At 38.9% G+C, this 115,343-nt stretch carries 90 protein-coding genes (1 of these 90 running past the window's edge); 51 read left to right on the forward strand and 39 right to left on the reverse strand.

Going from position 1 to position 115,343, the window contains the following annotated elements:
• Nucleotides 1–846, reverse strand: partial view of a M23 family metallopeptidase gene (locus LVD16_RS15800; protein ID WP_233769241.1) — the 5' portion only. Its footprint begins 129 nt before the window's first position; only the first 846 of its 975 coding nucleotides appear in the window; its start codon is at nt 844–846; its stop codon lies beyond the left edge, outside the window.
• A gap of 17 nt (nt 847–863) precedes the next feature.
• Nucleotides 864–1,850 (reverse strand): M23 family metallopeptidase, encoded by a 987-nt coding sequence (locus tag LVD16_RS15805; protein ID WP_233769242.1) that lies wholly within the window; start codon nt 1,848–1,850, stop codon nt 864–866.
• A gap of 151 nt (nt 1,851–2,001) precedes the next feature.
• On the opposite strand from LVD16_RS15805, the gene alaS reads away from it, so the two are divergent.
• Genes alaS through LVD16_RS15825 form a run of 4 tightly spaced genes read left to right on the forward strand, consistent with a single transcriptional unit; the run spans nt 2,002 to nt 8,460 of the window.
• Nucleotides 2,002–4,623: an alanine--tRNA ligase gene (gene alaS, locus LVD16_RS15810; protein WP_233769243.1), complete on the forward strand. Its 2,622-nt coding sequence runs from the start codon at nt 2,002–2,004 to the stop codon at nt 4,621–4,623.
• A 9-nt stretch (nt 4,624–4,632) separates the two neighbouring features.
• Nucleotides 4,633–6,105 carry an Asp-tRNA(Asn)/Glu-tRNA(Gln) amidotransferase subunit GatB gene (gene gatB, locus LVD16_RS15815; RefSeq protein WP_233769244.1) on the forward strand — a complete coding sequence of 491 codons (1,473 nt, stop codon included), beginning with the start codon at nt 4,633–4,635 and terminating at the stop codon, nt 6,103–6,105.
• 6 nt (nt 6,106–6,111) lie between these two features.
• Nucleotides 6,112–7,254, forward strand: a complete 1,143-nt coding sequence (locus LVD16_RS15820; protein WP_233769245.1) for a TlpA disulfide reductase family protein — start codon at nt 6,112–6,114, stop codon at nt 7,252–7,254.
• A gap of 9 nt (nt 7,255–7,263) precedes the next feature.
• A complete protein-coding gene (locus LVD16_RS15825; protein ID WP_233769246.1) occupies nt 7,264–8,460 on the forward strand; it encodes a glycosyltransferase family 39 protein in 1,197 nt (398 codons plus the stop codon).
• Nucleotides 8,461–8,760: 300 nt separating this feature from the next.
• On the opposite strand, the gene LVD16_RS15830 is transcribed toward LVD16_RS15825, so the two are convergent.
• Nucleotides 8,761–9,531, reverse strand: coding sequence for a LytR/AlgR family response regulator transcription factor (locus LVD16_RS15830; protein WP_233769247.1), 771 nt, complete (start codon nt 9,529–9,531; stop codon nt 8,761–8,763).
• A gap of 9 nt (nt 9,532–9,540) precedes the next feature.
• Nucleotides 9,541–12,036: a tetratricopeptide repeat-containing sensor histidine kinase gene (locus tag LVD16_RS15835; protein ID WP_233769248.1), complete on the reverse strand. Its 2,496-nt coding sequence runs from the start codon at nt 12,034–12,036 to the stop codon at nt 9,541–9,543.
• Nucleotides 12,037–12,381: 345 nt separating this feature from the next.
• Between LVD16_RS15835 and LVD16_RS15840 the strand changes: the two genes are divergently transcribed.
• From LVD16_RS15840 to LVD16_RS15850, 3 genes are all read left to right on the forward strand, one after another.
• A complete protein-coding gene (locus LVD16_RS15840) occupies nt 12,382–14,049 on the forward strand; it encodes an alpha/beta fold hydrolase (RefSeq protein WP_233769249.1) in 1,668 nt (555 codons plus the stop codon).
• A gap of 253 nt (nt 14,050–14,302) precedes the next feature.
• On the forward strand, nt 14,303–15,997 hold the full coding sequence (locus LVD16_RS15845) for an AMP-binding protein (protein WP_233769250.1): 1,695 nt from the start codon (nt 14,303–14,305) through the stop codon (nt 15,995–15,997).
• 439 nt (nt 15,998–16,436) lie between these two features.
• Nucleotides 16,437–17,246 (forward strand): COG4315 family predicted lipoprotein, encoded by an 810-nt coding sequence (locus tag LVD16_RS15850; RefSeq protein ID WP_233769251.1) that lies wholly within the window; start codon nt 16,437–16,439, stop codon nt 17,244–17,246.
• Nucleotides 17,247–17,365: 119 nt separating this feature from the next.
• Here the strand turns inward: LVD16_RS15850 and LVD16_RS15855 are convergent, their stop codons facing one another.
• The 3 genes from LVD16_RS15855 to LVD16_RS15865 form a co-directional block, all read right to left on the reverse strand.
• Nucleotides 17,366–18,403: an acyltransferase family protein gene (locus LVD16_RS15855; protein WP_233769252.1), complete on the reverse strand. Its 1,038-nt coding sequence runs from the start codon at nt 18,401–18,403 to the stop codon at nt 17,366–17,368.
• A gap of 114 nt (nt 18,404–18,517) precedes the next feature.
• Nucleotides 18,518–19,438, reverse strand: coding sequence for a hypothetical protein (locus LVD16_RS15860; RefSeq protein WP_233769253.1), 921 nt, complete (start codon nt 19,436–19,438; stop codon nt 18,518–18,520).
• Nucleotides 19,439–19,530: 92 nt separating this feature from the next.
• The gene (locus tag LVD16_RS15865; RefSeq protein ID WP_233769254.1) at nt 19,531–20,289 is read right to left on the reverse strand and encodes a response regulator transcription factor; all 759 of its coding nucleotides are present in this window, start codon (nt 20,287–20,289) and stop codon (nt 19,531–19,533) included.
• Nucleotides 20,290–20,426: 137 nt separating this feature from the next.
• Between LVD16_RS15865 and LVD16_RS15870 the strand changes: the two genes are divergently transcribed.
• On the forward strand, nt 20,427–21,080 hold the full coding sequence (locus LVD16_RS15870) for a DUF1349 domain-containing protein (RefSeq protein WP_233769255.1): 654 nt from the start codon (nt 20,427–20,429) through the stop codon (nt 21,078–21,080).
• 59 nt (nt 21,081–21,139) lie between these two features.
• Here LVD16_RS15870 and LVD16_RS27810 read toward each other — a convergent pair whose 3' ends face one another.
• A complete protein-coding gene (locus LVD16_RS27810) occupies nt 21,140–22,465 on the reverse strand; it encodes a glycoside hydrolase family 11 protein (protein ID WP_305038988.1) in 1,326 nt (441 codons plus the stop codon).
• A gap of 555 nt (nt 22,466–23,020) precedes the next feature.
• Here LVD16_RS27810 and LVD16_RS15885 point away from each other — a divergent pair.
• The 16 genes from LVD16_RS15885 to LVD16_RS15960 all read left to right on the forward strand — a co-directional run bounded on the left by LVD16_RS15885 (nt 23,021) and on the right by LVD16_RS15960 (nt 42,556).
• A complete protein-coding gene (locus tag LVD16_RS15885) occupies nt 23,021–24,532 on the forward strand; it encodes an FAD-binding protein (RefSeq protein ID WP_233769256.1) in 1,512 nt (503 codons plus the stop codon).
• Nucleotides 24,533–24,556: 24 nt separating this feature from the next.
• A complete protein-coding gene (locus LVD16_RS15890) occupies nt 24,557–25,381 on the forward strand; it encodes an N-acetylmuramoyl-L-alanine amidase (protein WP_233769257.1) in 825 nt (274 codons plus the stop codon).
• 6 nt (nt 25,382–25,387) lie between these two features.
• Nucleotides 25,388–26,092 (forward strand): DUF5675 family protein, encoded by a 705-nt coding sequence (locus LVD16_RS15895; RefSeq protein ID WP_233769258.1) that lies wholly within the window; start codon nt 25,388–25,390, stop codon nt 26,090–26,092.
• Between the two features lie 4 nt (nt 26,093–26,096).
• Nucleotides 26,097–26,858 (forward strand): hypothetical protein, encoded by a 762-nt coding sequence (locus tag LVD16_RS15900; RefSeq protein WP_233769259.1) that lies wholly within the window; start codon nt 26,097–26,099, stop codon nt 26,856–26,858.
• Nucleotides 26,859–26,904: 46 nt separating this feature from the next.
• Complete coding sequence (locus LVD16_RS15905) at nt 26,905–27,456, forward strand: DUF4230 domain-containing protein (RefSeq protein WP_233769260.1); 552 nt, start codon at nt 26,905–26,907, stop codon at nt 27,454–27,456.
• Entirely contained in the window at nt 27,456–29,072 is a 1,617-nt protein-coding gene (locus LVD16_RS15910) for a hypothetical protein (protein WP_233769261.1), read from the forward strand. The genes LVD16_RS15905 and LVD16_RS15910 overlap by 1 nt, the downstream gene beginning before the upstream one ends.
• Nucleotides 29,073–29,167: 95 nt before the next feature.
• Complete coding sequence (locus LVD16_RS15915) at nt 29,168–30,178, forward strand: alpha/beta fold hydrolase (RefSeq protein ID WP_233769262.1); 1,011 nt, start codon at nt 29,168–29,170, stop codon at nt 30,176–30,178.
• Nucleotides 30,179–30,180: 2 nt separating this feature from the next.
• Nucleotides 30,181–31,065 carry an acetoacetate decarboxylase family protein gene (locus LVD16_RS15920; protein WP_233769263.1) on the forward strand — a complete coding sequence of 295 codons (885 nt, stop codon included), beginning with the start codon at nt 30,181–30,183 and terminating at the stop codon, nt 31,063–31,065.
• The gene (locus tag LVD16_RS15925; protein WP_233769264.1) at nt 31,062–31,535 is read left to right on the forward strand and encodes a hypothetical protein; all 474 of its coding nucleotides are present in this window, start codon (nt 31,062–31,064) and stop codon (nt 31,533–31,535) included. The genes LVD16_RS15920 and LVD16_RS15925 overlap by 4 nt, the downstream gene beginning before the upstream one ends.
• A complete protein-coding gene (locus LVD16_RS15930; protein WP_233769265.1) occupies nt 31,526–31,903 on the forward strand; it encodes a patatin in 378 nt (125 codons plus the stop codon). Before LVD16_RS15925 ends, LVD16_RS15930 begins: the two co-directional genes overlap by 10 nt.
• Nucleotides 31,900–32,325 (forward strand): DUF4345 family protein, encoded by a 426-nt coding sequence (locus LVD16_RS15935; protein WP_233769266.1) that lies wholly within the window; start codon nt 31,900–31,902, stop codon nt 32,323–32,325. The genes LVD16_RS15930 and LVD16_RS15935 overlap by 4 nt, the downstream gene beginning before the upstream one ends.
• Nucleotides 32,318–33,691: a patatin-like phospholipase family protein gene (locus LVD16_RS15940; protein WP_233769267.1), complete on the forward strand. Its 1,374-nt coding sequence runs from the start codon at nt 32,318–32,320 to the stop codon at nt 33,689–33,691. Before LVD16_RS15935 ends, LVD16_RS15940 begins: the two co-directional genes overlap by 8 nt.
• Nucleotides 33,688–35,418 (forward strand): metallophosphoesterase, encoded by a 1,731-nt coding sequence (locus LVD16_RS15945; protein ID WP_233769268.1) that lies wholly within the window; start codon nt 33,688–33,690, stop codon nt 35,416–35,418. Before LVD16_RS15940 ends, LVD16_RS15945 begins: the two co-directional genes overlap by 4 nt.
• A 20-nt stretch (nt 35,419–35,438) precedes the next feature.
• The gene (locus LVD16_RS15950; RefSeq protein WP_233769269.1) at nt 35,439–37,763 is read left to right on the forward strand and encodes a GMC family oxidoreductase N-terminal domain-containing protein; all 2,325 of its coding nucleotides are present in this window, start codon (nt 35,439–35,441) and stop codon (nt 37,761–37,763) included.
• Nucleotides 37,764–37,788: 25 nt separating this feature from the next.
• Complete coding sequence (locus LVD16_RS15955; protein ID WP_233769270.1) at nt 37,789–41,589, forward strand: hypothetical protein; 3,801 nt, start codon at nt 37,789–37,791, stop codon at nt 41,587–41,589.
• Nucleotides 41,590–41,662: 73 nt separating this feature from the next.
• A complete protein-coding gene (locus LVD16_RS15960) occupies nt 41,663–42,556 on the forward strand; it encodes a hypothetical protein (protein WP_233769271.1) in 894 nt (297 codons plus the stop codon).
• 52 nt (nt 42,557–42,608) lie between these two features.
• Here the strand turns inward: LVD16_RS15960 and LVD16_RS15965 are convergent, their stop codons facing one another.
• The 14 genes from LVD16_RS15965 to LVD16_RS16030 all read right to left on the reverse strand — a co-directional run bounded on the left by LVD16_RS15965 (nt 42,609) and on the right by LVD16_RS16030 (nt 63,553).
• On the reverse strand, nt 42,609–44,648 hold the full coding sequence (locus LVD16_RS15965; protein WP_233769272.1) for a glutamine--tRNA ligase/YqeY domain fusion protein: 2,040 nt from the start codon (nt 44,646–44,648) through the stop codon (nt 42,609–42,611).
• Nucleotides 44,649–44,772: 124 nt separating this feature from the next.
• Nucleotides 44,773–45,489, reverse strand: a complete 717-nt coding sequence (locus tag LVD16_RS15970; protein WP_233769273.1) for a tRNA threonylcarbamoyladenosine dehydratase — start codon at nt 45,487–45,489, stop codon at nt 44,773–44,775.
• Nucleotides 45,486–46,157, reverse strand: a complete 672-nt coding sequence (locus tag LVD16_RS15975; protein WP_233769274.1) for a TatD family hydrolase — start codon at nt 46,155–46,157, stop codon at nt 45,486–45,488. The genes LVD16_RS15970 and LVD16_RS15975 overlap by 4 nt, the downstream gene beginning before the upstream one ends.
• 36 nt (nt 46,158–46,193) lie before the next feature.
• Nucleotides 46,194–47,642: a PrsW family intramembrane metalloprotease gene (locus LVD16_RS15980; protein WP_233769275.1), complete on the reverse strand. Its 1,449-nt coding sequence runs from the start codon at nt 47,640–47,642 to the stop codon at nt 46,194–46,196.
• A gap of 309 nt (nt 47,643–47,951) precedes the next feature.
• Nucleotides 47,952–49,847 carry a phosphoglycerate dehydrogenase gene (gene serA, locus LVD16_RS15985; protein ID WP_233769276.1) on the reverse strand — a complete coding sequence of 632 codons (1,896 nt, stop codon included), beginning with the start codon at nt 49,845–49,847 and terminating at the stop codon, nt 47,952–47,954.
• 152 nt (nt 49,848–49,999) lie between these two features.
• Nucleotides 50,000–50,938 carry a TolB family protein gene (locus tag LVD16_RS15990; RefSeq protein ID WP_233769277.1) on the reverse strand — a complete coding sequence of 313 codons (939 nt, stop codon included), beginning with the start codon at nt 50,936–50,938 and terminating at the stop codon, nt 50,000–50,002.
• A 64-nt stretch (nt 50,939–51,002) separates the two neighbouring features.
• Nucleotides 51,003–53,573 carry a cellulase family glycosylhydrolase gene (locus LVD16_RS15995; protein ID WP_233769278.1) on the reverse strand — a complete coding sequence of 857 codons (2,571 nt, stop codon included), beginning with the start codon at nt 53,571–53,573 and terminating at the stop codon, nt 51,003–51,005.
• A gap of 95 nt (nt 53,574–53,668) precedes the next feature.
• On the reverse strand, nt 53,669–54,877 hold the full coding sequence (locus tag LVD16_RS16000; RefSeq protein ID WP_233769279.1) for a glycoside hydrolase family 53 protein: 1,209 nt from the start codon (nt 54,875–54,877) through the stop codon (nt 53,669–53,671).
• A 5-nt stretch (nt 54,878–54,882) separates the two neighbouring features.
• Complete coding sequence (locus LVD16_RS16005; protein WP_233769280.1) at nt 54,883–55,941, reverse strand: SusE domain-containing protein; 1,059 nt, start codon at nt 55,939–55,941, stop codon at nt 54,883–54,885.
• A gap of 28 nt (nt 55,942–55,969) precedes the next feature.
• Entirely contained in the window at nt 55,970–57,562 is a 1,593-nt protein-coding gene (locus tag LVD16_RS16010) for a RagB/SusD family nutrient uptake outer membrane protein (protein ID WP_233769281.1), read from the reverse strand.
• Nucleotides 57,563–57,602: 40 nt separating this feature from the next.
• Nucleotides 57,603–60,872 carry a SusC/RagA family TonB-linked outer membrane protein gene (locus tag LVD16_RS16015; RefSeq protein WP_233769282.1) on the reverse strand — a complete coding sequence of 1,090 codons (3,270 nt, stop codon included), beginning with the start codon at nt 60,870–60,872 and terminating at the stop codon, nt 57,603–57,605.
• Nucleotides 60,873–60,991: 119 nt separating this feature from the next.
• Nucleotides 60,992–61,996 (reverse strand): FecR family protein, encoded by a 1,005-nt coding sequence (locus LVD16_RS16020; RefSeq protein WP_233769283.1) that lies wholly within the window; start codon nt 61,994–61,996, stop codon nt 60,992–60,994.
• A gap of 67 nt (nt 61,997–62,063) precedes the next feature.
• Nucleotides 62,064–62,678 carry an RNA polymerase sigma factor gene (locus tag LVD16_RS16025; RefSeq protein WP_233769284.1) on the reverse strand — a complete coding sequence of 205 codons (615 nt, stop codon included), beginning with the start codon at nt 62,676–62,678 and terminating at the stop codon, nt 62,064–62,066.
• A gap of 113 nt (nt 62,679–62,791) precedes the next feature.
• The gene (locus tag LVD16_RS16030) at nt 62,792–63,553 is read right to left on the reverse strand and encodes a hypothetical protein (RefSeq protein WP_233769285.1); all 762 of its coding nucleotides are present in this window, start codon (nt 63,551–63,553) and stop codon (nt 62,792–62,794) included.
• 231 nt (nt 63,554–63,784) lie between these two features.
• On the opposite strand from LVD16_RS16030, the gene LVD16_RS16035 reads away from it, so the two are divergent.
• The 10 genes from LVD16_RS16035 to LVD16_RS16085 all read left to right on the forward strand — a co-directional run bounded on the left by LVD16_RS16035 (nt 63,785) and on the right by LVD16_RS16085 (nt 74,376).
• On the forward strand, nt 63,785–64,369 hold the full coding sequence (locus LVD16_RS16035) for a hypothetical protein (protein ID WP_233769286.1): 585 nt from the start codon (nt 63,785–63,787) through the stop codon (nt 64,367–64,369).
• A 25-nt stretch (nt 64,370–64,394) separates the two neighbouring features.
• Complete coding sequence (locus LVD16_RS16040; RefSeq protein WP_233769287.1) at nt 64,395–64,982, forward strand: hypothetical protein; 588 nt, start codon at nt 64,395–64,397, stop codon at nt 64,980–64,982.
• Between the two features lie 103 nt (nt 64,983–65,085).
• Complete coding sequence (locus tag LVD16_RS16045) at nt 65,086–65,670, forward strand: hypothetical protein (protein ID WP_233769288.1); 585 nt, start codon at nt 65,086–65,088, stop codon at nt 65,668–65,670.
• Nucleotides 65,671–66,345: 675 nt separating this feature from the next.
• Nucleotides 66,346–67,119 (forward strand): sensor histidine kinase, encoded by a 774-nt coding sequence (locus tag LVD16_RS16050; RefSeq protein ID WP_233769289.1) that lies wholly within the window; start codon nt 66,346–66,348, stop codon nt 67,117–67,119.
• Between the two features lie 41 nt (nt 67,120–67,160).
• Nucleotides 67,161–67,799, forward strand: a complete 639-nt coding sequence (locus LVD16_RS16055; RefSeq protein ID WP_233769290.1) for a response regulator transcription factor — start codon at nt 67,161–67,163, stop codon at nt 67,797–67,799.
• 114 nt (nt 67,800–67,913) lie between these two features.
• Nucleotides 67,914–68,195, forward strand: coding sequence for a hypothetical protein (locus tag LVD16_RS16060; RefSeq protein ID WP_233769291.1), 282 nt, complete (start codon nt 67,914–67,916; stop codon nt 68,193–68,195).
• 190 nt (nt 68,196–68,385) lie between these two features.
• Nucleotides 68,386–68,565 carry a hypothetical protein gene (locus tag LVD16_RS16065; protein ID WP_233769292.1) on the forward strand — a complete coding sequence of 60 codons (180 nt, stop codon included), beginning with the start codon at nt 68,386–68,388 and terminating at the stop codon, nt 68,563–68,565.
• 58 nt (nt 68,566–68,623) lie between these two features.
• Complete coding sequence (locus LVD16_RS16070; protein WP_233769293.1) at nt 68,624–69,337, forward strand: TVP38/TMEM64 family protein; 714 nt, start codon at nt 68,624–68,626, stop codon at nt 69,335–69,337.
• A gap of 225 nt (nt 69,338–69,562) precedes the next feature.
• Nucleotides 69,563–71,944 carry an Ig-like domain-containing protein gene (locus LVD16_RS16075; RefSeq protein ID WP_233769294.1) on the forward strand — a complete coding sequence of 794 codons (2,382 nt, stop codon included), beginning with the start codon at nt 69,563–69,565 and terminating at the stop codon, nt 71,942–71,944.
• Between the two features lie 56 nt (nt 71,945–72,000).
• Complete coding sequence (locus LVD16_RS16085; protein ID WP_305038989.1) at nt 72,001–74,376, forward strand: Ig-like domain-containing protein; 2,376 nt, start codon at nt 72,001–72,003, stop codon at nt 74,374–74,376.
• A gap of 57 nt (nt 74,377–74,433) precedes the next feature.
• Here LVD16_RS16085 and LVD16_RS16090 read toward each other — a convergent pair whose 3' ends face one another.
• The 3 genes from LVD16_RS16090 to LVD16_RS16100 are packed head-to-tail and all read right to left on the reverse strand — an operon-like array spanning nt 74,434 to nt 76,745.
• Nucleotides 74,434–75,006: a hypothetical protein gene (locus LVD16_RS16090; protein ID WP_233769295.1), complete on the reverse strand. Its 573-nt coding sequence runs from the start codon at nt 75,004–75,006 to the stop codon at nt 74,434–74,436.
• Nucleotides 75,007–75,009: 3 nt separating this feature from the next.
• Nucleotides 75,010–75,807, reverse strand: a complete 798-nt coding sequence (locus tag LVD16_RS16095; RefSeq protein ID WP_233769296.1) for a metallophosphoesterase family protein — start codon at nt 75,805–75,807, stop codon at nt 75,010–75,012.
• Nucleotides 75,808–75,824: 17 nt separating this feature from the next.
• A complete protein-coding gene (locus LVD16_RS16100) occupies nt 75,825–76,745 on the reverse strand; it encodes an outer membrane beta-barrel protein (protein WP_233769297.1) in 921 nt (306 codons plus the stop codon).
• 350 nt (nt 76,746–77,095) lie between these two features.
• On the opposite strand from LVD16_RS16100, the gene LVD16_RS16105 reads away from it, so the two are divergent.
• Both LVD16_RS16105 and LVD16_RS16110 read left to right on the forward strand, forming a co-directional pair.
• Entirely contained in the window at nt 77,096–78,445 is a 1,350-nt protein-coding gene (locus tag LVD16_RS16105; protein ID WP_233769298.1) for an NAD(P)/FAD-dependent oxidoreductase, read from the forward strand.
• 103 nt (nt 78,446–78,548) lie between these two features.
• Entirely contained in the window at nt 78,549–79,265 is a 717-nt protein-coding gene (locus LVD16_RS16110) for an SDR family oxidoreductase (RefSeq protein WP_233769299.1), read from the forward strand.
• A 64-nt stretch (nt 79,266–79,329) separates the two neighbouring features.
• Here the strand turns inward: LVD16_RS16110 and LVD16_RS16115 are convergent, their stop codons facing one another.
• The 4 genes from LVD16_RS16115 to LVD16_RS16130 form a co-directional block, all read right to left on the reverse strand.
• Nucleotides 79,330–80,247, reverse strand: a complete 918-nt coding sequence (locus LVD16_RS16115; RefSeq protein ID WP_233769300.1) for a PorP/SprF family type IX secretion system membrane protein — start codon at nt 80,245–80,247, stop codon at nt 79,330–79,332.
• 51 nt (nt 80,248–80,298) lie between these two features.
• Nucleotides 80,299–86,493 carry a T9SS type B sorting domain-containing protein gene (locus LVD16_RS16120; RefSeq protein ID WP_233769301.1) on the reverse strand — a complete coding sequence of 2,065 codons (6,195 nt, stop codon included), beginning with the start codon at nt 86,491–86,493 and terminating at the stop codon, nt 80,299–80,301.
• A 146-nt stretch (nt 86,494–86,639) separates the two neighbouring features.
• The gene (locus LVD16_RS16125) at nt 86,640–89,834 is read right to left on the reverse strand and encodes an FG-GAP-like repeat-containing protein (RefSeq protein ID WP_233769302.1); all 3,195 of its coding nucleotides are present in this window, start codon (nt 89,832–89,834) and stop codon (nt 86,640–86,642) included.
• 37 nt (nt 89,835–89,871) lie between these two features.
• Entirely contained in the window at nt 89,872–91,164 is a 1,293-nt protein-coding gene (locus LVD16_RS16130) for a PorP/SprF family type IX secretion system membrane protein (protein WP_233769303.1), read from the reverse strand.
• 204 nt (nt 91,165–91,368) lie between these two features.
• Here LVD16_RS16130 and LVD16_RS16135 point away from each other — a divergent pair, with 204 nt between their 5' ends.
• A complete protein-coding gene (locus LVD16_RS16135; RefSeq protein ID WP_233769304.1) occupies nt 91,369–92,181 on the forward strand; it encodes an outer membrane beta-barrel protein in 813 nt (270 codons plus the stop codon).
• Here the strand turns inward: LVD16_RS16135 and trpF are convergent.
• Nucleotides 92,174–92,779: a phosphoribosylanthranilate isomerase gene (gene trpF / locus LVD16_RS16140; protein WP_233769305.1), complete on the reverse strand. Its 606-nt coding sequence runs from the start codon at nt 92,777–92,779 to the stop codon at nt 92,174–92,176. The two genes, LVD16_RS16135 and trpF, sit on opposite strands and share 8 nt — an antisense overlap.
• 149 nt (nt 92,780–92,928) lie before the next feature.
• Here trpF and LVD16_RS16145 point away from each other — a divergent pair, with 149 nt between their 5' ends.
• The 14 genes from LVD16_RS16145 to LVD16_RS16210 all read left to right on the forward strand — a co-directional run bounded on the left by LVD16_RS16145 (nt 92,929) and on the right by LVD16_RS16210 (nt 108,202).
• Nucleotides 92,929–93,246, forward strand: a complete 318-nt coding sequence (locus LVD16_RS16145; RefSeq protein WP_233769306.1) for a thioredoxin family protein — start codon at nt 92,929–92,931, stop codon at nt 93,244–93,246.
• A 4-nt stretch (nt 93,247–93,250) separates the two neighbouring features.
• Nucleotides 93,251–93,493 (forward strand): DUF6952 family protein, encoded by a 243-nt coding sequence (locus LVD16_RS16150; protein ID WP_233769307.1) that lies wholly within the window; start codon nt 93,251–93,253, stop codon nt 93,491–93,493.
• A 113-nt stretch (nt 93,494–93,606) separates the two neighbouring features.
• Nucleotides 93,607–94,296 (forward strand): hypothetical protein, encoded by a 690-nt coding sequence (locus LVD16_RS16155; protein WP_233769308.1) that lies wholly within the window; start codon nt 93,607–93,609, stop codon nt 94,294–94,296.
• A 58-nt stretch (nt 94,297–94,354) separates the two neighbouring features.
• Nucleotides 94,355–95,869 (forward strand): S8 family peptidase, encoded by a 1,515-nt coding sequence (locus LVD16_RS16160; RefSeq protein WP_233769309.1) that lies wholly within the window; start codon nt 94,355–94,357, stop codon nt 95,867–95,869.
• 23 nt (nt 95,870–95,892) lie between these two features.
• Nucleotides 95,893–96,546 carry a ribulose-phosphate 3-epimerase gene (rpe, locus tag LVD16_RS16165; protein ID WP_233769310.1) on the forward strand — a complete coding sequence of 218 codons (654 nt, stop codon included), beginning with the start codon at nt 95,893–95,895 and terminating at the stop codon, nt 96,544–96,546.
• A gap of 7 nt (nt 96,547–96,553) precedes the next feature.
• On the forward strand, nt 96,554–98,905 hold the full coding sequence (locus tag LVD16_RS16170) for a TonB-dependent receptor (protein ID WP_233769311.1): 2,352 nt from the start codon (nt 96,554–96,556) through the stop codon (nt 98,903–98,905).
• A 44-nt stretch (nt 98,906–98,949) separates the two neighbouring features.
• The gene (locus LVD16_RS16175) at nt 98,950–99,540 is read left to right on the forward strand and encodes a penicillin-binding protein activator LpoB (protein WP_233769312.1); all 591 of its coding nucleotides are present in this window, start codon (nt 98,950–98,952) and stop codon (nt 99,538–99,540) included.
• Between the two features lie 110 nt (nt 99,541–99,650).
• Nucleotides 99,651–101,057: a COG3014 family protein gene (locus tag LVD16_RS16180; protein ID WP_233769313.1), complete on the forward strand. Its 1,407-nt coding sequence runs from the start codon at nt 99,651–99,653 to the stop codon at nt 101,055–101,057.
• 123 nt (nt 101,058–101,180) lie between these two features.
• Entirely contained in the window at nt 101,181–101,639 is a 459-nt protein-coding gene (locus LVD16_RS16185; RefSeq protein ID WP_233769314.1) for a hypothetical protein, read from the forward strand.
• A gap of 106 nt (nt 101,640–101,745) precedes the next feature.
• Nucleotides 101,746–102,357, forward strand: coding sequence for a hypothetical protein (locus LVD16_RS16190; protein WP_233769315.1), 612 nt, complete (start codon nt 101,746–101,748; stop codon nt 102,355–102,357).
• A gap of 128 nt (nt 102,358–102,485) precedes the next feature.
• Nucleotides 102,486–103,556, forward strand: coding sequence for a hypothetical protein (locus LVD16_RS16195; protein WP_233769316.1), 1,071 nt, complete (start codon nt 102,486–102,488; stop codon nt 103,554–103,556).
• 184 nt (nt 103,557–103,740) lie between these two features.
• Nucleotides 103,741–106,290: a DNA gyrase subunit A gene (gyrA, locus tag LVD16_RS16200; protein ID WP_233769317.1), complete on the forward strand. Its 2,550-nt coding sequence runs from the start codon at nt 103,741–103,743 to the stop codon at nt 106,288–106,290.
• Nucleotides 106,291–106,328: 38 nt separating this feature from the next.
• Nucleotides 106,329–107,510 (forward strand): tetratricopeptide repeat protein, encoded by a 1,182-nt coding sequence (locus LVD16_RS16205; RefSeq protein ID WP_233769318.1) that lies wholly within the window; start codon nt 106,329–106,331, stop codon nt 107,508–107,510.
• Between the two features lie 311 nt (nt 107,511–107,821).
• Nucleotides 107,822–108,202, forward strand: coding sequence for a hypothetical protein (locus LVD16_RS16210; protein ID WP_233769319.1), 381 nt, complete (start codon nt 107,822–107,824; stop codon nt 108,200–108,202).
• 896 nt (nt 108,203–109,098) lie between these two features.
• Here the strand turns inward: LVD16_RS16210 and LVD16_RS16215 are convergent.
• The 9 genes from LVD16_RS16215 to LVD16_RS16250 form a co-directional block, all read right to left on the reverse strand.
• Nucleotides 109,099–109,548: a hypothetical protein gene (locus LVD16_RS16215; RefSeq protein ID WP_233769320.1), complete on the reverse strand. Its 450-nt coding sequence runs from the start codon at nt 109,546–109,548 to the stop codon at nt 109,099–109,101.
• A gap of 181 nt (nt 109,549–109,729) precedes the next feature.
• The gene (locus tag LVD16_RS16220; RefSeq protein ID WP_233769321.1) at nt 109,730–110,197 is read right to left on the reverse strand and encodes a hypothetical protein; all 468 of its coding nucleotides are present in this window, start codon (nt 110,195–110,197) and stop codon (nt 109,730–109,732) included.
• Nucleotide 110,198: 1 nt separating this feature from the next.
• A complete protein-coding gene (locus tag LVD16_RS16225) occupies nt 110,199–110,657 on the reverse strand; it encodes a hypothetical protein (RefSeq protein ID WP_233769322.1) in 459 nt (152 codons plus the stop codon).
• A 6-nt stretch (nt 110,658–110,663) separates the two neighbouring features.
• Nucleotides 110,664–110,870, reverse strand: coding sequence for a KTSC domain-containing protein (locus LVD16_RS16230; RefSeq protein WP_233769323.1), 207 nt, complete (start codon nt 110,868–110,870; stop codon nt 110,664–110,666).
• A gap of 6 nt (nt 110,871–110,876) precedes the next feature.
• Nucleotides 110,877–111,977: an ATP-binding protein gene (locus tag LVD16_RS27740; protein WP_306309407.1), complete on the reverse strand. Its 1,101-nt coding sequence runs from the start codon at nt 111,975–111,977 to the stop codon at nt 110,877–110,879.
• A complete protein-coding gene (locus LVD16_RS27745) occupies nt 111,962–112,660 on the reverse strand; it encodes an ATP-binding protein (RefSeq protein WP_255697675.1) in 699 nt (232 codons plus the stop codon). The genes LVD16_RS27740 and LVD16_RS27745 overlap by 16 nt, the downstream gene beginning before the upstream one ends.
• A gap of 8 nt (nt 112,661–112,668) precedes the next feature.
• Entirely contained in the window at nt 112,669–113,151 is a 483-nt protein-coding gene (locus LVD16_RS27750; RefSeq protein WP_255697676.1) for an SIR2 family protein, read from the reverse strand.
• Nucleotides 113,106–113,798, reverse strand: coding sequence for an SIR2 family protein (locus tag LVD16_RS27755; RefSeq protein ID WP_255697677.1), 693 nt, complete (start codon nt 113,796–113,798; stop codon nt 113,106–113,108). Before LVD16_RS27755 ends, LVD16_RS27750 begins: the two co-directional genes overlap by 46 nt.
• 22 nt (nt 113,799–113,820) lie before the next feature.
• Nucleotides 113,821–115,032, reverse strand: a complete 1,212-nt coding sequence (locus LVD16_RS16250; protein WP_233769324.1) for a phage tail protein — start codon at nt 115,030–115,032, stop codon at nt 113,821–113,823.
• Nucleotides 115,033–115,343: the final 311 nt, after the last annotated feature.

The following is a 115,343-nucleotide window of genomic DNA, read 5'->3' on the forward strand; positions in this document are numbered from 1 at the left end:
GTGATCACCGCTAGACCTACCGGTGCTTCCCACATAACCGATTACCTGACCTCTGGTAACATGGTCACCTTGAGCAACAATGTATTTAGTAAGGTGAGCATATCTGGTTTGGTAGCCGTAACCGTGGTTTACAAATATTACATTACCATAAGTGCTTGATAAGTAAGCGTTTGTTACTAGTCCGTCACCAGTGGCGTATACTGGAGTTCCCTTCGGGGCCGTGAAATCAAGACCATCATGGTTTGACCATCTCTTTAAAACAGGATGAAATCTGCGGCCGAAAGTAGTATGTAAAAGCGTTAGTTCCTTGTTGTTGATAGGCTGAATGGCAGGTCTTGAAGCCCACATCTTTTCCTTTTCATTAAGCACGTTAGACACCTGATCGTAAGACTTGCTTTGAATGTAGAGCTTTTTCTTTAGTTTATCCATGCGCTGGTAAGTGTTAATTACCATGTCTTCCTGCTCTAGATTCTGCTCTATAATATCTTCATGTTTTTGGCTTCCGCCCACACCACCTTCTCTTACTGTAGCAGGTATAGGATCAGTATCAAGTATTACTCTGTAAATTTTATCATCTTTAAACTCAAGCTCTTCAGCACTGGCGTAGGCCTGATTGAGCTTGTCGTTCATAATTTTCCATTCTAGCTTAAGGTCCTGATTTTCAGATCTTAGAATAGATTCTTTAAGAGGAGTGAAGTTAGTTCTGTAAATGTATATTATGCCTAATGCTAATATTACTGATACAGTTAAAAATCCTATAACATTCATAAACATAGCCCTTGGAGTCACCTTGATGGGCTCGTATTTGCATGTTTCTGTGTTATAGTAATATCTTATTTTAGCCATTATAGTTCAAAAAATTGCTAGTCAAATGATTGATTTTCTCTGCCTGCCAGGTTGAGCAGCTGATCGTAATCGTTGTCATTTAACCCCTGCATTAAAAAGTTAACTGGGTCAATCTTGTTATCATCCTTAATCACTTCATAGTGTAAGTGAGGAGCTACAGAGCCGCCGGAGCTACCAACATAACCTATAACGTCTCCTCTTTTAACTTGTTGACCTTTACTCACATCTATTTTACTAAGGTGAGCGTATTTCGTTTTATACCCGAAGCCATGATCTATCTCTACATAGTTTCCGTAGCCTGTCTGAAGAGCACTTTTATCTTTAATTAGAGATACCTCTCCATTACCAGTGGCATAAACCGGAGTACCGCGAGGCGCTGCGAAATCTATTCCACTGTGCATTACTCTGGCTTTATGGAAAGGGTTAATCCTCATTCCATATCCAGAGGCTAATCTTGTATGATCAGGATTGGATATCGGCTGAATAGCAGGCAACGATGAAAGTCTTTCGCTATTGTCTTTAGCCAGCTGCATTATTTCATCGAATGACTGATTCTGGATGCTGGCTTTTCTTTGAAGTTTATCAATTTGCTTATAAGCACCTATTACTAAGTCCTCATTTTGAAGGCCTTCTTCTATGATTTGCTTATACTTTTCTGAACCACCGTGCCCGGCTTCCCTGATTGAGGGAGATAATGGCTCGGCTTCGTATATTTTTCGGTATATTTTACTGTCTCTTTCTTCAAGCGCGGCAATTACCTTGTCCACTTCAGTCATTTCGCCTTGAATTTCTCCGTAGTATTTGGCTAGCTCCTTGTTTTCTTTCTTTAGGCGCTTTTCAGTGGGGGATTCGAAGTAGGTGTTATATACTAATACGAATACCATTGACATTACAAATGCTACGGCCAGGAAGCCGAGCATGTTTAAAATAACGTCAGAAGTGGTAACCTTTGCTCTCTCATAGCGGCAGGTTTCTGTATCGTAGTAATATTTTATTCGGGCCATTATTATCTAAGCTAAAAACTACTATTTTTGTGCACCGCAGTGGGCTAATAGTTAAAAACAAACAGTTTAGAGCTTTGGTTTAGCTGCAATATATTAATTTTCTTGAATAATACGCTTTCGGCGGCAAAAATATCAAATTTTTTAACAATCAATGGATTCTAGGTCAATAAGGAACAAGTTTCTCGAATTTTTTAAGCAAAAAGGACATCAAATAGTTCCTTCTGCTCCAATGGTAAACAAGAATGATCCTACATTAATGTTTACTAATGCTGGTATGAACCAGTTTAAGGACTATTTTCTGGGTAATAAGAAGCCGCCTTATTTAAGAGCGGCCGATACGCAGAAATGTCTTAGAGTTTCTGGAAAGCATAATGACCTGGAAGAGGTAGGTTTGGATACTTACCACCATACCATGTTTGAGATGTTGGGCAACTGGTCTTTTGGCGATTATTTTAAAAAGGATGCTATTGCCTGGGCCTGGGAGCTACTTACAGAGGAATATGGACTACCCAAAGAGAGATTATATGTAACCGTTTTTGGAGGCGATGAAGGTGATAAGCTGGATGTTGACCAGGAAGCATACGATTTTTGGGCAGAGATAATTGATAAGGAGAGAATCCTTTACGGATCCAAAAAAGATAACTTCTGGGAAATGGGAGATACAGGGCCCTGCGGACCTTGTTCTGAAATTCATATCGACCTAAGACCAGATGATGAGATTATAAAAACTCCTGGTAAAGACCTTGTTAATGAGGATCATCCATTAGTAGTGGAGATTTGGAATCTGGTATTTATGGAGTTTAATCGCCAGGCTTCTGGTGAGTTGGTAAGTCTTCCTGCCAAGCACGTAGATACAGGTATGGGCTTTGAAAGGCTTTGTATGGCTATTCAAAAGAAGACATCTAACTATGATACTGATGTATTTACACCACTTATACAGTATATAGCAGATAAGGCAGGCATCACATATGGTGTTGATAGAACTAATGATATTGCTGTAAGAGTAATTGCAGATCACGTGAGAGCGATTTCTTTCGCTATTGCCGATGGTCAGTTGCCATCTAACACTGGTGCGGGCTATGTGATCAGAAGAATATTGAGAAGGGCTGTGCGTTATGGCTACACCTTCTTAAAGCAGGATTCTCCTTTTATATATGAGCTAGTTGCCATTTTGGTAAAGCAGTTTGATGGCGTATTCCCCGAGCTTAAAGCGCAGCAGGATTTTGTAGCTAAAGTAATAGAGCAGGAAGAAGCATCATTCTTAAGAACGCTGGAGAACGGGTTGAAAAAGCTTGATGGCGTAACTGAGCAAATGAAAGAAAAAGGTGCTCAGGTAATTGAAGGGAAAGTGGCCTTTGAACTATACGATACTTACGGCTTTCCATTAGATCTTACTTCACTTATAGCCAGAGAAAATGGATTTTCTGTCGACGAAGCTGGTTTTGCCGATGAAATGCAGGTTCAGAAATCAAGATCTAAGGCCGATGCCGCAAAGGAAACGGGAGATTGGAATGTAGTTACTGAGGGTGAAGATGTAGAGTTCATCGGATATGACTATCTGGAAAGCAAGTGCCGTATTTTAAAATATAGAACTATAAAGCAAAAAGGTAAAGACATTTACCAACTTGTGCTGGATAAAACACCTTTCTATGCAGAAAGCGGTGGTCAGGTAGGAGATAAGGGATACATAGAGGCTGATGGAGAAAAGGTATTTGTGATTGATACCAAAAAAGAAAATGACCTTATCATCCATATTACTGATCGTCTGCCGAAGAATATGGAGTCTGAGTTTGAGGCGATTGTAAACGTAGGAAAGCGAGAGCTTACTATGAATAATCACTCTGCTACTCACTTACTTCATGCTGCTTTAAGACAAGTTTTAGGAAGTCATGTGGAGCAAAGGGGTTCATTGGTGAACTCAGAAATTCTTCGTTTTGACTTTTCTCACTTTCAGAAAATGACAACGGAGGAGATCAAGCAGGTTGAAGCCATTGTAAATAGCAAGATCCGTGAGAATATTCAGTTAGACGAAAGCCGCAATGTGCCTATCGAAGAGGCTAAAAGTCTTGGTGCTATGGCGCTTTTTGGTGAGAAATATGGTGATTTCGTAAGGGTTATTACTTTTGATAAAGATTACTCTGTTGAACTGTGTGGGGGTACTCACGTAAAATCAACAGGAAGCATAGGCTTATTTAAGATAATCTCAGAAGGCTCTGTTGCAGCCGGAGTGAGAAGGGTAGAGGCGATAACTTCTGTGGCGGCTGAGCAGTATGTAAATGAGCAGCTGGATCTGATGGAAGAGGTAAAAGAGCTATTGAAAAACCCTAAAGATTTAAAATCTGCTATTTCAGGTCTGATTGAGCAAAGAAATAAGCTTGAAAAAGACATTGAAGCGCTTCATGCGGGTGAAACTCAGAAGCTTAAGCAAGATCTTATAGCTCAGGTGAAAGCCGAAAATGGAGCACAGGTGCTTATTCAAAAAGTAAAATTACCTGCTGGTGATGCACTTAAGACTCTGTCTTTTGAATTGAAAAACGAAGTTGAAAATCTATTTATGGTGCTTGCGGCTGATATTGAGGGCAAACCTCAAATTTCAGTGGTAGTGTCTGAAGCTTTGATTCAAGATAAAGGCCTTAATGCAGGAAATATAGTAAGAGAGCTGGCTAAAGAAATTAAAGGCGGTGGCGGAGGTCAACCGTTTTTTGCAACAGCTGGTGGAAAAGATATCTCAGGGCTTGATAATGTTTTGGCGAAAGCGCGTGAGATTATTTAATTTGGTAACATGTTAGATCAATCAATAAGAGATAAGTATACCGCGGTTATAGGGCTTGAAGTGCATGCGCAGCTAGCCACCAATACTAAGATATACAATACTGACTCTAATTCTTTCGGAGACAACCCTAATACAAATATTAGTGTTATTACACTAGGGCACCCTGGCACACTTCCAAAGCTGAATAAAAAGGTGGTGGAATATGCTATTAAGATGGGACTGGCCTGTAATTGCAATATTAGCAGGGAACAGATCTTTGATAGAAAAAACTACTTCTACCCGGATCTTCCTAAAGGATATCAGCTTACTCAGGATAGAACTCCTATTTGTATGCAGGGACATGTAACTGTTTTCCCTAAAAATGGAGAAAAGAGGGATATTCCTTTGAATAGAATTCATATTGAAGAAGATGCTGGTAAATCTATTCACCTTGAAGGTGAAACAGATACTCTGGTAGATTTTAACAGGGCAGGAGTTCCTCTTATTGAAATTGTAACTGAACCAGCCATTGCTACATCTGATGAAGCGGCCTCTTTTTTAACCGAAGTTAGAAAGCTGGTACGTTACCTGGATGTTTGTGATGGTAACATGGAAGAAGGTTCTATGCGTTGCGATGCTAACATCTCGGTGATGTTAAACGGCTCTACCACTTTGGGTAAGAAGATAGAGGTAAAGAACATGAACTCTATCCGAAATGTACAAAGAGCCATTGATCATGAAATTGTAAGACAGATCATTGAGATAGAAAAGGGAAACCAGATTGCCTCAGAAACCAGAACCTTTGATGCTGCCACAGGCACTACTGCTGGCATGCGTACTAAAGAAGAACTTAACGACTATAGATATTTTCCTGATCCGGATCTCAGCCCTCTTCATGTGAGTGAAGAATGGTTAAATGCTATAAAGGCATCTATGCCTAGCTTGCCTAATGAGCTTCTGGAGAAATATATTAAGGAGTATCAACTCCCAGAATATGATGCTCAGGTACTTACAGATAGTAAGGAGATAGCTTTGTATTTTGAAAAGGTTTGTGCTCAGACATCTAATTTCAAAGCCGCTTCTAACTGGATGATGGGACCTGTAAAGTCATATCTGAATGACTCTTCGGGTAATATCAATGATTTAACTTTATCTCCAGAGCAGCTGGCTGAGATTATTGGTCTGGTAGATGATAGCAAGGTGAGTTTTTCCGCTGCCAGCCAGCGTCTCTTTCCAGCTATGATAAAGGCTAACGGTAAGTCTGCACTGCAAGTGGCAGAGGAACTAAATCTCATTCAGGACAGTAATAGTGATTCTATTGGTGGCGTAATTGATGAGGTACTGGAAGCCAATCCGGATGAAGTGGCAGCCTACAGGAAAGGTCGTAAAAATCTTCTGGGAATGTTTATGGGTGAGGTAATGAAGAAAAGTAATGGAAAGGTAGACCCTAAACTAGCTAATCAACTTTTAAGAAATAAGCTTGAAGAAGCTGTAAAACCATAAAACTTTATGAATAAAGCATTTTTAATTTCTCTATTGTCTATAATTTGTGCCTGCTCTGGAGCTACTCAGGGAGAAAATGAAGGAGGTGATAAAACCATCACCATTTCTGGAACTGTTGGCTATCCTCAAACGGGGAGCATTATTCTAGAGAAATTCACTGAGAACAGAACAGTGCCTATAGATACGATTACTTTAAAAGAAGATAATTCTTACAGCACACAAGTAGATGTAGAAGCAGCAGGCTATTATCGTCTTAACTTTTATAACATACAGCTAATTCCATTAATACTCGATGATGAGAACATACAGGTAAATGTTGATGGAAATAACCCAAGAGGCTTTAAAGAAGTAAAGGGTTCCAGCGATCATGACTTTATTGAGGATACTCAGAAAATGTTTCAGGACTTTCAGGCTACCAGTGAGGTTCAAGCTATCAATCAGCAGTTTATGGAAGCTCAACAGGCTGGTGATGAGGAGAAGATCAATTCGTTAAGAGATGATTACTTAAAGCTTGATGTAAAGTTTAAAGAGAAACTGATGGCTAAAATAGATAGCATGGGAGCCTCTTTGGGTGTGGTTGAGATTTTAAGAAGTGGAAACTTCCTTGATAAGGATAAACATATGGATTTCTATACCTCTTATGCTGAGCTTTTGAAAAAGGAAATGCCAAACTCTCCAGTTGCTCAGGATTTTGTTAAGACCGTAGAAAATTCTAAGAAATTGGCTATCGGTCAGGTTGCTCCGGATATTGCTTTACCAAACCCTGATGGTGAGATTGTGAAATTATCTTCTCTAAGAGGTAAATACGTGTTGGTTGACTTCTGGGCAAAATGGTGCGGACCTTGTAGAAGAGAAAACCCTAATGTGGTAAGACTTTATAACAAGTATAATGACAAAGGCTTTGAGGTATATGGTGTTTCTTTAGACAGAAAAAGAGAAGACTGGCTACAAGCCATAGAGCAGGATGGCCTGCACTGGACTCAGGTTTCTGATCTTAAATACTGGAACTCTGATGCCGCCAAGCTTTATAATATCAGTGCTATTCCTTTTGCTGTTCTGTTAGATCCTGATGGTGTTATCATCGGTAAGAATTTGAGAGGCAGAGAGTTAGAGGTTAAGTTAGAAGAGATTTTCAATAACGAGGGTTAATAAGGCCAGGTGGCGCCTTTAAAAAACTTTAAGCAAGAGCCGAATATTAAGATTATTCATCTAAGTATTTTATCAATACTTTATTTGGCTCTTGCTTTTTTCCTTTTTCACCAGTTAGGTGTAAAATATGTAAATGACACCCACCGCTATCTTGATTATGCCACTCGGCTCAAATCAGGATTTCAGATAGATGAGCATAACATCTGGTACATTTCTTATGTATTCTTCATTTACCTGCTAAGAGCCATTTCGGGCTCTGATAATTATCTGGTCATTATCCTGGCTCAATACTTTCTTGGTTGTTTGGCGTGTCTTAGTCTTTATCAAACAGCATATCGAATCTTTAACAACAGGTGGGCCGGTTTTACGGCAGCATTATTATATATTAGCTTCTATGAGGTGATGAGCTGGCATTCTTATTTATTGTGTGAGTCTCTTTATGTAAGCTTAGTTTGCTTCTCCCTGTTCTTCCTGAGTCATACTGTACATCGTAGATCAATCATTTCGGGGTGTCTTACAACAGTGTTCATAATATTAACATGTTTTGCTAAGCCCACAGGCATTGCATTAGTTGCTGCGGTTGTAGCCGTGCTGATTTATCAACTATGGATAAAAGAGAAACGTAAGTATGTAAAATGGCCTCTTGCAATACTTGGTGCAGGGATAGTTTTGTATGCTGCCAACACCATGCTTTACACCTTCAACTTCATAGGAGATTATGAAACAGGTGAAATTATATATGCCATTGGTACTGTTCCATATCAGGAGGAGTTTAAGTATTTAATGATCACGGTGCCGAGTCACCTGAATTTGCCTGAAGATAACTGGCCGCCTCTTTTCCAAATGGTTTACTTCATAGTAGCAAATCTCTGGTATTTTCTAAAACTGTTTTTCATTAAAGCTTTTTACTTTTTAGCTCATTTTAGGCCATATTGGTCGTGGAAACATAATATCTATGCAGTAGGTTTTCTAGGTGCAATCTACTTTTTTACATTTCGAGCCTTTAGCTATCAACTTCCGAAGAAGGTGATGATTTTTTGTTGTGTTTATGTTCTAGTACACATCATGAGCGTTGGTTTTACAACAGTAGATTGGGATGGTCGGTTTTTAATGCCGGTTCTACCTGTGCTTTTTATTCTGGCTTCTCAGCCCCTTATAGCCTTTATAAGTCGCTCTTTGCTAAGAGATAAGTCGGAAATGTTATAGTCAAATCCTCAGCCTTGTCGGTAATGTGTAAGCCTTTGGCGGATTAGTTCTAATAATTGGTGGCAGGTCCTTTTACCTTTGTAATATCATTTAAAGTTTGGTTTATCATGAAATTCAAATTTGATTTTCGAGAATTGCTAAAATCTATGGCTGTACTTTTAGTGCTTGTCATAGGATTGCTTGTTTCAAGGGGTGGGTTTTAAGCTAAATCCTTAATCAACCTGGGCAAGTGCTGCTTTTTACCTAGTGTTTGATGTCTTCAAACATGAGTGTTCTTAGGTAAATGCAGTGCTTTGCTTTTTATGAATCTGCCCATTCCTTGAAATGAGATACCTTTTTCTTACTGATGATTATCTGATCAGCAGCTTCAGGATTTACTTTTATTAATAGACGGCCATTGAAATAGTTTTCAATTTCTTTTATGGCAGGTCTTGACATCAAGTATTGCCTGTTTATTCTGTAGAATCTATTGGGGTCTAGGTCATTTTCAAGCTGATCCAGGTAATAGTCCACCAGATATTCTTGTCCGCTATGGGTGACTATGAATGTGCCTTTTTCCTTCACATAGCAATAGGCTACATCACTGACATCTACCAGCACCATTTTTTGCTTATAATTAACCAAGAAACTAGACTTATAACTTTTAGGAACGAATGAGCTTACTATAGCCTTTATTTCGTCCAATTCATAGGCCTTAGATTTGTTATGCTGCTTTAAAAATCTTTCTAAAGCACTATGGAGATCCTCCTTTTGTATTGGCTTAATGAGATAATCAATACCGTTGACCTTAATGGCCTGCAGCACATAATGCTCATAGGTAGAAGTAAATATAATGGGTATTTCTACAGTGATGCTTTTGAAAATATCGAAACTAACACCATCAGGAAGCTGAATATCCATGATGACCAGGTCTGTTTTTGGGTCAGACTTAAAGTATTGAATAGCAGCACTTAAGGTTGAAATTTCCTTTTGAATGCGAAATTCGGCAAGGTCAGATTCTTGTAAAAGGGATTTTAAATGTTCCAGTTCATCTGGTTTGTCTTCAATAATGGTGAGGTTTATCTCATTCATCTCAGTAGGCTAAGGCTGGGTGGTTGTTGAGCTGGCAAAGATAACCTTTACAGTAGTTCCTGTACCTAATTCACTTGCAATTATTACCTGTGCCTTACTTCGCTCTGCAAATTCCATCACTAGTCTCATACCCAGACCCACTCCGGACTCATTTTTGGTGCCTTTATCAGACGTTGCCTTCAGTTGATTAATTTCAGACAGCTTTTGAGCGGTCATTCCTACTCCTTTATCTTGAATCATCACCGTGATGTTACCATTATCACTATAGGAGTTTATTTGAACAGAACTACCTGATTCTGAGAATTTAATAGCATTATTAATTAAGTTTCTGAAAATGGTTTTTAAGCTATTCTCATCGCCATTTAAATATATGTCAGGCTCCGTTTCAAACTCAAGGGATATCTGCTTGCTTTCGGCGTGTGCTTTAAATAATTCAATAATTTCAATAAGAAGGTCATTGACAGAAATTACCGTCTTTGTAATTGGGAAACTGTTTTCTTTGTTTATTGACCATTGAAGCAAATTGTCTAGAAGCAACAGAGTATTTTGAGATGATCGCCTCATGTTATTGCTTAAATCCTGAATCAAATCAAGACGCTTTTGATTGGTATAGTGTAGCAGTATCCCGGAAATACTTATGAATTCCAGTACAAACCCGCGCAGATCGTGAGAGATAATGGAAAAGAACTTATTATTGATGGTTAAAGCCTGATCTAATTCTTCCTTTTGCTCTCGTAAAATTCTGTTTTTCTTTTGTCTATTATGTAGAAGATAGGCCATCAAAATGGCTATAAGTAATGCCATTATGAGAATAAGTGTAGTCCATAGTCTTCTGGATTTTTCTTTTTCTATTTTCGTTTCGAACGTAAGCTGTGCCTCCTTCTGTGCAAAAGCCAAGGAGTCTCGTTCTTTCTGAAAAGCATATTTGGCCTCAATACGACTTGTTTTTCTTATTACATCTTGATTATAAATGCTGTCTCGTAATGATAAGTGCAATGACAAGGCCTGATAAGCTTTTTGATGATAGCCTAAAGCAGAATATGCCTCCGAGAGCAGCTTATGACTTTTGCTTTCAAGCTCTTTCAACTGATTCTTTTGACAGTATTGAAGTGTCTTATTTAGATATGAAATGGCTTTATTGTAAGCTTCTTTTTTGATATAATATTCTCCTAGTGCGCAGTGTATATCTGCTTGCAGTGCTGGAGCTACAATTTCTTTGGATAGGTCCAGGCCTTTTTCAAGTATATATTTGGAGGAATCAAGTTGACCAAGATGAATATATAGATTACTCAGATTAAGGTATATTTCAATGGTTTTGGTCTTATTACCTACGCTTTCATTGAGTGTTAATGCATGTTCAAATGATTCCCTAGCTTTCTGAAGTTCTCCGGCTTCATCATAATAAGTGCCCAAGGCATTGTAAACTGAAATTTCGCCATCAACATCATCGATAGCTTCTCTAATTTTTAATGACTTTAGGTAATAGCCGTATGCTGTTGAATCCTCTTTCCAATCTGTGAAAAGTAAGCCAAGGTTATAGTAGGTGGTTCCCAAACCTGTGGAATCGTTCATGTCTTGCCACATTTCTTCGGCTTTAAGGTAGTATTCCAGCGAAGAAGGGTAATCTGCCTTCTCATGAGCTATAATGGCCATATTACCTATGCAAAAAGCCATGGTTGGTTTGTTATTTAAAGATTTTGCCAGTTCGTAAGATTCATTAAAATCGCTGAGGGCTTTATCATATTCACCGAGCCTCCAGTGAGCTAATCCCATGTTGTTTAGAGCAATGGCCAAATAGGATGTATTATGCAGTCGTTTGGCTATTTGAGCAGCAGAAATAAAATTGTTTAGAGCATCTTGGAAATTCGCTTCTTTATAATAAATACCACCCAAATTAATCATACCAACAGCTACACCATTGGAATCAGCCTCATGAATTCTTTGGGTCAGAGCGGCCTCATAGTAATAAAGAGCTGAGTCTAGAATACCCATTCTGTAGTAGCTGATGCCCATATTATTGTAGATAGAGGCAAATTCACTGGAATCACGAGAGCCAAGAGCTAAACTATATGCCTGGTTAAAAATGTCAAGCGCTTGGTCAAAACTGCCTATCTTATTTTTTATATCACCTTTTTTAGATAGTGCTCTAACTACACCATTGGTATAGGAATTCTGCCTACAAAAGGAGAGTAATTCATCACATATATGCAAAGCTTCTTCAAAATTACCAGATTTCTGCTCGTATTTGGCTGTGAGCAAATGGGCAGTAACTAGCTCAGGCAGGTTATTTTCTTTAGAAGCAAGATTTATGGCTTGCTGATTAGTAGTAAGAAATCCTGTAGTATCGTTACCCAGGTATTCTGTGGATAAGGCGTTGAGTACATTTATTCTTACCGATGGCTTTAAATTCTGTTGTCTCAAAATATTCTCAAGAGAATCTACACGGTTCTGAGCATTACCTGCAGAATACACGATGAGAAAGTACAAGAGAAATAACCTTTTCAATTTAATTTTTTTGTGGTCTGGGAGAGGGTTGTCTTAAATAGACTTCAAAAGTATAAAAGTGGCCCTAGATTCCCTAGATATTTGCTTAGTCACTATGGTCAAAATGCTAAAATCAGTGTGAATTTTTCAACTTATGTATAATACACTTCAGTGGTGAAATAAGATGCTTAAGCTTGAAATCTATTTTATAGAAGCATAGAGCGGGTTAATTTCATGCCAATATGTTAGTTGAATTTTATAGTTATGTTCGGAAGCTTTAATTCTATTTCTAAGAATTATTTAAATAATAGCATCAACTTTTCTAAATTGGGAGCTAGCGGTTTGCCGCCTAATTTTAATAGAGTTATGAAACCTACTACCCAGTATACTAAGAGTGGTCGTATAAGTATTGCATACCAGGTTTTTGGCTCAGGTACTACCGATTTGGTGTACATACCAGGGTGGGTGTCTAATATAGATTGGATGTGGTCATGCCCTGAGTTGGTGAGCTTCTTCATAGAACTTGGAAAAATGTTCCGCGTGGTGCTTTTTGATAAGCGAGGAACAGGACTTTCTGACCGCGTGGTGGAGTTATCTACCATAGAAGAGCGCATGGATGATATTCGGGCTGTAATGGATGCTATAGGTTCTCAAAAGGCCGTGCTTTTTGGTCACTCCGAAGGCGGATCTGTTTCAGCATTGTTTGCTGCCACTTACCCACATAGAACTATTGCCTTAATTACCTTTGGGGTTTTTGCAAAACGCAGATATTCAAAGGATTATCCATGGGCACCCACTGATGAAGAGCGTCAGGAAGTGTATGATATGATAGAAAACCGCTGGGGCTCAGGTGAAATGTATCTTGAGTCGTTAGCGCCGTCAAAAGCGAAGGATAAGGTTTTCATGGAATGGTTGGCTAATTATTTCAGATCAGGAGCTAGCCCAAGTGCGGCCTACGTGCTCACCAAAATGAACACCGAAGTAGACATCATTGATATTTTAAGTTCTATAAAAGTACCTACCTTATTAATGCAGCGAACGCATGATGTTGACGTGAAGATCGAGGAAGGTAGATTTATAGCGGAACGAATTAAAGGCTCAAAATTCGTGGAATTTGATGGTAGTGATCACCTCTTCTGGGCCGGAAATACCAATGAAATATTAGATGAGATCAAAAACTTTATTTCTACAGTGACCCCTGTAGAAACATACGAGGAAAGGTTATTTACCATAGTGGCTGCTCGTATTGTAACATCTCAAATGGTGCACACTGATATACATAGTGTTGTTGCTCAAAAGGTAAAACAATACCGTGGTAGATTGATAGGTTTCGATGCCGAGTCATTCATTGCTACTTTTGAAGGACCGAGTAAGGCTGCTCATTGTAGTATAGATTTGGTAGATCTAATGAGTAATGTTGATATACAACTAGCAGTAGGTATTCATATTAAGGAGGTGGCTGTGAATGAAGCTCATTTTATTAATGGTGAAACGCAAGATTTTATATCCACTATACTTGAGGCAGCTGAACCTAATCAAATACTTATTACCCAGGCGGTTAAATCTCTTTTGTCTGGAGCGGGGCTTGGTTTTACGCCCTTTGTAAATACAATGTATGATGCCACTGATCAGCAGCTATCGTTGTACATGCTTACAGATCATTTAAGTCCTAGAGAAGCTACTTATCACAAAGCTAAATCACCGCAAAACGACTCATTTTTGGAAAACGTATTGCAAAGTATAGAGTCGCACATGACTAATGATCAGTTTGGTGTAGAAATGTTATGCAGGGAGGTGGGCATTAGTGAGAGACAGCTTCAGCGAAAGCTCAAAGCCATTACCAATAAGTCTCCTAATCAGCTTATTTCTTCTGTACGACTTCATCGCGCTAAGGAGATGATGCTTATTGAAAAAGACAATATTTCAGAGATCGCCTTTAAAACAGGATTCTCAAATCCATCTTACTTTTCTAAATGCTTTAAGAAGGAGTTCGGTCAAAGTCCTTCAGAGCTTCTTCATCAATTTGAGAATTAGAAAGCCCTATTATAGAATAAAGAAAGTGAAGGTAGTCTTAAGGCTACCTTTTTTTGTGCCATATATTTCAGGTGGATGTCGGTTTAGTGATAGGTGATGTCGGAAATATGAGTGCATTTGGCGGTTTTGTGCTAAAGTAGGATATAAGTCTATTGTAATTTTGATGTTAAATAATAGAACTAAAACAACAGAATATAGGCATAACGGATAATCTAAAATATCAATTTTCTATAGTCCTTTTTAACTCAAACGCATGCAGACTGAAACATTAAGTTTTTCAAAAACCCAAACATGGAGACGCCATTATGCAGATGGTGTTCCATTTAAAATTAACCCATTAGCTTACCATTCACTAGTTGATCTTTTTGAACAAAGTATCAATAAGTATCGTCTACTGCCGGCCTATGAATGCATGGGCACCTGTATTACTTTCGGTCAGCTGGATTTGCTGTCGCGCAATTTTGCAGCTTACCTTCAGAATGATTTGGAGCTGAGCCCCGGAACCAAAGTAGCCATTCAGATGCCTAATCTTCTACAATACCCTATAGCACTGTTTGGGGTACTTAGAGCAGGCATGGTAGTGGTAAATACAAATCCGCTATACACTCCACGAGAAATGAAACATCAATTTGTGGATTCTGAAACCGAAGTGGTAATTATCCTGGCCAATTTTGCTCATAATCTGGAAGAGATTATAAAGGATACTGCTATCAAACATGTCATCATAACAGAATTGGGCGATCAGCTGAGAGGTGTTAAAAGGGTGATAGTGAATAAGGTAGTGAAGCATGTGAAGAAAATGGTGCCTAAATACAGCCTGCCAGGAGCTGTATCGTTTAACAAAGCTTTAAAGTGTGGTGAGCAACATTCCTTTCAGGCTGTAAGTATTAAAGGAAAAGATACCGCCTTCTTACAATACACAGGCGGAACTACCGGGATTTCAAAAGGGGCCGTGCTAAGCCACACCAATGTAGTTGCTAATATTGAGCAATTTACTGCCTGGATCACTTCATCAAAGCTTAGAGAGGGTAAAGAGATTATTATTACGGCGTTGCCGTTGTATCATATATTGGCACTGGTGGCCAACTGTCTGTCGATGCTTAAGATGGGGGCCAAGAACGTGCTGATACCAAACCCCAGAGACATGAAAGGATTTGTGAAAGAATTGAAAAAGCATCCTTTTTCTATTTTTTCAGGAGTGAACACACTCTATAATGGCCTGCTCAATGAACCTGATTTCCATAAGGTTGACTTTTCAAACCTAAAGTTGTGCGGCTCTGGTGGTATGGCTGTGCAGACCGTTACGGCAGAGAGGTGGAAGAAAGTGACCAATGTGCCAATTTCTGAAGGTTACGGTCTTACTGAAACTTCACCCATACTTACTTTTAATGTGCTGGTAGATGGTAAAGAACGAATCGGAACAATCGGTATTCCATTGCCAAGCACGTCATTAAAAATAGCAGATGATAATGAGCAGGAAGTGGTAGATGGCACTCCTGGTGAAATATATGCCAAAGGACCTCAGGTAATGCATGAATATTTTAACAGACCCGACGAAACTTCTAAGGTTTTTACTGGTGACGGATGGTTCAAAACCGGTGACATAGGAGTGAAAGATGAGGATGGTTTTTTCAGAATTGTAGATAGAAAAAAGGAGATGATTTTGGTTTCAGGGTTTAACGTTTACCCTAATGAAATTGAGAATATTGTATCTCAACATGCAAAAGTAGCAGAGGTGGCAGCCATAGGTGTGCACGATGAAAAGTCTACTGAAGCGGTGAAAATATTTGTGGTTAAAAGTGATGCGTCTCTCACAAAAGAGGAGATCCTGGAACATTGTAGAAAGAATCTTACTGCATATAAAGTACCTAAACATATTGAGTTTAGAGATACATTGCCTAAGTCAAACGTAGGAAAAATACTGCGTCGCATGCTAAAAGAAGAATAGTTTCCATTTCATAGCATAGTTCCCATACCATTCATTTTGTATGGTTTAAAAGGTGTTCTCTTCGGGGAATGCCTTTTTTAATGTTTACATGTCGGAAAAGTGATATCATGTCTGATTTGTGCTAGATATTATGTCGGATATTTAAGCATTTTGGGCGGAATTGTGCTATCAAGAGGGCCTAATGTCATCTTACCTTTGTATCAATGAAATTAACCTGTGGATGATTCATATATGTGCGATTGATCTGAATTAATGGTATATATTAGATTGATAATCAGGTATTTGAGAATAAAGTGATTATTGAACCTTAAGATCATTTTATTTCAAAAATAGTCACCTGATAAAGCACTGGAATAAGTTTTTACTTTCTACAACTCTTCAGTGCTGCAAAAGCAGATTATCATTTCATACAAACAAAATTTATTAAAACCATTTACAAATGAACAAGTATTTTAAGCATTTAGGTATTATGTTTTTGGCTTTCGTAGCCATTAGTGTCATGAGCTGTCAGGATGACGAGGGTGATGAGCCAGATCTTAAGTTTAATGTTAAAGTGATCAATGACTCAGCCTTTGGAAACATTATGGTAAACCAGAAGAATGAGACTATTTATTTCTTTGCTGGTGACATTTCAGGTGCAAGTAACTGTAATGGTGGTTGCGCAGATGCATGGCCTCCAGTAACAGGAAGTATTGACGATCTTGAGCTTGGCACTTCTTTAAGCATGGCTGATTTCAGCATGATTACCAGAGATGGTGGAGAGAAGCAACTAGCTTATAAAGGATGGCCTCTATACTATTTTGCTCCGGATAATGATGGAGTTCTGGAAACAAGTGCCAGCATAGCAGGTGATGGCCGTGGTGGCGTATTCTACATAGCTAAGCCAGATTATTCAATCATGCTAGGAAAACAATCAGTAAAAGATGGTGAAGACGCTGTTACTTATTTAGTAGATGGTGACGGACTCACTTTATATGACTTTGTTAATGATGAAGAAAACACCAGCAACTGCTCTGGCGGATGTGCTAATGCATGGCCTCCATTTAACCCGGCAGGAACTTTAATCATTCCTTCAACACTATCAGCTAGTGACTTTGATACATTCTTAAGAGGCGATGATCTTGGCTATCAGCTTACTTACAAAGGTCTGCCACTATATTACTTTACTACAGATGCTGAAGTAAGAGGAGTAGTAGAAGGTGAAGGCGGAGGAAACGGCAACTTCTTCGTAGTGAAGCCTGTGTTATAAAAATATAATTGGGAAGTTTGATGAAAGGGCTGCATGAGAGTGCAGCTTTTTTTGTTTATGGAGACTGAAGTATTGCCAATTTTAGACATGTGTTTTAAAATTCTTGATCCAAAGAGTTTTCATAGCTTCCTGATCAATTTCCTAATGGGTGATTCGAATATTAAATAGGTTAGTGCAGCCGTCAATAGGAGGGCTGTTAGCCTGATTATAAAAGCAGTTGCTATCTCCATGTCATATAATCCGAAGTATTTTTTTAATCTGTGGTCAGAAAAAATAAACCATACAGGTAGTTGCAGGATATATAAACTATAACTGATTTTACCCAAAAAGACTAAAGCAGGATGAGTTAGCCAGTCTGTCCATTGGCTATTAGAGAGAGCTAAGAATAATATCAAAAGGCCAAGAATGATAGCCAGCAATCCTGTGTGTAGCGTAAGTCCCATCGGAAATCGTAAGATGACTAATAGCGCTGTTAGCAGAAGCATGATTTGGAAATGATAGCCTTTTGAATGTGTTAGTCGATTCTGTATAAAAAAGTATCCCATCAGGTTGCCTATCAGAAACTCATTAAGATGGACCACCGGGAAGTAGTAAAGATCTGTAGTACTATAGATAGGTATGTGCAAATATTCGGATTCAATTAAGTAAAATATGATTTGACTCATAGCCCAATAAATACAGATACCCACGGTTAACCATTTGATCTCCACTTTGGAATAAATAAAATTAACAAGGAAGGGGAAAATGAAATAAAAGAAGAACTCCACAGAAATAGACCAGGCAGGAAAGTTGATAGCAAAGGCTTTTTCCGGCACCCAGCTTTGTAGCATAAGCAGGTTTAATACCATTGATGAGGTATCTGTCCATTGAAAAAGGTAGATGAGCAGATGTAGAAAAATGGCCAGCAGGTATACCGGGTAAATTCTAGCAAGCCTTTTTTTAAGAAATGAGAAGAATTTGATCTCTGATTTATTTCCATAAGCCACTACCATTACAAAGCCTGAAAGCACAAAGAAATAGCTCACAAATACATAAGCATTCTCAAAGAGAAATGATGTGTAGCGATTATGAAAAAAATCTATGTTTTCTCCAAAATGAAAGATAACAATGAATATGGCTGCTAAAAATCGAGTAAACGTAAGTTGCTCTACTCTCAATCTGATTTAAGAATTTTGTGTTTGAGGATTAATCGGAAAGATGAATTTAGTTAAAAATTAATATATTTTAATTTTTAATATGATTTTGCTGGATTAAATATGGAAATGTAAACATTATTCCATCACGGAAACCTCATAATACTTATTAGCCACCTCAAAAATCACTTTGTCCTCTAAGTTTACAACGTTATTGATGACAAGAGGAAATTTAAATTTTGTGCTCTGCTTGTTTAATTTTAGCTCGTAATAATAAAGGTTTTCAGAATTTACGGACATTACATAATGATTACTGCCTTTGAAATTGTAGTCTAAAGTTACGTAATCAAACTGATCTAAAGGACTGGCTGAGAAATAGGACTTCTTGTCTAGTTCGTAATTGCTCGGCATACAGTCCGTAACTCCATTTAGCTTTGATTTGATAATGGTACCTCGATATAAATAGTTGCTCTGCTCTAAATAGATTTCCTTGTTTTTATAATGAGCAATAGCCGTATTACTCTTATCTAGTTCAGTAATGCAGCGTAATCCATTGATAACATCTTCCTCAAGAATTTCATATCTTTTATCTTCAAGGAAATCATATAAAGCATCACCCTTTAATTGTTGATTTTTTATTTCGGAGGCATATTTTTTCTCCATATTGGCATCGCTAACATATTCCAATGACACTGTTTCTAAATATGTCAATTTGAATGCTGGTGATACATATTTGAAGGTCTTTCCCTGTTTTTCATCATACCCATAAATAGAACCAGAGGTATCAATCCTGATTTGGTTGTTTGGCAGAGCTAATGTTTTTATAAGCTTTTTCGAAGCCTTGTTATAAATCAATACTCTGGCATCGGCTATGGAATTATTGGTGAGAAAAAAAACGTATTTATCGGTATCTCTATAATAAGTAGGAACTGGCTCTATCTCTTTAAAAGTAAATTTTCCTTCCATATCAGGACTAAAAACAGCCATGTCTGGATACTTATCTTCTTCGGTGCTGCAGGAGAAAAGTAGTATCAATAGGAGTAGAGGAAGGTATCTCATTAGGTTAAGAATGGTTTACTGGTTAAAAGTAGCGATGTTGCTTGGTAAATTAGTTATTCTAAGGCTATAAGGAAATTAAAATTTCCCTGTTTTCAAATTAACTCCAGCACCTTAGCCAGTCTATACGCTTCAATCGAATTTTTAACCCTTAGTTTTTGCAAGATATTTTGCCGATGTCTATTTACAGTATTGGGGCTAATGTTCAATGATTCAGCTATTTCCTTACTCATTTTTCCATGTGCAATTAATAAAAGTACTTCCTTTTCTCGTGATGAAAGTATATCCTGGTAGTTAAAATCATTACAATGCAGGGTTGAGCCATTAATAGAATTAATTATTAGCCCTTTCTCATGAATCAGTGTATTCATACTCTTGCCGGATACATTATAAATACAAAGGGCTAATCTCACGCTGTCACCCTCAGTTGCATAAAACATCCGATGCAATATTTTGATGTATTCACCTGATTTACTTCGAATTCTAATATTAATGGCGGTATAATAATCTGTCCATTCATCTATAGGCAAATCCTTGAGATAATAAAAGAAATAATACTCCAGAGCTTGCTTTTTCTTGAGATCATCAGGGTGCATCTTATCGAGTATTTCATCTTCCCAGATGGAAGAAATCTCATGTGGTTGAGAGCTGCTTTTTTCGGAAAGCATGGAATAGAGTCCTCCATAATATATCGTACTCTTTTTAGTCTTCAGGTCGGAAAGCACAGAAATGGCATTTTCAACCTCAGAATACATTTTAGCTATAGCTTGATACCTGGATGAAATAGAGGGTTGATTTGAAGGATTGAAATTTTGACTTAAAAGAGCCTTATCCAGTTTTGCTTTAATATTCACAAGTATGGTTATTAATAACTATTGAAATCTTTTTTGTGTGACATTAGCTTTGCGAATATATCATTTAAAAGAGTAACAGACCTTCTTAGCTTAAATCAATTGGTCGGTTATACATTCATTAATCAACAAATAATACTATGAGAAAACTAGCTCTAATTCTAGGTCTGGCTTTGATGACTAATTTATCCCAATATGCTATGGCACAACGGTTAGAAAAAATGACTTGGTTTAACGAACCTGAGGAGTGGGAAATAAAGGATAATGCACTCTTGATGTCAGTTACCCCTCAAAGTGATTATTGGCGTATATCTCATTATGGATTTACTGTGGACGATGCTCCGTTTTATTACAGCACTTACGGTGGTGAATTTGAAGTGAAGGTGAAGATTACCGGTGAATATAAATCTCGTTTTGATCAGATGGGGCTGATGCTTCGTATTGATCATGAAAACTATATAAAGTTTGGTATTGAGTATGTAGATGGTAAGTACAACTTAAGTACAGTAGTGACGCATAAAACCAGTGATTGGAGTGTTATAGAAATGGATAAAAAACCAAAATTCGTTTGGGTAAAGGCAGTGAGGAGATTAGATGCTGTGGAAATTTTCTATTCATTTGATGACAAAACGTACACTATGATGAGGAATGCCTACCTGCAAGATAATACGCCGGTAAAAGTGGGTTTAATGGCGGCAAGTCCAGATGGCGATGGCTTTAAAGCAAAGTTTGAAGAGTTTCAGGTAAAGCACCTCCCTGATCAGAGAAGGTTAGAATGGTTGGAAAAGCATTAATCAGAAGGTTTGTAAATATTAAAGCATAGGCTGCACGTAAATGCAGCCTATTTTTTTATTTATTGCACACTTATCTTTCTGACTTTTCTTTCACTATCACCCTCCAATACTACCAAGTAGACTCCGGCTGGTATATTCATATCTAATTCTAAGTCAGCTTGTTTTGAAATGGGAACCTGCTTCCAGGTTTTGCCATAAATATCAGTTACTGATACCTGCCTAATGCCTGAGAGTTCACCAAGCTGAATAGTGAGCGTACCTGTAGTAACGGGATTAGGAAAAAGTTGAAACCCTTCCTGATCCTCTTCAAAGAAATCGCTGGCTATTCGGCCACCACTGGATACATCACCGAAACCAATTGATCCATTGCAATGCAGCCATTCACTGTTAGAGCCACCACAAGAACCGTTTTGATATACTCCTGTATTGTAAGATTGACTTTCCGCCTGTCTGGTAGAACCATTCACCTGGATATAATCCACCTGCACATCTCTACCACTGGCATCATTATCAAACTGTACAATGATACCCCCAGTGCTGCTGGTAGTGGCTGTATAGTTGGCCATGCTGGTACCAAGCGTCCAGCTGGCTATGGTTTGGTTATTCACCCTCAGGTTGATGTGTTCGCTGCCGTTGGTGCCGCGGGCTCTCACTACAATGGAGTTGGATCCTCCACCGCCTCCGCCGTTATTGCCACCGCCACCGGAGTTTCCATTAGACCATACCGTTACATTAGAGCTGCCACTGCTCTGATATCCTTCTGTGGCCATGACCTGGTAACTATGATTACCTAGGTTCCAACCTCGCGCAGCCCACGCATTCACATGGTTGGCAAAGGTGATGGTGTGGTTACTGCCGGTGGAAACCTTTGATCGTCTCACGCTCCAGTATTGGTAGAAGGTGGCCGTTCCATCAATAGAAGGTTGGTTTACTCTTTGAGTTCTGTAGATGTCATAGGTACCGCCATCTGAGGTTACAGTGCCTACAGCGGTAGCACCAGGAGGACGCCAGCTGCCCCAGCTTTCTACTACATAATATTCTATTAATGGGCTTCTAGTCCATCCATAAAGCGTTAAGTAGCTGTTGCCGCTAGGAGAGTAGCTACCAGCATTATAGCCAACTACTCGGGTGGAAGAACCTGTGCTCCAGCCTTTTCCACCTACAAAATTACCGGTATTGGTCCAGGAGTAACTGTAATTACCTCCAGAGCCGAGTGTCATGCAGGCAGACCCGCCACCGTCAGACCAATGAGTGTAGTAATAGCCACCATTGCTGCCGGTTTGGTTGCCACAAATGGTTTGGCCCATTACAAGCAAATTGCTGATAAATATCAGGCTTAAAAACATGCTGAGAAACAGCATCAGTTTTTGATAATAAATTTTCATGAGAATTGAATTTTAAGAATTAGTAAATAGTATGCGGTACCACCTGCTTGTATCAGAAAAAAATACAAGAGGTGTGATAACAACTGGTATGGATGAACATGGCTATGCCAGGCACACCAATTATTCAGAGGGAGCTAGAAGCAGTTTTATCTCTTATCTCAGTGCATAGTCGGCGTAGAAGAGAACAGAAATTACATGAGCTGCTTAATTAAAGACACAGAAAGTGTATTAGCTGCTGATGTAAGACATTGAAAGTCAACTATCAGTAAGGTAGTAGAGAAGTTTCATATGTGTAGGTTTAGGTTCAATATAATTGCATATCACGCAATCGATTGCGTAAAGCTAATAAACGAATTAGATAATTACAACTATACCTTCGTTTCATATGGTTATTGAAAGCTTAATCTGAATTTATTATCATGAAAAAACCGGAAAAATACCCCTATTGAATATTTCGTGAATACCGAATAATAGTTGTATCTTGTTTAAGACTTAATGGGTGGCAAGGGCAGTGCATCTTCGGTACTGACGATTAGTTAACTATCAATCTTAACCATGTCACAAAAGCATATAAAGAACAAGAAAAGTTTCTTTGGCAGACCTGTATGGCAAAATAGTACCAAAACCTTAAAAGTAGAACCACTTATGTTGCTGGAGCCCTCCAGCTTGGACGAACTCATAGCAATTGTTCAGAAAGGCATAGATGATAATCTACCAGTAAAGGCGGTGGGGTCTGGTCATTCTTTTTCATCAGCCCCTAAATCAGAAGGGCTTTTGGTAAGTACCGATAAGCTGGGAAAAATAGAACAGTATCCCTATGCAGGTAATAACAATTTCATCGAGGTACAGGGCGGTATAAAACTTCGTCGCTTAAATGAAAAGTTAGAGTCTCTCAACCTGTGCATACCCACCATGGGCGGTATTGATCACCAAAGCATTGCAGGAGCCATTTCTACTGGTACTCATGGTAGCTCTCATTTACTTGGCGGAATGTCTAAAATGGTAAGGTCTATGGTTTTGGTAACTCAAGACCTTAATGACAGCTCTAAAGCTAAAGCTTATAGAATAGAACCTGCTAGCAGACCGCTAAATGATCCTGCCACTTGCGCTGGTCCGGATCTTATTCAAGATGATGATGTATTCAATGCTGCGGTGGTTTGCTTTGGCATGATGGGCCTGATCTATTCTTATGTTATGGAAGTAGAGCCCATGTATTACCTCAGCGAATGCCGCAAAGTGACCACCTGGTCCGATCTAAAACCAAAACTTAAATCCAGAGAAATTTTTAATGGCTTTCAGAGTGTGCTGGTGCAGATTAATCCTTACAAAGTAAATAATGAGGATAATCTGGCTCTCACATTAACTCATGAGCGATATGAGCATACGGACAAAAGCCTTCTCATGCAGCTTCTGGAGCATAAGTTTTGGGATAATATTAAAAGAATGACCCGCTCAGTTTCTTATGTGCTGGCCAGCATATTCCCTTACTTTCTCTATATCATGATATGGCGCATTAATAAGTTTCCTGGCTTTGTGCCGCGATTTGTTAATAGTGCCATTAAGTCTCAGAGAGATGAAGATTACATTAATAAAGGCCATAAGGTAATGTACCAGGGCCTTGACTATATTAAGGAACGCGCGTATGACTGTGAGTTGGTAGTAAAAATGGATAGGCATGGTGAGTATCTAAACTTTATTGACGAGCTCATTATGTATCTTGCCTGGTTACATAAAGAGTTTCAGGTTCATATTACATCGCCTTTGGGCTTAAGATTTGTGAAGTCATCATCGGCTCTCATTACCCCTGAGTACGGTTATGATGTTTGCTATATAGATACGCCAGTACTCAAACATATTTATGGCAGAGAAGTGCTGCTGAACAAGATTCAAAAATTTGCCCTTGCCAGAGGCGCGCGGCTACATTGGGGAAAGCTCAACTTCCAGATGGACGTAAATGATACCAAACAGCTGTATCCTGAGTATGACAAATTTTTGGAAATCATCAAAAGGTTTAACCCGAACAGAATATTCTCTAATTCCTTCACCAAGCGAGTAGTGGGTTATTAAACATCATCCTATAACTGATTAACTATGAAAATTGAAAACCATGCCCTAATTGGAGATCAAGTTTCCTTCCAACAGACACCTAACTTTTACAATGGACCTTTCAGAACAGCTACCGGGCTTGCTGATTCGGTTATTGTACACTACACCGCTATGACCTCGCTGCCTTTAGCCGTGAAGGCGCTTACCACCAGAAAAGCCAGGGGTAATGCCTCAGCGCATTTGGTGGTAGGTAAGAATGGAGAGGTAGTACAGCTCGCTAAGTTCAACTTCAGAACCTGGCATGCTGGTGATAGTGAATATAATGGAAGGAAAGGCTATAACAGCTATGCCATTGGTATAGAGATAGATAATGTGGGCTGGCTTCAGAAGATGTCAGATGGAACCTACGGTAGACAGGAGCTGCAGCAGACCTACACAGAGGATGAAGTGATGAACCTTAGACATTTTAATCCCAACGTTCATTATCAATACTGGCAAAAATATACAGATAAGCAGGTGGCTACAGTTACAGCTATTTGCGAATTGCTTAAAGAGACCTATGATATAAAGGAAATACTGGGACACGATGAAATAGCCCCGGCACGTAAGCAAGATCCAGGTCCCGCGTTTGACATGCTTCATCTGAGAAACACGGTTTTAAATGATAGATCTGATCACCTTGATGTTGGGAAAGTGAATGCCAGTTTATTAAATATTAGATCAGGTGCAGGAGTGAATTTCGAGAAAGTCGCCCAGCCTTTGAAGCGAAATACCGAGGTGCAGGTTTTAGAGGAGCAAGGCGGCTGGTATAAAGTAAGAACATCCATTGAAGGATGGGTAAGTAAAGATTTCATTGACTTTAGCGAATAGAAGGTAATGAAGAAACTTGGCTTACTTATTACCATAGCTTTACTTGCCGTAGCTGTTCTTTATTTTCTGAAGAATCCAGGTGTGCTGGAAGATATTTGGCTATGGTTGATTGGTTTGATAGGAGTGGGTAAAGCGTTTATTTCCAGGCTGTTAAAGGTAGGGGATGAGCCGGTTAATGCTAAGAAAGATAATGATGGTAAGATTGTTCAGAATACAAGTGAAGACTCATTCGACGGGCTCACCATCACTGTGCTGCGCTATGCTGATGATCAGGAGACAACCATTGGATTGCTCTATCTCAACCAGCAGTATTATTGCTATACACTGGAAGATACTTTTCATGAGCAAAAGATTGCAGATCAGACCCGTATTCCAGCGGGAACTTATCAGGTGGACTTTAATAAAAATGAAACCAACCTTACTTTAAAATACCGGCAGCGATTTCCAGAGTGGTTCAAATACCATTTAGAAGTGAAAAACGTGCCGAATTATTCCGGAATTTATCTGCACAACGGCGGCACTCATAAGGATACCAGCGGTTGCATATTGGTCTCTGATAGCCTGAATGTTTCGACCCAAAGAACCTATTTATCCAATTCCAGAGAAACTTTTAAAAGATTATACCTATACCTAAAATCAACTATTGAAAAGGGAATACCAGTGCGGATGGTGATTAGAGATGAGAAATGGTTTGCCCAGTCTAACGCATAATTATATGAACTCAATTCATAACGATATTACCGTAAAAGAAGCCCGAAAGACTATTGGATGGCTTAATCTTCTTTTTGGCTTTGCCATTGGCATGGTGGAACTCATACTGATTGGTTTAATGCTGTACGTTACCGTATTCAAGCATAAGAAGTCAGCTACCGATTATGATATAGACATTTTTAGTGTAGTTGCCATAGATCTCATTTTGCTGTGGCTTGGGGTGGTCATTGGATATTACGCCTGGGCCATTTATCATTATAACATCAATTTTGGTCTTACCAATGAAGACTGGGCCAGAATAAGGGCTCAGAAAGAGCAGGGAATAGAGGTAGAGGAAATTGATGAAAACCCACACAAAGCACAAACTCTTGGTCTTCCAGAGGGTACAGTGCGGGGTACTTTGGCTTTAACCCTGGCCATCGGCGCTTTAAGTATGCTCATAGCAGCTTTGGGCATGGAAGATACTAAACCCATTAACGTGCTGTTCATTGATGTTTTTGAGTTTTTCAAGACGGCCTTTTTAATGATGATTGCCTTTTACTTCGGCAACAAATCACTACAATATCTTAATTATGGCTCCAATACGGTCCGAAATCCTACTGCCAATAATTCTTCCAATACACCTGCAGTAAGCCCTCCGCCAGTGAGTCCGGCTACTGAGGGGGCCAGTAAATTAAAGGATAATCTTCATCAGGAAATGATGGCATCTGAGACCGCTCCAATGGAAGATAGAACAGATTTTGATAAAGAGGGAGCCATTGGTTGATATGAGGGTTGTCATTATCATATTAGCATTCATTTGCCTTAACTTCTTGAGTTGTAAACAGGATAAGAGGTCACTGGTGATCAGTAAAATACAGGCTGCGGCTAAGCTCGCGACTACTGAAACAGTAATAGATAAAACGGTAGTCGGCTCCAAGAGCAAAAAGCTTCTAGGCTTAATTAAAGTGAGTGAAGCTAACTTTGTGGCCTATACAGAGGCCACAGTGAAAACCGGTATTGACTTGAATAAGCTGTCTCGAGATGATATAAGAATTGAAGGGAAAGAGATTTCTATTCAGCTTCCACCAGTAGAAGTGCTGGACTTTTCTTATCCATTTCAAAAGTTCGACATTGACAGCACCATACTAAAAGACTCTTGGGTAAACCGATTTGATGTGCTGGACTATGAAGAGTTTTATAGGCAGGCCGAGCTGGATATTCGTAATCAGCTGCAGTACACCGGTATTATTGAGGCTACCCAAAATAAAACTCGAATCATGTTTCAGGGACTATTGAAAAACCTGGGTTATGAGGCTATTTTCATCAAGTTTACGCCTACCGAACAACTATTTCAACCCATAAATATGGAGGGAGAAGAGTAATGTTTTTTACTAAGATTCTAAATGCTATTCCTTTCATATTTCAGGCCATAGTGGTGGTGGTGGCAGTGGTTGTTTTTGCCTATTTTGACCCATTTAATCTCTTTGTAGCTACAAAGCTAAAGCTCAAAGATACGCCTGTAGATGTGCAGAGCATCAAAGATATAGGGCAGCTAATTACAGCTGAGTATTATGGAGAGGTGGTGAGCTCTTATGCTCATGAGTTAAATGAGCTGGACACCACGGCAATAAAAGAGCTGAGTACAGAAATGACTGAGGTCAATAATGATTTTATTAATGCCATTAAATTATTAAGGCAAGCCTATGATAATAAGGAATTTAAGAGAAAAAATGCCTTTGAGGAGTTTGAGAAATTTATGGGTGCAGAATACCTCACTTCCACACATTATGGCATGTATATAACTTACATCTATGTGAAGCTGCAAGATAAAAATTATACATCAAGGCGCCTGGAAAAAAATATCAAAGACAGACAGCATAGAAATCTCATTAAGGATCTTATTACCGACAAGAATGAAGAGGCTTTCAACTCCATTAGAGAAAAAGGTTTTATGAAGACCTTATTTGATAAATACCAATCTGATTTGAAGGATGAAACCGCCAAAAGAAGCAGAAACTCTAATCTGGTAATGCTGGGACGAGGCTGGGTAAAAGCAGGCTTTGATTTCGGCAGTTTTAGTAATGACAATTTTAGGTATAATTCAAGTAGTGGTAGATTGTATATCGTTGGCCTTCAGCCTCAAATCATTTCGGCTACCATTAACCCATGGTTTATTCCAGAGCAAGGTGTAGAAGGCTTTGAGTTCTTAATTGTGGAACGCAAAGTAAAGAGGGATTATAAAGTAGTGCAGATAGTAAAACAGCGCTGCCTGGATGAGCTTATTCGAAAAGCTAATGACAGGGAGATTCTGACCAAAGCCATGGATAATGCCAGATCCTCTTTACAAACCTTTTTCTCTCTTTTACTAGACGAACCTGTGCAAAGTGTGGAGTTCTACGATAATGAGCTGGATTATACCGCCGCCCATATTTTGGAAGATTCTGTCATTAATGGGGAAGAGTTGATACTTATGAATCATCTGATTCAGAAACAACAGATATCAGGCGTAGAAAGTAAAGACCTAATAAAGGCTAAGTTGAAGTTCCTAAGCTTAATTGAGAAGGATACAGTAAAGAAAATAGAAATAGGCAATGAGACCTACGCTGCCTGGTCGGCCAGACTAGCTATGCAGTATGAAATTACGAAAGACGGTATATATGACCAGAAAAGTGATTCTGTGAGGTTGGTTAAGTATGCTCAGTTTTATAACCATATCACTGATACTACCTTGAGAAGTCATTGCCGTTGGTCAGAAGGTGATAGTGCTTACAGTTACATTAAAGACCATAGTAAGCTCTTTTATGGGTATAATCCTGCTTTCATTAATGATTCAACCAGGCTTGAAACACTCATCGGCTCCAAGGAATACGAATGGATCAATGATGTGGGGGGTAAAAAGGTTGGCTATGTTATTGACCTGGAGGAAAATCCGAAAGCTTTTACTCATCTGGTAGACTCTTCCGTCTTTAAAAATGCCTTTAAAAATGACTCTCAGTAGCTGAAATGGGGAAAAACACCCTGTTATATCAAATTTCAACCTATTAATTTCATGTAATTAATTAGAAAAGACTTTTACACCTAACCTGACACCACATGAGGTTTGAAACGCATCCCTTCACCTCTTATGATGGCATGGAATGTAACTTACTTCATGCCATTTCTGATAAAACGCCTAATAAAGGACCGTTGCTTTTAGTGCATGGTGCCGGGGTTAGGGCCAACATATTCAATTCGCCAACAACCACTAACATCATTCAGTATGCCCTGGCAGAGGGCTATGACGTATGGCTGGAAAACTGGAGGGCCAGTATAGACTTTCCTGCTAACGAATGGGACCTGGATCAGGCAGCTATCAATGATCATCCTGCAGCAGTGCGGAAGGTTATTGAGCTTACTGGCAGCCCGGAAGTAAAAGCGATCATCCACTGCCAGGGCAGTACTAGTTTTATGATATCGGCGGTATTGGGTCTTATACCTGAAGTGAAAGTAATAGTGAGTAACGCTGTATCACTTCATCCCGTGGTGCCCTCATATTCGGAGTTTAAAATGAAGGTATACGTGCCTTTGGTTAGTTTACTTTTCACTTACCTAAACCCACAGTGGGGCAAGTATGCACCTAATCTAAAATCCAAAGTCTTAAGATTCATTGTGAAGACATCTCACAAAGAGGATGATACGCTGGTAGGTAAGTTCGTCAGCTTTGTTTACGGCTCAGGCTGGCCGGCACTCTGGGAGTTGGAGAATCTAAACCCGGAAACGAAGCAATGGATACAAAACGAATTCGCTGCGGTGCCGCTCTCTTTCTTTCACCATATGAAGCGTTGCTTGCGAGCAGGTCATCTGGTGTCTAATACTGAGAAGGAAAATACATATGCTCCACATCAATGGAAAACAGATGCTCGGATCATTCTATTTGCAGGAGCTAAGAATAAATGCTTTTCATCTGATAGTCAGGTGAATACCTATAATTACCTCAACAAAATAGCTCCCGGAAAACACAGCCTATATGTGTTGGATGAATATAGCCACCTGGATATCTTCTTCGGACAAAATGCTCACAAAGATGTCTTCCCACTTATGTTTAAAGAACTTAACGCCAACTAGTTATGCCTCCTAAAAGAATAAAGAAATATAAGAACAGATATGCCCTGGTAGATGGCATTCCTTACACCATGCCCATCTTTGCTCAGGATTCACCCGCACTAATGGCAGGCTTTTCCTGTGACTGGGAAAAGGCCAATGCTTTGCTTCCAGGAAATGAGGTGCATGCCTTGAAGTTGCCTAATGGAAAGGCGGTGCTGCTCATAACGGTAATTAATTATCTCAAAACCAGCATAGGTAAATATATTGAATACAGCATAGCCATAGGGTGTACCCATGGTAGTAAGCCTGCTCCTAAATTCCTTAATGCTATGATGATGAAAACCTATGGTACGGGGCAGTATATCCTAGACCTACCAGTAAGCTCTGAGGTATCGGTTAAAGGCGGGAAGGGCATTTGGGGCATGCCTAAGCACCAGGCTAATCTAGACTTTAAAGATGAAGCTACTACGGTGAGCAGCCAGTACGAAAAAGATGGTCAGTTTGCCTTTAGAATAGAGATTGAGAAACCTAAGAATCCATCATTGAAGCTCAAGATTGGTACCACTAACTATTGCAGGTACAGAAACATGCTTATGGCTTCTTATATCTATTTCCAAAGCAAGGCTGGCATCAATTTATTTAGCAAAGCCAAAGGCCGATTATATATTGGAGATCATCCCAATGTATCATACCTGAAGAATCTGGATATTAATCCTGATCCTTTCTTTACCATGTATATGCCTAAGGCTTCAGGCATATTAGATGATCATTTCGACTGCTGGTTCATGACTTATGATACTCCACCTGAAAAAATGACCGAGGGTTTTGAGAGTGTTTACGAACTAGGCTTAAATGAAGATTGGCTGGAGGCACCTTCTGTTACTGATTATCAAAAGTATGGCATATGAAAACGGTATATGCCCTTAATAGAACCTTATTGGCTGCTTGTGTAAGCATGTATTTTGGTACAGGCTGGTCTTTAATCTTGTTTTCGTTTCCCATTGCGCCACAGCTTACCACAGCTAATTACTATAATCAATTTGTGCCTCAGGTAGAAGCTGCTACCGAGTTTTTTACTTACATGACAATGGTGATGATGGTATGTTGTGTGGTTTGGATCATTTCAGAATGGAGAACAACGGTGAAATGGTATCCTATAATCATTTTACTGTTGGTAATACTGGCCACCTTGCTCACTACACAATTCATATTTGAGTATAATGAAAAAATGGCCTCTCACATCACTGATCCAAACGAACTTAAGATCACATTAGATAAATGGATGACACTCAATACTATACGTGTAAGTATATGGACTTTGCAGTGGATAACAATAATGATTTATTACCTAAGGACAGATTTAAAATTATGGCACTGATAAATAAATGGCTCAACTTAATTATTGTCATGATTTCAGTGGCAACATTAGCTTCTGGCCTCTTTCAAATGGTGGCTCCCGATGTAATTATGAATATGATAGAGGCTGATAAAACTGCTACCTCTGAGCATTTCTTTAGAATAGTGGGCATGTTCATGTTTTTGTTTGGGGGATTAATGTTGCACACTATTTATAGCACAGAGCCTGGAAAACCAGCTGTTCTATGGGCTGCATTGCAAAAGATAGGAGCCTTTGTAGGGGTTGGACTAGGGATTTTCCTGGGCATTTTCTCCATGCTGGCGCTAAGTGTAGCTCTTTTTGATCTCTTTTCTGGTGTTCTCTTTCTCTATTACTATAAAAAATTATGAAGACCTTAAGCTATATCCTGTTCTTCACTTATGTGGGCCTGGTAGTGATAGCTGGCTTCTGGGGAGCTTTTGTAAATCCGTATTTCGATCATAGATTTTTATTCGATATACAACTCTATAAACTACCTGATTATCAGATGATTAATCTAGTTAGTCAATACCGATTTTTAAGAGCCCTGGAGTTAGGTTATGGCATTTTTTCCCTAATCTTTTTTAAAGAAATATTTCAGTACAAAATATATAATCACCTTTATCTGGGAATAATGTTCTTAGGAGTATTGGCTCGTTTCTTCTCCATCTTAGTCGAAGGCACGCCATCGCATCTATTTTTGTTTTTCTTAGGCTACGAATTGTTGGGTGTAGTTGTCATATTTTTCTATACCAGAGGCCGCCTTATACCATCTCACATTGTTCATGAATGATCTACTGGACCATAGTGCCAATAGGGCCCTGGTGCTGGCAGGAGGAGGAATGAGAGTGGCTTACCAGGCGGGTATTCTTATGGCCCTTTCGGAAGCCGGCTATCAGTTTAATCATGTAGACGGCACAAGCGGAGGCATATTCAATACTGCCATGTTGGCCTCAGGTTTAGATAGCCGAAATATTGCTGAACGATGGAGAACTCTTAATATTAAATGGTTCAATTCACTGCGTGCTTTTAAAAATTATCTAAAGCCATTCAAGATGCAGGGCTATGCTGATGCCGATAACATCAGAGATAAGGTATTCCCACACATGGGCATTGACTTTGATAAAATCAAACAAAGTCCATATTCCTATAATTTCAATGTGTGCAATTTCTCTAAGAAATCAGTAGAGACAATAGCACAAGATCAGGTTACCAGAGAACATCTACTGGCTGGGGTTTCGCTACCCATTTTAATGCCTGCCTTAAAAATTGGTGATGACTGGTACATCGATGCAGTCTGGGTTAAAGATGCTAATGTGCTGCATGCCAGTAGGAAAGGAGTGAAGGAAATTTGGCTGGTATGGGCCATCGGTAATAATCATCATTATCTCAATGGTGCTTTCAATCAGTATGTTCATATGATTGAAATGAGTGCCGGTGGTGCTTTGCTTCAGGAGTTCGATCATATTAAATCTGCCCCTGAGTTAGATGTGAAGCTACATGTATTGAAGCCCGACTTTCCATTACCGTTAGATCCGGATCTTTTTTTCAATAAAATAGATGCCCGTTCCCTCATAAACATGGGCTATGCTGATGCTAAGAACTATCTAAAAGAGATGAAGGCTGAAGGAGTTCCTATGGATGAATCGGCCACCAAAATGAAGGAGCCAGGTACACGCCTGAATATCCATGCTGGTTTCAATGGAATGATTGAATGGAAAGGTCAGCTTCAGCTGGGTGAAGTGTTCTGCTACTATCGGTTATCTAAGATTGACGGTGAGTTATTCTTAAAGCTCTTCGGCAGTCTTCGAGTAGGTGAAGAGGAGTATCCATTTTATCAAACTAATACAGCCATTGCAGAAGTTAACGGTATAAGATATCTGATCTCTAAAGGCAGTCTCACAATTGAAGGTGAAGGGAAACAAGTCATCATGAAAGTGAAAGCTCCTGGTGCTTTTGATGCTATGATCGGGCTGTCATTTAAGGAGGCAGAGTTAGAAATCGGGGCAGGGGCCCAATCAATGTCCACAATTAAGATGACTCAGTCCATTGGTAGCCGCCTAAAAAATGCTTTTAGGATGAATGTGCTTACCGCCGAAGGCACACATGGTTCCTTCAGTACTAAATTCAATATGATCAATCAACTACAAGAAATATGAAGTTTTCTAAAAAGCCTATGGTGAATTGGTATGACTTAAAGCAGCTTGCTGCCACCGGGGTGAAAACCGTTATCTCCGGTGTGTTCGGTAATTTTGCTGATAAAAGGGAATTCCAGGCCACTTCGGCTAGTGATGAAAAGCCATTCGACTTTTCAGATCATAAAGAAGATGAATTTTGGTTTGACTACATATCTGACCTTGGGGATGGTTTCAACTCTACTTACACCATGGCCCATCTTCTGGCTCAAGATGAACTTCATGTACACAACTTTGTGACAAAACGTGGCCGAGTGCTAATAATGGGTGGGGATGAAGTATATCCTACTCCTGAAAAGCACGAATATGATAACCGATTGAAAGGTCCTTACTTCGCCGCTTTTCCCTGGCGGGATGATGTAGATACCAGACTTTTCGCTATTCCTGGAAATCATGATTGGTATGACGGTCTTACCAATTTTATGAAGGTTTTCTGCCAGGAACGCAGTATTGGAAATTGGAAGACACAACAGAAGAGAAGCTATTTTGCTCTTAAACTGCCTCATAATTACTGGGTTTTTGCCGTTGATATTCAGCTTCATGCAGATATTGATGAGCCGCAGCTCAAATACTTTTGCCATATCTCTCAGCATGATGTGAAGAAGGGTGACAAGATTATCCTTTGTACAGCTGAACCATCATGGGTTTATAAAGCCTGGTCCATGGAAAATACCTCTGATCATAGAATGCAGTTCTTTATCGAATCTATCATCCTGGGTAAGTATAAAAACTACTACGGCCGGCAGCCAGATGACGTGCAATTGGCAGCCATTTTAACAGGTGACATGCATCACTACTCTCACTATAAGGAAGAAAGTAAGGAAAAAAGTCATGACTGCCATCTGATTACAGCAGGTGGAGGAGGGAGCTTTACACATCCAACCCATTTCCTGAAAAATTATGATGACGGACAAATAAAAAGATCATTAGTCAGCGAGCCTTTTCCTTCTAAGAGTCAGTCAAAGAAGCTTGCCTGGTGGAATCTTGCATTTCCTGTTTACAGTCCGCATATGGTGGCTCTGTTTGCTGTGCTTCACCTCATTACTACCTGGTTCTTAGTGGCTTTTAGTCAGGAGCAGGGTAATAGCTTTATACAGAATCTCGGTATGGCCGAATCGGCCAGTGAAATGTGTAGCCTTATAGGTTCTAATCTTATTTATAATCCATCTGCAGTTATACTCAACGTGGTCTTGCTGCTAGGGCTTACTTTCTTCGCAGATACACTTACAGGTAAAGGTCAATACAATCTGATTATTGGCTTTATTCATGGGTGTGTGCAAGTCTTACACTTCTATCTGGTTATCTGCTTATATGCATGCGTTGTGGCAAACCATCTAGATACGGAGGCTTCAGGCCTTGTAAGGCTGCTCATCGGCTTTCTATTTACCCTGGGGTCTGGTGTTACTAGTGCGTTTGTTTTTGGTCTCTACCTGTTAGTAAGCACGCTCATTATTAAAAATCATCCTACGGAGGCATTTTCATCTTTCCGGTGGGAGGGATACAAGAATTTTTTGAGGATAAAAATCACAAAAGACTCTGCTACAGTTTATGTCGTGGGCGTAAAGAAGGTGCCAACCAATTGGAAAAATAAGGGCACTGAGGATCAACCTCGGTATGAAGGTGGCCCGATTAAGATACAGCTCATAGAAGCTCCTTTTGATATTTCACCTCAATCTAATCATTCTATTTAAATCATCTAACCTCAAGCAATATGAAACGATTATCTAAACCATTGTCTAGTCTAAAGCCTCACTATGAGGTAATTGTAGTTGGTTCCGGTTATGGGGGAAGTATCGCGGCGTCCAGGTTAGCTCGAGCGGGTATGCAAGTTTGTTTGCTGGAAAAAGGCAAGGAGTTTACACCAGGTACTTTTCCTAACAGCTATAAAGATGCACAGAAAGAAATGCAGTTTAACAAAAAGAAGCTTCAGATAGGTTCTCAAAATGGATTGTATGATTTTGTAATTGGTGATGATATTTCTGTTTTCAAAGGCTGCGGTTTAGGCGGCACCAGCCTGGTTAATGCTAATGTATCCATAGAGGCAGACCCAAGAATATTTGAAGATCCATGCTGGCCTGAGGGTATCAGAAATGATCTGTTGGCGGTTCATCATGGTGTAGAAAGAGCACGGGAGATGCTTAGGCCCAATCCATATCCGGAAGGAAGGGAAGGCTACCCGATATTATCTAAAACGGAGGCCATGAGAAGCTCGGCCCAGCACATGGATGGTGAGTTTAGAATACTCGATATCAATGTGAACTTTAAAGCAGGGCAGAACCACGTAGGGGTTTATCAGCCCAGATGTAAAAACTGTGGCGATTGTGTTACAGGTTGCAATGAGGGTAGTAAAAACACCACGGCTATGACCTATCTGCCTGATGCATATAATCATGGTGCTGAAATATTCACTGAACTAGGAGTGAATCATTTGGAATATAAAGATGGCAAGTGGCTGGTCCATATCACGGCATATGACACCGGCAGAGAAAAGTTTGATACTCCTCTGATGTATGTGTCTGCTGATAAGGTAATACTTGGAGCCGGTGCATTAGGCAGCACAGAGATTTTGCTCAGATCAGCGAAGAAAGGTCTGAATTTATCCAAAATGGTGGGTAAGCGGTTCAGCGGAAATGGAGACTTTCTGGCTTTTGGCTATAATAACGATGTGAGAATCAATGGCATCGGTCGGCCAGACTCTACCAGTGGTGCCGAAATAGATGATGTTGGTCCATGCATAACGAGTGTAATTGATACGCGCAAATCTTCTAGCCTGGAAGATGGTATGACCATAGAGGAGGGCTCTATACCCAGCCCTATTAAAAACCTGATGACACCAGCTCTGGTAACATTCTCTCGGCTTTCAGGCAAAGACACAGACAGAGGTTTTAAGGACTTTATTAAGGAAAAGTGGCGAGAGCTTATGAGTATGCTGTTCGGCGTTTACAAAGGAGCGGTAAATCACACACAAGTGTATCTGGTCATGGCCAACGATGATGCCATGGGATCTATGGAGCTCAATAACAATGAGGTAGTGATCAATTGGCCGAAGGTTGGTAGGCAAAAGATTTTTGAAAAGATAAGCAATCAGGTAAACAAGGTCAGCAAGGCCCTGGGCGGATATTATGTGAAAAATCCCACCTGGAGCAAACTCATGAACTTCGACCTGATGACAGTGCACCCATTAGGTGGCTGTGTAATGGGAGATGACGCCAGCAAGGGTGTGGTAAACCACAAAGGCCAGGTTTTTAATAGTGACCATGGAACAGGCGTCTATGAAGGCCTATATGTGATGGACGGATCAGTATTACCTCGTTCTGTTGGCACCAATCCGCTGCTCACCATTAGTGGTATATCTGAAAGAAATGTGGCTATCATAGTAGATGAAGCTCAAAAGCAGCTGAGTTATGAATTTCCTGCCATTCCTGATGATCAGTTTAAAGATGAGAAGAAAGTGGCAGGTGTACAGTTTACCGAAACTATGACAGGCTATTTTCTATTGGGTGAAAAGGAGAGTTATGATAAAGGCTTTTCATTAGGCAAAGAACAAGGCTCATCCTTTGAGTTTACTCTCACCATTCAGGTAGATGATATATATGGCTTTGTGAAAGATAAAAACCATGAGGCTGCCATGATTGGCACTATGACGGCACCAAAACTATCACCAGATCCATTGATGGCTGTGAATGGTATATTTAACTTATTTGTAGACGATGATAATGATGCAGGCCATAAAAAAATGCTTTATACCGCTGATTTGATCTCGTCAGAAGGAAAAAAATATAAGTTTAAAGGCTTTAAAGATATTCACGATGACAAGGGTTTCGATGTATGGAAGGATACAACCACTCTTTTTATAGATGTGTTTGAAGATGAGGCGGTTATTGGTAAAGGAAAGCTAAAAATTGAAATCATGGATTTTAAAAAACAGCTCACTACTTTGCGTGCTCTTCATACCAATAGCACTGCAGAAGCGCTAAAAGCTCAGCTTACCTTCGGAAAATTCTTCGCAGGTAACGTTTATGAGAGTTATATTTAGTGATATAATCAACCTGACCTAACCTATGAAACCTACACCCGAAACCTCGGTGAAGTCGCTATCGGCTAAGCTGGCGGTTATACCTAAAAGCAGATTTACAGCGGTTGCTGTGGTGTTGCTGTCGTTACTGATAGGTCTGGGTACGGTTTACTATTTTCATATTCAAAAGGAGCAGGAGGCCTATATTGATTACCGATTCCACAGGCTCTCTTCCATGGCTGATAAATGGGAGAAAATGGTGGGTAATTACGAAAGGAGTGTAAAAGCTGGTTACAAGCCTTTTCTGAATAACAAAGACACCGCAAAAATAGAGCGTCAGGCAGAAATGAGCCCTATGGCCAATTTCCCTGTGGAGGCATCAGCACAAAATTTATACTGGAAAAAGATATTTGACGAGTTTATCATTGTGAAAGATGATGCTCCTCAGTATCAATCTTTTAAGTCTCAAATTTCCATTGGCAAGACTATCCCTAACGATTCTGCACTCTCGGTTCTGGGCGACCTAAAAGAGGTGAAGGTACGTGGGCAGATGTATTATGCTTTTGAGCATCACTTCACCATAAAGTTTAAGAACGAAACCCAACCCTGGATGATGGTAGGGCTGGTTAACCAACACAGTTTTCAGTCAGCCACCAAACGACTGGATATTTGGGTGCTACTCATTCTAGTCGCCTTGTTGTGTCTTATCATTCTTGGTTTCCCACTGATTAAACTAATTTTCATAAGTGAAATAGAAAGGTTGAAGAGAAGTGATGTGGTACTGGCGGGTATTTCTGTGGTTCTGGGGGCACCGATTATAGTCACGCTATTTTTAAATGGCTTCTACTACATCAATCAATACTATTTTGGTGTTTCAGGCTCATTGTCAGATCTGGCGAATAAGATAGAAACCAATTTTGATAAGGACATTGATAACGAACTTACGCTTTTAGATAGCTATGACTCCAATGAGCAGTTTATAGCCATAGATACTGTTCGTAAGAAGTATACTGGTATTTTTAAAAACATCTCTCATATTCACCCGACTGATGGATTGATTGATCAGGTAGAGAATTTTCCTTTAAATCAGCAGGTGACTACCAAAAACTCTAACCTCAGCCACCGTGAATACTTTAAGGCTTATCAGAATAAAGAGTTTTGGCATCGGGAAATTGATGGTAAATCATATGACTATGTGGTGCGCCCGGTTATCTCACTGGAACAGAACGCTGAAGAGTCAGTTTTTGTACTACCCGGAAGAAACGAGCTTGAAACACCTGATCATAAGCATGAATATCCGCTAGTGGCTAGTGTGGAGCTACCGTCGGTTCATAGTGCCGTCCTGGCTCCCGGCTATAGTTTCATGATTATTGATCAGGATGGTCTGGTGTGGCATCATTTCGAAAAGGGCCGCAGTTCATTGGAGTATTTTCTTGAAGAAACTCGTGACCATCAGTTGTTAAAGGCTTCCATCACAGGCAATATTGAAGCGGAGCATCTGATCAATTATCAAGGGAAAAACTATCTGATGAGGATAATTCCCATGAAAAGTAAGCCGCTTTTTGTAGTGACCATGTATGATGTGGAGTTCCTCAGATATCGCATATCAGAAATACTTAGTCTCGGTAGTATCGCTATCATTATTGCCTTTATTGTTACTGGCATATTCACAGTGATAACCATTCTCAGGCACAATCAATATAACGCTCATAAGTATAAACTCTTTAGCTTTTATTTTCTGGAACCACGACTTTCAAAAAAGCATGACTATATTCTTATAACGCTGATTTTTATTTTCTTTATGCTCATATTGGCGGCTTTTGCCTTCTTTGGAGGTGGACTTAAACCATCCGCAGTTTTTGTGGGCAATATGCTTTTAATGGTGTGGGGCTATTGTATTGTGTATCAGATACTTGTGCCAGGTGAGCATTTTACCAAATTCTTGCTTTTGATTGTGATTGCTCTTATTAATTATTTCACTGAGCACAGTATCAAGATCATTGTTATTCAATTAATATTTCTAGTTACACTTGGGGTAGTTACGGTTTTTAAGGATCGCTTATTACAATGGATTGAAAGAGCAGTGGTGCACATTCCGTGGGGTAGGTACCAAAACTGCTATATCAACTTCCTTTTTGTCTGGCTCATATTTACCTCTATTTTTCCAGCCTTTAACTATTTCATAAAGGCTCGGCAAATTGAAGATATCATTTGGATGAAGTATGCTCAGGTGCAGATGGCACATGCTTACAATGATAAACTACTCAATCTGGAAGCTAAGGAAATCAGCAACTTTGATTATGTGAATAATGGCATCTATTTCGTGAACAAAGACAATAGCTTCAGGGGTGCCGGCTGGACTGATCTGGATTCAGGTGCCGTGAAAAGTAAGTTCCGATCCATGCTGTTTAAGTATAGACCAGTATATGGCAGCTTAACTGCTGAAACACAGCCTTTTGTATTTCTAGGTGCCGATAATGCGGCTTGGAAATGGAAGGAAAACGGTAACGAGCTACTGTTCCGGTATAAAATGAAAGTGCCTAAAGACTTTACTAATGACTTCTCAGATAGCACCTATCTATACATGACGTCCATCATACCGGGCATTCATCCGTTAAAAGGATCAAGCAGCCAGATGACGTTTGGCTTTATCATTTTGGGGTGTGCTCTTTTATTGGCCCTTCATTTTTTGATCACCTTTTTTGTGCAACGCATATTTGGCATATCTCTGCTACAGCACCTTAAAAGGAATATTGATTCTAATAGAAATGTTAATATCAGATCCAAAAATATATTACTGATAGGCGTGACTTATGCAGGTAAACATCTGCTCTGTGACCATTTGGTGAATGGAAAAAAGAGGGCTGAACTTTCTCTTCTAAAGTTGGAAGATGCAGCTGTTGATGATGTGCTGAATATCAACCTGCTTATGAAAGGGGATGGAGCCACCGATTGGAAAGATTATGATGTTTTTATCATTAAGAACTTTGAGTATGGTTATCAATCGTTATTGCTTAATGGTTTGAAAATCAAATTGTTAAAAGAACTTATTGATGAGAGAAAAAGAATAATTATCATTTCAAGTATCTATCCTAAACAGATTCTGGATTTCTATAATGCACAGTTAAAGACCTCTGAAAAACAGGAAGAACTGATTCATCAGCGAGCCACATGGAAATATCTTTTGGGATCATTTTCAGAGATTATAAAACCGCTGAATAACAATGTGAAAAAGGTGATCAGTGCATTTAATGAAGTTGATTTAAATCTTACCGGTTGGGAAAGAAAAGAAGCTCTGAAGAAGCTAACCCAGGAGCTCGGCTGTGGTAATTTCCTGCCTACATTGACACGGCCTGTGTTGGAGATGTCTCTTAAAAGTAATCAAATTGATGATAATCAGCTGATTATAAGTGCGAATAGCCTGGCCTTTGGTTATTATAACTCTATTTGGAACTCGCTGGAACAACGTGAAAAGTTTTTGGTCTATGATATTGCTGTGGACGGTTTTGTGAACCTAAAAAATGATAAGGCCTTGTATTCATTGATGAGAAAAGGCATTGTAAAGTTTGAAGACCGCCCGCGTTTATTCAACGATAGCTTCCGTAACCATATCATGAGCTCGGTAAGGAAAAAGGAGGCCAATGAAATGGCCCAAAAGATCAAAGAGCAGGGCAGCTGGGCTTCTGTAAAAGTAATCCTGTACATTGTAATAGCGGCCATAGCTGGCTTCTTGTTTATCGGTGAGCCCAGCTTTGTGGAGGACTTCAGCACATTTTTAAGCATACTGGCCGGAATAGCCACAGTGATGCCATTGGTGAGTGGTATGTTAGGAGGGAAGGTGGAATAGTTTAATTTTTTAAATTACATTGTAACTTGAATTGATCCTATGGATGAGTTCACTCAATTTAAACTACTTCCTTGTGAATAAGTTATCTATCATTATTAGCATTCTGGCCCTAGCCGGTTGGCTTATCTACGGTCAGATTAATTCTAGTCCCACTCAGACAGAGGAGTTTGTCCAGAAAAATTATTCTACATTTTATAAATATAAAGGTGAACCAAAGCTTCATCATAGGGCTGGTGATTATGAAAAATTGGATATAAAATCGATTTATGCCAATAGGATTGCTAATTACAAGGAGAACAGTCAAAAGTTGTCATCTATCATTCAGTTTATGTCTGGGATGCTCATTGTGGGGCTGTTGATGCTTTTCTTTAGGCCTAAATCGTTGCAGCTACCCGTTGTATCAATAAATATACCTGATACTCTATTATATCTTGCTGTGCCTATTGGCCTGGTTTATTTATGGCTTCAGTTTGGTCTCATGCTTAATTCTGGTATTGATTCAAGACTGGCTTTGCAGCATATGACCGAATTGCTGGAGTTTAATGAAGAGACCAATGAGTCAGTATCTTATTTCTATAGTAACGCTAATAATTTCTCCGATAATGGAATCATAGATACCTGGTGCAATTATTACTACAAGGTTTTTAAAGAGGGTGATATTAACGAAGGACATGAATGGCTAGGTATTTTCGGCCTTTTCGGTATTTATGGAGTGTTTATTGCCCTCATTTTTTCAGTAACGTTGCTGCTCATTGCTGAGTTTAAGCTCATCAAAAAAGTAAATGGTATTTGGGTACTTTATATATTCTGTGCAGGTATGTTTCTGCTTTCCAGCGGGGCTTTTATTGGTGAGTTTTTACATGCCTACTTGTTCATCAGTTTTGTGTGGCTATTGGTCGGTATTTTAGTGCTTATCTGGACTATTTACAGAAGGAGAGTATACCAAGGGTCAAAAATTTCGACATAAAAAAAGGTGTGCCAAATCAATTGATACACCTTTCTTGTTGAGGATAAAACCTCTATTGGATATTTTTAGCTTCTTCTACCAGAAGTTCGTTGTCATCTTCTAAGCCCTTAGTAATGAACTCATTAATGCTTTCATTACGCTCTTGTCCATTCTTCAACAGTACTCCCAAGCTGATAGTAACACCGATTCGTGTACCTACCTTTTTAGCCGCCGTGTTAAACAATGGCTCCAACTCATCATAAGTTACTTCTTCTGCAAGCTTAGCTATATCTGCACGGGCAGCTTCCAGCTTAGCGCCAGAAAGATTTGTGTACTTCTTACTGATCTTTTGGATCTCATTAAGCGCACTTCTCTGTGCCTGTGGTTGGTTTTTGTTCACCTTAGGCTGCGGTTGCTGCTGCTCTTTTTTCTCTGGTTGTTGCTTTGCCCATGAATCTCTTAAGCCTACAGTCTTATTGAAAATCAACTTAGAATCTGTAGCGTCTTTATCTAGAGTAAAGTATCCTAGTCTTTGGAACTGGAACTTATCATCAAGGCTAGCTTCTTGTAAAAATGGCTCTAAATAGGCCTCTTTTATTATATTTAGAGAATTCGGATTAATAAATTCCATGAAATCTTTATCACCATGGCTATCAGGCGCTTCATCTAAAAACAAACGATCGTACTCACGAATTTCACCTTTGATGGCATGCTCTATAGAAACCCAGTGTAAAGTACCTTTTACTTTTCTCATACTGGCTTCTGTGCCGCTTCCAGATCTTGAATCGAGATCGCAAGTACAATGAATTTCAGTGATATTGCCATTGGCATCCTTCACCACGGATTCACCTTTTATGATATAGGCACTTTTTAAACGCACCTCCTTACCTAAGGATAGCCTGAAGTATTTGCTATTAGCTTCTTCTTTAAAGTCCTCACGCTCAATGTATAGCTCTCTTGAGAAAGGCACCTGATGTGTTCCGGAATTAGGATCTTCAGGATTGTTCTCGGCTTCAAGCATTTCCACCTTTCCTTCAGGGTAGTTGGTGATTACCAGCTTCACAGGATCCAAAACAGCCATAACTCTGGTGGCGGTTTTGTTCAGGTCTTCACGAATGCAGAATTCAAGTAACGATACATCTGTTACGCTGTCTCTCTTAGTAATACCAGATACTTCACTGAATTTTCGAATGGACTCAGGAGTATATCCTCTTCTTCTAAGCCCTGAAATAGTAGGCATGCGAGGATCATCCCAGCCAGAAACGGTCTTGCTCTCTACCAGCTGAAGCAGCTTACGCTTACTCATAACGGTATAGCTCAGGTTTCTTCTGGCAAATTCGCGTTGTTTTGGTCTAAGCTTGCTGCTATCATATACCTGATCTAGTAACCAGTCATATAATTCGCGGTGAGGCTTAAATTCCAGCGTACAGATAGAATGAGATATCTGCTCCAGGTAATCAGATTCACCATGCGCCCAGTCATACATTGGGTAGATGCACCATTCTGATCCTGTGCGGTGGTGAGGCTTATTTACAATTCTATAAAGTAAAGGGTCGCGCATGAGCATGTTTGGAGAGCTCATATCGATTTTGGCGCGCAATACATAAGCACCAGCTTCGTATTCGCCGTTTTTCATCTTTTCGAAAATCTCCAGGTTTTCTGCTACGCTAAGATCACGGTAAGGGCTTGGCGTACCTACAGAAGTAGGCGTACCTTTCTGCTCTGCCATCTGTTCTGATGACTGAGGGTCTACATAAGCTTTACCTTGCTTGATCAACTGGATAGCCCAATCGTACAACTGCTGGAAATAGTCAGAAGAGTAACATTCTTCAGCCCATTGAAAACCTAACCATTGGATGTCATTTTTGATGGCATCTACATATTCCTGTTCTTCTTTGGTAGGATTGGTATCATCAAAACGAAGATTTACCGGGGCATTGAATTTTTTTCCAAGACCGAAATTTAGACAAATAGAAGCGGCATGGCCTATGTGAAGATAGCCATTAGGCTCAGGAGGAAAACGAAAACGTAATTTCTCCTTAGACAAGCCGTTAGCTAAGTCTTCTTCAACTATTTGTTCTATAAAATTAATTGATTCTGGGCTCTCTGTCATATTACGAAAATTGAAAAACAAAATTACTGCAAATGCAATGAAATACAAGATTAGCCATCAGTTCTATTCACGTATTTTGAAAATAGTACGATGGGTAAAATGCCAATAAGAAAAGGCTGAGTGCTTATTTTGTGACTCGCTTTATTACTTCGGCGGCCATAGTCATACCAAACATGGCAGGCATGTAGCTGATGGTACCATAAAACGACTTTTTATAATTAGAACCATCAGTGAGTTTCAATGATTCTTTAATCTGAATTTCCTCAGAGTAAACGCACAATACACGCTTAACCACACCCTTGCTTTTAAGCAGTTTTCTGAGTTGCTGAGCAAACTTGCATTCACGGGTCTGGCTAATATCAGCTACTTTTATTTTTGACGGATCTAACTTGCCACCAGCACCCATAGAAGAGATAAATTTGCATTTCATTCGTCTCAGTGTCAGTATCATAGACATTTTGGGGACAAAGCTGTCAATACAATCCAGAGCAAAGTCAAACTCATTTTCACGCAGGAAACTGTTCATTACCTCTGGTTCCATAAAGGCATCAACTACCTGAATTTTTAAATCTGGGTTGATGTCTAGAAATCGATCTTTAAGCACATGAGCCTTTTGCTTTCCTACAGTGGAATCTAGCGCCTGTAGCTGCCTGTTTTTGTTAGTAGGATCTACTTCGTCACCATCGATGATGGTTATTTTACCTAATCCGGCTCTTACCAGGGTTTCAGCAGCGTAGCTACCTACACCACCAAGTCCTACAACCAGAATGTTAGCATTTTTGAGCTTGTTTAAAGCTTCTTCTCCAATTAATAATTCAGTGCGTTCTAACCAGTGACTCATTTGCTGAAAAATTCTTTTGCGTTATTGTTCATTTGCTGGCTTAGAGTAGTCATGTCTATACCAGTAGCTTTTGATACCCGCGAATATACATCCTTTATGCTAACATCGGGCATGCTATCCGTTTCTAAAAACAGCCTGTCGTGTGGAAGAGAGCTGAAGAGCTCTTTATATCGATCATCTTTTACAGTGGGCATTATGGAAAGGTAAAACCCATGATCAATGAGCTGCTGAGCCAGTATAGCGTGCCTGCCATAGCCATGAACACACCATTTGTTAATCTCTGGAAACTCCTTTTTAATATGTATGAGCTGATCATAAGCTCTAACGCAATGAATGATGACTGGTTTGTCTAATTCTGAAGCCAGCGATAACTGACTTCTGAGCACATCCATCTGCTTTTCCATTTGAGGCCCTTTGAGATTATCGAGCCCTATTTCTCCCATTGCCAAACAATGATTTTCGTTCAATAGATGAGTCAATACTTGCCTTTGCTCATCATTAATAGGCTCATCTGTCCACCAAGGGTGCATTCCTGCCGTGAAATATTCTCGTTCACGATCCTTTCCCGGGTGTATGGACACAATCTCCATGATTTCATCATCCTGAGTATGTTTCATTCGATGATTATGGAAATCCAGATAGGTCGTGTTAAAGATAGATGCAGCCATATCAGGTTAACAGAAATGGAAAGGGATTGATATTATTTAGCTGAATTTTAATTCATAATCCTCTCCATTGATAATAATATTACCATATGATAAATAAGATGTAGTAAACATCTCCTGTTCTGGATTCAGGTGACTTGGAATAAGCTTTAATGCACAGCGTATATGTTCGTCATGAATAAATGAAGCCTGACTATCGAGGATTTTTATAAAAATGTATTCGCTTTCAAAATCTGAAACCACGTTTAGCTGTTGGTCCAGCTTTACCTTGAACCAATAGGGGTCGTTTTTCTTTTTCTGGTTAATTAAAGTGTGCCTTTCAATAATAGTTCCCGTGCCATGTGTAAATATTTCGGCCAGGTTATGATTATAGGGAGGGCAGTGCAACACTATTTTCTTATCAATATGATTATGTGGTATTATAATATTGTCTCTGAAGATTTGAAGTGGATACTCAGTGAAAAAGCTACTAGTGAATATTGGCCTCCAATAGCCTTTGTGTAGGTCATAGCTGCTCACAGTAGTAGAGTAAAATATTATGATTACACTGGCCAGTGTCAGAGATCCCAGAACACCTTCTAAAGCGTTAAGTTTACCAAAAAGAATTGCGTTAACGACAAAGTTGAATAACAACAATAATGTGATGAAAATTGGAATTCTGAATTTGATGTCATTGTATTTGAATTGCACCTTATAATCAAAATACTTGGAGTTATTAATGGCATTATTAATCAATACTGCCCAAGCCTGAATCATGAAAGGGAAAAAGAATATGAATAGCCAAATGTGATTGTTAAACAATATAAAGTCGTAGAGACCGTGAATAAAGGCGCCAATCATTAGAAACAAAAAGATGAGGAATGCATCTTTCTTTTGGTGTTTATACTTATACAAAATCAAACCATACACCACAAAGGTGGTATCAGCCATGTGACCAACCACTGAGAGTAGGCCACGGCCAATAGAGAGATAATTTCCTAATTCTCTTAAGTACAATAGATTTTCTATAAAGGCGAAACCTAAAGCTGACAGACAGCCATAGTATATGAAATCTATAGGTTCATCAATCTCTTCACTAAACCAAAAGATTATCAAAACTGGAACTAGTTTTATAAGTTCCTCCACCAGACCAATACCTATGGTAGAGTATACAAATAGGTTATAAAACTCATTTTCAGACCATTGTATATTCAGTTGAGAATTAACCAGGTCAGATAGAGGAAAAGTAAAGAATGTAAATAGCATACCCAGGCCTAGTCCTGAGAGTGTAAATGAAAGCTTTTCTCTGTTAAAGAAGTCCAGCGACTTTACGTAATAAAACCAAATTAGCAGAATAGCCAGACCATATAGCAAGCCTACTACATTCATTTCAGTAAATATGCTAAGTACAATGAAGAGATACTTTTCAAAGCCTGTAGAGGATAGCTTGCTTTTTACAGTTTCGGAATGAAATTGGAGAAAAGGTATATCTATACCTTTTTCAGGCAAAATAAAGTATAGGGCTGAACCGACAAATATTAGACTGAGTATGCCTAGAAAAGCTTTGTATGATCCCTGTTTAAAGAAAAGCTGCTTGTTCCTGCTTTTTCTATATTTAATTATTGTAATGCAGGTAATAATGATTAATATCCAAAAAAGAACAACTCCGTAAAGCAGCATGAGATTATAAAAGTAAGTTAAACCGTTAAATCTAAATCACTTAAGTGGAAATCAAAAACAAAGCTCAGGACAATGGTTCCTGAGCTTGTTCAATGGTTTTGTATACTTTTATAGCTGCAATGCAGCTTACAATAGCTATTAATAGAGCACTCTGAATTTGATGGTATGTTCTATATCTTTCAGTGCTTCAATTACATGCGGATCGTAGGCTTTATCAATGTCAGTGATTACATAACCCACTGTTTCATTGGTCTTTAAGTATTGACCTACGATGTTAATATCATGATCTGCCAATACCTTATTGATCTTAGCCAAAATACCAGGCATATTCAAGTGAATATGGATAAGCCTGTGAGCATTTTCCAGCGATGGTAGTTGAAGGTTAGGGAAGTTAACACTGTTAGAAGTACTACCAGAGTTAATGTATTCCATAATCTTATTAGGCACAAACTGAGCAATGTTTTCTTGTGCTTCAATAGTGCTACCACCAATATGTGGACTTAAAATCACGTTTCTAAGGCCTCTCAGTTCAGATACAAACTCTTCGTCATTGCTCTTAGGTTCCTCAGGGAATACGTCAACGGCTGCGCCAGCAACCTTGCCACTTTCTATGTTCTTTTTAAGAGCAGTGATATCTACCACATGTCCACGGCTTAGATTTAGGAAGATGACATCGTCTTTCATCCATCCAAATTCCTGCTCACCGATCATGTCTTTATTCTCTGGTCGGCCGTCTACATGAAGGGTTACGATATCAGACTCATTAAGCAGCTCTTCTAAAGACTCAGCTTTACGAACATTACCTAAAGCTAGCTTTTCAGTAACATCGTAATAACTCACTATAAGTCCCAGAGATTCAGCGATTACTGAAAGCTGAGCACCAATATTTCCGTATCCTACAATACCCAATTTCTTACCTCTGATCTCGAAGCTACCTTTAGCTGATTTATCCCATTGGCCCTGATGCATTTTGCTTGATCTATCAGCAAGCTGACGCATAAGCACGATGATTTCAGCAATAGCCAGCTCCACTACAGATCTGGTGTTACTAAATGGTGCGTTGAATACAGCCACTCCTTTTTTAAGACATGCTTCCAGGTCTATTTGATTAGTACCAATACAGAAAGCACCCACAGCAATAAGTCTGTTAGCATTTTCAAGAACCTTGGCAGTAATATGAGTTTTGGACCTAATACCTATAATAGATACATTCTTAATCTTTTCGCAAAGTTCGTCTTCATCCAGGCCTGCTGGATAAACTTCTACGTTATAGCCTTCTTCCTTCATCAGCTCTATGGCTTTAGGGTGAATATTTTCTAAAAGAAGGACGTTAATTCTGTTCTTAGGGTAGGAGATCGCGGTATTCAAATTATTCAAATATAAAAATTCGTCTAAACTAGGTGTAATATGGTCAGCATTGGCTAGCACATTAGCACGTTCTACATTTTCAGTAAACGCATAAAACTTATTGGCTAAGCCAGAGGCTTTAATTTCATAGTCAGTGTAGCCATCACCAATAACATAAACATCGCCTTGCAGATTAAGTTGCTTCAGCTGCTCTACTTTTCCATTATTGCTGGAAAGTGCGTTGTTCTTGTCATAGCCGATGATCTCACCTTTTTCATCAAACTCAAACTCATTAGCAAATACATTTTCTGCTTTTATGCCATAATCAGTAACTATAGGCACTATGAAATCACGAAAGCCATTGCTAATAATAAAGATGTTATCTGAGTGAGAGGTTAAAAACTCCTTGTTTCTTTTAAAACTCTTCGATACTTTCTTTTTAAGCGCATCTACAAGCGGCGAAAGGTGTTTTTTGTTGGCTCCCAATATCTGAACTCTCTTTTCCAGAGATTCTCTCAAAGTGAGCTTACCACTCATGCCTTCATCTGTAATGTCTTTGATCTTCTGTACTCGTTGGTCTCTTTCCGGGTTGCCTTCCAGCGCAATATCTGCCAGTACATCCAGAGCTTCTACCTGAGTGAAAGTGCTATCAAAATCTATTACAAAATACTTGTTTCCGTTCTGCATGAGTTGCTATATAAATTCAGAACTAAATAACGGGATATACTTACACTTTGAAAGTGTTTTTATAAAAAATATTAATGTTTAAATCTCAATCGATTGAAATTGCTTTTTTGCTAATAATATTTCCCGGCGCAGTTATTTATTCTGACTGAACTTTACTTTTCCAAGGTTTTCAGAACTTCTTTAAAAGGGATGATATAGATATTGTCAAATCCGTTTTCTATGCTGTTGAGTTGATCCAAAGCTGTGTTTAGGTCAGGATTTTTCTGGGAAAATGATCGCCGGTTACTGGTGAAATATAGAAAGCCATCAGGGGAGACCCAGGGGCAGTAATCAAGATATGACGAGTTGATGCCTTCGGGCAGGTGAATGGCTTTTTCCCATTTTTCATTATCACCTTTAAAGCTGATATAAAGATCACCTCCTCCAAGATCATCACTTCTGCCATAGCCAGTGAAAATCATAAATTGCTCATCTGGAGATACAAAAGCATTGAATTCATACCCAGCAGAGTTAATACTTTCGCTCAGGCTATAAGGTTTAGTGTACTGACCATCAGTCCATTGACTACAATAAATGTCTTCTTTTCCTTTGCCTGAAGAGTCATATTGTGCCGTAAAATAGAGGTTTTCATTTTTGGTAACTGAAGGATAAAACTCGTCTTTATCAGTGTTGATTACGTCGCCTAAGTGCTTAGGATTTTGCCATTTTCCATCTTGTTTTTCAATAACCCAAATGTCAAAATCCTTCTTTACTTGATCACCGGAAATGGGTCTTTTGCTGGCAAAGAATAGTTGCTTGCCATCAGGTGAAAAGAATGGCTCAAGGTCTGGAAATTGACCGGAAAAAGGGGCTACCTCAGGTTTGCTCCATTCACCTTTACTTTTAGTCATCCGTAGGATAACGCTAAACTCATTTTTGTAGCTCTGGAGGGTGAAAAACATCTCATTGCCATCAGGAGAAATGGCCATGTCTCTATTCGGGTAAGCGTTAGAAACAATTTCTGGCAAAAAAAGCTGTGGTGAAATTTTGCTTTGGCTCAGAATAGGAGAAGAAATAAATATGGCCAGAAATAGTATCAGCGCAATTTTCATGTGATGGTATTTCTGGCCAATATAGTTAAGATTATTACTTAAAACATCCCGTAAATGGGTTTAATTATCTCTGAAGTAAAACCGTAGCTATTTCAATGGTTTTTATCTCTTTGCTATCATCTTCAATAGTACGAATTTCGAGCTTTTCTACATCAGTGAGTTTTAATTCGGCTTGTCCGGATGCTGTAAACCAAAGCGGATGAAAGCCTGGGTACGGGCGAGGCAACAATAGATATTTAGACGCTTTAAAGGCCTCGAAGTTCACTGAATGCGATTCCAATTTATCATTGAGTACTGTCGAAGCACTGAATGCATATCCATCTTTAGTGATCAACGTGATTTGGATGGGGAGCTTTTTTCCATCTGATGTTCGTCCTTTTATGGTTATTGATGAAAAGCTGTCTTTATCCGTCTGGTTCTTGATTTCATTCCTTATGAATGTTTGAAAGCCTAAAGTTTCTGATTTATCCGTAGCAGACGAGAGTCTCAAGCTCAGCTCATTAGGTGTTGAAGTAGTCTGTATGGATCTCTCATTAGCACTCCATAAATTAGGGTAAACCGTGATAGGTTTCTCCTGAGCAGCATCAAACAATACCACGGGAGTAGTTGGTGTTGATACCCAGAGAGAATAACTGTCATTATGGTAATTGTCCCAGGCCCATATATTAATATTATAACCGCCCGGGTAGGTGTAGGACTCTTCTTTATCTTTAATGGCAATTCTGTATTTGATAACTCCCGGCTTTAAAATATCAGCAGGAACTTCAGCAGAATATTCATAAGGAGAATCCTGCACCATATCAATGGTTTTGTAGACTCCAGACAATGTCCTCATAAGAACGCTTACATGAGCATTACTACTCAATCCCACCACAGTGGCCTTTAACTTTAAAGGTTGCTCTGAACTGACCAAATTTGGAGATTCATGTTTTAGATACACCGAAGTGAATTTCGACTTTGGTGCAACAAATTCAGATAAACCAAGAACACCCATTTTCTTGTTGAAATTCACCTTCTCAGCTGCTTTTTGATTGTTATAAATCAGGTATGTTCCAGGTGAAATACTGAATTTACCATCGCGTGCTTGTTCTAAACCAGAATTACCTTCATTCAAGCCTCTTATGCTAAACTCATAGCCTAGCTCTGTTAAATGAATTGCCATGGCATTCTTTTGCCATTGAATTCTCGTAACCTCTTTTTCGAGAGAAGCCTTAGCAAAAGGATCGTTAATAAAGATGGCGTCAGGCATTACTTCCAGTCGCCAGATACCTTTGTCTATTTTATCTAGAAAGTAAGCGCCTGTTCCTGAGTAATTTATAATAGGAGAGGAGCCCACCCCGGCAATGTGTTTCAGCTTCTTTTCTGATTTCGGTTGACTTTTGGTATTGTTAGAATAATAGAACTCAGTTTGCGAATTCATCTCGCTGAGCTCTTGTTTATAGCTTACTTTAAAGTCTCCAAAAACGCTATCTGCCGGGTAGCTTCCATAGCTTTTTGACCGGGGTAGCTGGTGAAATGCTTTACCGGCAATCATTAAACTGATCGCCTTTTTGGGAGTATATGCCAGGTTTACATAATGAGTTTGATACTCCGTGTTAGCGTAAGCCGTGCCTAAAGGGTCATAAGCAAACTGAGTGGCCCACTGAAAGCCGGCACCTCTGAAACTCTTAGCCATGGCTGGGTACATGTATGAACCCAAAACATCTCCGGCATCAAATTCATAGACCATCCTGGCTTTATGATGAAACTCTGGAATGGTATCGAACGGGATGGCGTAAACATCAACGTTAGGAAGAAAATTACTTTCCAATGTATGGTTAGCCACTAATCCTGTTGGGTACCATTGAAAACTAAAACCATCTACGTTAGCTTTGGCTACGCCATCAGCATGATGAGGAGACTCGCTGATGTTGTAAAATACTGGCTTTGTCCAGCCGGTACTCCTAACGGCAGCGGCCATTCGGTTTACATATTCAGTAGTTCGGGCTTTTTTACCACTATGCTTTGGCTCATTATTAATTTCGGTCGCAATAATGTCATGATCTTCCTGAAAAGTAAGACCAGTATATCTGTTTTTATGTTTGAAAAACTGTTTTAGATAGTTTTCCTGGGCCTGAAATGCTTTTTCATTAATAACCGCCTCTTGTTTATTGTAAATATCTGAAAATGAATGTGTATGCTCATCTGGTTCAGGGTATCCATTGCCCCAAAAAGCAATGGGAGTTACTATTATCTTTATATGTCGCTCTTTAAGCTTGGCAATAAGATAATCGTACAGCTCCAGGTGCTCGTTGTTTTTAAGGTTTCCCAGTGAGTCAGATATTTCGGTGTCCCACACATGTACTCTGAAGGCATCAAAGCCTAAACGTGCCAGGTGATATACATCCTGATCAATAGATGATTTGATGTCTAAGCCCACTTTTTGATGAGAGCGGTAGCCATAAGCAAATGGCAAAGTGTAATTAACGCCAAAAAAGGCCGCTTCCTTGTTATTACTTGTCCATCGTATAATGCCCTCTTTATCTACATACACCGGATTGTTTTTATTCTGAGCATGTAAAGCTACCGAGCTAACCAGCATCAAAATGATTGATACTGATAGCCCTAAGGCCAATTTTATTTTTAAAAAATTCATGAGTAAAAAGTTAATAAAAAAGGCTGCTCAAAAACCAGTAATCCATCTTACCAGGCTTAAGAACAGCCATATACTAAACTACTAAAAAACAATTTTTATTCTTCGTAAGAAGCTTCCATATAAGTTATTCCTTTGAGAGGATTCCCATCAAAGTCAAACAGTGCTGCATTTTCCCACGATGATCCGGTGCCCCAAAGGTCTTTCATGTTAGATGAAATCCAGGCTGGCTCCCAATAGATAATGCCTATGCCACCGCCATCTTTTACTTCCTGAGTTAATTTTACCAAAAGGTCATACTGACCAGTCTCAGAATAAGGATAACCATCCACCGCAGTTTCAGAACCGAATGAGTTATTATAGTCATCATCATAATCGGTGGTCCATGGGTAGGCTGTCTCTACCATCATAAGATCTTTGTTGTATACATCTCTAGCATTGCTGATCACATTGCTTAAATCATCTAGAGCTACTGTGGTGTGCCATAGTGGGTAGTAAGAGAATCCAATAATGTCGAAATCAGTTACTCCAGCGGTGTTTATAATGCTATTTGTGAAGCTATTAATGTTCTTAGGGTCAGCTACATGCACTACAATTTTAATTTCTGATCCAGCTTCGCTCTCTACCTCTCGTGTGGCTTCGATACCAGCGTTCATAATCTTACCCAGATTTACCCAGCTGCCATCATTACACACATTTCCTGAAGGAAAGCCTGGTGCTGCATCTGTATAGAGCATGCCGCAGTTGGTTTCATTTCCAATCTGGACCATTTCTGGAAGTAGACCTTTACCACTGAGATACGTCAACGTTTGATAAGTATAGTTGTAAACAGAATCTGCTAACACATCAATATCTGTAATATCTTCCCAGGCAGCAGGAATAGGCTGCTTTCCAGGATCGGCCCATGAGTCTCCGTAATGAAAGTCTAACAAAACTTTCATTCCCTGTGCCTTAGCTTCGGAAATTGACTTTTCTACATCATAAAGATCATTGTACATCTGATTTCCTTCGGCACCATAGGCCTCCTCAGTCCAGGTAGGGTTATGCCAAATTCTCAGCCTTACCAGATTGCTGCCATGGTTGGCGAATATTTGAAATGGATTAGAAACTCCATCATCCTGATATACACCATCATGATCTATGATATTGTTTACATTAGAAAGGTCTGCACCGAAATAGAAAGATGAGTCTGAAGATTGTTCTTCTTCTGCAGGGAAATCAGGAGGTGTGAGTCCTTTGTCGTCACAGCTGAATAATGCCAGACCTATTCCTGCTAGAAGTAAGGATTTATATATTTTAGATGTCATTTATTTTATTTTTTAATGAAGATATATCTACCGGTTAAGTCATTAAACCTAATGGTATAAGTGCCGGCTTCTACATAAATGTCAGCTCCAGAGCCGGATGCATGTTCATACATGGCTTCAGGAGCGCCATCAGTTCCCCACCATTCGCCGTTGGGTCTGAATTTCACCTTAGTGAAGTCATCAAAAGTATAGTCCAGCGTCCAGATATGTGGGTTTAATGCAGATGAGCTCATAGCAGTTTCACCCCAGCCATTAAAGTCGCCTGAAAGTCCATTGCTGGCATAGTTGGTAGCACTGCTGGCATCGTAACTTACTATGCTGTAAGTGTTTTTCTGCACATTCATAGTCACCGTATTGTAGCCTGCGGGTACCCATAATGTTCCGGGATCAGCGTCAGCATCAGTCTCTCTAAAGGCCAAGGTGGTTTCGCTGGCCCAGCCCCACTGTGGTGCCCAGGCACCGAGAGTGCCAATGAATTTTAAAGATCCTTCATTAAAGTTGCCGGTAAAAGTATAGGTGAAACTGTCATCAGAATCTCTGAACATGGCTGTGGCCATTGTTGCGTCCCATGCATTCTCAACGGCATCACCCACCATGTAGATTACCGGATATGGTGACTCTGACTGATATGGTGTAACTTCAATTTCAACACTATTGGAATATACTTTTATAGCCGAAGACAAGGCTGCTTCTACTCGTAAATAAAGCTTACCCATATTACCAGCCGGTAATTCAAATCTCAAGGCAAAAGCATTGAGTTCATTGATTGTGAAGGTCTCAGACAGATCACCTTCCACGGTTGCCAGTGTCACCTCTTCAAAATCCTGACTGCTGCTCACTTGCACTTCATAGGCTTCAGCGCCGTCAAAACCAAAAGAAGCGGCAGTCCAGCTTAGGGTTAATGCTTCATCTGCTCCGGTTTCTTCAGTAAGCACAAAAGACTGGCCAGATGCAGACAGTTCAGGAGCGGTGCCATCAGTCATAACTACTTGCTCCTCATCTTTTTCGCATGAAAATGCCATTGCTGCCAGCATGATCAATGCGTATATATTTTTTACTTTCATAGTGTAAATATTTTTATTCAACAAAGGCCTAATAGCCATCATTCTGCTTCAGGTTAGGGTTAGCGAGTCTATCTGATGATGGGATAGGGAAGAGGTCTCTATGAGTAGAAACTGATTTTCCATCCATTGTACCGCCTTTCCACGGCCATAAGTATTCTCCGCCAGTAAATTTTCCGAACCTGATTAAATCGGTTCTTCTGTGCATCTCATAGCTAAGTTCACGCGCCCTTTCGTCAAGAATGAAATCCAGGGTAAGAGTTGCTGCTGAGATGTCACCATCTGTGCCGCCATAAGCCCGCTCTCTGATCATATTTACATATGTTAAAGCTGTGCCTAAATTGCCACCAGCGCCGCCTCTTAAAACCGCTTCGGCATACATTAAATAAACATCCGCTATTCTAAACATGGGGAAGTCCGTATCCGGAAATGTACCTGTAGGGTCTGAGCCAACCACACCGATAGATGAGATATTTTTATATTTGGTAATAGGATATCCATCAGTAAAGGTGGAGAGTTTTTCTATTTCCAAATTTTGTCCATCAGTATAGAACATGGCTCTTTTATCAATATTGCCGTATGGATCAGCATATAGATTCACAATGTTTTTAGTGGTTCTCATACCGTTCCAGCCACTAGACATACCAAAATCAGCCGGATTCATAGAGCCCCCGATAGATCCTAAAATCAAATAAGCTGTGCCACCATAAGATTGTGTATGTGTGCCATCAAATGCTATTGGGAAAATGATGCCTGAAGCTGTGTGGTTGTCTGCCAGGAAAAGGTGGCTATAATCAGCATCCAATGGGTAGTTAGCATCTATAACCTTCTTGGCATAAGTAATTGCTTCGGTGTTCTTGTCTTCTTGAATGTACACCTGAGCATTTAGATAGAGCTTGGTAAGAAGCGTCCATACTGCAGCCTGATCGGCTCGTGCATATTCATTTTGTTTAGGAGCAGCTAATTTATCTTCTATGTCTAACAGCTCAGTTTCAATATAGCTGAATAATTCCGGCCTGAATATTTGCTCTGGAAAATAGCTGCCCACCTCATCTTGCTCAGTAACGAAGGGCACGTTACCAAACATATCCAATGCATGCCAGTAGCTTAAGGCTCTTAGAAACCTGGCCTCAGCTCGGAAGGTCTGTGCCTCAGCAATTTGAGCTTCGGTAAGGCCTCGGCTGTTTAACTTATCATCTGATGTTTCTCTGATGAACTCATTGGTTAAGGCAATCTGATAATATATTCTGCTATACATGGTGCCGATATATTCATTTCCTGCACCCCAGTCCATTTCAACCAAATCTGGTAATGTGCCGTCAGTCCAGCCGATAACAGACTCATCTGTAGTCAGTTCCTGAAGATTGAAGTAGAGCCTTAAATAATTGGAGAAGCCCTCGTCAAGTCCTGAAATATCTGGATCACCGCCATCTCCACCTTGCTGGCCGCTCATGGCATAACCTGCATATAGTTTGGCTAAAACACCCTTATAGTTGCCAAAATCGGCATATATCTTATTTGAAGTGATTTCATTGTAGGGTTCTAATTCTAAATCTCCACAGGATAATGAGAGTAAAGAGAAGAGGCCTACAACTAATATTTTATGTTTGAATATGTTTTTCATATCATGAATATTTTTGATAGGAATTTCTTTTGTGATGTTCTTAAAAATCAACCGTTACGCCTAAAGAATATACTCTGGGGCGAGGGTAGAAATTATTGTCTATTCCACCTGAAATTTCAGGATCTAAACCACTGTATTTTGTGATCACAAAAGCGTTTTGAACGTTGGCATTAAGCTGTAATCCAAGCTTTTCATTGAAGAATCTGCCGGCCTGGTAGGTAAGGCTGATGTTTTCCATTCTTACAAAAGATGCATTCTCAATGTAGTAGTCCGAGAATAACCTGTTGGAATCAGTACCTCTGAAATTAGTTTCCAGAACGTTAGCTGTAAGGTTAGTTAAGTACCCGCTATATTCAAGGTTGCTGTAAACGGCATTGCCCGAATTGATGTTATTATAAACATAGTTACCCAGGCTTCCTCTTAGCAAGAAGCTCAAACTCCACTTATCATAAGAGAAGGTGTTATTGAATCCGAAATACACCTTAGGTGCCGGAGATTTATAACGGTATTTGTCCTGCTCATTGATCAGGTTGTCATTATTCTGATCTACATAAACTCCTTCTACTGGGTTGCCATTCTCATCATAAACCTGCTGATATACATAGAATGCAAAAGGCTGATTACCAACTGTATGTATCTGAATAGTATTACCCGTTCCGCCACCAATTCCGCCTACAGCTATTCCTTCAGAATCCTCATTTTGAACTTTGCTCAAACTTGTAATTTCGGTGGTATTATAAGTAGCATTAATACCAAAGTCCCATTCAAATTTTTCACCGCTGATGGCATTGAAGTTTAAACCTAGCTCTATACCTCTGTTTTCGATGCTGCCTACGTTAGTGAAAATCTGGTTAGTAAGATTCGTTCCTGCCGCGGGCGGAATGAAAGCCAGTAGGTCATCGGTGCGCTTGAAGTAATAATCCAGGCTACCTGATAGTCTGTCATTCCAAAAACCAAAGTCAATACCTGCATTATAGGTTGTGGTTTCTTCCCACTTAATTTCGCTGTCGTAACCTTCTGGTCTGAGCGTATTAATGTATTCATTGCCAAATTGGTACTGGGCGCTGCTGTTACTTTGTGTATATCTGGGCAAATAGGGGAAGTACTCACCAAAATCCTGCTGACCTGTGATACCATACCCAACTCTTAGCTTTAATTGCGAAACGGTTTTAGAGTCTACCAAGAAGCTCTCCTGATCTATTTTCCAGGCTAAGGCTAGAGATGGAAATAACCCCCAGCGGTTGTCTTCACTAAATCTTGATGAACCATCAGCTCTCACCGTTGCCGTAAGCAAATATTTATCCTTGAAAGTATAATTAAGCCTTCCGAAATAAGATTTTAACCTATACTGCGGACGGGTAGCTATCGCTGCTGGTCTTATTGTATCTCCTTCAATATTGAGAACTGGATAAGTATCATTTTGAATTTCAAAATCCTGATAAGAATAACCCGCAGTGAAGTCAACGGCGCTGTTGAGGTTTTCTAAATCTTTTTTATAATTCAGGTAAAAATCCAGTAATAGATTAGACTTACTCTGGCTGTATTCATTAAAGCTGCCTCCTTGTGCGAATACTGAAGCGGCATTAGCCGGAAGAGTAATGGAACCTTCACTTTCAGATATATCATAACCCAGGTTCAGGTTTGCTTTTAGTTCCTTTAAGAATGGAAGCGTATAATCTAATTGTAAGTTACCGATGCTTCTTTTTGCTTCCCCATAATCACCTCTTTGAGCCAGGATGCTTACCGGGTTATAAGCCGTTTGCGTGTTAGGTGTACCATTTTCACCCACCCATTGGAAGTAGTTTCCAAAATCATTTTGGATGAATACAGGTTGCGTAGGATCATAAGCTACAGCACTGCTTATAGCTGTTTGATCGGCAAATCTGCTCTTAGAATAAATTCCTTTTAGATTAAGATTTATTTTCAAACTGTTGTCAAACAAACTTGGGTTTAGGCTTAGGGCGCCTGAAGTTCGCTGTAGATTAGAGGTTTTTAATATTCCATCCTGATTTAGATATCCTACTGATACTCTGTACGGTAAACCTTTATAAGCACCCATAACACTCAGGTTGTTATCTGAGCTTACAGCAGTTTTATATATTTCATCTTGCCAATCGGTATCAGCATCTCCTAATAGTGCCTGCTGTTCTTCGCTGGCGTAGGTCTGCACGGCAGTTCTAAATTCATCTGCACTGAGTAAGTCAACAGTTTTAGTAACCTGAGAAACGGAGGTTAAGGTTCTGAAGTTAACCCTCATTTCCTGATCAGCTTTTCCTTTTTTGGTATTGATGATCAATACGCCATTGGATGCTCTTGAGCCATAAATAGCCGTAGCAGATGCATCTTTCAACACGTTTACAGACTCAATGTCATTAGGGTTTATGAAGCTTAATGGGTTAGAAGAGCCCGCTACACCGTTATTATCTAATGGCACTCCATCTAACACTATCAGCGGATCGTTGCTGGCGTTTAAAGACGAACCACCTCGTATACGGATGGTGCCACCAGAACCAGGAGCTCCACCATTGGAGGTGATCTGAACACCAGCTACTTTACCTGAAATTAACTGATCAGGAGATGTGACCTGTCCCGGGTTAAAATCTTCTTCGGTTATACTGGCCACAGAACCCGTAACATCGCTTTTTTCCTGAGTACCATAGCCTATAACTACTACCTCCGTAAGGGATGTAACGTCAGGCTGCATGGTAATATTCAGACTTGTACGACCATCTAATGCTACTTCTTGTTTTACATATCCGATAAATGAAAATATTAGAACATTCTGATTATCAGTCATGTCCAGCGTGAATGCGCCATTGAAGTCGGTGATGGTGCCCTTGGTAGTACCTTGAATCAGAATATTAACGCCAGGCAGCGGATTACCATCTTCATCGTGCACAGTTCCGGTAACTGTTTTTTCTACGATTACTTCTTCAATCTTGGGTTCTGCCTCCACTATGTTTCTGGCAACATCTATTTTGTTATTTACTCTCCGGAAGTTAAGTGAGGCCTTTTTTCCTACCTGAGTCAAAATAGCAGCAATCGATTGCTGATTGCCCTCAAAATTAAACGTAATGTCTTGAGGTAAATCTTCAGACTCATAGGCAAACTTAAAGCGCGACTGCATTTCTATTTGTGAAAAAACATCGATGACGGTGCCATGCTCTAGCTTAACAGATACATTGATTTGGTCTAACTGTTGGGATTTACTTTCTGCAGCAGCGAATGAAAAAAACACCGTATGCAATGCAAAAATGTACAAACACCATCTTGAAAGCATAAGAATTTTTTTAAGTATTTTATATTTCATACTTTAATGAGGTTTATTAATTGAATTTTTAAACAGTAGTAAGTCCTGTGAATAAGAAACTGGTACTTTCTTATTCCAGGCTTATTTTTTCTAGGAGGTATTAGTTTTCATAGTATCTTCTATTCAAATTTTATATTGACATTTTTTCCTTCTATCTGGAAAGTAAACCTTTCTGAGAAAGCCATTCTTTCAAGTACTCTTTCCAGGCTCTGATTATCAAAATCACCGGTGTATGAAAGCCTTCTGCTATTATTTTGGCTATTGATTTTTATGCCGTACCATCTTTCCAGGGTGAGTTTAATGGTGTTGAAATCTGCTTTTTCAAAACTGATAATGCCATCTTTCCATAGCAGATCATGCAGATTATATCTAGACTTTTTTAAGCTATGTTCGGCCTTTAAGTAAGTGGCTTGCTCCCCAGGGCTGATATATAGAAGTTCATTGGCATTGTCTTCATTAGCTACCGTAACTTTTCCAGTGACTAGCATTACGTCAATGCTTTCGTTCTCATTAAAGGCATTAATGTTGAAACTAGTGCCTAAAGCGGTAGTGATAACACCACCTGCATTTACCCTGAAAGGCTTGCTGGGGTCTTTAACCACCTCAAAAAATGCTTCACCTTCTAATTGTATAATTCTTTCATCTTGAAATTCGGAAGGGTAGGAGATCCTGCTATCGCTATTTAACCATACCTTGGAGCCATCCGGTAAAGACACCTTAGATTTTTGTCCGACTGGGTTTTGTTTAACCACTTGTGAAATGGCCGGCGCCTCGATGACCTCCGTACTTTTATCAAGGTTTATGAAGGTAATTACAGCAGCTATGATTATAGAAGCAGCTACTGCAAACTTCCAAACTGAACGGTAGCCCGACTTCTTTGTAGGTTGTGGTTTGAGTATAGCAGCTAATAAATCTTCTTTTTCTTCCTGACTAACAGTTTCTACAGACTTAAAACGATAGCTGAGTAAGAGCTCTTTAGCCTTTTGAACATTGTCTTTTTGCTCTGGGTTGCTTTGCAGCCACTTCTCCCAAAAAAGCTGATCATTAGCATCTGGGTTGAGTACCCATTTCTTAAACTCTTTATCTAAAAGGAAATCTTCTATGGTATGATGCTCTCGCTCCATTTATCTCTGTTGTCTACCCTTATGAGATCAAGGAGGTGAAAACACCATCACGCAAAATCAGATTTTTTTAAAAATTTTTTCGAAGTGCGGTTATTGCTCTATAAAGCAGGTTTCTGGTGGCTTCAACACTTTTGAATCCCATGATCTCCTTAATTTCAGAGTAGCTCAGATCGTTATAGTAGTAATAATAAATAGCCTCTTTCTGTCGGAAAGAAAGATGAGTCATGGCCTCAGACATTTTCTGAATTTGCTGTTCATTAAACTGTCTGTCAATTAAAGTCTGTTCTGCTGAAGCCTCTATTTGAAAGTCAAGAGGAGAGTCGTCAGTAAAGGAAACTTTTTTCAGCTTTTTAAGTTCCTTGATGAGATTGTTTCTGAAGGATTTTAGCAAGTAAGCCTGCACAGAGTTGACTTGAGGTAGCTTCTTTCTAATGCTTCTTATACTCACAAAAGTATTTTGAATGGAATCTTTGATCAGCTCTTTGTTGCCCGAAAGCTGCCTCCCATAGTTATAGAGAATTTGAAAGTACTTATTGTAAATAGCAACAAAAGCTGATTCGCTTCCCGTTTTAAAATCTAACCAAAGCCGCTCATCATCAGTGGCTTGATGCTTTTGACTAGCTAATGAACGGTCCTTATCAGAGCTATCAAAGGAGTGGTTGATGTGCGATACTTCCCTCATTTCCAACTGGAAATTTAAGCAAAAAAAAGCACTTAAGTGTTTTTATTACATTTATAAAAACTGGTAGACATAAAAAAAGCGGCCGCAGCCGCTTTTAATTAGATTTTTTGATTTTAGCTTTCCCAGGTAAAAGTTTCTGAAACTTCTCCATCTTCATAGTATATCCATGATCCAGAAGTTCCTGTGCTATTCCAGGTAGCTTTTACGTTTAGTTCACCTTCTATGAAGTATTCTATAGTTCCTGATTGGTCAGGGTTAACAACTACACTAACTCTATACCCCATAAACTCCTCTGCTAGAAAATCAAAATAGAACGTTCCGTCAGCATCTTGTTTCCACTGATATCTCAATACGTAAGTGTCACCTCCAAATAAGTAGTCGATAAAACCTTCTTTTCTGTTCTTGTACTCTTCTGCATGAACATAGTGAATGTAACCTTCACCGTCAAAGTCATAGAAGATATCAAACTTATATTTGTCATCACTTTCAGAAACCTGATATGCAATGGTAATCGATTGACCTTGACCTCCATAAGACCAGGTGTAAACCAATACATTTTCTGCAGTTGCAGCTATTCTACCACCAGTAGATTTTGCAGTGATAGGTGTAGTAGAAACCTCTGCGCCTTCAGGGATATTCTTCACTTGTTCAGCAAGATTGACGTTTATGGCACTCAACCAACCGCTAATTTGAACAGCATATTCATTGTCTGAATTCTGTAAGGCTGTTGGGATTTCAATGGGAGGATTCTCCGCGCTAAAACTTAATTCTGCTTGTTCCAGGTCATTTTCTGGTTTCACCTCATCGTCTTTAGAACATGAGGCTAACGCTACTACCAGAGCAAAACTATAAGCTAAATACTTAATTGATTTCATAGTATGTTGAGTTGTTTGCAATAATTTACGTTTTTATGTGGTATAAACGGGGAAAGTAACCGCTGATTATAACATGTATGCTTATTGAATGTAATTCTTGTAAAAATTGATACAAGGAAAATTTATAAAAGTTTAAATTTTTAATGATTTATAATAAATAGATGTGATTATAGTTTATATAGATAAATTAATTATTCTAATAATTATATTATTAACTAAACTTTATCTTTTATGAACTTAAAAAATCTAGCTTACTTACTCCTTTTTGTGGGAGTAATGTTTTCTTGCGAAGAAAACGAAGAAACTCCAGCCGAGTCAAATGACATTGAAGCCTCTACATTCGTAACCAAACCAGCCAACACAATCACCATTGGTCGAGCCAAAGATCTCTACAATGCTTACCAGCAACGTGCCACCGCTCTGGCCACACTAAAAGGAGAAGGAGATGCCACTTATGGCTGGCATTCCATTGATTTTTACAAGGATTACATTGCTTACCTGGAAGTTGAAGCTGAAAAAGTCGGCTATAAAATATCCGGCATTAGAATGTACTATGTGGCTTATCCAAAAGATGATGCAGGTAATCTAGCACAGGGCTACCAAACATATATGTATGTGCCTACCTATTTTAATGAAAAGCTTGGAAAGCACATTGCCTTTGACCCACTGCTGCTGGATGAAGATGGTAAACCACTAGATGTCCATGGAATGATTACTGGCGAGTATAAGTATTCTGATGGTAGTAAAGTAATGGATGCAGAGACCTCAAGTTCCATTGCAAATTTTGCCCAAATGTGTAAACCTCATTGTCAATAAATTATCGAATCAAAACACGGAAATCATGAAATTTAAGGACTTTAAATATTTAGCTTTGATCATAGTCATTTTCGTTCTTGGCTGCGAAGAAAACGAAGAAACCCCAGCTGAGTCAAATGATATTGAAGCCTCTACATTCGTCACGAAACCAGCCAACACTATCACCATTGGCCGAGCCAAAGATCTCTACAATGCTTACCAACAACGTGCCGCTGCTTTGACAACATTGAAAGGAGAAGGAGATGCCACTTATGGCTGGCATTCCATTGATTTTTACAAGGACTACATTGCTTACCTGGAAGTGGAAGCTGAAAAAGTCGGCTTTAAAATATCCGGTATCAGAATGTACTATGTGGCTTATCCAAAAGATGATGCAGGTAATCTAGCACAGGGCTACCAAACTTATATGTATGTACCTACCTATTTTAATGAAAAACTTGGAAAGCACATTGCTTTTGATCCACTGCTGCTAGATGAAGATGGTAAGCCTCTAGATGTGCATGGTATGATTACAGGAGAGTATAAGTATTCTGATGGTAGTAGAGTGATGGATGCAGAGAGCTCAAGCTCTATTGCAAATTTTGGTGAAATGTGTAAGCCTCATTGTGACTAACTGATAATCAAATACAAAGAGGGGAATTTTCCCCTTTTTGATTACTCCACCTATAAATTAGTTCAGATATTCATAATTTGCCGTATCCTAAACATTTAGAATTATGAAAAATCAATTGATCAACCTTACCTATCCTTTGTCTTTTGCTTGCATTGTAGCTCTGTTAACAATAGCTGCTTGTACTGATCCGGGAGGACATAATGTTACACCTCCAAAAGAACTTATTACCCTTTCCAGGGCTGGAGATCTTTATCAGGCCTATCAAAGCAGAGCAAACGCATTAGCTAAATTAAAAGGTTCGGAAGATTCACGTTATGGTTGGCATTCTATAGAATTTTATAAAGACTATATAGCCTATTTAGAAAAGGAAGCAGGTAGTCATGGGAAGAAGATTTCTGGTTTGCGCATGTACTATGTGGCTTATCCGGATAATGACCCTAAAAACGAACAAGCTGGTTATCAGACCTATATGTATGTACCTACCTATTATGATGAAAAACAAGACAAGCACATAGCTTTTGACCCTAAGTTTATGAATGAAGATGGTACACCAGTTCCTATTGAAAGACTATTATCAGGCAAAGGAGGTACTGCTAAAAGTTTGATGAATGCGGAGCAACGTACAGAATCCGGTACTACTAGCTCAATAGCAAACTTAGCAGAAATGTGTAAACCAAATTGTTATTAAAATAGATTATTTGCAGTGTTAGGGTTGTTAGGCTTGGTGAAATATTTGGAACTATTAACAGCAATCGTCGGAACGGTTTATTATCGAAAGTATGCAAATACGATCATTAAATACTTCATTGTATTAGTCTGGATTTTCGCTATTGTAGAATTTACAATGTATATATTGAAAATTAGAGGAATTCAATGGGAGAATACCTTACTGTACAATTTATTGACAACAATTCAATTCATTTATTACTTCAGTTTATATAGAAGTATAATCTCGGATGGACTTTACAAAAAGTTAATTACCTACATCTTGATCTTATTTATACTTATAGTAACAATAAATTTTACATTATTTCAGCCTCCTTCTGTCGTTGCACCTTTTCACAGTATGCAATTTGTAACAGGGGTGATATTATTAATTGTAACCATTAGCTTATATTTTGCTGAAATTCTAAAAACTGAGAAGATTCTATTTTTTCAAAAGAATTTAATGTTTTGGATAAGTATTGGATTGATTTTGTTTCATGCTGGCATTATCCCATATATAATTGGAATAAATTTTTTGCCTGATATGTTAAGTTCTGATAGTATAACCTTAATTTTCTTCATCTTAAATTTCGTCATGTACGGTTGTTTTGTTATAGGATTCTTGATTAGTAATAAATATTCTAATTAACCAATTCATATGGAGCAAGAAATAATTTTAGTCGCCACTATTACTGTCACTATTTTAGTTATTATACTAATAGTATTCTTCTCCATATTCCAAAGTAAGAAAAACAAATATTTGATAGAGAAGCGTGAGGCAGAACGCTTATTTGAGGAAGAGGTGGTCAAGACTCAAACTGAAATAAAAGAGCAAGCGCTGAAAAATTTTGGTTGGGAGCTGCATGACAACGTAGGGCAGCTTCTTTCCACCGCTCGCATGCAAATTAACATCCTCAACCTCACTATTCCAGATGGCATGCGTGAGTCCTTAGAAGAGGTGAATGAGCTGATAGGAGAGAGTCTGAGCCAGATCAGATTACTTTCCAAAGCACTTAATCCTGAAATGATCAGCAGTTTGGGCCTGGTTGAATCTATCAGGTTAGAATTAGAGCGTTTTAACCGTTTAAAGTTTCTGAAAGCCGATTTAAATGTACATGGTGAGGAGATTGATATTGAAGAGAGAGATATAATTATTATATTCAGAATATTACAGGAATTCTTCTCAAATGTTATAAAACATGCTAAAGCTCAACATTTAACTGTAGATTTGACCTACACAAATGAGGCTTTAACTATAGAGGCTGAAGACGATGGCATTGGCTTCGGCCCTGAGAACCTAAAAAGCGGTTCTGGTCTGCTCAATATGCGCAGTAGAGCCAAAATGATAGGAGCGGAGTGCTCTATCAGATCTGTTAAAAAACAAGGCGCCAGAATTTTATTAAAATATAATCTTCAGGCCGTAGCATTGTAATCTATGGTTGGCTTCATTTATTAGAATGAAATTGCTTATCAATGAAATATAAGGTAGTTGTAGTAGATGATCATATTCTATTTGCTCAGGCATTAGAGAATTTGGTAAATACATTTGATCAGTTTCAAGTGTTATACCACATGAAAAATGGTCAGGAGCTGCTGGATAAACTGGAAAATAAGGACAATATCCCTGACATAGCGCTTATGGATATAAATATGCCGGTGCTGAATGGCATTGAAACCATGAAAGCTTTAAATACCAAATTTCCGGATATAAAGGTATTAGCATTGTCCATGGATAATGATGAGCATACAATCATCAAAATGTTGAAAGCAGGAGCCAAGGGTTATCTGTTGAAGGATATCCATCCAACTACATTTCACAATGCCTTAAAAACGGTTATTAAAAAGGGTTTCTATTATTCGGATGAAGTAGCCAATACGGTAATGACATCTATGCATAAGCCGGAAACTGAAGAAATACATCTGAAGGACAGAGAGATTGAATTCTTAAAGTTGGTATGTACGGAGAAGACTTATAAGGAAATAGCCTCAGAAATGTTTCTAAGTCCCAAAACCATAGACGGTTATCGTGAATCATTATTCGACAAGTTGCAAGTAAAAAGCCGTATAGGACTTGTTATTTACGCAATAAAGCATAATATTTATAGTGTTTAGATCATAAATTAAAAGGGGAATAATCCCCTAAAACAAAGCGACTTTTTCCTCTGGTTGCTCTGCTACTGTGGTGATAAATTTGAAGTATAAAGTGAGACCTTTAACTCAATTGCCATGGATATTAAATTACTATCAAACAAGTTTATAAAAAACGTTACCAAGCTGGATACCATTCTTAAGACTATCCTAATTACGTGTATACTCTTAACGGTAGTTTCGCTTATGCATTCTTCTGCATATATTACATCGCGCAATTCAGAAAGCCCTTCTGCCACTGACATTAGTCAATATAATGATGCTGGCGCTCCCATTATTTATCCTGAAATATTACTATCTTCTTCTCCAGAGCCTTTCACAAATACCTTCCTAAATAGCTCGAATTCCTCAGCTTTCTAAACCTGTCTTGTGTAGGATTATTGAATATTTTTACATTTTTGTTTCCATTATTTAACAATATTTCTCATTTTGGGAGAAATATTAATGATAATTTTGGGTTAATATTTTGTAATATTCTGATTATCAGCACATTTAGATAATTGGTATCATTGATGTAATAATTTTTTCAAATCTTTAAATTTTTAGAATTATGAATCATAAGAAAGGAAAAGTGGTAGTGCCAGGAGCGGGTTTAAATTCTTTATCAGAAAATGACAAATTAGATTTTTTAGTTTGCATTGATAATACCTTGGAGAAGATTAGATACAGAGAAGTTTCCATTAATGAGGGATTCATTGAAATTCATCAAAAGCTCAATAGTCTGAACTAATAGCGGTATAGATCAAACAATCTTCTTTTGAGTCAGTTTATATTGAATAAATATAAAAATGGCTAAGAAAGATTCAGGACCTGTTAAAAAAAGCAAATTACCTTTAATAATATCAATAGGATTAGTAGCAGCAGTAGTGTGCTGCTACTTTTTCATACCCAGCGTCAACGAGTTTTTTAAAGAAGCTTGGGACGTTCTTCTCAGTGAAGATAAGGAAAGAACCAGGCAATGGGTCGACCAATTCGGTGCCTTCGGCCCCATAGTTATCATCATTACCATGATACTCCAGATGTTTCTTCTGGTTATTCCATCACCATTACTCATGGTAGTGTCAGTATTAGCTTACGGCCCATGGTGGGGCAGCCTGCTTATATTAGGGGCTGTATTCTGCGCATCAAGCATAGGCTATTGGATAGGATCATATTTGGGCCCACCCGTTGTAGCCAAAATACTGGGCCAAAAGTCAGAGAAAAAAGTAGAATCATTTATTGACGATTATGGCTTCTGGGCGGTAATTGTGACTAGAATTAGTCCATTTCTTTCTAATGATGCCGTAAGTTTTGTAGGTGGAATTTTAGGCATGGGCTATTGGAAATTCATCGGAGCTACTTTATTAGGTATCACACCACTTACCATTTTTATAGCTTATTTAGGAGAGAATAGTGATCGACTGAAAACAGGTATGATCTGGGCATCAGTGGTCAGTCTAGTTATGTTTTTAGCTTATGTATGGTGGGATAAAAAGCGTAAAAAGAAGAAATCAGAAGACTGATCACCAGTTAGCGATAGTTCTTTACCAGTAAGCTAATAAAATTGTAAATCGATTTTCATTTCTATAAATAGTAGGTTCCAAATGCACTGGCATTTCATCCTAAACCTGAACCTAAATTATATTCAAATGAAACTAACTTCATTCTCAGTCTTTTAAAAGTTATGAATACATAATGGCCAGGTTTTAGGTTTCTGCTAGTGAGTAGTTTAACCTAAATCTACCAAAATGAAACATTTTTATTTAACCAAAAACGTTAATCCAAATTACTATAGTTGGCTAACCGTAGTAATGTTTGTTTTAATATTTCAATCTGCTCAAGCCTTTGATGCAGATTGTGGTGGTGTGCCTGCCTGGAGCTCTTCTCAAGTATATCTTGGAGGATCAGAAGTCACTTATAACGGCTATAAGTACCAGGCTAATTATTGGACTCAGAATAACAATCCTGAGCAATACTCTGATCCGTACGAACATTGGACTAATCTAGGTGCTTGCGATGGAGGAGGGGGAGGAAACACCAATCAACCGCCAACAGTTAGTCTTACTTCACCATCTAACGGAGCATCCTTTTCTTCTGGTGATAACATTACTCTAAGTGCGAATGCTTCAGATAGCGACGGTTCCATCACCAAAGTTGAATTTTATCAAGGAGCCACTAAATTAGGAGAAGATTCAAGTTCCCCTTATAGCTTTACCTGGAATAATGTAGCCGTTGGCTCATATTCGATATCAGCCAAAGCTTTTGATAACGACAATGCTTCTGCCAATTCATCCATAGTTTCCATTTCAGTGACTTCCTCGGGTGGTGGCGGAGGCAGCTGTGATGGCTTGCCTCAATATTCTGCTGGAACCAGTTACACACAGAATCAGGAAGTAGCCAACGTTGGCAATAAATATCAGTGTAATGTACCCGGTTGGTGCTCATCTTCAGCAGGTTGGGCTTATGCTCCAGGAACAGGACAGCATTGGCAAGATGCCTGGTCATTAGTTGGTGAATGTGGCGGTGGTAATGGAGGTAATGAAGCACCTTCTGTAAGCATAACCGGTCCCTCTAATGGGAGCAGCTACATAGATGGCGCTACCATCACCATTGCTGCTAATGCCTCTGATGATGTGGCGGTTACCAAAGTGGAGTTTTATAGTAATGGTAGTTATCTAGGAGAAGATAGTTCTAGTCCGTATAGCTTTACCTGGAGTAATGTGGGCATAGGTTCTTATACTTTAACAGCCGTAGCCGATGATGCAGAAACATCTACCACCTCGAATCCTGTGAATATCAGTGTAACCTCAGATGGCTCCGGCGGCGGTGGTGGAGACCTTCCAGATAGGCTGTTGGTGGGCTATTGGCACAATTTTGACAACGGTTCTGGTGTAGTTAAGCTACGAGATGTCTCTGCTAAATGGGACGTGATCAACATTGCTTTTGCAGAACCAACCACGGTGCATGGTTCTTCCATGACTTTCACGCCTGATAACAGTATTTATTCTTCTACTCAGGAGTTTAAAAACGATGTGGCCTATTTACAAAACCAAGGTAAGAAGGTGTTGATTTCTATTGGAGGTGCTAATGGTGCTATCGATGTAAGTAGCTCAGGCGATGCTTCTGCTTTTAGTAGTAGCATGATCAACATCATAAACACTTACGGATTTGATGGTATGGACATAGACCTGGAGGGTAGCTCTTTATCTTTGGGTGCTGGTGACAGTGATTTTAGAAATCCAGTCTCTGCTAAGATTGTTTATTTCATTCAGGGTGCGCAGACGGTCATTAATAACTATGGTAATGACTTCGTACTATCTATGGCCCCTGAAACGGCTTTTGTTCAAGGAGGTTATAGTACATATGCAGGCATCTATGGTGCTTATCTGCCTGTTATTTATGCTCTACGCAATCAGATGGATTACATTCATGTACAGCACTATAACTCCGGTTGTATGCTTGGGTTGGATGGCATGTGTTACTCTCAAAGTACAGCGGATTTTCATGTAGCTATGGCTGAAATGTTACTTCAAGGGTTTCCGGTAGCTGGAAATCCAGTCGATTTCCCTGCGTTGCGTCAAGACCAGGTCGCTATAGGTCTACCGGCATCACCATCGGCAGCAGGTGGCGGGTATACAACACCTGCCAATGTGCATAAGGCTTTAGATTATCTGATCAAAGGAATTCCATTTGGTGGAAATTATTCATTAAGGAGCAGCTCAGGTTACTCTAATTTTAGAGGTCTCATGACCTGGTCTATCAACTGGGATATCAATTACGGCTATGAATTCTCCAATAATCATCGAGCTTATCTCGATGCGCTTGGGTCTGCTCCTTTAGCACGCAAAGCTGCTGACATAAATACTGTAGATTTCACCGAAGACTTCAAAGTTTACCCTAATCCATTTGAAAATTCCGCTAAAATAGCTTTTTCAGTTATGGAAGAGGGGCGCACCAAACTTGAGATATACAACACTTTGGGAAGAAAAGTGGCTACACTTAAAGATGAGGTATTGAGTAAAGGTAGTTACATGGTTGAGTGGTTTCCTAAAGACAATACTTCGGGAATTTATCTTGGCAGATTGTCAGTGGGTGGTGAGGTTAAAACCTTTAAGATTTATAAAAAATAAGAAAAAGAGTCGGGTGTTTGATTATACCCGACCTTTCTCTTTTAACCTTAATCATTATGAAAACATATAATAATATTGACCATAAAGTAGCCCTGATACCTTTGGTTATTCTTGTATTTATACTTCAATCAATAACTCTAAAGGCTGAGGTGAATTGCAATGGAGTTCCAGCCTGGAGCTCAACACAAGTATATTTGGGAGGAGATCAGGTCACTTATAATGGAGTGAAGTATAAGGCTAATTATTGGACACAAAACAATAACCCTGAGCAGAACTCAGATCCCTACGAACATTGGACCAACCTTGGTCCTTGTGATGGAGACGGTGGAAATGAAAATGAAGTGCCGTATGTGAATTTGACTGGGCCTGCGAATGGAGCAATCTTCACGGAGGGGGCAAACGTTCTAATTTCAGCAACTGCAAGTGACGCCCATGGATCCATTGCCAAGGTTGAGTTTTATCAAGGGTCAACTTTGCTGGGAGAAGATTTTAGTGCTCCGTACGAATACACCTGGACCAATGTGGCAGTAGGTTTTTTTGCTATCTCAGCAAAATCATGGGATAACGATGGTGCTTCCAGTATATCTGCTGTTGTAAACATATCAGTTGAAAGTGGAGACAGTGGTAGTGAGGGTTGTGATGGATTAGCGACTTACAATGCTGGGACTAGTTATAGTCAAAATCAGGAAGTTTCTAATGTTGGTAATAAATATCAATGTAATGTTCCAGGATGGTGCTCTTCGGCAGCCGCATGGGCTTATGAACCAGGTGTTGGTCAACATTGGCAAGATGCCTGGAGTCTTGTAGGTGAGTGCACGGGTGGCAATGAAGAAAATCAACCGCCTGTGGTGAGTATTTCCTCCCCATATAACGGAAGTTCATTTATACCAGGCACTAATGTTAATATATCAGCATCAGCCTCTGATGATCAACAGGTTACCAAAGTAGAGTTTTACAGTAATGGTAATTATTTAGGTGAAGATAATAGTGCCCCATATAATTATAGTTTGAATAATGTTACGACCGGTTCCTATATTCTTACGGCTGTCGCCTTTGATAATGAGGGACTATCTTCTACTTCTTCAGATGTGAACATTACCGTTTCTACGGACGGTGGGGGTAATGATCAACTTGCAGCTCGTATACTGAATGGTTATTGGCACAATTTCAACAATGGTACAGGCTTTATAAAACTTAGAGATGTATCGTTAAAATGGGATGTTGTGAATGTTTCGTTTGCTGAGCCGTTAGTCTCCGCAACTGATGGTACACTAGGGTTTTCTTTAACTTCCGATGCACCAGCTGATTATAGTGAAGCCGATTTTAAAGCTGATATTCAGTATCTCCAGAATCAAGGTAAAAAGGTAATAATTTCAATTGGTGGGGCAAATGGTGCTGTTCGCTTAGAGACAACCTCGGCCAGAAACAATTTTATAAGTTCAATGACTTCAATTATCCAAGAATATGGATTTGATGGTATGGATATCGATTTTGAAGGGCACTCGCTTTCATTGAATTTTGGTGATGACGATTTTGCTAATCCTACTACCCCTCTGATCATAAATACCATCGATGCGATTAAAGGTGTTTGCAATAATTTCGGTGATGATTTTATATTGACCATGGCCCCTGAAACCTTTTTTGTGCAGCTCGGATACTCTTTCTATGGAGGCATTTCAGCTGGAGCGGATAGGAGGGCAGGCGCCTATTTGCCGGTTATTCATGCATTAAGAGATAAGCTTACGTTTCTTCAAGTACAATACTATAATTCAGGATCTATAACCGCTTTAGATAATTCATATTATAGCATGGGAAATCCTGATTTCTATGTTTCATTGGTGGACATGCTGCTTAAAGGATTTCCAATCACAGGTGATCAATCAAAATTTTTCCCGCCATTGGGTCAGGATCAGGTTTTGTTGGGAGTTCCTGCATCTAATGGAGCTGGAAACGGCTATATTGGTAATCAAGGAGTACAAAATGCATTAGACTACCTGATCAAGGGAATCCCTTTTGGAGGTCAATATCAATTAACCCAAAATTACCCTGATTTAAGAGGAATCATGTCATGGTCTATCAATTGGGACGCGTTCACGGGGTTTGGTTTCTCCAATGAACAACGTGCCTATCTGGATGCCCTTGGATCAGGGGCTCTTCAAGCTAAATTGTTCAGTGCAGATATGTCTTTAAACTCATTTCCTAACCCATTTCAGGATCATGCCACATTTACTTTTGAAGTAAAAAATGCTAATCCAGTTTTAATCGAAGTATATGATGTGATGGGTAAAAAAATCCAGGTTTTGAGTGATGAGGAGTATGGAAAAGGCATTTACCAGGTGAGCTGGGAAGCCAGTGACACACCAAAAGGGATATATTTTTATCACATCACGATAGGAGATCAGACAGAAACATATAAAGTGTATAAAGAGTAGTAGTAGTAGTAAGTAGTTGATAGGTAGACAGGCTGTCAGTTTGCAGACAGCCTGTTCTTATAATCCAAATTTCACTCCTAATGACAGGCTGAATATATCATTTAGACCCAAATATTCAGTATTTTGAATGTAACTAATGGCTTTGAGGTCATATGTGCTCAATTCATAGTAAAAAGAAAGATGATCTAGCTTCCCACCTATATCTTTAGTAACTCTTCCTCCCACGAAAGCACCAAATCTGAGGGAGGTCGCCCACCAATAGTATCCGCTAGGATATTCATTTGGGAGTAAAGTATCAAATTGACTGCCAAAGGAATAGCTTAGGTAAGGACCGATGGAGAATGGTGTAAGAGCGTATTTATCGTTAAGCTTTATGGACCATGGTGAATAAGTCATTTTTCCAGTTAATGAAATGATGTCATCACCACCAATTTTCTTGGGTAAATATCCTAGGTAAAAGTCTGTTTCCAGGTGAGAGTTGCCATGCAAATAACCAGCTCCAACAGATAGAAATCCTATGTTTCCAGCAAATTGTAATTTATAATGATCTGGTGCTAGCCAGTATTTGTCATCCTCCTGAGCAAAAGATATGGTTGTTATAAACGAGAGTATTAAGTATATATGTTTCATGAACTAGTATTCAATTTTCTTGATGTCGTAGCCACCATTCCAAAGTTTAATTACTGCAAATCCGCGCTTAATCATAGCAGTGGTAACGAAGTATTCTACACCATCTTCATAGTATTTCTCATCCAGGAAAGAGTGAGTATGAGCATGAAGTGACAATTTTACTTTTGGCTTACTGGCCAAAAGTTGAGTATACGGTTTCACAAGATTTGGATCAAAATCGGCATCAAAAGGAGGTACATGAGATATCACGACTACGTCTAAATCATTAGGGTTATCCTCAATTTCGGCATCAAGCCAATTAAGATCAGGGACTTTACCATTGAAATCATATTCCCTTGAATTGGTATTCAGGAAAATAAATTTGTGGCCGCCATATTCGAAGCTGTAGTTGAGTTCTCCATACATCTCGGCATATACTTTTTTGCCATTGGCTAATAAGTCATGATTTCCAACTACTGTAAGATATGGCCTTTGAAGATCTGACATAATATCATGAACCCACCTGTATTCTGTAACAAGACCGAAGTCAGAGATATCACCACCATGCACTACAAAGGAAATGTCCGGAATAGTATTGGCAACATCTACAAAGTCAGCGGATTGATCGTAAAACCTTTGAGTATCTCCCATGAAGATAAGTTGAAAGGTGTCAGAAGGCTCTGTAGATTGTATTTGAGAGAGATTCTTAGCCGTAAGGTCTTTCTCATCATCATCTAAAATGATTTGATTAGGGTTATACTCAAAACAGGCCGATACTGAAAGTATCAGGCCTGCCAAAAGCATTAGATTAGTTTTTTTCACGCAATTCGGGTTTTTTATTAAAACGTAAATCTTAACCCAAGGTTAAAACCAATTCCACTGGCATTAACATATTGGGTAGGAATTACTCTGGGTTGATCCGAGTTTGACTCTGGATCTGTTGGTGTAAATTCATCAGAAAATGTGAATTTTTTCTCTGCAACTGGCAGGTCCTCTAATTGTTGACCAGGTACAGCATTTCCACCTAGAGTTGTCTTATAAGATTTAATTTCAGCTTTATCACTCTTAAGTGTTAAACTCTTAAATTCAGCTTCTGCAAATAAGTCTACACCAGTTTTAATTGGGAATAAGACACCAATGGCCGCATTATAGCCTAAACTAAATTTTGGTTGAACTTCAGAAACAGCGCTTACCATTAAGTCTTGGCCACTTCCTTCATAATTCATTTGAGTCGCATTTGTTTTTATTGTCAGGTCTCCAGCTACAGGTATTAACAGACCAACTCTTGCATACGGATTTACACCATCAAAACCCGGAGTAACTACAAGTGCGGGAGCAACATCTACACCCCTGATATATGCTGTTTCACTAGAATGAAATGCTGGCGTAGATAACTCACCAATTGTCTGTTCTGATCCGTGGAAGTAATAGACACCCAGTTCTGCACCTATATAATCATTAAACATATATCCGGCAACGCCACCCACTTTGTAGCCCACTCCTAAAGTACCTCTTAATGATTCTACCGTGGTACCATCAGCTGTTGCAGTAATTCTGGTTGAAGGTTCAATTTGCGTTAAGCCATTAGGATCTGCGTCGTTAAACTGAGAGCTAGAAGCCTTTAAAGAATAGCCACCACCAGCTCTGATATAAAATTGCTGAGCATTTGAACGATAAGATATGGAAGTAAGTAATAGCGCCAATGACAAAATACCTAATCCCGGTATTAATTTGTTTCGGGTTAATTTTAATCGATTCATTGAGTTGATTTTTAAGTAAAAAATTAGCTTCAAAACTAACAAGAAATTAAGAAGCTGATGACATGAATGTTCAAACATATATCCAAATATCATTGATCGTAAAAGCAATCATAATTGGGCTAAAACATTGTTTTTAAAGTTTAAAGGATAATTGGTTAGGGGAATGTTTCTACATACTGTAGTATTAAATTCACAACCGAAGTGATACAATTATTACATAAGAGCCACTAGAGTTATAATGAAATGAAAGAACAGCCAATCTTTAGAATCGGTATAATTTTTACATGATAGATAAGTAGAGAAACGGAGCTTAACAAGCTTATTTCATTATACAAATAAACTATACGGTCATGAGCGAATTATTGTTAGAAGATCGAGTCACAACTCATTCATATAAAATAGATCAAGATTTTTCCAATACTATTAAAAAGCAAAACATTGATTTAGGTGTTCCCCGCAACCAAAGAAAGCGGATAGTAATAGTAGGAGGAGGGTTCGCGGGCTTGCATTTGATTAAAAAACTATCTTCCGATAATTATCAGGTGGTATTAATTGATAAGCACAATCATCATAATTTTCAGCCTTTACTCTATCAGGTAGCTACATCAGGTTTAGAAGCTGATTCAATTGCTTATCCACTCAGAAAGGTACTAGCTGATCATAAAGATTACCATTTTAGAATGGGACAGGCCAAGGAGATTAAGCCACATGAGAATGTTTTAATAACTGATCAAGGTAGTATTTCCTATGATTACTTGGTCATAGCGACAGGAGCCAAAACTAATTATTTTGGAATGGAAAACGTAGCAAAATATGCGCTTCCTATGAAGAGTGTAGCGGAAGCTATGAACTTGAGAAATACGATCTTACAAAATTATGAGCAAGCTCTACTTACCAACGATTTAAAAGAAAGGGAGGAGCTGATGAATGTGGTAATTGCGGGAGGTGGGCCTACAGGAGTGGAACTAGCTGGTGCGCTTGCTGAGTTCAAAAGATATATTATGCCTAAAGATTATCCCGATCTTAATATTGAGAGATCTAAAGTTTACTTAATCGAGCTGCTGCCGGAACTGTTGCCTCCTATGTCCGATCAAGCTTCTAAAAAGTCTAAGGAATATTTAGAAAAAATGGGTGTCATTGTGCAGACAGAAACCAAAATAGAAGACTTTAATGGTAAGGTGGTTAAGACTGATAAGGGAGATATTCCGTCTCAACTGTTGGTGTGGACTGGTGGAGTATCACCTGCAGGAATTCCAGGGCTTCCAGACGCTGTTTTAGCAAAAGGAGGTAGAATAAAATGTAACGAATACGGCCAGGTTGAGGGATTTGATAGCATTTATGCTCTAGGAGATGTGGCTAAATTTGAATCAATAGATTATCCAAAGGGGCATCCACAATTAGCCGCTGTAGCAGTAGATCAGGGAAAATTTCTTGGTGGTCATCTTAATCGTTTATTGAAAGGAGAAAAACTTAAACCTTATAGCTATTTTGATAAAGGTAGTATGGCCACGGTTGGTCGTAACAAAGCCGTGGTAGATTTGCCTAAATGGAAGTTTCAGGGTGCATTCGCGTGGTTTGTATGGCTTGGGGTTCACTTGTTTTCATTAATCGGATTTCGAAATAAGGCAGTGACTTTCACGAATTGGGTATCAAATTACTTTAGTCGTGACAGGCATAGCAGGGTAATCATAAAAGATTAAACATCTAGGTAAACTCCTTCGTTAAATGTTTAAACATTAGATTAGCGTCTAGTTTGGCTAAATGGCCATTAAAAATGATTATAATTTTAAATAAAAATATTTCATGAGAGACTTAAAAAATAAAGTCGCGTTTATCACAGGAGGAAGTAAAGGAATTGGTTATGGAGTAGCCGAATCCTTACTGAAAGAAGGGTTTAAAGTAGCTATTACCAGTCGATCACAAAGTGCTGCTGATGAGGCCGCGAAGAACCTGTCACAATTTGGTGAAGTCTTGGCGTTAGAGGCAGACGTAAGAGATTTTGATTCTCAAAAAAGTGCCGTTGACAAAGCAATCAAAAATCTTGGAGAAATAGATTTATTAGTTGCTAATGCCGGGCTAGGTCATTTCGGTTCTATTGAAGAATTAACAGCTGAGCAATGGCAGGAAACTATTGATACGAACTTAACAGGTGTGTTTTACAGCGTTAAGGCAAGTTTAGAAAGTATTAAACAGACTAGTGGATATATAATAACCATTTCCAGTCTGGCAGGTACGAATTTCTTTGCCGGTGGATCAGCTTATAATGCTAGTAAATTCGGCTTAACAGGTTTTTCTCAAGCCATTATGCTTGATTTAAGAAAATATGGTGTTAAAGTTTCTACCATCATGCCTGGATCAGTTAGTACATATTTCAATGATCATACTCCAAATTCTGAAGATAGCTGGAAGATTCAAATAGAGGATATTGGTGAGTTAGTGGTTGATTTAATGAAAATGAATCCGCGCACTTTGCCTAGCAAGGTAGAAGTTAGGCCGACCACACCTCCTTCAGCCAAATAGTGTTATAAATAAAAAAGGTGTTTCATTAATCTGAAACACCTTTCTCTATTTAATTTTATTGCTATTAGAATTTAAATACACTAGGGCATTCCACGTTGCCATGTATTTTTCTAATTCTAAATCTATAGTTCAATGAGAATTCATGAGTTCCAGATGAATATCTGTTAATATCACTTGTTGTCCAATCATACGAGTACCCAAAGTTAAGTTCATCACTTAACTTCAGCTGAATGTAGCTAACAATCCCTTCCACGTTTCTATATGAAAGACCGATGCTACAAACATCATAAAATATAAATCCTGCGTTAATGTCCATACTTAACGGCTGACCTTCCTGAGCTCTAATCAATAGAGTAGGGTTTAACTGCACAGTTTTCATTCTGTTTAGTGGTAAAATTAAACCACCATGCAAATAATAATAACGAGCTTCACTGATTTCATTTAGAAGTGCCTCTGCACTTGATGATACATTGTTATTCAATATAAACGGTACTGAAAAACCAGCAAATAGAACATCGTTACTATAGTATACTCCAGCTCCAAAATTAGGTTTTAGCTTATTAGTGAAGTTAGTGAATGATTCATCAGTGATATCCCTCTGTACATTACTAAAGTCAGCAGAAGTTACATTTAAGCCAGCCTGTAATCCCATTGAGAATGTACCCAACGGAGATCTGATTATGTAAGCATAACTGCCAAATACACTTTGATTAGAATAACTTCCGATTTTATCATCAGATACCATCAAGCCCACACCGATCTTGTTCTTTAACAATGAAGTATGCGCACTGAAGTTTAATGTCTTCGGAGCACCCTCAAAGTTTACCCACTGATTTCTGTGCATGGCTGTAGCACTCACTTGCACATGGCTACCTGCAACGGCTGGATTAATCACCAATGGGTTAAAGATGTATTGTGAATAGACAGGGTACTGTTGCCCTTTCGCTATGTTAAGCGAAAGGGTAAACAATACCAGAATCATGATACTTTTAATTAATCGATTGAACATATAATCAAGTATTATATATATTGCCTAGTTAACTATTTCAAGGTATCCAGCCTGAGGTTTAGTACCGTCTTTTTTATCAATGATATAGAAGTAAGTACCATCTGGCAGACTATTACCCATTACACTAATTCCTTTATTAGAAACTCCATCGAATCTATTGCCGGTGTTGTCATAACCTTCAGTTTCATAAACCATTGTTCCTGCTCTGTTAAAGATTTTGACAATACTTTCAGGATAGTTTTCGATACAGTCAATCTGTAAGAAATCGTTTTTACCATCACCGTTTCTTGAAATACCATTCAAGACGTTCACATCAGTTTCAATTTTTACATCTTCAGATTGATAACAACCTTGATTTGTAAACACATGAGCCGTGTAGACTCCGAAGTCTAATTCATTAAGAATTGAACCTCTTCCAATTACTTGAAGACTATCGAATGGGTCACCACCTTGGTCGGTCCAGACGATTGAGTTTACACCCACTGAATTAACCATGGATACTCTAGCAAAACCATCGCTCGTCACACAAGTAGAGTTACCTACTACAAATTGGAATTCAGGAAATTCCAGGTTTTCAAGAATTTCAGCAGTGGCGGTAGAGATACACCCTGTAGATTTATTAGTAGCTTGTACAGTATAGAAACCGGTTGCCAAACTATCATAAATTTCACCAACAAATGCAGTGTCGGTTGATACTTGAGATCCATTGAACCAAAGGAAATTATAATTACTAGTGTTACCATTTACTGAGGCAGAAAGCGCTCCAATATCTAATAAGCAATGAGTGTCATGTGCCAATATAGTAATTGATACAGGTTCTGTAGGAACAGTGTTACCATCAATCGTTACTACCTGACTAGTTGAACACCCAGTTACATCATTTGTGGCTATTACTCCGTAAGTACCTTCTTTCATGCTGGTGAATTCACTTCCAGTGAAAACTTCATCAGAATTGAAGTCTTCATTTTCATACCATTCAAAAGTATAGCCTATATAGCTTCCATCAACAAGAGCTCTTGCAGCACCATCAGCTAAAGCTGTATCACAAACTGTCATGGCAGATAACGCTTCTACCGATAATTCGGGATAAATATACTCTTGATTAATAGTAATCTCAAGATCAGGAGATATACAGCGATTGTCATTGTTAGATACAGCTCTCACTGTGTAAGTACCTACACGGATATCAGTTATCTCTTGCCCTACATCACCTGTTGACCACTCATAAGTATATAGATCACTATTTCCACTAGTAACAATTGCAAATGCACTACCATCATTCTCAAGCTCACAGCTTGTTACAGGATTACCTGAACCGGTGATTGTAACTTCCTTGATATCTAATTGCAATTCATAGGTTGCTGTAGTAGTACATTGTGTGTCATCATTAGTAACTTCCACAGTATAGAAACCAGGATTTAATCCGCTAACTGTGGCACCTGTTGTTCCTTGAGGTGTGGATGTATCTGAACCTTCAAACCATTCATAAGAATAGCTGGAAGCTGTTCCTGACGCCATTACTTGCAACATACCCATATCATCTGTGAGTAGTTGACATTGTGTAGGGTTTGTAAAGTCGATCAATGCTACTGATGGGTCACCAATAGTTTCATCCGTAATTTCAAAATCAATTTGAGTTGATAAACAGTTATTAACCGTATTGGTAGCGATTACTGAGTAAGTACCAAGAGTCGATAAATCCTGGATAGAGGGTCCGTTCACTGATGGAATTGATGTACCTGAAGGGTCCTTCCATTCAAAAGTATAATCACTTATGTTACCGGGTATTCCATCTTCTAAAATCTGATTTATTGTTATCTCACTTCCATTATTGTTTGGATCGCAACTCACTACATTAGAAACCGTGACATCGCCTGAGGCTACAGAAATTGTCGGAGGATCATTATCTATAGTAAAGGTTCTGTTAGTGGCACAAGTCTGATACTGAGTATTATCCTCAACATGAACAGTATATATTCCCGGAGCTAGATTTTGAAGTTCATCTGGGGTTACAATATTAGCTGCAGGTAATGGAGTCGTTGAGTTAGCATCACCTATATACCAGGTTACGTTGAAGTCAGATAGAGGCCTAACACCATTGTCAACCAAAATTTCTAAGCTTCCATTCTCCATTATGCCAGAACAATTGGTATTTGCGTTAATTGTAGTAGCTACTATTGATGGATATTCAACGATTAAATCCACCGTCGCATTTACCACAGGATCTTCACAGAATCTGATTGCAGGGTCCAGTGGTCTGGCTGTAACTGAATAATCACCACTAGATAATCCTGGTCGACTATAGTTTAATACACCATTTTGACCAACTTCTCTATGTATTTCAGTCCCACTCAAATTATGCCCTTGATACCATATAATTTCATAATCGGCTTCGTTAAAACCAGCTAGGTTAGTTTTTTTCAGAGAAACACTTAAAGAGCCATTATCATCGCTACAGAAGCTTGCTGTGCTTACTACATCCAAGTCTAAATCGTGGCCATTATTGATTGGAAGATATATCGAAGTTATTTCCTCACATCCTGTTGTTAAATTTCTCACTACAACCGTATAGTTATCACTATTCAATGAAGATGCAACATATTCATTAACGCCTTCCAAAATTGGTGAATCTGAGGTTGTGGACGGATCGATTGCTCCCTGATACCACGTAACGTAATAATCAGAACTACTAGGTGAAACATTGATCGCTAATACACCATCACTTGCAGCACTTGCATCACTTTCACAATTAGAAGGGAAAGTGGTGATTGACTTATTTAGAGTGATCGCAATTACAGGAGCGTTGATTATTACTGAAATAGGATTAGAAGCAGTACAAGATGTGATATTGTTTTGTGCCTGTACTGTGTAAGTTCCAGCCATTAAACCTGAAAGCTGATTAGATGTCTCTGCGAAATCAGGAGTGGATTTTACCGAACTTCCTTCATAATAGAAGAATGTATAATCAGATACATTTCCAGCAGATACACTTACTGTAATACTACCATTAAATGGATTACACTGCGTAACATCTGTTGTGTTTGCAGTAAGCGTTGGAATAGTTCTGTCATTATCTATTATCACTTCAGCAGTATCAGAACAACCATTAGTATCAGTTACTTTTACAGTATAAATACCTTTAGGGAAATCTGTTACTGTAGCCGCAGTACGAATAACCGCTGTACTGGTATTTTGTCCCTCAAACCACTCATACGTATATGTGCCACTACCACCATTCCCAGAAGCTGCAGCAGAGCCCATTGGGTTGTTCTCATCGCAGGAAATATTATCTGATAGTTTATTAACGCTTGCGGTAGGAGGGGTTGTCTGGTTTACCGTAACAGTAGATGGAAGTGACTGACAGCCTGTGCTGTTACGTGTGGCAACAACTGTATAGTCACCAGCAGGTAAATTGTTTAATGAGTTGCCCGTAGCGCTTGGTGTAGGTAACACATTAGGTCCATTGTACCATTCAAAAGTATAACCACCTGTTGAACCTTCAACGTTAGCAGTTACAGTACCAGCATTTGCGTCTGAACAAGATATATCAGTGGCGCTGGCTGATACTACAGGAAGTACAACCATGTCAGTAACTGTCCCAGAACCAATCGAACTACACCCGGTAGCTTTATGAGTTACAATAACAGTGTAGTTAGTTCCACCTTTTAGACCTGTGGCATCATGACTAGTAGAGACCACATCCGTACTTGTGATATCACCTTCAAGCCATTCGTAAGTATATTTTCCATAGGCATCTCCACCATTTGGTATTACTCTTAAATGACCATTAGGGTTTGTACAATTCTCGTCACCTTTGATCTCTGTTACCTGTACATCAAAAGAGAATGCCTCATCAACCACTGTAACCTGAACTACATCAGAGCTACATTGCGCAGTCTTATGAGTTGCATATACTGAATAAGTTCCAGCACTTAGTCCTGAATATACAGCGCCTACATAAGCCGGAGTACCAGATACATCAGTTCCGTTGAACCAGAAAAAGTCATAGTTAGCGATTACTTCTGTAGTTCCAACTAATCTAAAAGCTCTTGCAGAACCGTTGGCAGGTACAGTGTTTCCAGCACACTGAATATTGTTAGTCGGTACTGCAGAAAGTTGGAAAGGTAATGGTGCAAATGGTGCACTTCTTACGTTATCATAATCACATTCTAAAAACGGTGTGTTCGGGAATGAAATTGGTGTCGGAATAGTAGTCCCAGCATCATTTAAGGCTATGAACAGATTTTCCATTCCAGGTATACCTGTGATAGCCACATTGGTCATATCAATTACATCACCATTCTTTAGTTGATTAATGCTGAAATATAAGGTAGCTAGTTTTGATGCTCCTGGTTGAAGAGGATCGGCACTATAAAAACTTATAGGCAGATTTCCACTGAAAGGAACATCTCCAAGGTTAGTTATTTGGAAGGAGGTGGTAAAATCTAAACTAGGACAGGTAGGTTGGTCTATAGTAATATCCCCAGTAAATGCGATGTCCGGTGAAGCATACACAGGACAACCCTGTGAGCTAAGGAAAGGAGACTGATTTAAGAAATTATTTAATGGTCTGTTCGGTCCTTGAGTACATGTTCCATCTGACCATACTAAATGATGCTTTTGTTGTCTTCTCGGAATTGATAAATCATCATTAACATTAACGTTAAAATAACCATGCTGATTCCACAATCTACGAGCTGGCACCCATGGTTCACTTGCTGATTTATATACTCTAACCTGAGAGTTTCTAGAATAGCCAAGATCGCAGAAATTATCCCAGGCATTGATATCATCAGTACCACAAACTACGCATAGTTCAGTGCTTCCATCAGCATCTACGTCAGCTACAATAGGATACTCAACATTGGTTCTTGATATACACTGCCTTTGAGTAAATACGCTACCATCATCTCCCTTGATAATATAAATCCATTGCTCATCTCTATAGACAATCTCCATTTGACCATCACCATTGAAATCAAAAAGTGTACATCCGGTATATCCACTTGTTTCCTCATTCACTTCAACTCGCCATTTCTGATTGAAATTTTCGTCGAGAGCGTATAAAAATCTACCGGAAACAAACGACACATTTAATTCACCATCCCCATCTAAGTCACCAATATTTAATCGACCTGTACCATTTATCCAGCCATTTTTATAGTCATCAGTATTTGGTGCTTGGCTGCTACACTTCAATGTTGAGTTGGGTACAGTTGGAATAGGATCATTAAATGTTGTTAAATTATCATTATGAACATCCCAAAAGAATACAGTTGTTGTGTAATCGTTAGTATTTACTCCAGAAATGATAACATCAAGGAATCCATCTTGATTATAATCTGCTGTACTGGTAGAACTAAATTGTGTTTTAGTCTTGTAGTTTGAAAAACTTTTTAGTTCTGTCAAACTTCCACTATCTGTTGTTCTTGAACCAAGGTTAACACTGTATATTTTATTGGCAGAAACAAATTCTAAATCTTCGTCACCAAGTATATCAATGGCAACTGGGCCACCGTTGACCTTATTCCAATCGTTATCATTACCTTTTACGATTCTAGTACCAGTTCTTGCATCTCTTACTTCATCCTTGTAAAATAACTCGACCTGGCCATCGCCGTCAAAATCTGCTAAACTGAGGTGAATTGGATCGTTTTCAAGTCTTTCACTTCTCCATATTTCATTTAATTGGCAATCGTACGAAGCAATATAATAGTCAGTGTCTCCGTAGCCACCTCCACTAGGAAACCATTCTGCAAGTACAACAAATATTTCTGCACAATCATCGTCCTCCACATTAGCTATGGCCACACGCCATTCGGGATAAGCTCCTCCAGAAACGGTGGTCTGATATTTGATCGACCCATCATTACCGTTTAGAATGTATAAACGATCATTATACTTGTTTTGAGAAATGATTTCTGGAATTCCATCTCTATCCAGATCACCAATAGCTATCCTACCCAGGTGATTGGCTGTTTCATTTTGAGATGTGAAATCAATTTCCATTGTAAAAGCTGGTAAACTGTCGGGGACGGCTTCGCAGGAAGCATCATTGCCGAGAAAGAAACCATCGCAGGAACCGAAATTGACACAGTCTGGATCATAGCAATCTATAAATCCATCACCGTCATCATCGATGCCATTATCACAGATTTCCTGAGCTTTACTAGCGCCAACTATAAGCAGGAAAGACAACAAAAGGACTAAATTCTTCATAACTAATGCATTTTATACACTTTATCCCTACCCATATATCGGTTTAGCTAAACAGAAGTAACTATTTGTGTAAGAAAATATAAAATGAATCACTTATAAGTCAGATGAACGACGGATATCGGGGATGAATGACATTTTTATATAAATTATCTGAGTAAGGTAATGCTCCCAGACTTCACAATTTCTTGGCCATCACATTTAATAATGTAGTAGTAAGCTCCTGGGGGCAGGTCTTTACCGTTATAGGTACCATCCCAGTCGTTCTGATAGGGGGAGGCTTCCATGATAATATTTCCTGTTTGATCTACTACAGTAACCTGGCATTCAGGGAATTGCTCAATTTTTTCAATAACCCAAAAGTTATTGATATCATCACCTGAATTTGGTGAGAAGAAATTCTTAGGCCTAATAATATTGCCGATAAGATCGGTATTAGTGAAAAGGTCTATACTTTGTGAACCTGTACAGCCATTGATGTCCGTTCCTGAAACAGTGTACGTTGTTGAAATATCAACAGTAGCTATGGGATTAGGAATGCTTGGGTCATTAAGTGATTCTTTTGGTGACCATGAATAGTTTTCAAGGCCTGATGCGGTAAGCTGCACTGTACTTCCTGGAGCCACACTGACACTATCAGCAGTTATACTTACTACGGGTTGAGGAAATGAGTTGAGGCTAATGCTTGACTCTAACAAACATCCGTTAGTTTCTACTTCTACAGTATAAGTACCAGCTTCAGTGATGACTATTTCAGAAGAGGTTTGTCCAGTATTCCAGCTATATGATTCATAGGTATCAGTAAGTGACAATGTGGTCGCCTCGCCTTCGCAGATTGGGTCATTGGATGATACAATTTCAACAGTACCACCATTAAGAATTTCAATGGGTTTAGTGATTGAGCTTGTACACCCTGATACACCACTGTATGATACTTCTAAACTGACTGTGAAATTTCCTGCAGTGCCATAAGCGTGCTTGGGGTTTTCGTCAGTAGATATAGCGGCATCGCCAAAATTCCACTTGTATTGAACTGTAGCATTTGCGTCTACACTTGAATTACTAGTGAATTGAATATTCTGCCCTGCACATGCCTGATTTGGCGCCGTAATAACTGCAGATGGTGATTGAAGTATGGAAACATTCAACACATTTGATTCAATATCAGGGCAGCTGGCATTATTTAAGTCTTCTATTTTAACAAAGTAATTTTTAGAACCAACAGTGGAAACTGTTAGTGAGCTGCCTGTCTCTCCACTTATGTTTCCATTTTCCTCAGTAGCCCATTGATAAGAGTAATTTGTATTGTTGGAAGGAGAGATGGTTAATGTAGCTGAAGATCCCTGACACAACTGGTTGCCCGGAGAACTAGTTACGGTAAATGTAGGCACATCAACCGTTTCAACATTGATAGTTTCCGTAGCCGCTAAACAATCTCCGGAATATAAATCTACCTGATACACACCTACATTAGAAGGCCTAAAGTCCGCTACAGTTACCGGATTACCTGTAGCCGAAAAACCATTAGGACCAGTCCATATATATTGATCGGCTGCTATATCTACTTGAAGTGTGGCGGTTCCACCGAGGCAAATATCAGAAGTAGGAGAGATGATAGTTGCAGTTGGCAAGGATCCAGATTTTACTTCCACACTAACCGGATCCGACATTTCAGCACATACTCCCTGAATTAATTCCACTGTGTAGTTATGAACCCCTACTGTATTTACACTATAGGTATTTGAAGGCCCACTTTGTTGAAGCATTCCATCCATATACCAATTATATGTTGCTCCACTTACACTTTGAGCTTCAAGTTCTAAGGGGTTAGAGGCGCAGACTACCAGGGGGCCTTCTTCATTCAGAACAGGCTTTATACATTTCTGATTAATCAAAATGCCAAGGGAGTTTGCATTAAATCGTGTGAAAACTATGTCAGGTTTGCCATCTCCATTTATATCGCCAGATTTAACATTTCTAGCAAATCCAGATACATTAATATTGACTGTTTGAAAAGTAACTGGTGCGGTTTGGTGAAGCACAGAAATAATAGCAGCATCGGAGTTAGCAATCACTATGTCTTTTTCTCCATCTCCATTAAAATCACTTACATCTAAACCCCATGGTCTCTGATCAGCGCTTATAGAACTTTGATTGCCGAAGCTAAGAGCTCCACCAGTGGTGGAATTATTTAAGAAATATAAAGCGCTTTGTGCTAAAAAATTGGTGGCAATAAGATCAAGTTTACCATCATTGTTGATGTCAGCTGCTTTTAGATTTACAATACTACCAGTAACAGATCTTGTAGTGGCAGTGGAAAATGAAATATTACCTGGAGTACTATTGTTTTTAAACAAATAAATGGAACCACCATTGGCAAAGAATAAGCTTGCAGCAACGTCTGGCTTACCATCATTATTGAAATCAGCGACTTCTAAAGGGGCACTTTTAACTGAGCTTGAAAGAGATAAGAAGGTAATGTTAGCAAGGTCAAAGGATATACTGCCGGCTGAAGAAGTGTTTCTGGCTATGGCCAACCTACCGTTGTTAGATTGGTCTGTGATAACTAGATCTGGCTTACCATCCATATCAATATCCATCACATCAATTTTTTTAGTTTGGGCTCCAGGTATGTCGAGTACGTATGAAGCTGGAGCAAAGCTCACATTAGCTCCACTGGTGTTTGTAAGAACGAAAACACGAGACCTTGGATCATTATCATTGTCTTCTGATACAATGATTTCTGGTTTAGAGTCTCCATTAAGGTCTGCTGCAGTGATATTCAAAGAGGTTCCAGAGGGAGATAACGTATGTAATATAGGTGTACCAAAGGTTGGTGCGGCGGCACTGACTGTAGTGTTTTGTAGGATTTGTATTACACCACTGGTAGCACTGGTGGTGATAATGTCATTTTTACCATCGTTATTAAAATCTGATACTTCAAGATCATATGGAGAAGCTTGAGTCGCAAAAGTAAGCTCTGCCCCAAAATCTGCAGCTACAAGACCAGATTCACCACCATAGCTTAATAGAAATGGATAGGTGCTAAATCCAGAGAGGTCGTTACTGTTAGTTACCGTGATATGGTCAAAGGTAGCATTAGCTGGAACCTGGACTTCTATGATTTGTGTAGTGCGGCTGATCACATTGCCTCTCGCATCTCCGAAGGATACTTGGGAGGATGCGTTAAAGTTGCTACCTGTTATTGTAATAGTTTGCCCGGCATAACCTGAGTTTGGAGAAACATTGGTTATAATAGGAGTCTGAGCCAATACTATACTGCTTACCAACAATAGACAGAATGTAAAGAAGGTAATTCTTTTATGGTAAGTGAAAATTTTCATTACAGATAAATAATTAAAAGTGATATGATGTAACCGCCTATTGTTCTACCGTAATAATGGTAACACTCTTATACTTAGTCAATTCCTGAACAGCACGTCTTTGTTCATTAGCTTCTTTTAGCTTATACGTTTGGAAGCTATACACATGGTACTTTTTATCGATGTTATTATAAAATATATTCGTGTAAAGCTCTTTTTCAGCCATTCTTCTAACGAATTCATCTGCTGAATTAAAGTCTTTAAAGGATTTTATAACCACATAGTACTTCTTCATTTTACCGTCGCCCTGGTCTGTACCACCTTCAGAAATTTCATCTGCAGAGAAACGAGCTCTGTGCGTTTCGGTTTTTTCCAGAGTTCTTAATATTGGTCTACTTCGTTCAAGTTTCTTCTTCTCACCAATTCTTATAGTAAGTTGTACTTCATGCGTGCCTTGTGTGAAGCCATCTACATAGTCGCTAGCTGGTTCATATGCATATGCGAAAGAGAGGCTACCGATATCAAAACCTACTAAACCAGATACCCCATAGTTTAATCTATAAGCACCACCAACCCAAAAGTCTTCATGTAAATGTAAAGTACCTAAGACCTCTACACGCTTATCTACTAATGCAGAATGTTTATATATAAAGTAGAGCTGCAAGGGCGCATAAGCATCTTCAATTTCCACTCTTCTCTTCATTCCCTTGACCTTTCTTGTAATAATCTTTTTATCCAAAGGCCTTTTGAAGTAGGTCATAAATACAAATTCATCCAATGGACTAAAGTCATAACTGGAAAAATCACTTTCATTTAGATAATTTACTTTAAAAAGCTTAGGTAGGGCAAAGCCTAAATTAAAACCTGCCTTAGTTCTTAGTTTGAAGCCAGCATTTCCAAGTGGTTGAATATTGTTATTGGCAAAATTTGTTAAAATAGGATCATCCGGATCATCAATTTGATTGAGATCTATTGAAGTACTGTACAAGCCCAGGGAAATGCCGAAGTGAAGCGTAGCTACTTTCGTAAGATATGCTTTATAGGCATAGGTTCCCATAATCTCATTGGTAGTAATAAGTCCTCTTTGAAAGTTTCTAATACCTACACCCAGCGATCCTTTCTTATAACTAAAAGGCGCTTGTAAGTTAAAAGTAGTAACACGAGGGGCTCCTTCAATACCAGTCCATTGCATACGGTGGTTCAAAACCACACTCAAATACCCATCACTCCCTACTTCTGCAGGATTGAGCAGATAAGGGTTATTATAGTAATGGTTGTATACTGGTAATTGTTGAGATTTAACCTGTACAACTAAAAAAATAAATATTAGTACAAAAAAATACTTACCCATCTATTAATTAACGGTATTAAGTAAAAAATAATTAAGCCAGAACAGGTAATACGTAAAGCTATAGACGTTACTTAATTATAAAATATCGTTCTAATCTAAAAAAATAATATATTAGAATGAAAAAATAAATAGTTTTACGGTCACATAGTGATTTAAAGTTGGCTAATTCTCGACAAAGTTAATTGTTTAAAATTTTTTAAAGTAATGTTCAAAAAAGCCAATCTATATTTTTTTATCTTTTGTGTAAGTGTTTTTACATTAATAAGCACGCACAAAACTAAGGCACAACTTTACATTGGTCCAAGAGTTGGAGCACAACTCTCCTGGTTAAGTTTTGAAGATAAGGATAATAAGGATTTTTTAAGTGTAGAACCTCATATCGGATATAATGGAGGATTTTCTCTAGCTGCGCAGGTTAGGAAAAGGTTTTATTTGCAGGCCGATTTTCTATATAGCAGAAAGGGAAGGTTCTACGAAGGAGTAAAAGATCCTAGTTTGAAATATGAATTGGTGAATCATTATTTTGAATTACCAATCACCTATAGAATGGATTTTAAGTTCAATGTTGGTAAAACGGGTGGATTTAAAGGCTTTTTGGGAGTTGGTCCTAATGTAAGTTATTGGTGGAAGGGTGGTGGTTCTATGACCTCAAGTGAGTTGATAGAAGCCAATGTGCTAAAGGCACGAATTGAAGTGGAGTTTGGTGAAATGCCAGACGATCAGGTGGAAGGTTATAACGTATACGTTAATGATCCTAATCGTGTTCAACTAGGAATTAATTTCGTTACCGGCGTGGTATTTGAACCACCTTCAGGTCAAATGATAGAAGTTGATCTCAGATTTAAATTAGGACATTCCTTTATGGCCAAAGACTCACCGGCCTATTTAAGCAATCTGTTTGATTTCTCGGATCCAATGAACACCCGAAATGTGGGCTTGGTATTGGGCGTATCATACATGTTTGATACTAAGATCTCTCAACGCAAAAGGGGTAAGTCTTCAGGGAAGATTAAATAAACTCATCAACTTCCAAAGATTCAAGGATGTCTGCCAGCTCATCATAATCTTTGTAGCCTGGGCGTAGCTCATCACCACCTTGAAGTGCTATGCCTTTGGCGCCTGTCTCTTCAAGTAGGTCGGCAATGTTATTTTCGTTGATGCCTGAGCTAATGAGTAATTGATAGGAACCACTATATTTTTTAATAGTGGTTTTTTCATCTTCAGACCATTCCTCTTTACTAGACCCCACCATTAGATATTCAATATTTAAGTCACTGGAAAGCCCTTCTAAAGTTGCTGGATCAACATTAAGAATAATAGGTGTATTCAAAACCTGAAGTTCTTCAACCAACTCAGCATTATTAATTTGGATATAGGCTAAGTCGTAGTCTTTAACTGTTTCTATTATCTGAGTGGCGGTGTAGTTATCAAATTCACCCACATACTCTACCCCAGATAGCCATTCTATAAGTTCCTTAAAGGTGTCTGGTGCAATGTAGCCGTGAGCCTCTTTCTCAAGGTTGAAACCAATCAGATTTACTTCCATTCCTGCACAGTATCTGGCATCTGATAAATTGTTTACTGAACTCACTTTTACAAAAGTACTAAGCGCCATAGATAATTATTATTAACTGATAAATAGAATCCATTAAATAAGTGGTGCAAAACTAAGCGAAAATAATTTGTTTCGCACTGCGATCCTGAAAGAAGCAGAGATCCAATGGATTAGATAATTAATTTTTAAATTAGCATAAAAATAAGAACATGGCAGTAGAAGTTTTAACTGATGATAATTTTGCCTCTACCATCAAAGAGGAAGAAAAAGTAGTAGTGAAATATTTTGCAGGCTGGTGTGGTAGCTGTAGACTATTTGCTCCTAAGTATAAAAGACTTTCTGGTGACGAACGTTTCACGGACATTAAATTTTTAGATGTAGATGCTGAGAAAAACCCAGAAGCAAGAAAGCTAGCTGGCGTAACTAATCTTCCATTTTTTGCTGTTTTTAAAGGTGGTGAGTTATTAGGAACTGTAGCTACTTCTAAGGAAGAGGGCGTTGTAGAATTATTAGAGAAGTTAAATTAAGATCATGAAGATACCTGAGATTAAAAGACTTGTTGAGGCTTATGATATCGCCGCTTTAATGAAAGCAGAGGAAGATCTCGTAAATGAAGAAGCTTTAGATATTGAAGTGAATGGTGCTGACGAAGGCGAAAAGCTCACTCACATTTTTGCTGCTATCTATATCATCAATAAAATGAATGATGACAAAGTGGAATTTAAAGCTGCTTTGAGAGACTATACCAGCAAGGTGAGAGAGTCTATTAACTAGTAGAAATAATATATTTACGTACTGAGCTTCAGGCTTCTGTGGATTTCACAGACCTGAAGCTTTTTTATTTGTAAGGAATTCAACTAAATTCACCTGGAGATATTATTGTGCACATGAGGAGATTGATTATCATCATTAGTATTGTAATGCTGGGCTGCAAAAATGAAGAGGTGGCTCCAGACCCTTCCAGGTTGGGACTGGATTTCTTTCCTGTAAGTATAGGGCAATACCAGACTTATCAGGTTAATGATATTCAGTATCTCATAGGAGGAGAGAAAGATGAGAGTAATTATCAGCTAAAGGTAGAGGTGGTAGACTCATTTTACAGCCAGACTAACGCGCTAACCTATGTAATTCATAGATCGAAGAGAGACTCTGAAGCGAATAGTTGGGAGCTGGAATCTGCGTGGCCTGTGAGAGTATCCCAGAATCAAGTGGTGGTTACAGAGGAAAATGTACCATATATTAAACTTAGCCTGCCAGTGGAGAACGGGAGGACGTGGGATGGTAATGCTCTGAATACCAATGATGAGGATGATTATGAAATAGATAGTATCAACTTTGCATACATTACGCCATTGGAGGATACTATTCCAAACACACTAACCGTAATACAAAATGACAATCAGGATTTTACGGTAGAGTTAGATCGCAGGTATGAAATTTATGCCAGGAATGTGGGTCTGGTTTATAAAGAAGACCTTTTACTTCAGTATTGTACGGATGAAGATTGCATTGGCCAGCAAGAAGTAGAAGGAGGGCACGAATACCGCCAATATATAATTGACTATGGTAAAAACTAATATTTTAACTGTTCTCCTTACTTTTTTAGGATTAAGCCTGTACGCACAAAACCGCTACATGGTTTACTTCACAGATAAAGAAAATTCTCCCTATTCCACTAATTCTCCAGAAGCTTTTCTCTCTCAAAAATCAATAAACAGACGCTTGGATCAGTCTATTACAATAGATGAGTCAGACCTGCCTGTGAATCCCGCTTATGTACAAGGGGTGCAGGATTTAGGGGTAGCTACCTATTATCGATCTAAATGGCTGAATGGCGTTTTTATTGAAACTCAACCGAGTTCATTGGAGTCTATTCTGGCTCTTGATTATGTTGAGTCAATTGTATTATTGGCTCCAGGTACAAAATTAGGACGAATTGGAAGTGCTGCCAGTGAGAATGAGCAACAGAAAGAACAGGCCGAAACTGATTTGCAGCTAGAGATGATGGGATTAAACAAGCTACATGATGAGGGTTATAGAGGTGAAGGAATGTATGTTGCAGTATTTGATGGAGGCTTTTCTGGATATTCTCAAATATCTGGTATGGAGAATGTTAGCGTAGATCAATTAAAGTATAGCTATAATTTTGTAAGTAACTCTTCATCAGTGAATGCTGGTTCTGATCATGGTACCAAAGTGCTGTCCATAATGGCTGGTGAAATTGCAGGTGAATATACAGGTAGTGCACATAACGCTGATTATATGCTTTGCATTACAGAAGATATATCAGGTGAGTATACTATTGAGGAATATAACTGGCTGGTAGCCGCAGAAAGAGCAGATAGCGCGGGTGTAGATATTATCAATAGCTCCTTAGGTTATTTCGATTTCGATGACCCTAGTATGAATTACACACCAGAGGACTTTGATGGGGAGACTACAATCATAGCCAAGGCTGCTAATTTTGCCACCGCAAAAGGTATGTTGGTGGTAGTGAGTGTTGGTAATGAAGGAAATAGCTATTGGGGCTATATAACGAGTCCGGCGGATGCACTGAATGTGATTTCTGTAGGTTCGATAACAACAGATTATTCATTGAGTGCTTTCAGCTCTAGTGGCCCTACAGAGGATGGCAGAATTAAGCCTGAGTTAGTGGCTTTGGGATCTGGTACTACTTTTCTTTCTTCATCAGGTATTACCTCGGGTAGTGGGACTTCCTTTGCCACGCCTTTAGTGGCCGGTTTTGCTTCTTGCTTATGGCAGAAATATAGAGACTTATCCGCAGCTGAAATTCGTGCTATGATGCTGGCTAATGCCAGTCAAAGTAGTGATCCGGAGAATGGCTTTGGGTACGGTATACCAAATTATAACAACATCATTTCCGGCAATGAAAAGGTCGTTGATCAGCAGGCTTTTTTGGTGTATCCTAATCCATTATTAGGTGATGAAATCACCATTAGAACGGCCGAATTTAAAGGCGATGCACAGGTTTCTATTTACAACTTGAATGGTGTGCTCTCTTTTGAAAAACATGCTTATTTCAATGGATACGATGATTTTAAGCTAAAAGTTAACTTGAGTAAAGGTATTTATTTAATGAAAATAGTAATGGCTAACCAAACCTACCACTCTAAACTCATTAAATACTAGTTCATTTTTCTATCTTTGACCACATGAAAAAACCGTTGATTGCACCGTCCGTTTTAGCTTCTGATTTTGCCAACCTACAAAGTGAAGTAGAAATGCTTAACCGCAGTACTGCAGACTGGATTCATGTGGATATTATGGATGGAATTTTCGTGCCTAATATCTCCTTCGGCATCCCTGTTACGGAGGCCATCAACAGACATGCGCAAAAGCCGCTAGATGTTCACCTGATGATTGAGAAGCCTGAGAATTATGTTAAAGCTTTTCATGAAGCTGGTGCCGCATCACTTACGGTTCATTATGAGGCTTGTCCGCATTTGCATAGGAATATCCAACAGATAAAAGAGCTGGGATGCAAAGCTGGTGTAGCACTTAACCCGCATACAAAAGTTGATTTACTTGCCGATATTATTCAGGATATTGACATCGTTCTAGTCATGTCCGTTAACCCTGGTTTTGGAGGTCAAAAATTCATTGAGAAAACCTATGATAAAGTGAAGGAGCTCAAGGAAATGATTAATCTGGCTGGCAGCAATACACTTATCGAGATTGATGGGGGAGTTAACCAGAACAATGCTAAGGCATTAATCGACGCTGGTGCTGATGTGCTGGTGGCGGGTAGCTTTGTTTTCAAATCAAATGACCCTGTAAGTACTATATCAGACCTGAAGAACGTTTAGTTAGCTGATGAGACTTTTACTATCCTTAATTCTATGTGTTTGCTGTTCTCTTGCTTATGGTCAAAGTGGTATTGAGGGTGTAGTTAAAAGTAAGTCAGGTGCTACTATACCTAGCGTAAATGTGCAAATTAACCAAAGCACAAAAGGTACAACTACGAATAATAACGGGCAATTTAGGCTTCCGCTTAATGCTGGTACCTACATCATTTCATTCACTCATGTGAGTTATCAAACCTACCACGATACGGTTAAAGTGTCTGATAATCAATTTGTTAAAATTGAGGCTTTGCTTGAAGAGCGCACTGAGGTGCTGGGTGAGGTAAAGATTGAAGATAGGCTGGAAGAGGTCAATGAAGTTAGTATTACCAAGATAGATCCTATATCCGCCCAGGCGCTGGTGACGCCATTCGGTGATTTTACTAAGGTTCTGGCCACATTGCCTGGCGTAGTGAGCAATAATGAGCTTTCTTCTGCTTATTCGGTTCGAGGTGGTAGTTTTGATGAGAACCTGGTGTATGTAAACGACATTCCTATTTACCGACCTTTCTTAGTGAGCAATGGCCAGCAGGAGGGGTTGAGCTTTGTAAATAGCGCTATGGTAGAGAGCGTGTCATTTAGTGCGGGTGGATGGCAGCCTAAGTACGGAGATAAACTATCTTCTGTGCTGAATGTGAACTATAAAAAAACAAAAACCTTTGGAGCGTCAGCGAATATTCATCTTCTGGGAGGATCAGCCCATGTGGAAGGAACTTCTGGCGATGAAAAACTGACTTACGTAGCTGGTATTCGACATAAATCTGCTCAGTACCTGCTCAATACTTTGGAAACCCAAGGGCAGTACCTTCCTAAATTCACTGATTTTCAGGCTTTGGTTAATTATCAGATCAGCGATAATACAGAGATTGATATCCTGGGCTCATATGCCCGTAATAGATACCTTACTGAGCCGGAAAGTAGGGAGACCGAATTCGGTACTTTTAACCAGTCATTCAGGCTTTTTGTGGGCTTTGTGGGGCAGGAGATATTACAATACGATACTTATCAGGGTGGTCTTAAGTTAACCCATCATTTCAATGAGAGCTGGACCTCAAAACTGATAGTTTCTGGTGTTTATGGTATAGAAAGGGAATATACTGATATAGAAGGCGGATATAGATTATGTGACGTTGATAAGAACCTGGGAAGTAATTCATTCAATGAATGTGTATTCATCAGAGGGATTGGTTCAAATTATGATTATGGAAGAAATACATTGGAGGCCAATATTGTCAATGTAGAAAATAGGAACGAGATTATTCTTGATGATAATGACGTTGTGGAGTTTGGTCTCGGCTACTCTTATCAAAACATTGAAGATCAGCTGAATGAATACAGTTTTAAGGATTCCTCTGATTATGTGACTGAGATTCAGGCGCTTTCATCAGAGAATCAATTAAAGAGCAACCGATATACCGCATTCGTTCAGCATACGCATTACTTTTCTTCTAAGTTCAATAGTACTTACGGAGCGCGATTGAACTACTGGGATGTGAACGAGCAGCTTTTAATCAGTCCCAGAGTACAGTTTTCATATGCCCCACAATGGCAGAAGGATGTGGTTTTTAATGCGGCTGTAGGCCTTTATCAGCAGCAACCTTTTTACAGGGAACTGAGAGATTTTAATGGAGACCTGAACAGAGACCTCAAAGCCCAACGATCTCTGCATATCATTGGAGGTATGAACTACAGCTTTAAATGGTGGGACAGGGACTTTAAATTCATCAGTGAATTGTATTATAAGCGCATAAGCAATGTGGTGCCTTATGAGATTGATAATGTGAAAGTGAGATATTATGCTAACAACGATGCCAAGGCCTATGCTGCTGGTCTTGATTTAAGACTTAGTGGTGAGTTTATACCAGGGGCGGAGTCATGGTTTAGCTTAGGTGTGCTAAATGCCAGAGAAGATGTGGCGGGAGATGGTAGAAGCTACATTCGCAGGCCCACTGACCAACGCATAAATATGGCCATTTTCTTTCAGGATCATTTGCCCGGTAATCCTACCATACGGGTGAGTCTGAACCTTTTATATGGCTCTGGGTTACCGTTTGGACCGCCGCAGGATTACGAAAGAAGAAACGTATTTAACGGAGATTCGTATACCAGACTTGATATAGGTTTTTCGAAACTGTTTTATATCAACGAATTGAAGTATAATAAAAAAAGGCAATTGATACTTAGCGCCGAAGTTTTAAACCTCTTTGGCACATCTAATGCCATTTCTTATACCTGGATCAGCGATGTAAATAACAATCAGTTTGCAGTACCTAATACCTTATCGGCAAGATTTTTGAATATCAAACTATCATTAAAGATTTAGAAACACAGTTTAGATTTCATTTTTTACATTATCATTCTACCAATATGAAAAATTCATTTAAAACCGCGGCAATCGCCATTTTTTCTATAGCCATACTTTTTGGTTGTTCTCAAAGAACAGTTACCAGAGTAAGCCCTGATCAGCAAATAGACCTTAGTGGTCGCTGGAACGACGTTGATTCTAAAATGGTAGCCAATAAAATGGTTCAGCAGTTTTTAAACAGCCCAAGATATCAGCAGTATAGCAGTGACAACGGTAAAACTCCAGCCATTATAGTGGGGTATATCAAAAACAAAACCAGTGAGCATATTGATTCAGATAACTATATCAAGAAGTTTGAAATGGAGATTTTCAACTCTGGGTTAGCCGATTTAGTTGAGTCAGCTGAGTTTAGAGAAAAATTAAGAGAAGAAAGAGCAGATCAGCAGGAGTTTGCTTCACCTGAAACAGCTGCCAGCTGGGGAAAAGAGTATGGTGCGGACCTGATGCTTTTCGGTACTATGACCTCTGAAACAGATACTTACAATAAGAAAAAAGTAGTTAACTACATCACCACCCTATACCTTACTGACCTTGAAACCAATAAAAGAGTATGGTACGGTCAGGAAGAAATCAAGAAATATATTGAGAACTAAGAAGCTAGATTCTTAGACATAATTATCACACTAAGCCCTTCTCATAACATTAATTTGGCAGGGCTTGGTGTTTTGCTATTCATTCATTTTTTAAGCGGTTGCATTGCTTTATGAAAAATCATAATCTCCTGATTTTAATTGTTTTATCATTATTTACTTCATGTGTTACTTATTACGAGATTAACCATGAGTTTAATGGTGAATTTGAGCGAGGAGATTTAAAAGCTGCTAACCAAACCCTCGCCAAAAAGGAGAAGAAGCTGGAGAAAAGTAAAAATCAGCTGCTTTATTATTTAAACAGAGGTGTAGTGCTCTCCATGTTGGATAATTATGAAGAGAGCAACGAATACCTGGAAAAGGCCTATTTGTATACCGAGGATTACCAGAAGAACTATCTGAATGAAGCGGTATCTTATCTATCTAATCCCACCTTTGTGGCTTATAAGGGCGAAGACCATGAGAATTTGATGTTGCTCTATTACAAGGCTTTGAATTATCTGAAGCTGGGTCAGTATGATAATGCTCTGGTAGAATGCAAAAGACTTAATATCCGCCTGGATCAGCTTAGCGATAGATACAAGAGCGATAAAAAGTATAAAAAAGATGCCTTTATTCATACCATGATGGGTATTATCTATGATGCTCAGAAGGATTACAATAATGCCTTTATCGCCTATAGAAATGCTCTGGATATATACCGTAATGAGTATGCAGATATGTTTCAGGTAAACGCCCCTGACCAGCTTAAAAAAGATGTTTTAAGAACCGCCTACCTCACTGGTTTTCAGCAGGAGCTGGATTTGTATAAGAAAGAATTTAACATGCCCGATTATAAATACAAGCCGCAAGAAGGAGGGGAGCTGGTCTTTTTCTGGAATAATGGCCTGGGACCTATCAAAACCGAATGGAGCATTAATTTTGCCGTGGTAAAAGGTCAGGGTGGAGTTTTCAATTTCATGAATGATGAGTACGGGTTTAGCTTTCCATTCACTGTTCCTTATGATCAGGAGACGGGAAAAACCGGATTGGAAGGTCTTCAATTCTTTAGAGTGGCCTTCCCAAAATATAGAGAAAGACCTGAAGTTTATTCAGGAGCTAAATTAGAAGCAAATGGCTCTACCTATCCTCTGGAGCTGGCAGAAGATGTGAATGCCATCGCTTTTAAATCACTAAAGGAGCGTATGCTGAAGGAATTTGGTAAAGCCCTGGTTCGCGTGGCATTGAAGAAGGCCGCTGAAGAAGCTGCCAGAAGTGAGAAAGATGGTTTAGGAACGGCTGTAAGCATACTCAATGCCCTTACAGAGAAAGCTGACACCAGAAATTGGCAAACTTTGCCTCATAGCATTTACTACAGCCGTGTTCCTTTGAAAGAAGGACAACAGGAGGTGACTCTGCAAATGAAGCAGAAGAAAGATGGTAGCCTTACATCTGAGAGTTTTACTTTCGATGTGCAGAAGGGAGAGACCATTTTTCAGACTTATTCCGCTCTGGATTATACTCCGTTACCTTATTATTAAGGTACCTTTTACATAAAAAATAAGGTTTTTTACTAAAAAAAGTTGAAATAGTAGATCAAAAAGCCTTTATTCGGGGTTTTATAACTAAGAAATTAATTATTAAACTATAAACTTGACGAATAAATGAGGAAGATTAATTTGTTTTTGGTGGCATTATTCACAGTAATCACTTTTGGTGCAGCTCAGGCTCAGGATGATGCAGACTACCTTTCCGACGAAAATTTAAGAAGATACGCTGTAATGGAATCTGTAATAGATGACATGAAATCTGAAATCAGCGTGGTAGTGAATGACATGATTAAAAATCAGGAAGGCATTACTGGTAACAGATATAATGAGTTAGCAAAAGGATCTGGAGAGCCAGCTTCTGATTTCGAAAAGAAATTCATGGAGCAAATTGAAGGTGTTAAATCGGACAGAATTGATGCTATTAAGCAAGTAAACCAAATAATGGCTACTAAAATGCTTCCTGACGGAGGTAAAGCTTATAAAGCTATCAAAGAAGCTCTTGGTACTGATGAAGAAGTGAAGACTAAATATGCAACTATCAAAGCGGAAGTTGAAGGCGAAACAGCTGAGTAATCTGCATATAAATCATAAAGAGAGGCTCGTAATTAATTACGGGCCTTTTTTATACCTTAAAAAGTATTATATTAACCGAATTAATTAACCATAACCTTTTTAATTCATGTTTTCAGAGAATGAAATTGCCACCATGCTGGAGATACCGGCCATCCAGGAGGCCACTATAGCCATAAAGAAAAAGTTTATTGAGCAGGAGGTGAGTATGTTGGATGTTTCTGATCATGATTTTCTGTCTCTGATTATGATGACTCCGGCCATTGGTGTAGCCCTGGCTAACGGCAGCATCAGCCTGTTTGAAGAGCTGGCGCTTAATAAAATGGCCAGGAAGATGTCTAAAGGAGGTTATTTTCTGAAGGTAGACCCGGTGGCACACGCCATGAAGTTTGTAATTTCCAGCTATGACGTATGGGAAGCAGAGTTCTTCGAGGTTATTAAAATTTGCATGAAAGCCACCTTTACCAAAGAGCAGGTAATGAACGGTACACCAAGTGCCATTGATGATCCCATCCAGCGTTTTGCCAGAGATCTGATGACCGTGCCTTATATTTTTGTGCGCTTCTTAAGTACAATGGTGCTAAATGATGAATCTGATATTGTAGAGCAAAGGAGCATATCCAAAGTGGAGTTTGATAAAATCATGGATATTGGAGATAAGATGGGGCTTAAGGAAATACCCGTATTTAAGTCCTTCTGTGATACATTTAATGTAAAATAAGGGGCAAATTTTAGTGCTCTGAGCATAATATTTTTTAATTTTGCCTGTTTGAAAAGAAGTAGGCGATTTTTAGGTTAATTTTTTGCTGGTAACAACGAACGCCGCGACCTAATTATTTATATTATAACATGATCGTAAGAAGGTTAGAGATATTTTTTTATTCTGTTAGTCTCATTTTGAGCCTTCTTTTGGTGGCACCGCACTATACTCATGCACAGGTAGAAGATGACGATAACGTGACCATTCCATTAGATCATTTCTATCACAAACCAAAAAACAGAGGCCTTAGAACCTTCCTTAGTAAATTTCACTGGAGCTTTTCGACTGGCTATGGCCGTACTTTTTATGCTCAGGATTTAGATGGTTTCGCCCTGCTTCAGCAGCCAGATAGCTTGCCTTTTATCTTCGATAGAGACTTTAATACCACCTCCGGAAACATTAGCACAGGCTATAAATACTGGTTCAATGAAGTGCAGACCGGTAATAACGTGAACTTCACCAATAATGATTTTCTGGTAAGCAGCGATACTGCCGAGCTTAAATTCAAAGCGCCAGGTTTCAGCATACCCCTTAATTTATCGGTACACATGGAGTTTGACCGCTATAAAATAGGAGGGGGCTTCATTTTTGAATACCACCGTCCGGGTACGTTTAAGTCTACGGTGTATGAAAACGATATTAGCAGCTACTCGCCTAACTTCGGTAGTGCCTTTTATAAAAAATACTATCTCTTCTTAGGAGCACGCGTTTACCGCTACTATGAATACAGTCTGGCTATAGATGCGCAGATAGGGGCCTTCAACCTGTCAAAGAAATTTGACAAGAGCACCCTTCAGAAGGGCGTATATTTAAATATCGGGGCCACTATTGAACGAGATATGTCAGAGTATTTTAAAGTGTTTGTAAGGCCTTCATTCGACCTGAAGAGCTTTACCACTAAAATGCCGGAGACTAACCTTTCCATACCACATAATATGAATGCTGCCTACATCACGTTTGGCATCACTTATAGAATTCCAGAACTCCCAAAATGCTTTTTGAAACAATGTACCACCCAGATCAACCACCAGCATGGTGAACTGGAGTATCGTAGCAGAGTGCATCCGTTTTATAAAAAGCAAAACCCTCATTATGGGGAAAACTACCCCAGACTTTTCAAATACAAGAAGAAAAATAAGAATAAAATGAATCCTTACTAAGCTGATTTTTAATGTGCTTTTTGTCTTAAAATGGGCTTTTTTAATGGATAACCAATGGCGGGCTGGTAATGGGCCAGGTTAATGTTATTGAACTGTTAATAATTGTTAAGTTTAACTGTTAAATACTAGCTTAATTACGTAAATTCGCCATGATTTTTAGAATAAATGACGTTTAAATTACTCTATGGCTGACGAATCGAATGAGAATCTGCCGGCAGGCAGACAGGGGATTATCCCTATAAATATTGAGGATGAAATGCGTGGAGCCTACATAGATTATTCTATGTCGGTAATCATTTCAAGAGCATTACCAGATGTAAGAGATGGTTTAAAACCTGTACATAGAAGGATTTTATATGGAATGCTCGAACTAGGAGTAAATTATAATAAGCCTTATAAAAAATCTGCGAGAATTGTAGGAGAGGTGTTAGGTAAGTATCACCCACATGGTGACTCTGCCGTTTATGACACTATGGTGCGTATGGCCCAGGACTGGTCTTTGCGCTATCCTTTGGTAGATGGTCAGGGTAACTTCGGATCTATTGATGGTGACTCACCAGCTGCGATGCGTTATACTGAGGCCCGCCTGAAAAGGATTGCTGAAGAGATGCTCACGGACATTAACAAGAACACAGTTAACTTCCAGGGTAACTTTGATGACTCCTTAAAAGAGCCTACCGTACTTCCTGGTAAGCTTCCTAACTTGTTACTAAACGGATCTTCTGGTATTGCAGTAGGTATGGCCACTAACATGGCGCCGCATAACCTGAGAGAAGTAGGAGCAGGTATTATCGCATATATTGAGAATAACGACATCACCATTCCTGAGCTGATGGAGCACGTAACGGCTCCTGATTTCCCTACCGGAGCTACCATTTATGGTTACACTGGTGTGAAGCAAGCTTTCGAAACAGGTAGAGGACGTATAGTGATGCGTGCCAAGGCTGAGTTTGAAACCAACAAAAACGGCCGTGAGCAGATTATTGTAACCGAAATACCATACATGGTGAACAAAGCCAGCATGATTGAGAAAACGGCTGCTTTGGTTAACGATAAGAAAATTGAAGGTATCTCTGACATCAGAGATGAATCTGATAGAAACGGTTTACGAGTAGTATACGATCTTAAGAAAGATGCTATTCCGAATATTGTTCTAAATCACCTTTATAAATATACTCAGCTACAGTCTTCATTTGGTGTAAACAACATTGCACTGGTAAAAGGAAGACCTGAAACGCTGAACCTGAAAGACCTTATTAAGTACTTCGTAGAGCACCGCCATGAAATAGTGGTTCGCAGAACGCAGTACGAACTGGATGAGGCTGAAAAGCGAGCGCACATCTTAGAAGGTTATCTTATTGCCCTGGATCACTTGGATGAAGTGATCGACCTGATCAGAAAATCTCAGGATCCTGATGCAGCGAGAGATGGCTTGATTGAGAGATTTAAGCTTTCTGAAATTCAGGCTAAGGCCATCCTCGAAATGAGGTTGCAGAGGCTTACCGGTCTGGAAAGAGATAAGATCCAGAAGGAATACGAAGAAGTAAAAGCCTTGATTGAAGATTTGAAAGATATCCTGGCCAGCGAAGAGCGTCGTATGCAAATCATTAAAGATGAGCTACTTGCAATAGTAGAGCGCTATGGTGATGACAGAAGAACGCAGATCGTTCACAGTGCTGATGATATCACAGTAGAAGATATGATTCCTAATGACGAAATGGTAATCACTATTTCGCACCAGGGATATATTAAAAGAACCGGCCTGGCAGAATACAGAACGCAGGGTAGAGGTGGAGTAGGTAGCCGTGGTGTGGCCACTAAAGATGATGACTTTACAGAGTTATTGTTCATAGCCAGAGCCCATAACTACTTATTGATCTTTACAGATCACGGTAAAGTATTCTGGAAGAAAGTATACGCTATCCCAGAAGGTAGCAAAGCTTCCAAAGGACGTGCCATTCAAAACTTGATTAACATAGAGCCGGGCGACAACGTGCGTGCGGTAATCAACGTGGAAAGCCTTTCTGACGAGGAATATGTTAAAAATAACTATTTAATGATGTGTACTGTTAATGGTACAATCAAGAAAACCACGTTAGAGGCGTATTCAAGGCCACGTTCTAATGGTATTAATGCCATCACGGTGAAGGAAGATGACAGATTATTGTCTGTAAAACTGACTAACGGTGATAACCATATTGTAATCGCTAAGCGCGAAGGTAAGGCTATCCACTTCCATGAGTCTGATGTAAGACCTATGGGTAGAACAGCATCCGGTGTAAGAGGTGTAACCCTTGAAAGTGATGATGACAGAGTGGTAGGTATGGTTTGTATAAGCCGTGAAGACGCTAACTTGTTAGTAGTTTCTGAAAACGGATACGGTAAACGTTCATTGGTAGACGACTATAGAATCACCAAGCGTGGTGGTAAAGGTGTGAAAACCATCAACGTAACTGAGAAAACTGGCAAGCTTGTTGCAATTAAGGAGGTGATTGATACGGATGACCTTATGATCATTAACCGTTCAGGAATCACTATCAGACTGGAAGTGAAAGACTTACGTGTGATGGGAAGAGCAACGCAAGGCGTAAAACTGATCAGATTAAACGAAAACGATATCATATCTTCGGTAGAGAAAATCGAGAAGATAGACGACATTGAGGAAGAAGGACAGGAGGGAGCTGAGGAGAATAACGACGACGCTACACCTGATAATTCTGAAGACAATAATTAAAATAAAAACTAACAAAACGAAGAATAGAAACACCGATTATGAAAAGAATGATTTTAGTACTGGCTGCAGTGGCAATAGCCGGATATTCTTTTGGACAAAAGAAGCCTAAGATTAACCAGGCAGAGAAAGCGAGAGAGGAAGGTAATCTTGGTGAAGCCAAAGAAATAATTGATGCAGCTATAGAGCACGAAAAAACCAAAGAAGATGGAAAAACATGGTATTACAGAGGCTTAATCTACGCTTCTTTAGATACTACTAGTAATCCACAGTATGAAAACTTAGCTAACGAGCCTTTAAAAGTGGCTATGGAATCATTTGCTAAAGCTGATGAGCTAGGCGGTAAAAGTGAGTATTACATCAGTGATGCTAACGGATTACCAATTCTTAAAAGCCAGCAGCTACAAACTTTATGGGGATATTACCTAAATAAAGGTGTAGAAGGATACCAGGCACAGGAAACTGACAAAGCAGTAGAAAACTTCACTAAAACTCAGTGGGTTATGCCTAAAGATACTACTGGTTATATCTATGCTGGTTTAGCAGCACAGTCTGGTGAAGACTACGCTACGGCTACTAAAAACTATTATTCATTGATCAATGACCTTGATTACCAAAGTGAAGATATTTACAACTCTTTAATTTACATTGAAGGAACTGTAAATAAGGACATGGACAAAGCTTTAAAATTAGCTAGAGATGCTAAGAGCAAATTCCCTGAAAACCCTGACTTCGCTAAAACTGAGATCAACTATTTAATTCAAATGGATAAAATAGATGAGGCTAGATCTGGAATAGAATCAGCTATTGCTAAAGATCCAGGAAATAGCAGCTTGTACTTCACATTAGGTGTTATGTACGAAGAGCTAGAGCAAAAAGATAAGGCGATTGAAGCTTACGCTAAAGCGGTAGAGCTTGACAAAACTAACTTCAACGCTAACTTTAACTTAGCTGTACTTCACTATAACAACGCTGTAGCGCTTGTAACTGCTAAGAACAACTTAGGTATCACTACAGAAGACAGAAAGAAAGCTAAAGCTATGGAGAAAGATATTCTTGCAGCTTTAGAAAACGCAATGCCTTACTGGGAAGAAGTATTAGTACTTGAGCCAGAAAACAGAACTGCGCTAGAGTCTTTACAGTATATCTACAGCCAGTTGAAACTTAACGAGAAAGCTGTAAAAGTAAGCAAGAAATTAGAAGCACTTGGCGACGTTGAGTAATTCTAAAACATATACAAATATCAAAAAGGAGCTTTTCGGAGCTCCTTTTTTTATTGGTAGACATTAGGCTTGAGCCCCTTATATTGGATTTTAAACTTTTACCTGGCGCGGGACGTCCACACAAGTAGGACGGCTCATTCGTGGTAGGTCCGAGATAGCTTTAACCAATAAACGTGACGAAAATTCCACAAGTTGCGTGCTTCCCACAGCCTTGATGCTGGCAATAAGCCTCTAAATCCGCTCCAAAACCCATTTTCTGCAGATGGTATGATATTTTCACTGTTGTAGGTAAGAACCAAAAACTTTAGAAGATGAAATCAGTAAAGATAATATCAGGAGCAATAGTAGGTGCAGCAGCAGGTTATTTAACAGCTACCTTGATAGCACCCCGTAGCGGTAAGCAAACCTTAAGCAATATAGATAACAGTTTAAACAAGCCCGTAAAGGATCTCAAAATGACCTTTAACAAAGTAGCTTATAAGCTGGGTATCATCTCAGAGAAAAAGAAAGCTGAGCTCAACAAGAAAACTGTAGAAGCTTACAACGCCAAAAGACAAATGGCCCACGATAAATTTATGCATCCTGAAGATCACCACGCCACCCAAAATGCCAACGACACATCAGCAGCCAACAAAGCCGTGATGAACAGCACTGCAAAGAGCGCTGTGACTAAGGTGCCGGTGAATGAATAGGAAATATATAACTTATGATATGAGCCTCTTCAGTATTTGCTGGAGGGGCTTTTTGTTTTGTAGGGTTTGGGGAAAAGGGGGATTGGAGAGTTAAGATTTAAATAGGGCTCTTAAATATTCTATTTAACATAATATAAATTATATAACAAGTATAGCAAATTTCGTAATAGACGCGCAGCGGATATTTAGCATAAAATCAGTTATCGTCCACGCCAGTGCGATAACGGCAAGGATTTTATGTTAAGGAATTTGCGGCTCAGCTTGTGCCATACTTTTTATATAATGCATATTATGTCTGCGCTCATACTTCGCTTGCCCTCGCCAAGGCGCTCGGCTAAATAGACTCCACAGGCTGACCCTCCGTGATGGCTAAGTCAACGGACAGTGCTTCTAGCTGGGTTGTTATATAATTAGTCGTTATATTAAATAGCCGCTCGGCCAGCGCGCTGATCCCACAACACGGCTTGCCCTGTCCAAACGGCTATTAATAGTTCTCCCACGCACTTTTGTGCTAAGGCACAAGTTGCGACCCAAATGCAAGAGATTTCCAGGCAAAGCTTGTCGTTCAAGATTTCGATATTCGGAGAATTTTCAAATATGCGATTCTCAGCGCTTAGGAATTTGCCTGTAAAACACTTGCTAGCAAACGCTTTGTTTGGCTCACAGCACCCGCTGTCAGGCTGATGCCTGAGTTGCAGCCCAGTACAAGAGATCCCGATTTTGTATCGTCTGAGAATTGAATATTTCGGTTTAACATGGACATTGGTACGAATAATGAAGAATAGAGCAACATAAAACATCGGGAACACTTGCTTGCCAACGCTCTGTTTGGCTCACAGCACAAGCCATCTTCAGGGTCGTCCTTTCGGAAGTAGCGCAACATGCCATAGGCTTACTTATAAATCCAATAAAAAACCGCTTACTTCTCCTACACCATCAGCGATATTCTTCAATAATCTATGATATCCATTCATCAAGATGATTTCATTTTTGTACTTCACTAAGGAAACAGGACTATTACCATCTATTTCATTCAGTTTTTCGATACCAACTTCGTGTTGATAAAACTTTAAATTGGAAATTGGCATTCTAACTAAATATCCTTCTTTGTTAATGATTTCTTCTGGAGATTCTGACCTTTCATTTTTAATAGCATCATTGATGTTTTGAATGGTTTCTTCAGAAATAAACAAATCTTTGCCAAAATATTGAATACAAAATTCTTCCATTAGCAGTACTTTATAAGCTTCACAGAAATTGACTGCTCCTTCAGGCATGCCTATTTCACCATGATTGCCAATTAAATTCGGAAAATTAGATTCGTAAAATTCCTGATATTTGTTCATGTTTTTATTAAATGTTTTCACTCATCCCTCAAGCCGCTAGGCTTTTACTTTTTTCATTGATAAAAAAGTAAACAAAAAATCTAGACAGAATAATGCTTCTGCCCGCTGGCAAGCGCACACCCCGCTATTCTGTCAGACCGGCCCACCTGGGTGCATATCTTATTTAACATAATGTAGTTATTCAATTTTCGAATAATTCATTAACGAGTTGATTACCAACAACGTGAATCATCTTGAAGTTTATTACTCCACCTAAATTATCGCTTTTTGGGTGCGCTCCATGATTTCTTAGATAAGCTATTGCTTGTTTGCGATCTCTATTCATGGCTAAAAAACCTTCTTTTACTGCCCAGTCTAGATAAGGTTTAAAATTTTTTTTGCCAGACTTTGAAGGATGTTCGATATTAAATTTCATATGCAGAGCTAATTCGAAAGTATGATAACAACGATCCATGGCAATATCTATAAATTCATATTCAAAGTAAGAAAACTCTAGCAGTTTACGAATTACTAAAAATCTTCTTCTAATGGCTTCTGGTACGGATTCACTGAGTTTAAAGTCAGGAATAATTTTGCTACTAAAATTGGGAAACGTATCTGCTCCATTTACTGAAAACCAAATTGGTGAAGGTTTAAATATTTCGTGCATATCAGAGATTTTTAATCATTTTCTCAAAAGAGTACTTCTCTACAAAACTCTTCATAGTATTCTTATTCAAATTGATCCCATACTCAGAATTCCTAACTGCTGAATCTGTGAACAACTGATTTGGCTGATTCCAGACAATACTTGGAAACAAGTATTTCGTGGGTTTCTGACCATCAACAAACAAGACTAAGCCAACCCAAAGATCATCTCTCAAACCACTTTCGAGATCAGATTTAGAAACGAAAGCATAGTTTGTTTTCTCGATATTGATCTGACGGCATATGATATCATACTCTGACTCCCCTACTCTATTAACAACCTTGAAATTTGGTCCTTTATGATTTAAATAACTCTTGATAACATGATGATTTTCAGATAGTAAAAAAGCTGTTTTCAAAATGGTCTCTGCTAGTTGATCTAGCTTGGAAAGTGGACGTAGTTGAGACCATTGATATTTCATGAACTTTTAAAGCCGTTGCTGAGCATATTGTTTATAAATATTTTTATTAGCATAGGCCCCTTTTGAGTCGGCAGAAAGCAATTCATCATACACGTATTGTGGAACATCATAATACTCATAAACTGAATCTGTAAATTGAATTCTCAAAACTGCTGAGTTTGAATCATAACCGATAGCTTCCATTGCTGAAGATTCAACAAATATCATTTCCATTATTGCTTAATTTTGATGTTTTCGCTCTCTCAAGGCCTTAACTAGACCCTTGTAAGCATTCTCATTCTTCTCTGTCTTAAAACTTTTCAGCCATGAACCAACAAGATCAGGATCGTTGCTTGAAGGTCTTGGTTCAACAAGTGCAATTCTAACCCTTGAAGGAATATTAATTGCTTCACCAACAATGATCGCTTCACCAATTCTAAGCGAAGGAAGCAACTCAATCATGCTATTCATATTGTTGGGTGCTGCTGACTGCACTGTTCCCTTGTCTCCACTATTAGTTAAACGAAGTGCAATGAATGTTCCCACTTGTGCAAGTATTGTTGCTGAAATTTCAGATGGTCTTTGCGTAACCACCATAGCACCAACACCAAACTTCCTACCCTCCTTAAAAATTTTTTCAACTGCTTTTCTGGCATACCCATAAATGTGACTACTTCTTTCTGACTTAGGCAAATAAGAATGTGCTTCTTCATAAGCCATTAGAATTGGCCGATTTCTTCCTGTATACTCTTCAAATCTACCCCAATACATCGATTCATAAATAAGTCTGCTTATGAGACCAACACTTATATCAATGAGTTCGAAGGGAACACCACTTAAATCCAATATAGTTAAACGTTCCTCATGGTCGATCCAATTCTTATAGAGATGATCTATATCATTTGGGCTATCTACGTCATAGTAATCGGGAGGATTAAACATAAAGCTGTAGCGACTGTCATTCAAGCGAGAATAAATTTTGCCAACGTAAGGATACATAATCTGATTTTTTGAGCGATATGGAGCCGTATTATTTGGAGAATATGGTTGGAATTTAGCCGGTTTAAGCATTTTAGAATCACCTTCTTCTACCAGACATTCATTTTCAGGAGTGTGGTTACTGTTATGATCATAGGTTGAATTTACCTCTCTATCGAAATCATACCATAATTGTTTAATATCAAAAGGGATGGGAGAATCCGCTGTAATGAACTGTTCCTCAACCGCTCCTGCTTTAAGTTTGGCAGCATTTGCTTTCTTCAGTTCTATGATTTTCTCTCTTAGTCGTTTATCAGCCGGTTGTTCTTGTCCTTCAGGACGGCCAACTAGAAAAAAGATAATTCATCAAACGTCATTGTCCAAAATGGGATGATCAATGGATTTTTCTTGTCATTAATCTTAAATACTTTTGAGTTTTTTGAAAAAGCAGATGAATATTCTCCATGAGTATCAACTAATACCATCCTTGACCCTTGGTACTCGGCCAGAATCCTTTTAATAATATTTGCGGTAGTATTTGACTTCCCACTTCCAGTAGATCCTAATATTGCTGAATGACGCAATATCAAATTATGAATATCTATATAAACTGGCAGATTTTCAGAGGAAGAATGTTTGCCGATTTCGACAACACCTTTGGCTTTATCACCATAAATCGATTTTAAATCCTCTTCTGTGACAATATGAACTTGATCATTTATGGTAGGATATGTTCCTACCCCTTTTTGGAACTTTTCATTTCCAAGTTTTTCACCTATAAGCTGGACGTGCAAAAATCTTGACCCATAATTTGGTTCATAAACAGTATTTTCAACGGATGAAGGCGTATTACTCACTGATGATACTAGTCCATAAAGTGTTAAGCTGCCAATTGGAAACTTTACAAATGTGCCTATTTGACCGATTTTATAAAGACGACCATTTATTATAGGAGCTGCTGAAGGAATTTCTCTTGCAATTTCAATTTCAACATTTCCACTCTTTACATTGATTACCTTACCTAAATATGTAATGTCTGCTTTCATTGGCCGTCTTATTCTTTCACCTCCCTCATACCGGTGCAAAAAATCAAAAAATCCACCATTTTCTTAAAGTCCCCCAGCTCCAGTTTATTTGTTTCCTTGTTCCAGTATGGCTCAAGAATTTTACCCTTCGAATTTTTTGCCCATTTACCACTTCTGCCCGAAATTGATGCTTCTGAAGGGCTTATCAGGGTAAAGTTTGGGAAGTTTCGTCCTGATTTAACGATCTTTTTTTGTGGTGCATCATCAAAGAAAAAAGCGATTATATGCAACCTATTATTTTGATTCAGCGCATTATATAAGACCTCGTTGATATGATCGTCCGAAAATGAATAACCACTAATTATGAATATACCCTCACCCCCAAGTAGAAATTCTTTAAGTCTATCAAAATAACTTGTAAAAGGTTGTTTTCTTGATGATTCATATTTATCCTTTGACGGATAAATCACCAGTTCAGAATCTGGGAATTTTTCCTTTGCACCTGCTCCCATTTCTTCCAAAACCACCCTAGGGAGCCATGAAGCTTCCATAGCCTAATCCATGAGACAGGGGGTTTATCGTAATTTGATTGTCCATCCAAAGTCTCGTGCGCGAAAAATGGTTCGTGAGAGCCTACGAAACCATCAAAGAAAGGAATAAGCAAATGCTCAAAGGACTTTTCAATAATTAAATCATAGTTAGTTGTGAATATCTCCTTTGGGTAGTCACGCGCAAGCCAATTTAACCATCCTATGAACTTCCGAGCAACTTCTATATCTGCTGAATTCTCTTCATCAGAAATAATAGAATATATATTATTGCATATTGATTTATCCAACTTCCTGGCATCACTACCGCTAATCTTATCAAACGACTTTCCTTCAGAGTCGCTAGTAATTTGCCTTATTAATCTAATCTGATTTAGAATTGCTTCTATATGTTGATCTTTTTGGTCGAGCTGAGCTTTTACTAAATCAAATTTTGTTTTTAAATCTTTTTCAATTTTAACTTCTACTTGTTTAGTCAAGCCAGAGATGTCAGATATTCCCATCGCCCTTGATGTGCCTGCACCAAACATAAACCCTATTCTTTTGGAATATGATAGCTGATTTCTTATTTCAGTAAGCTCCCGTAAAGGATCATGTTGTATATCTGACATGCAATTGTAATCTGTTTTAGGTTTAGTTTATCCTTATATAATAATATACAGACATATTTTTTGGCCTTGTCTCAAGTTGTCCATCTTCTTTTGTATATGTCTTATATCCAGTACCCCCGGAAAATCCCGCATTTTGGTGACCGGCTGTTCCCCAATGGCCTTCTGGCATGTAGTTGACACCCCAAGGGGATCTTTCTAAAGGGTAATCAATCCTGTGCCTGTGTTGTCCAACAGCATCCTCTTGAAGTTGACCAGCTCTTTTATTAGCAGTATTTAAATACAAATTATTTGTAGGGCCTGCACCCAAATTATTATTATACATTTCATTTACACCTCGCAAAAACAACCCTCTTAAGTCAGGTGAATGAGTTGCGCCAGTGGTAGCATATTGTGAACCAGTGACTGGCCTTCCATCACAAGGAGCCCATGTACTACTTGTACTATTAAAAACAATGGGTAAATTGTTTACAGTATTAAATTGTGTATAGTCTAAAATGGAAACTACAATAGCTCCAATTGGCATTTTTTCACTTAGAATTAGCCTAGTTCCTTTTATTACAATTGGATTCAACCTAATACCAGCCTCTTGAAACGTGAATGTTACAGTAGCTGGTCTATCATTACTTAACCTCTTAAAAGCTTGAGCCTTTGATTGACCATCTTTAATTTTAGTACCGTTAATAATAGTATTAAGTCCAAACGGAACACAATTACTATAAGTTATACTTTGTATTGTGGCGTGTGGTCTATTAGCATTATCTAAGTAAACTAACTGAACGGTAAATAAATCATCCGGATCACCAAACACCTGAGACTTCACCCCAGTTCCAGCGCAAGCATTAGAGTTTAGACATGCTATATATGCATTTAAAGCATTTGTGCTAAGAACCGATGTATAAAGTGATTCATAATTTTCCTCACTGAAATATCCTTGTTGTTCTAGAATTTGCTTTAATGTACTAATGAAATTGGAATTACTATTACTTGCCCCATCTAAACCAACATCAATAATATCAAGAAGGCTAACATTTATACCTGTGGCAGAACTTTTTCTCATTTTTCGCCTAGTCTGCTTATCGGATAAAAAATACTTGTAGTAGAATTGTTGAACGTTTTGCCAGTTATTTATAATCTGTGTATCTCTCATTAATGCATCTGAACAATCACAATCTGAATTCTGTGAAAATGCCACATTAGTTATTACAAAAAGTAAGATCAGAACAAAATTTTTCATTTTTATTAGGATTAGGTTTAAGTGCAATAAGATAAATGCTTTCACAATTGATCTCAATACCCAACCTTGGGTATTTTTCATCACTAGAAATGATGAGATAGTGCAATAGAAGTCGCACACATTTGCCATTCCGCACTTCCCTCCCACTGCAATTTTGTGAAAAACAAAATCGGCAATGAATGCCAAAAGAGTGCTCAATGTGCGTCAGCAAAAGAAGAGTAGAGAAATTAAAAGAGAAAAGTCAATGGCTCAAACTATTAATCCCGCCCTCGAACCGAAGCTATATTAACATAACGCAGGCCATTATATAA

The sequence above is a fragment of the Fulvivirga ligni genome (assembly GCF_021389935.1).
In the GTDB taxonomy this organism is placed as follows: domain Bacteria; phylum Bacteroidota; class Bacteroidia; order Cytophagales; family Cyclobacteriaceae; genus Fulvivirga; species Fulvivirga ligni.

Coding starts and splice junctions, on each gene's coding strand:
- LVD16_RS16230 (WP_233769323.1), bottom strand. CDS start 110,870: ATGGAAATGATATTTGTTGAATCTTCAGCAATGGAAGCTATCGGTTAT.
- LVD16_RS15930 (WP_233769265.1), top strand. CDS start 31,526: ATGGCACTGATAAATAAATGGCTCAACTTAATTATTGTCATGATTTCA.
- LVD16_RS16215 (WP_233769320.1), bottom strand. CDS start 109,548: ATGAACAAATATCAGGAATTTTACGAATCTAATTTTCCGAATTTAATT.
- LVD16_RS15870 (WP_233769255.1), top strand. CDS start 20,427: ATGAGAAAACTAGCTCTAATTCTAGGTCTGGCTTTGATGACTAATTTA.
- LVD16_RS16225 (WP_233769322.1), bottom strand. CDS start 110,657: ATGAAATATCAATGGTCTCAACTACGTCCACTTTCCAAGCTAGATCAA.
- LVD16_RS16015 (WP_233769282.1), bottom strand. CDS start 60,872: ATGAAATATAAAATACTTAAAAAAATTCTTATGCTTTCAAGATGGTGT.
- LVD16_RS16110 (WP_233769299.1), top strand. CDS start 78,549: ATGAGAGACTTAAAAAATAAAGTCGCGTTTATCACAGGAGGAAGTAAA.
- LVD16_RS15965 (WP_233769272.1), bottom strand. CDS start 44,648: ATGACAGAGAGCCCAGAATCAATTAATTTTATAGAACAAATAGTTGAA.
- LVD16_RS16065 (WP_233769292.1), top strand. CDS start 68,386: ATGAATCATAAGAAAGGAAAAGTGGTAGTGCCAGGAGCGGGTTTAAAT.
- LVD16_RS27745 (WP_255697675.1), bottom strand. CDS start 112,660: ATGAAAGCAGACATTACATATTTAGGTAAGGTAATCAATGTAAAGAGT.
- LVD16_RS15845 (WP_233769250.1), top strand. CDS start 14,303: ATGCAGACTGAAACATTAAGTTTTTCAAAAACCCAAACATGGAGACGC.
- LVD16_RS15915 (WP_233769262.1), top strand. CDS start 29,168: ATGAGGTTTGAAACGCATCCCTTCACCTCTTATGATGGCATGGAATGT.
- LVD16_RS15990 (WP_233769277.1), bottom strand. CDS start 50,938: ATGAAAATTGCGCTGATACTATTTCTGGCCATATTTATTTCTTCTCCT.
- LVD16_RS27755 (WP_255697677.1), bottom strand. CDS start 113,798: ATGTCAGATATACAACATGATCCTTTACGGGAGCTTACTGAAATAAGA.
- LVD16_RS16205 (WP_233769318.1), top strand. CDS start 106,329: ATGAAAAGAATGATTTTAGTACTGGCTGCAGTGGCAATAGCCGGATAT.
- LVD16_RS16130 (WP_233769303.1), bottom strand. CDS start 91,164: ATGGGTAAGTATTTTTTTGTACTAATATTTATTTTTTTAGTTGTACAG.
- LVD16_RS16145 (WP_233769306.1), top strand. CDS start 92,929: ATGGCAGTAGAAGTTTTAACTGATGATAATTTTGCCTCTACCATCAAA.
- LVD16_RS16250 (WP_233769324.1), bottom strand. CDS start 115,032: ATGAAAAATTTTGTTCTGATCTTACTTTTTGTAATAACTAATGTGGCA.
- LVD16_RS16180 (WP_233769313.1), top strand. CDS start 99,651: ATGAAAAATCATAATCTCCTGATTTTAATTGTTTTATCATTATTTACT.
- LVD16_RS16090 (WP_233769295.1), bottom strand. CDS start 75,006: ATGAAACATATATACTTAATACTCTCGTTTATAACAACCATATCTTTT.
- LVD16_RS16175 (WP_233769312.1), top strand. CDS start 98,950: ATGAAAAATTCATTTAAAACCGCGGCAATCGCCATTTTTTCTATAGCC.
- LVD16_RS15975 (WP_233769274.1), bottom strand. CDS start 46,157: ATGGCTGCATCTATCTTTAACACGACCTATCTGGATTTCCATAATCAT.
- LVD16_RS27750 (WP_255697676.1), bottom strand. CDS start 113,151: ATGGGAGCAGGTGCAAAGGAAAAATTCCCAGATTCTGAACTGGTGATT.
- LVD16_RS15805 (WP_233769242.1), bottom strand. CDS start 1,850: ATGGCCCGAATAAAATATTACTACGATACAGAAACCTGCCGCTATGAG.
- LVD16_RS15900 (WP_233769259.1), top strand. CDS start 26,097: ATGAACTCAATTCATAACGATATTACCGTAAAAGAAGCCCGAAAGACT.
- LVD16_RS16220 (WP_233769321.1), bottom strand. CDS start 110,197: ATGCACGAAATATTTAAACCTTCACCAATTTGGTTTTCAGTAAATGGA.
- LVD16_RS16100 (WP_233769297.1), bottom strand. CDS start 76,745: ATGAATCGATTAAAATTAACCCGAAACAAATTAATACCGGGATTAGGT.
- LVD16_RS16115 (WP_233769300.1), bottom strand. CDS start 80,247: ATGATTCTGGTATTGTTTACCCTTTCGCTTAACATAGCGAAAGGGCAA.
- trpF (WP_233769305.1), bottom strand. CDS start 92,779: ATGGCGCTTAGTACTTTTGTAAAAGTGAGTTCAGTAAACAATTTATCA.
- LVD16_RS16185 (WP_233769314.1), top strand. CDS start 101,181: ATGAGGAAGATTAATTTGTTTTTGGTGGCATTATTCACAGTAATCACT.
- LVD16_RS16135 (WP_233769304.1), top strand. CDS start 91,369: ATGTTCAAAAAAGCCAATCTATATTTTTTTATCTTTTGTGTAAGTGTT.
- LVD16_RS16075 (WP_233769294.1), top strand. CDS start 69,563: ATGAAACATTTTTATTTAACCAAAAACGTTAATCCAAATTACTATAGT.
- LVD16_RS16210 (WP_233769319.1), top strand. CDS start 107,822: ATGAAATCAGTAAAGATAATATCAGGAGCAATAGTAGGTGCAGCAGCA.
- LVD16_RS16005 (WP_233769280.1), bottom strand. CDS start 55,941: ATGAAAGTAAAAAATATATACGCATTGATCATGCTGGCAGCAATGGCA.
- LVD16_RS16030 (WP_233769285.1), bottom strand. CDS start 63,553: ATGAAATCAATTAAGTATTTAGCTTATAGTTTTGCTCTGGTAGTAGCG.
- LVD16_RS16060 (WP_233769291.1), top strand. CDS start 67,914: ATGGATATTAAATTACTATCAAACAAGTTTATAAAAAACGTTACCAAG.
- LVD16_RS15995 (WP_233769278.1), bottom strand. CDS start 53,573: ATGAATTTTTTAAAAATAAAATTGGCCTTAGGGCTATCAGTATCAATC.
- LVD16_RS15885 (WP_233769256.1), top strand. CDS start 23,021: ATGTCACAAAAGCATATAAAGAACAAGAAAAGTTTCTTTGGCAGACCT.
- LVD16_RS16160 (WP_233769309.1), top strand. CDS start 94,355: ATGGTTTACTTCACAGATAAAGAAAATTCTCCCTATTCCACTAATTCT.
- LVD16_RS16190 (WP_233769315.1), top strand. CDS start 101,746: ATGTTTTCAGAGAATGAAATTGCCACCATGCTGGAGATACCGGCCATC.
- LVD16_RS15940 (WP_233769267.1), top strand. CDS start 32,318: ATGAATGATCTACTGGACCATAGTGCCAATAGGGCCCTGGTGCTGGCA.
- LVD16_RS16155 (WP_233769308.1), top strand. CDS start 93,607: ATGAGGAGATTGATTATCATCATTAGTATTGTAATGCTGGGCTGCAAA.
- LVD16_RS15920 (WP_233769263.1), top strand. CDS start 30,181: ATGCCTCCTAAAAGAATAAAGAAATATAAGAACAGATATGCCCTGGTA.
- LVD16_RS15860 (WP_233769253.1), bottom strand. CDS start 19,438: ATGAGATACCTTCCTCTACTCCTATTGATACTACTTTTCTCCTGCAGC.
- LVD16_RS15910 (WP_233769261.1), top strand. CDS start 27,456: ATGTTTTTTACTAAGATTCTAAATGCTATTCCTTTCATATTTCAGGCC.
- rpe (WP_233769310.1), top strand. CDS start 95,893: ATGAAAAAACCGTTGATTGCACCGTCCGTTTTAGCTTCTGATTTTGCC.
- LVD16_RS15850 (WP_233769251.1), top strand. CDS start 16,437: ATGAACAAGTATTTTAAGCATTTAGGTATTATGTTTTTGGCTTTCGTA.
- LVD16_RS27810 (WP_305038988.1), bottom strand. CDS start 22,465: ATGAAAATTTATTATCAAAAACTGATGCTGTTTCTCAGCATGTTTTTA.
- LVD16_RS16010 (WP_233769281.1), bottom strand. CDS start 57,562: ATGAAAAACATATTCAAACATAAAATATTAGTTGTAGGCCTCTTCTCT.
- gatB (WP_233769244.1), top strand. CDS start 4,633: ATGTTAGATCAATCAATAAGAGATAAGTATACCGCGGTTATAGGGCTT.
- LVD16_RS16040 (WP_233769287.1), top strand. CDS start 64,395: ATGAAATTTAAGGACTTTAAATATTTAGCTTTGATCATAGTCATTTTC.
- LVD16_RS15820 (WP_233769245.1), top strand. CDS start 6,112: ATGAATAAAGCATTTTTAATTTCTCTATTGTCTATAATTTGTGCCTGC.
- LVD16_RS15840 (WP_233769249.1), top strand. CDS start 12,382: ATGAAACCTACTACCCAGTATACTAAGAGTGGTCGTATAAGTATTGCA.
- LVD16_RS16195 (WP_233769316.1), top strand. CDS start 102,486: ATGATCGTAAGAAGGTTAGAGATATTTTTTTATTCTGTTAGTCTCATT.
- LVD16_RS15935 (WP_233769266.1), top strand. CDS start 31,900: ATGAAGACCTTAAGCTATATCCTGTTCTTCACTTATGTGGGCCTGGTA.
- LVD16_RS16055 (WP_233769290.1), top strand. CDS start 67,161: ATGAAATATAAGGTAGTTGTAGTAGATGATCATATTCTATTTGCTCAG.
- serA (WP_233769276.1), bottom strand. CDS start 49,847: ATGCAGAACGGAAACAAGTATTTTGTAATAGATTTTGATAGCACTTTC.
- LVD16_RS16150 (WP_233769307.1), top strand. CDS start 93,251: ATGAAGATACCTGAGATTAAAAGACTTGTTGAGGCTTATGATATCGCC.
- LVD16_RS16105 (WP_233769298.1), top strand. CDS start 77,096: ATGAGCGAATTATTGTTAGAAGATCGAGTCACAACTCATTCATATAAA.
- gyrA (WP_233769317.1), top strand. CDS start 103,741: ATGGCTGACGAATCGAATGAGAATCTGCCGGCAGGCAGACAGGGGATT.
- LVD16_RS15955 (WP_233769270.1), top strand. CDS start 37,789: ATGAAACCTACACCCGAAACCTCGGTGAAGTCGCTATCGGCTAAGCTG.
- alaS (WP_233769243.1), top strand. CDS start 2,002: ATGGATTCTAGGTCAATAAGGAACAAGTTTCTCGAATTTTTTAAGCAA.
- LVD16_RS16045 (WP_233769288.1), top strand. CDS start 65,086: ATGAAAAATCAATTGATCAACCTTACCTATCCTTTGTCTTTTGCTTGC.
- LVD16_RS16050 (WP_233769289.1), top strand. CDS start 66,346: ATGGAGCAAGAAATAATTTTAGTCGCCACTATTACTGTCACTATTTTA.
- LVD16_RS15830 (WP_233769247.1), bottom strand. CDS start 9,531: ATGAATGAGATAAACCTCACCATTATTGAAGACAAACCAGATGAACTG.
- LVD16_RS15890 (WP_233769257.1), top strand. CDS start 24,557: ATGAAAATTGAAAACCATGCCCTAATTGGAGATCAAGTTTCCTTCCAA.
- LVD16_RS16120 (WP_233769301.1), bottom strand. CDS start 86,493: ATGAAGAATTTAGTCCTTTTGTTGTCTTTCCTGCTTATAGTTGGCGCT.
- LVD16_RS16125 (WP_233769302.1), bottom strand. CDS start 89,834: ATGAAAATTTTCACTTACCATAAAAGAATTACCTTCTTTACATTCTGT.
- LVD16_RS15945 (WP_233769268.1), top strand. CDS start 33,688: ATGAAGTTTTCTAAAAAGCCTATGGTGAATTGGTATGACTTAAAGCAG.
- LVD16_RS15895 (WP_233769258.1), top strand. CDS start 25,388: ATGAAGAAACTTGGCTTACTTATTACCATAGCTTTACTTGCCGTAGCT.
- LVD16_RS16000 (WP_233769279.1), bottom strand. CDS start 54,877: ATGACATCTAAAATATATAAATCCTTACTTCTAGCAGGAATAGGTCTG.
- LVD16_RS15925 (WP_233769264.1), top strand. CDS start 31,062: ATGAAAACGGTATATGCCCTTAATAGAACCTTATTGGCTGCTTGTGTA.
- LVD16_RS16085 (WP_305038989.1), top strand. CDS start 72,001: ATGAAAACATATAATAATATTGACCATAAAGTAGCCCTGATACCTTTG.
- LVD16_RS16035 (WP_233769286.1), top strand. CDS start 63,785: ATGAACTTAAAAAATCTAGCTTACTTACTCCTTTTTGTGGGAGTAATG.
- LVD16_RS16025 (WP_233769284.1), bottom strand. CDS start 62,678: ATGAGGGAAGTATCGCACATCAACCACTCCTTTGATAGCTCTGATAAG.
- LVD16_RS16020 (WP_233769283.1), bottom strand. CDS start 61,996: ATGGAGCGAGAGCATCATACCATAGAAGATTTCCTTTTAGATAAAGAG.
- LVD16_RS15950 (WP_233769269.1), top strand. CDS start 35,439: ATGAAACGATTATCTAAACCATTGTCTAGTCTAAAGCCTCACTATGAG.
- LVD16_RS15970 (WP_233769273.1), bottom strand. CDS start 45,489: ATGAGTCACTGGTTAGAACGCACTGAATTATTAATTGGAGAAGAAGCT.
- LVD16_RS16070 (WP_233769293.1), top strand. CDS start 68,624: ATGGCTAAGAAAGATTCAGGACCTGTTAAAAAAAGCAAATTACCTTTA.
- LVD16_RS16170 (WP_233769311.1), top strand. CDS start 96,554: ATGAGACTTTTACTATCCTTAATTCTATGTGTTTGCTGTTCTCTTGCT.